This window comes from Nocardia aurantiaca, assembly GCF_009708175.1.
GTDB lineage: Bacteria > Actinomycetota > Actinomycetes > Mycobacteriales > Mycobacteriaceae > Nocardia > Nocardia aurantiaca.
Window position 1 is genome coordinate 397,727 of sequence record NZ_WMBB01000006.1, and the last position, 83,207, is coordinate 480,933.

Here is an 83,207-nt window from a genome sequence, read left to right on the forward strand (position 1 = left end):
CTCCAGCACCGCGCCGAGCGAGGACTCGCCGCCGTGGCCGGGTTCGATGACACACCAGGCCGCGGCGGCGCGCAGGGCCGCGATCATGCCGATCACGGTGCCCAGGTTCTGCCGCTGGTAGACGACGACCGTCTGCCCGGGCCGCACCCCGGCCGCGAGCAGGCGGCGTGCGAGAGCCGTTGTCGCGGTGTCGAGTTCCCGGTAGGTGAGAGACCGCTCCCCGATCACGACCGCGAGGCGATCGGGCACCCGCTCGATCTGGCGCAGCAGGCCGCCGAGCAGATCCGTGCTCATCGAACCACCTCGACATGGCCGGTGCCGCCGATGTCTTCGGCGGGCACGGTGCAGGCGAGCAGGATGCGGTCACCGTCCTTCGCGGCCACTTCGAACCCGGCGAAGCGCAGAGTCACGAGCATGACCCGATTCAGTGGTGTGGCAACGAATTCCGCCATCGGTTGCAATCCGGCCGCGTGGGCGCGGCGCACCACCTCGGCGATGAGAGTCGTGCCGACGCCGCGCGACATGACACGACAGGACATGAGCAGCAGGAGTAGGACCGCATCGGCGCCCCGCTTTTCGGTCACCGCCAGCCCGATCGTGCCATAGCCGCCGAAACGGTCGGTCAGGGAGGCGACGAGCACCTCGTGACGCGGGGACGCGCACAGTGCCCGCAGCTCGTCCATATCGAAGGTGACGCCGGTGGTATTGAGCTGGTGGGTGCGTTCGGTCAGCTCGTGCGCGCGAACCAGGTCCGCCTCGGTCGCTTCGCTGACGGTCATGACCAGATTCAACGAGGCCAGGAAATCCGCGTCCGAGCCGCTGAATTCGGCTTCGGAGGCTTTGCGCTCCCGCTCCGCGCGATACAGCAATCGGCGCTGCCGTGCCTCGGATGTCGCTGCGGCCGGGGTGAATTCGGGAAGGTCCGGAAGATCGGCGATCCGGTCGGCCGGATAGCATCGGACCTCGGGGAAGGCGGCGGCCACCTCGGCCAGCTCGACCGGATCATTGTCGACGAACGCGATCGTGTCCCGGCCGATATTGAGGGATTCGGCGATCCGTCGAATGGCCTCCGATTTTGGGCCCCAACCGATCTCGACCGCCGAGAACATGTCCTCGATAGCGTGCATGCGCAAATGTGCGGTGGCAGCGCGTGGTTCGCCACGACTGGCCACGGCGTGCAGGATGCCGCGTTCATCGAGAGTCCGGATTGTGTGCAGTGCTTCTGGTTTCGGTGCGCCGCCGTCCGACTCCAGCACAACGCCGGGCCACACCGTATCGTCGAGATCCCAGACCAGGCATTTCACCGTCGTCGCCATCACACCCTCCGCAGCAGGCAGGCGCTCCACGCGGCGACCGGGCTGCTGTTCAACACCAGCGCGTAGTCACCGGGCGCGCGGCTGGCCGCGGCGGCCTCCAGATTGACCAGCACGTCCATGGAGCCCAGGTGGCCGTAGGCCGCGAGATTGGTCCGGCAAGCCTTGTCGACCGGGCGATCCAGGGCCTCCTCCCAGAAGGCGAAGGCGCCGGCCGACAGGTTCTGCATGAGGATCGGCCCCACCGCGCTGTCTCCGACACCATTGCGTCGCAGCAGTTCCGGAATGATGGCGTCGAACCGTTTCTTGCTCTCGACCGCGAGCCGGAACGAGTAGGCGGACTCGTCCGCGCACTCCTCGACCCAGTCGTCGGAGCCGATATCGCGGTAATCGATGCGGAACAGGTCCGCGTATTTGCCTTCGCTGCGCACGATCTGGTCGACGAACTCCCAGCGGCCGGCGCCGGAGGTGGTGACCAGCAGTGCGGCCGCACCGTCGCCGAGCACCGTCATGGGAGCGCGGTAGCGATTCCGGGTGGGCGTCTTGGCGGCGCTGACCACCAGGACGTTACGGCAGTGGGCATCCGCGCGAACCAGGCTCGCGGCCAGAGTCAGTGCGGCGGAGACGGATACGCAGCCGAGGTCCCCCGCCGCCGTGGTGAAGGCGCGGGCCGCGCCGATCCGGTGTTGCAGCCGGGTCGCTTCCGAGGCGAGCAGGTACTGCGGCGCGCGACCGGTGGCCAGAATCAGCGCGTCCAGATCGGCGGCCGCGAGACCGGCCTCGTCCAGCGCCGTGCGCGCCGCCTCGGCGGCGAGATCGACCTCGGTCATACCGTCGGCGGTGCGCACCGTGTCGATGCCCAGGGCCAGGGCGTGTTCCCTGCGGTTCGCGGGCAGATCGGCCAGCTCCGCCAGCGTGACGACCTCGGCGGTCTGTTCTGGGAACCAGGTCGCGACCGGACCCAGTAGTACACGGTCCTTCGGTAGTGCACGGTCGTTCATGATCGCGCGCCCCGCATGACGTGCTCGCCCATGGTCACCTCGGCGACCTCCTGTGCTCCCTCGATGATTTGCATGACTTTGGCGTCGCGGTAGAACCGGCCGATCCGGCTGTCCGGTGCGCAGCCCGCCGCGCCGAGTATCTGCACGGCCCGTTCGCTCACCGACGCCGCGACACCGGCGGCCGCGTATTTGGCGGCAATGGTGGCGATCAGCGCCTCCGGCGATCCGGCGATCCGCGCATCGGCCGCGCGTTCGCAGAGCGCTTGCGCGCCTTCGACATCCGCCCAGCAGCGGCCGAGCGTGGCGCGGATCAACTGGTGCTCGGCCAGTGCGGCGCCGCCCTGGACGCGGGTGGCCGCATGGGCGGCCGCATCGCCGAGGCAGGCGCGCGCCAGCCCGACGCCACCCCAGGCGACGGTGTAGCGCCCGTGATCCAATGCGGTGCCGATGACATGGGACAGACCGAAGCCCGGCGGTGCGATCAGCTGGTTGGCGGGTATGCGCACCCGGTCGAACCGGACGGTCGCCAGTCGCGCGCCGCGTAACCCGAGACCGCTCTCGGCAGGTTCCACACCCACCCCGGGCCGGTCTCGATCCACCAGTGCGGCACACAGTCCGCCCGGCGCTCTTCCGAGCACGAGGTAGATGTCCGCACGCTGGCCGAAGGTCACCCACAGCTTGGTGCCGGAGACCAGGAAATCCGCGCCCACCGGCTCGAAAGCCATAGCGACAGCGGACAACTCGGTCCCAGCTCCGGCTTCGGTCGCCGCCAGCGCGGCAATGACCTCACCGGAGGTGAGCCGGGGCAGCCACAGCTCGCGCTGCGCGGCCGTACCCCACCGATCCACCGCGGCGGCCACCATGCCGTGCACGGTCACCAGCGAACGCAGGCTGGTGCACGCGTGCCCGAGCGTCGCGGCCAATCGCCCGAGCTCCCGCGCATCGAGCTCCGCGCCACCGAAGGAGGCGGGCCGATCCGCCCCCAGCAGCCCATTTCGACCGGCAAGCTTGATCATCTCGTCGGGCAGACCGTCCCGATCCCACCGTGCGGCATCACGGGCCGCAGCCTGCACGAGATCGTGCACCTCGATCACGAGTGGCTGTCCCCGCCCCGCTTGCGGGCAACGAAGGCCGCCGCACGCGCGGCACTGCGAAAGTTGTCGAGCTCGAGATCGTCGACATCGACCGAGATCCCGTAGGTGCTCTCCACGTGCACGACGATCTCCAGTGCCCGTAGAGAATTCACCAGTCCGAGCGCGAAAATATCGTCGTCCGGCGCCAATTCGATTTCGGCCATCGACCCGAAGTAGGCCAGCAACTCCTTCGTGAGCTCCGCCCGATGCTGCACGACCCGCGCCAGATCTTCCACCAACAATCCCTCTCGCCATCCACTCACGGCGAGCACGTCAACCCGTCCTGCCGCGTAGACCACGACACCATCGCGGTTGTTCCCGAACAAGCCCAAGGTTTCGCGGGCGAACCGGTCGGGAATGAGGTGGTCACCAACGGTGTTGGCTACCAGCCGGGTCAGTTCAAGGGTTGCGATCTATGTTCAGAGAAGGTGGCGCTGCGATCGAGGCGCTCAGGGGCAGTCGGTGGCCAATGGCGCACCGCGCAACGCGGAATCGATCAACTGCTGCAGTGCGCCGTCGATGGGCTCTTGGCCGTGGGAGACCGTGCGGCCGGGGCAGAACGATTGAATGCTGGCATTGGTCGCACCAGGCAGCGAATTCTTCTCCGCACCAGCATTTTCGGAGAAGAAGTGGTAGGCGATCAGGCCCGGCGGCACCGCGGGGTCCGCATTGAGCCGAGTCAGGAACGCCGAACCCGGCACCAGATCTTGACAACCCGGGGATACCTCGGAGCATACGGTTCCGAGGTCGTCACCTTGTTCGGGTGTGCCGTAGTCGATGTAGGTTCCGACCGAGTCGAGTCCGCCGAGGAATTTCACGTAGGCCCGCTGCGCGAGACCGCCCATGGAGTGACCGACCAGATCCACACGTCGTGCCCCGGTCTGTCGGCGGATATCCGCGACCTTGTCGGCGACGGCCTGCGCCGACTCCGAGATCGGCGCTGTCCCTGTGGGATTCCCGGCCAATACCATCGAAAAGGCGGAGTATCCGCGAGCGTCGAGCCAACCCCGGAGGCTTTCCAAGCGCGCCTGATCCGCATAGATGCCGCCGATCACCAGGACCGGGTCCCGGTCACCGCCTTCGGCCACCGCCGTCCCATGCCCCACGACCAATCCTGTTGCCGCGCAGAACAAGACGACGCCTATGCGTGCGATCTGCATGAGGGAGTACATCGGCCCGCTTTCGTAGAAGATCTCATGCCGTTCTACCACCGCAGTTATCTAATCCTCCACGATCCCCAGCCAGACATACTCTCGGGCCCTGGTAAGGGCCACGAACCGCTGATTCGTCACTAGATCAGCACGGTCATGGGCGGCATCGCTGAGCGGTTCCGCGGGGAGAGCTTTCGAGAAGAAAGGGTGTACCACGGCACGGAAGTCGAGCCCCTTGGCGCGGTATACAGTGCCGATCTTGATCATGTCCTCCTCCGCCCCGACGTGGTCCTCGAGGTTGCGGAACGGCACCTGCCACCGACGTAGTGCTGCTCTGAATCGGTCCGCATGGTGGTTCGTCAACGTGAGCAGGGCGGTCGCGGACAGCGGAATTCCCTGTGCTGCGATTCTTTGCAGCTGTATCCGTACCTGCTCCTCGACGTCTTCATCGCTGCCCGCCCATGTTTCGGCCGTCCCGCCACGCAGCGCGGCCTCGGAGCGGCTCAGCACGGTGCCGTCCGCACCATCGAGATCGTCGACCCTGATCTTTCCTTCGAGCGAAGCAGCCAACGCCAGTACTGCGTCGCAGTTTCGGTAGTTGACTCGAAGCACCTCGCCGCGGCCGATGATCGGGATGCCGGCATCCGAGAGCTTCCAGCCGCCGGCGTATATCTTCTGCTGTCCGTCACCGACGAGGAGCAGTGCGTTCGGCGCATTTCCGGTGAGGGCGTGCACAAGTCGCAAACCGAGTACCGACATGTCTTGGACTTCGTCGACGACGACCATGTCGTAGAGCGGATCAGCCGGATTCTCCTCCAGCTCGGCCAATGCGGCGGCGATGAGGTCATTGGCATCGAGGAAGCCTTGGTACAGGCGAATTTCCTCGTACTGATAGAACAGCTGCCACACCGCTTTTCGAGCCGGGACCACGCAATGTGCCGTGCCGCCCCCGACGATCGAGCTTCGCGTACTCGTCGAAGTCATGGATGCCTCGGCCCTTGATCAGACGATCGATCTCCTCACGCCAGTACCGGTTGTCGGGCTCGATCTTCGCGAGAGGGCCGCGACTGCCGACACGCGACCACGCGAGATTGAAGGCATTGTCGGCGAGACCGAGATCCATATTCACGTGCTCGCCACGTCCCTCGAGAAACTCGCGAGCCCAAGAATGCAGATTCTTGAACTCCGTCCGCTCCAGCGCATCCGGAGCCAATTGCGCGAACGCCTGTTCCTGACATCTGGGAAGATTCCGAACGAAGGTGGTGAACAGCAGCTTCCCGCTGGTCTTGCGAGCCCTCCGGGCCATCCGATGCAGAGCGACCACCGTTTTTCCGGTTCCCGCGGGTCCGGCGATACGAGCCGGACCGTTGTAGTTCCGGGACACCAGCGCCCGTTGCTTCGGATCAAGAAATGTCATCCAGGTCGGGAACGGCTTTTCCAATGCCTGGGCACGCTCGTCCTCCAACAGGCGTTCGGTATCGATCAATCCAGCTTCGCTCGACGGCATCGCAGACTGAGGTCCGTCAAGGGACAGCAGCCTGTAGCCACAATCGCGCGCGGAGACCATCTCCGCGATCCGGCCGGTAACACCACGGTGGAGTCGCGGCTCGCAATCGAAGAGCGACCGGTAGTCGAGTTCGCTGACCACACGGAAGCCGTCTACCCGCGCTCGAGCGCGCGGAGCGACGACCAGAACGAGTTCGATTGTCTCCGGCACGAAAACGTTGCGGTAGTTACCCACCGGGAAATCGGCGAACAGCTGCTCGGCATGCGTTTCGATGTCCCGGGCGATCGGCGCCTCAGGCGCCCGGTCGTCGAACAGGAGCCCGAATACACCACCGGTCCCGATCAGAAACGCGTCAGCGTACGCCGATGTCGGCAGTTTCGAATCCCGGACGAGCAGGTGCCATCCTTGTCTCCCTTCGGATAGCAACCCGGACAACACATTTCTTGCCCTCGGCACCAGCGGCCCGACGACGGACAAAGCCTTCTCCGCGCGCAACCGCCGTACTTCGCGGTCATGACTCGTTGTCCGTGCCATCGCGACACCCCCATCCGCTTTGCGACGACATCCGCCCGAGCGAGCAGCGTTCCACTAGACTGACCCAATTCGCCTACGAGCCACAAGTCCGTCCAGTCGGTTTGTTAGAACGCCGTCGACTCGAAGCTCACCGCGCAGATGCGGGCACGAATCTGGTCGGGAAACTGCGTTTGGCCCACCCGGTTTGGGGACAGTGATCGCCACTTCGAAACAGCCTTCATAGACTCGACGCTTCGGGCGGGCACCTAGCGCAGATCGAAGCGACCCGCCTTCACCGCGCTCGTAAAGCGGTCCCAGGCTTGACCGTCGAAGACCAAGACCGGGCTGGACTCCCCCAGCTTCGAATCCCGTACGCCGACGCCACCTCCACTCAGGTGCGCGGCTTCCACGCATGTCTCCCCTCCCTGACTTTTGGTGCTCTTGAACCAGTGCGCATCGGATAGATCATTCATGCCTCATACTCCTTCGCTATGCACCTCAGAAGGTGTTTGGTATCAGCTTCATTCAATGCGATCCGGCCGATCCTCATATAGGCGTCACGGTAACGAGAGACATCGACATCGCTGTCGTAGTACATCCTGGAACCGTAGGACTCGACATAGACGGTTGACGGCTCAATGGGCACATCCGTCATGGGGTCCATGGGAAAGTCCAGGATCACAAACGGGCCCACATGACCGCCCAGAGGGAACCCGCCACTGAACGGGACTACTCGCACCTTGACGTTCGGCGGTGTGTCGGCCAGGCGGCGGAGCTGGGCGGCCATGATCTTGCGCGAACCGGCGACACGCCTCAAGGCGGCCTCATCGATGAGCAGGTCGACCTCGAGTGGAGACAAGCGCCGCGTGATCGCGGTCTGCCGTTGCATCCGAACCTGTACTCGCTGTTGCAATTCCATGGCCGTGTCCGACGTGAAGAACACTCGATTCAACGCCGTGGCGTAGTCGGCAGTCTGGACGATGCCAGGCATGGTGTCAGGTTGGTAGGTGATCATCCGCTCGGCCGCCATCTCCAACGACATGTAGGTCTCGAACTCGGCCGGAATCAGATCTTCATACCTCGTCCACCAATGCGACTCATCAGTTGGCCTGGTGCGCCGATCCGCTTGCAAGGCAAGAGCCTTCATCTGCTGCGTGCGCTCCTCCGACACACTGTAGAGCTTGCACAGCGCCTCGATGTCGAGCTGCCGGATCCGCGGATTCTCCCCCTTCTCCAGCCGCTGTAGCGTCCCGGCTCCGCGCTCGATCAACCTGGCCGCGTCGGCCAGGGAAAGACCCACCGCTTGCCGCAACTCCCGGAGTTGCCTCCCCAACTGGCGCCTGGGAATCGTCGTCGGGTTCTTGCTCATCAGCTTTGCTCCCGAATCTTTGGATGGCACCCACACCTCATCGTGGGTGATTGCTTGGCGAGCTGCGGATTTCATTGTCCGCACAGCATGGAACCTGCGCAGGGAAAACGGATGGATTCTTTTGGAACCTCCAATTCTGGCCTCCATCCGAGTCCGCGAGCCCTCTACTGGACCGACATCGAACGACATCGATCACCACTGCTCGCCACGAGTCAAAGGGAGGTCGTAATGCTCTGGGACGCATGGGCGCTACTGTCGATCATCGCCCTCTGCACCGCCGTCATCCTCTGGTCCTGCTGGGGCTTCTACTCGGACAATCGCTCGGAAAGTCCCAGCTCCCTTCGGCTTCCGCTGATCGGAGGTGGATATCTCGACGTCCCGCACCCAAGCGGGCATCCCACCGGACGACACCGATCTCGAAGCCGGAGGTGACCGACCTCATGAACCCCGCCGAAGTAGCCGTCCTCGCTGTCCTGCACCCCGACAACACGCTGACCGCAGCACAGATCCAGCGGACATCAACATTGACCGCCTGGCGCACCCGAAACGCCCTCGCCCAACTCGAATCCCGTGGCCTGATCATCGCCAGCCGCACCCGCGGACGATGGCGGATCAGCGCCCGCGGCCGCATCGCGCTCGCGACAAAGGGAAGGAGATTCGGTGGATAGCCGCACCAACTGGTGAGACGGGTCCGACCATCCTGAACCGTTGGGTCGAGACGTCGAGTGCGCCTTCGAATATCGCGGCCGTTACCGTCGGCACCCGTCGAGTAGCAGGCCGATGGTGAGATGCACCTCGTAGTTCGGGTCGGAAATCTCTGCGCCCGCGCAAATGTCGCCGATCGCGCGCATCAGTTGATAGGCGGAGACGTCGGCGGTGATCTCACCGGCGTCCCGGCCGGCGGTGAGGAGATCGTCGAATACCGGCACGAGCCGGTCGAGGAACAGTGTGTGCAGAGCGGCGAAGCTGTCGGGGTCGCTGCGCATCGCGGCGGCGAGCCCATGCTTGGTCACCAAGAAGTCCACGAAGAGATCCACCCATCGACGCAGCGCGGCAAACGGTGAGGACTCCGCCGCGAGCAGGGCGGGCCCGGCGTCGGCGCAGGCATCGATCTGATGCCGGTAGACCGCTGCGACGAGATCCGCTCGCGTGGGGAAGTGCCGGTAGATCGTGCCCATGCCGACGCCCGCCGCGGCGGCGATCTGGCGTACCGGTGCGTCCACGCCATGGGTGACGAATACCGATGCCGCGGCATCGAGCAGGGCCCGCTCGTTCCGTCGTGCGTCGGCGCGTTTGGCCGAACTCGGTGCGGCCGGCGTTCGCTCGTCGCGTGCGCCCACGTGACATCCCTTCCTCGTAACCATTGCCAACCGGAACGTTGTTCCGTATATTCGGAGCAGCGCTCCGCTTTTGCAAGTATATCCACGGTTCGAGCGGGTGCTCGAACCCGTCACAAAGCAGCGCTCATCGCTATCGAAGGGAAATCTCATGCCCGGACCAGACACTGCCCAGAGCGCCGTGCCCGCCCTGACCACCCCCATCATCAGCGTCAAACCGGTCGTCCTGTCCGCGCCCGGACGCGGCGACGACCTGCAGGTGCGTGTATCCGCATCCGCTGCCGGCACCGGTCTGCCCATCGTCGTGCTCGCCCACGGCTACGGCGAGTCGATGTCCTCCTACGATCCGCTGGTCGACTTCTGGGCCGGCAACGGTTTCGTCGTCGTGCAGCCCACCTTTCTCGATTCACGAACCCTCGGCCTCACTCCGGCCGATCCCCGCTACCGGGACATCTGGCGCGTCCGAGTCCGCGACGTCACCCGCGTACTCGACCAACTCGATCGAATCGTCGCCGCGATTCCAGGGCTGGCCGAACGCATCGACCGCGACCGCATCGCCGCCGCAGGACATTCCTGGGGCGGACAGACCGTCGGCATGCTGCTCGGCGCACGCGTCATCGGCCCGGACGGCCAGACCGGACCCGATCTGACCGATGCTCGAGTGAAAGCCGGTGTCCTGCTTGCGACAACCGGCCTCGGCGGCGACACCCTGACCCCGTTCGCCGCCGAGAACTTCTCCTTCATGAACCCCGACTTCGACAGCCTGACCACACCGACCCTCGTGGTCGCGGGCGATCACGATCAATCCCATCTCTCCACCCGCGGCCCCGACTGGTTCACCGACGTCTACGCCTACAGCCCCGGAGCCCAAAGCCTGCTCACCATCTTCGGAGGCGATCACTCGCTCGGCGGAATCCATGGCTACAACGCCAACGACACCACCGACGAAAGCCCCGATCGCGTCGCGCTGATCCGGAAGGCCTCTTGGGCCTACCTCCGCAGCGTCCTCGGAATCGATGACGTGGAATGGAAGCAGACGCAGGCCGATCTCGCGCGGGCCGCAGATCCGATCGGCCGCATCGACCACAAGTAGACGCACCCGCCGGCACTGCCTCTGCCGCGACCACCGGCCAGCCTACGATGGCAGCCGACACAATTCGAGCAGACTTCTACCTCATTCGTCTCGGTGAGCCCGATTGCCGCGATACCTACAAGCCCGCTACCGCGTCCTCGACGATCCGCCGCGCCACCTCGAAGCGGATTCGCACGCGTTTGGGATCTGCGGTCGACGAGCTGATGGCGGCGATGTAGTCACTGTTCTTCGCCATCGCTTTGCGGGCCTCGGCCACGATACGTTCCCGAGCGGGGACCAGCGTCTCCGGGCGATAGGCGGCCAGCACCACACCCCAGCTTTCCAAGAGGGCGCGGTTGATGGGAGAGCGACGGTTCGAGCCCGCGGGCCACCTTCGGAAGGCATAGTCGCCGAAGATGATTCGCGCGTTCGCCATGCCGCGTTCGAAGGCGGCGTACCAGGAGGCGAGTTGTTCGTCGGAGACTTGGCGAGGATCGTCGATGCGCTCGGTCGTCGCATCCAGCAAGTTCTCCAGTGAGCTGTACGCGTCGTATTCCTGGAGATCCGGCAGGCTGTAGAAAGCGAGGAAGCGAAGGACCGCTTCGCGGTCGTTCATGCGCACATGGTCGCGCAGCACGCCCGCGGTCGCGGCCTGGAACACATCCGCCGATACGCAGCGCTTGAGCAGGTCGCGGCTGCGCGCGCTGCTCATGCAGTGCCGAATCTCCATGGCGTTCAACGGCTCTCCACCGGTATTGATGCGCTTGAAGATGTCGTACTTCACCCGGTTGGGTGTGGACGGTTCGATGACGTGCACGACTATCTGCGCGTTGTGCAGCCGTCGGCGCAGCGGAGCGTCCAGGTCGCGGAAACCTTTTCCGAGCTCGGCATCGAGGTATTCCAGATCGTCCAGCGCGAACCGGCCCTGCACGTACTCGTGCACGGTCGACAGTCGCTGCAGTCCGTCCACCACCCGGAACATGCCGCCGCGATCCTCGGCGAAATAGAAGGCCGGCAGGGGAATCTGCAACAGCAGGCTCTCGATGAGACGGGACTTCTGACGGCCCTTCCATACCCTGTTGCGCTGGAAATCGGGAGCGAGCTCGAGGTCACCGTCATCGATCATGTCGAGGACATTGCGCAGGGAGAACGTGCGAGTGGAGATCCTGATCTGGTCCGGATCCCATGGCGTGGAAACTCGCTGGCCGAACTCGTCTTCCTCGCGTTCGATCTCCACACCCGTCGGCTCGCCGTAGAAGACCTCTTCGACGACGGTGTCCTCCGGAGCCTGTGGCGCCGCGTGCATCATCGGATCAGCGGCCGACGCGGTCGCATCCGGATACGAATTCGGCGGGACCGCCGGCGGGGTCGCCGCGGCACGGAAGTACCCGATCACGTCGTTGGAACGCGATTCGAACTGGGCGGCATCGAGCCCAGCGAAGCCGGCGACGTCCTGCATCGCCGGAAGCCACCGGCTCTCCATGAGCGACCACAGACGGTGTTCGAACTGCTGTTGCCTGTCGGCCTCACTGAGGAACGGCGGCATGAAGCACCCGAAGATCAGTTGCAGCGACGAGCCATTCAGGCCGAGGAAGTACAGCCAGTACGGAAACTCATTGTCCATACGTCGCACGAAGTGGCGAACGGGCTCCATGTCGAACAGCTCGGTCGGAATGTGTTCGTAGCCCTCGACCACCAATTCCACTGACCCCAGGGCACGAACAGCATGCTCCGGAGAGGCGAAGCAGGAGTTCAGAACGTCGAGGGTCGGTCGCAGGTCGCCGCTCTCGATGTCGGCGCGGGGGATCACGACGACCAGATGATCGGGAGAAAACACCAAGTCTTCCTTACGGTTCGAGTTGTCCGCGGGTCACCCTACCGAGACGTGTGGGAAGGCGGTCGGGTTCGCAGCCGGAGGGACACGAGAGGCCATCGTATTTGCGATATCCGGGCCGGTGTGGGGTCGAATCGGCCAGCGTATCGGTCAGCGGTGCGCGGGTTAGGCTGTGGCGTGGTTTCCAGGGCCGAGAAGGTGGCACATGGTCGCTGAAGTCAAGCTGCGGCATGCCGCGGAGAACACTCCCCGAGCGGCATTGACACGGTTGATAGCGATCATCCTGCTGCGGACGCCATTTCAATCGGCGCAGCAGATCAGCACCCGCCTCGCCACGAACGACATCGGCCCGGCCGCCGTGACCCAACTGCTCTACAGCGAGCCACAGGTTTTCGAGATCCTGGGTCCCGAACAGCCGGCGATCTGGGCAGTGCGCGAAGAGGCGAGCCACTTGGTGGCGTCGTGGGCGGAACCGGAAGCAATGCAATCCGATCCCGCCGAGGACGTGCCTTCTCCGGCTTCCAGCTACGCCGGACCAGCACTGCGAGCGTGGCAGTCGGAAGCCTTGGACGCGTGGATCGCCCATGACCGGCGTGGCATCGTCGAGGCTGTCACCGGTTCCGGCAAGACAGCGGTCGGGATCCGGGCTGTCGCCCTGGCCGTGGACGACGGCCGCCGGGCGGTGGTCCTCGTGCCCGGCATCGATCTGCAGACCCAATGGTGGGAGCGCCTTCGTTCCGCCTTGCCGGGCCACCGGATCGACAGGGTCGGCGGCAACGGCAGCCCGCGTCCGCCCGCTCACTGGGATGTCCTGGTCGCGACCGTCCAGACGGTATCCAGCACGCCGCTGTCCATCCCGCCGGGCGCTCTCCTGGTCGCTGACGAAGTGCACCGCTATGGTGCGGGCAGCTACGCGAAGGCCCTCGCGGAACAGTACGAGTGGCGGCTCGGACTCACGGCCACACTCGAACGCAATGACAATGCGGTGGAAGAGATCCTGCGCCCGTACTTCGGCGACTTGGTGCCCGGATGCGATTACGCTCGCGCCCGCGCCGACGGCATACTCGCCCCGGTACGCCTGGCTCTGGTCGGGGTGCACTTCAATGCCCGTGAACGCGCCAAGTACGACCGTGCCGACGAGGCCGCGCGAAAAGCCAAATCGGTCTTGGTCGATTTATACGGAGCCCCCGAGGAGTCCTTCGGCGAGTTCATGTCCTTCACCCAGCGATTGGCGAACCAGGAGCGCGGCGAGGCCGCACGGCAGGCGCAGCGGTTCCTCAAGAACTTCTCCGAGCGCCGGGAGGTCCTCGCGGACTGTGAGGGCAAGCTCGATCTGATCCGCACCTTGCCGATCACCGAACTTCGTGCGACACAATCGATCTTCTTCGCCGAGCGGACCTCCACGGCCGGACAGGTCCAGTCGGTGTTAGAGCAGCGCGCGCTGCCCTGCGGATGCGTGGGGTCGGCACTGCGCCCCGCTGACCGAGAGCGCATCATCGGCGATTTCCGTCGCGGCGACCTGCGTGCGCTCGCCGCGCCTCGCGTTCTCGACGAAGGTATCGACATACCCGATGCGCAGGTCGGCGTGGTGCTGGCCGCGAGTCGTACCCGCCGCCAGATGATTCAGCGCATGGGGCGGGTCGTACGCCCCAAATCCAATAACGGCGCAGCGCTTTTCGTAGTGGCGTATGTATACGGAACACCGGAGGACCCAGCACTCGGAGCGCATGAGACATTCCTCGAGGAGCTGGAATCCATTGCCGAGGAACGCGTCACGATAGATGGCGCCGCGCTGCCGTCGATCCTGCGGTCGTGGCTGAGCGAAGCCGCGCCCCAAGAGGGCGCACCGGTCACGCGGCCGCTCACCGTCGACGCCCCGGAGGGACCGAGCCCATCGCAAACCACGGAGATTCCCGCGCCAGGCTCCGGCAGACCCGATGTTTCCGCCGCCGATCCATCGCAGGATGAGCCCGAGTTGACTCCGGTCGACGCGGACGCGGATGCGGCTGCGACGGAACCCGTTGCGGCACAGTCCGAACAGGTGGAGGACCAACCTCGAGTGGCCCCCGCTGAAAACGCCCCTGAGAAGCCCGCACAACACTCGATGCCCAGCGATGTCGAAGCCGAGGCTCGACAGTCCGAGCGAACCTACCGGGAACGAGTGCAAGAGTTGCTCGGTTTCCCGGACATCACTCACCTGTGGGAACCCGCGGCAGCCAAGTACTCCCCGATGACCATTGACGAACTCGTCGAATGGCAAGCCGACACCCTCTATTACCTGTCGCGTCCATGGGACGGTGACACCGCGACATGGCGGCGGGTCATGCGGGCCATCCTCGACTGGGCCGCGTCACCGTCCGACCCGATCGATACCTTTCTCGATATCGCCCGGACCGTGAGTGAGGTCGGACCGAACCGGACCGAGTTGCTGCGATTCGCGGCCACGATGCGCGGGCGCGAGCTAGCCGAACTGCTCTAAGGCCTCTGCTCAACAAGCTTCCTTGTAGAGAGCCATCAGCAGTCCATTTGCGCCGACCCAACCGACGAGGCGGCCAAAACCTGCAACCCGGACTCAAAGACCGGGTGGACCCGCTATCGGGGCCCAGTCACTGGGCGCCGGCGCACCAGTTCGATCCGGGCATGCCGCGATTTCTGGAGAAGCTACGGGTTCAGAGATAGGTGTGGAGAGCGCATACCCGATCTCACGGATCGCTTCGACTGCTCGGCGAGCGCTCCCGGATCATGCGCCTATGGGCCATTGCACTGACCGCCGATCAGCGTCACCTCGCGTTGCCCAGCGCCTGCGCCAGCGGCAGAACCAGGGCAAGAGCCGCAATGGTGTTGTCGGTCAGGCGAGTCTGGCCGACCGCGTTGATCACCGCGCGGAAGAGCGCGCCGCGGTCCGCCCATCCATGTCGCTCGGCCTGATCGGCCATCATCTCCGCGAGCTCGAGCGGCGGCATCTGCTCGACCTTGCGGGGGCCGAGCCCACGCCAGCGGGATGCGGGCTGGTCGGGCAATCGGTAGGTCAGCAACGCGGGGTCGTCGATGTCAAGTGCGTTGTCCACCAACAGTTTTCCTCGGGCGACGGCCGCCCGAAGTGCGATATCGAGTTTCTTACGGACCTGGTCACGCTCCCGCGTCCGGGCAGCGGTTACGTAGGCGGCCCTCAACCGCGCTGCGGTCAGCGGACCCTCGACGGCGACGATACGGAGGAAGTCGCCGACGATCGTGGCGTGGTCGGCGCTGGTCGGGCTTTCCAAATGCTCAGTGAACGCGACATAAGACTCGATGACGCGACGCCCCGCACCGCTCACCCGCGGTCCATCACCGTCCGCACGCTCACCTACGTCGGTCACCGGGGCGGCGTGATTGTTCGGTTCGGGCACGGCTGGGCCGTTGTCGGCCGCGCCAGCAGCGATCCCTGACGGGGTCAGCGATTCCACTGGAGTGAGGTCTATCAACTCGTCATCGACCGGCTCCGGAAACTCGGCTGGTTGCAAGTTTTCTTCCAGCACAGACTGATTCCCACCTGCGCGGTCGGGTGCAGCCAGACTGGACAGGTCGCCATATCCAGCAGGCGCCTCGCGATCAGGGTCGATCGTTGTCACCTCAGGGGCCGTCGGTCGGACCGGTTCTCCCGCATCGTCCTCACGAGTGCTCAGTCGCGAACCGTCGTCCTCCTCAGCCTCCAAGCCTGAGATCTGCGAAACGCGGTGCAGCAGTAATAGATCAGCCGGATCGACCGGTTGCGGTACGGAGTCGGACAGCAAGTTGGCAAGGCGACGCTGCTCTTCCTCGGCGATCGGGTAGATGCCGTGCGATTCCAGCTTGCGCCACAGCTCGTCCAGGCAGGCGTCCGGATCGACAATAAAGTCCGCCAATCGGATTCGATGGAAGGGCCAGCCGCAGCGCTCCAGGTCACGCTGCCGGGCAAGGTCCTCACGGTACAGATCGGGGCCGTTCCAGCGATCGCCGTCGCAGTGCACGGCGAGCTGCCCGCCACCACCGGTGACGACCATATCGATGTCGTACCCGGTTTCGGTGTGGTGCGGGGTGACGCGGTACCCGCGGTCGACAATGCGGTTGCACACCTGCTGCTCGAACAGCGAGTCGAACGGCTCGACCGGATAGTCGTCCGGAAACCGTTGCGGCGGTTCGTCATCGACGTGACAGCGCTGCTCGATTCCGAGGCAGTATTCGAGCAGCCGCAGCCGCATGTCGGCACTGTTGGTGAGGTGCTCGAGGGTCACCGAATGGAACAGCCACAACTGATCCCGCGCCCGCGACACCGCGACGTTGTACCGCTGGACGATGCCGTCGGTGGTCTGGGCGGTTATCCGCCGATCCGGGCCGGGCGCGGCGACCAGTGACAGGAAGATCACATCGCGTTCCGCGCCTTGGAAGTCGGCCGCGTCACCGCAGTGGAGCTCTCGGCGCTGCATCTCCTCCGGACCGATGCGCGCCACGAGCTTCTGTGCGATGTGCTTGGCCTGTGCGGGTCCGAGCAACGAGATGACGCCGAACGTTTTTCCGTCGTAGCGAGAATCCTCGAGGCAATGCTCGATCTGTTCGACGATCCGGTCGGCCTCGGCGGGATTGACCCGGCTGGATACCTCGTGGCCGTCGGTGACGTGGACGGTGCGGATCGGGTCCAGCCGATCGCTGCCGTAGCGGCGCACGGGTATCAACCGAACGCCCTCCGGCTCATAGGCGATCTTGTTCGAGAACCCGATGATCTCGGGCACGCACCGGCGATGCTCGATCAGCGTGAGCTTCTTCGGGTAGCGCATGACAGCGTCGTCGAAGAGGCTGCGCTTGGGATTGCGCCACGAGGACAGGTAGCGGTCGTCGTAGAGATATTGGTTGGCAAGCCGTTCCAGCTCGGACTCGTCGGTGCCGACAGCCGACGGGGACACCTGCTTGTCATCGCCGATCACCACGATGCGCGGGGCGAGGTACTGCAGGAACACCGCCTCGACCCCCGCCTGCGAGGCCTCGTCGACAACCACCACGTCGAACATGTCGGCGGTGATCGAGAACTGTTCGACCACACGGTAGATCGGCATGATCCACACCGGCACCGCCGATCGGCAATTGCCGAGTGCCTGCTGAATCTCGGCCCGCTTGCGATCGGCGTACTGTCCCGTGCCTCGGCCCAGGCTCTTGACCAGCTGCGCGTAGTGCTGAAGATCCGCACGAGCCCGGTTGGTGAGCCGGCCGACAGCCAGATCCCATGCCGTGGTAGCCGCTCGCGCGGCTGCCTGGCCACGGAGTTCCTCCTCGACATCGTCGAGGCGGCGGCACAATTCGTTGACCCCGCCGACATTGTGAGCGACCAACCAGCTGCCGATCACGGCCCAGCGCCAGGCCTCGGCGAAGTGCTCGAGCCGCCCATCCCACTCCGGATTCGCCGGGTCGGCGGCGACCGCCGCCCGCAGCAACGGCAGCGTCTCGAGGTCCGACTCGATCTCCCGCCGCCGAGCGAGGCTGCGGCGCAGCTGATTCAGCTCGGCCAAGCGGTCGTGGGCCCCCCGGTAGGCGGTTGTGTCCCGGTCTCGAGCTGCGTCGGCAAGCCGGTGCACGTTGTCGGTGGCACGGGGGTCATCCGCCAGCACGCTCAGCCGCCGCGTCAGTTCCGCGAGGGGTTCCGCGGCACGGTCGAGCGCTTCCCGCGCTTCCACCGCGTCGAAAGCCTCACGCGCGCTTCGCACCCCGATCAGATCGGCCCAATCGGGTACCGGCAGACCGAGTTGACGCAGGTACATCGCGGCGTACACGAGACGGTTGGCGTAGTCGAGCACCTGCTGGAGGACCGCGTACGCGGTGCGATGCCGGGCAATGTGGTCGCGCAGCAGACCTGGAGCGGGAGGCTGGCCGGTGGCCGACCACAACAAATCGAGCTGGCCGGTAATGCGTTGGCCGTGCTGAGCATTGAGGAAGTGGTTGAGCTGTTCGGCCGTCGTCGGGATTCGCCCGTCGATCCGAACGTGGTCGAACAGCGGTTCGGAAAGCTTCACCACTCGGGGCGCGGTGAGCCCGGTCTTGGGCCGGCCGTCGGGGTGGATTTTCAAGGCACCGTGGGTTTCGATGTGCGACTTGAGATTCTCGGCGAGGCCGAGCAAAGACGCGGGATCGTCGACCGTTACCTCAACGGTGGTGTACCCGAGTGCCGACACCACCGCATCCCCGTGTGTGAGCAGTTCGCCGATGGCGGCGGCCCGGGAGCGCCATTCGAAGTCCCGTCCACCGTGGATATCGGCCATGGCGGCCTGGACCCAGGGTTCGGACCGATGGCTCAGTTGCCGGCCCCGATCGATGATGTCGTCGAAGAGCGCCCGCGCCTGGTGACGCTCATCGCCGGCCAGCTGGGCGATACGCGCGGCCGCGGGATCGCCGTCATACTGCACGTAGCCGCGGAGATGGTCCGCCGCCAGCTGTTCGGTGGTGCACCACTGGCCGAACAGCTCGGCGGGCGGCAGCGAGGTCGCGGCGACGAGCTCGGGCGCCTGCACCTCGGGATCGTCGAGATTGCTGTCCAGCAACAACTTTCGCCATTCGTGGAGCAGTTCCCCGGCGATCGGGCAGTCCTGCCCGGTCTCGACGGTCGCCACGTCGGTGATCCAGTCGAAATCGGATCGCGCCGCTCGCCAGCGGAGCGCGATATCGGCGATGGTTCCGGTGTAGCCACCGACCGAGTGCACGGTGACGTCGCGTTCTCGCAGCGCCAGTAGTTCGTGCTGAATGGCCGCCCGCTTTCGCCGGAGCTCCGCGATCGCCTGTTCGGTGGCCGCTACCGCGACTACGCCGGCCGCCGGATCGTGGTCGGCCGCGGCCTGGGAGATCCGATTGACCGAGGACTTGAGATCCTCGAGCTCCTGCCGCGAATCACCGACCACCGCGACGCAGAGCGGTTTGATCGTCTCGGGCAGCTTGGCGCGCACCTCGTGCAGGGCGCGATCGGTATGCGCGGTAATCAGAACCCGTTTTCCCTGTGCCAGCAGGTGGGTGATCAGGGCCGCGGCGGTGTGCGTCTTGCCGGTGCCCGGCGGGCCCTGCACCAGCGTGTGCGCGTGGTTGTCGACGTGCTCGAGAATCTTCAGCTGAACATCGTTGAGCTGCAAGGGCAGAAATTGATCGGCGCCGTCTCGGACGATGGCGCCCTCACTCTCGGACGGAGTCGGCACCGGCTCGTGATCCGGGTCGATCAGATTGCGGATGCCGGAGGGAAGCTCACCGGTGCCGCGAATGGTCTCGGCGATCGTGCGCAGCGCTGTCACCATGCCGCGGTTGCCTCGCTTGCGGAGAATCACCGCCGGCGCATAGCTGGCCGTGGGGTGCACCGCGGCAGCTCCCGGTCGCATGTCGTCGACGTACACCGCGTCCGGGTTGATGCAGTTGATGAACATGCGCACCAGCGCCCCGAGGTTCTCCCGGTCGAAGGGATCGATGTCACCGTCGCGCGCCTCGTTCTCGGCGCGCTGCAGGTCGCTGGCCGCCGCCATGTGGGACGGGTCGAGGATCTCCTGCAGTTCGGCCGTGTAGCCGGTGACGCTCGGGTCGATGGATACCGATATGGCTCCGTAATCGGAGTCGAAGCCGAGCACCACCGGCATGGTGAGCACATGGCGGCGCACGCTGCCGACCTTGTCGTTCCTCCAGACCAGAAATCCCAGGGCGAGTACGGCTTCGAGGGTTTCGGTGGCACCGTCGTAGCGCGTGTACATCTCGTACATGGTCTGGTAGAGATGCCGCACGGCTTGTTTGGGCCGCGCCTCCTCCGCCCATTCCCGCCAGCGCGGCAGCCATTCCGCGAAAGCGCCGCGAATCTCGGAATGCTCATCGAGCAGAAGCGGCGTTCCCGATATGTCATTTCGGGTGACACGCAAGATCGGCTCGGGCTGCGGTTTGTCCCAGCCGTTCTCGAGCCAGCGGCGCAGTTCCGAGTCCGGCTCCGGCGGGGAACCGATCGTCACCTTCTGCACCATCAGGAACGGCTTCCCCGGATCCGCCTGCTGGTAGGTGATGGCCGGGTGTTCTGGCAGGTCGGCGATCCAGAGCACCTCGCCGTCGCGCTGGTACGTGGCGATGTCCTGGATGCGAGACATGCGCAGCGTCTGGGCCTTTGCCAGGTATTCGAACAATCGCGCACCGCGGTCGGCGATATCGTTCATGACGGGCGTCCCACTCATCTTCGACACCCACTCCTTCATCGTGTTCCCCGGGGCTGCGACCACGGGAGGTCATCGGCGGCCGTCATGCATTCGCTCGACTGGTCCGCGTGGTCTGAAATCCGCGCTAGGACAGCTTGATGTGGTTGATCTGGCCGGCGAGTTCGATAACTCTGCGATCTTGCTCGCCGTAGCGGACCGCCATCTGGCTGTGCAGCCGCTTGAGCCGGGTCAGCGCGTTGCGGGTGTCGCCGAGCTGGACCTGACAGGTGGCCAGCTGCCGCTGGCAGTACATGACCTGGTCGTCGTAGGGTCCGCGCTCAGCGGTGAGGTCATCGATCAGGGCGCGGTACATATCGGCCGCGGCGGCGTGGTCGAGGCTCTCGAAACGCAGGTCCGCCAGTTTCAGCCGGGCCTCGACCACATCGGCGTCACGCGAACCCAATACGGGCACAGCCGCTTCCACAACAGTCTGGAGCTCGTGGATCGCCGGATCGTAGCGGGAATCGTCGGCCAGATCGCGAGCGCGGCGCACGGCGCGCTGCAGGTCACCACGACTGAAGTCGGTTGTGGGGCTCATATCGGCCATGGGCTCAACGGGTTTGGATAGCTTCCGCGTCGGGGCGACCACGGTGGAAGCGGTGCGGCCCGACACCATCGAGCTCACCGCGAGGGCATACATGCGCGCAGGGCTGTGGTTGTCGTTGACCTCGGAGAGGTCGCCGAGATCGGAGGCGTATCGCAACAGCACCGCGTGCACCGAGGCCGCATCCTCGGGGCGCTGATCCGGAGACTTGGCCAGCATGCTCATGATGAGCCGCGCCATGTCGACCGGCACCTCGGGACGTTCGTGACGGATGTCGGGAGGCGGCAGGTGAACCTGGTTCTGCCACACGGCATATGGCGAACTTCCGGTCATCACCCGATCACCGGTGAGCAGCTCGTGCAGCACCAGCCCCAGCGAGTAGAGATCGGTCTGCGGCACCACCTCGCGGCCCTCGACCTGCTCGGGAGCCATGAACGCCGGGGTGCCCAGCGTGTGCCCGGTCATGGTGTACCTGGTCATATCCGAATCAGGCGCCACGGCCAGGCCGAAGTCGAGCACCTTGACCGTGCCGTCCGCGCACAGCATGAGATTGGACGGCTTGAGATCCCGGTGATAGATCCGATTGCGGTGCGCGGCAGCCAGAACCGCCGCCGCCTGGGCGCCCAGGTTCGCGACGACTCCCACCGGCTGTGGGCCGTGCTTCTCGAGGAAGTTGTCGAAAGTCGTCCCTTCGATGAACTCCATGACGAGATAGGGCCGCTCGGGCCCGCCGGGGGTCGGTGAGCCCGAGCCCGCGTCGTGGATCACGGGCAGCCCCGGATGGTTGAACCGCGCCATCAGCTCGGCTTCCCGGAGAAAGCGCTTGTCCCAGTCCGGATCCCGGTCGAGGTTGGGATGGGTGAACTTCACCGCGATGCGGCGCTTGAGGTGGCGGTCGTAGCCCTCGAACACCTGCCCCATGCCGCCTTCGCCGATCGAGCCGATCAACTCGTACCGGCCGCCGCCGACGACCTGCGGTTGCACCGCGATTACCTCCGTGAGTCCAGAAAACGCGACACGCAAACCTACTGATCGTCCGTGGTGGGACGGAGCTGTCCCTGTGCCAGCCCGCCGAATCCGGTCCGCACCAGACGCTCGATGTCGGCCCGCTGCCGCTGGTAGGCGGTTTCCAGTGCGGTCAGCCGCGCGAAGGCGGCACCGTAGCGGCGTTGCTCCGCGAGCTGGATGCGTGGCACCGCAACCTCGTACAGATCGAGGGGACGGCCATCCGAAGCGTTGATCGCCGCCCGCAGTATCCCGGCGAGAAAATACGGATCGACCGCATTGACGTCGGCTCGAACCAGTCGAATACCGGGGCCCAGCAGAACTCCCTCGTCCTCGCAGACCCGGACGGCGGCCTCCGTGCTGACGGCCACGGCGACATCGCCTGTGCGAATGGTGACCGCGCCCGGCTCAGCGGCATTCCCCCAGCGGGAGGCGGCCCGGCCCAGACGGACATCCTTGGCTGACAGCATCGGCGTCTCACCGCCTTCGACCCCGACCGTCGGCGGGACTTCATACACGGTGAGCGCGCCCGCTTCGACCAGGTCCTCGAGCGGAATCACCGTGTGCGGACCGGAATAGGATTCCAACGCCGGAGGCTCGCAGACCGGTTGAGCGAGCAGTTCCGAACGCAGTGTGGCGTAGTCAGCAACATCCTGCGTCACGACGGATTCCCTCCCCCAACCTGCGTCGACGGTCCAACGGACAGCAACGCTAGCAGCGCTCTGGCAAAACAGCGCGGTAAACCTGGTGGGTGGCACTCATTGTCGGTCCTCGGCACCCGGCGCCAGGGCACCGGCGGTCAGCCCGGTCGTCACCAACTCGGCGACATGCTCGGCCGCGTAAGTCGCGCGCCGCGCCGCGGTACGCAAGACGAACAGCAGGCGAAACATCTCACCGTAGCGCTGTTGCTCGGCCATCCCGAGAACCGGAATCCGTAGCCGGGAAGGATCGAACCGGACCGTTGAAGTCCTTGTGATGGAGATGTTCTCGGCACCGGTCAGGAACCCCGCGAGGAACCACGGATCGAGGCGGTCGGCGTCTACACGCAGCGTGTGCACATGCGGGCCGCGGATAGCGCCGACATCCTCGGGACCCGCGACCCGTGCACTCCGTCCACCGGTGCGGTCGCTACGCACAGCCGGGATCAGGACATCACCCAACTCGACATCGACGGTGTTCGCGGTCGCGGCGGAGGCCGGTGAACCGGATGCGGGGCTTCCCGTCGCGATATCGGGGGCGGTCAAAATGGGACGCTGCTGATCCGCCGATCCGGTCTCGGAACTCGGCGGCTCGGATCGAATCCATTCCAGCTGACCATGATTCGCGAGCTCGGCGATCGTCACATAACGCCATGTCTTCCCCTGCGAGGCGGACCATCCACCCAACTCTCCTGTCGCGGAGACCAATTCCGTCGCGGCGCTGTCCAGTCGGCGAATCGCCTGTTCAACCTGACCGGAGACGGTGTCCGAGTCCAGGGACGAACGAACGTAGCGAGCCGGAGTGAGGTCGACCTCCTCGGTGAGCACATCCACCAGCCGGACCGGCACCGCCACCCCCGACTCCATCGCGTCCTCGGGATTCTCGCCGTCGAACGCCCGCCAGGCCCGCAGCACCGCATCCCCGACCGCTCTATCCTCACCGTCGAGGGTGGCGGTCAGCGTCGAAGTGTCCACGAACAGAATGGAGTCTGGAACCGGGGAGCCCGGCTGTGGGCGGCGTAGCACCCAAATCTGCAGGCCGACATGCCATGGTTGCGCGGCGCCGGGGGCCAATCCGATCACGGCGCGCAGGGCGCCGGTGCGGACCAGATTGGCGCGGATCTTGCGACCGGATCCACGAGTACCGACGGCGGGCGGAAGCAGAAGAACGGCGGTCCCGGCCGGACGCAGGTGCGCGATGGCGTGCTGAACCCAGGCGAGTTCCGACTCCGCCCGCGGCGGCAGGCCGTAATCCCAGCGGGGGTCGAAGGCCAATTCCGTTGCGCCCCAGTCACGCTGACCGTACGGCGGGTTGCAGAGCACGGCGTCGACCTGTAACTCCGGAAAGGCATCGGCGGTGAGACTGTCACCGGATCGCACGACCGGGTCGATGCCGGCTTCCGCCTCGATCAGCAACCGGGCTCGCTGCGCCTGAACCCGCAGGGCATCCTGGCCGTACAGCCGCGTCGCTCCGGCTCGCGCCGCCGCCAACAGCAAAGAGCCGGTGCCGCATGCCGGATCGAGAACCTCATCCGGCGTGACCGGCGAACTCGCCAGCGCCGCCATCAATTCCGCGATCCACGACGGAGTGATGTACACACCTGTCGCCGCGATGTCTTCCAGGGCGCGGTCGCCCAGGATGTCGATCGCCGCGCGCGCACCCTCCTGAACCGCGAGCCGCTCGACCATGGCGAGCACCTCGTCGGCGACGCCGACGTCGACAGCCGACGCGCTCCAGGTCGCACCGGTCTTCCGCATCGATTCCAGCAATCGGGCGATGGCATCCGGTGTGGCCCGCGAGCGGACCAGCGTGCGCAGATCGGTAGCTGCCGATTCCTCGCCTTCGATTCCATGCTCGGCCAGCCATTCCCGCACCTGATGCAGGTCGAACAGCGGACGAGCCTCACTACCGCCGATGGACTTGGGAAAGTCGGCGTGCCGTCGCCGCCAGTTGCTGACGGTGGCACGAGTGACGCCGGCCAACCGGGAGATCTCCGCGGCACTGACCGTTGGCACGGGCTTCGACATGTCCCTCCTCTCGCATGCGCTCCCTCCACACTGGTCGACAGGTGAGCAAAAAGCAATCTCATCAAACGCGTTGACAATGCTTTCACGCGCTTCTACAGTTTTGCATCACCGGGATGGAGAACCTGGTGAAACCACGGCTCGCGATCAGGGGGAAGACATGACTCGGCGACATCAGCCAGGCGGCCACTCCCGCATGCCGGTGGCCCGATGTGTCCCCAGCGGCAAGATTCGCCACGCCACACAGCGTGACGCCGACCTGGCCCTGTCCGCGCTGGATCGCACCGATGTGAAACGGAGAGAAAGGAGTTCGTACCGCTGCGCTGCTTGCGGCGGTTGGCACCTGACCAGCTGGGTGACGACCGCCGAGAACTACGTGGCAGTTGCGTCCCCGGCCACGGCAGGCCGCTACCAGGTTTTCCCCCTCGTGGATTACAGCCCGACTTCTGAGATCACCAGGAAACCAATGGAACTGAGCAGCATCCCGGTGGCTCTGGAGGTCGTGCCGACACCGGCGGAGGTGGCGGCGCGCACTGTTCCCCCGCCGGCCGAGGGCGAAGTCATGGGACAAGCACGAGTCGAGCCGCTCGCGGCGCAATCACCACCTTCAGCACCGCCGATACCAGCTTCGGCACCTCCGACTATCGCGTCGAAAACCCCGGAACTGTCCGAGATGCCGCCGCCACCTGCGCCCACCACGCCACCGGCCCACACGGTGCCGTCACCCGCCGAGGTGGCCGCACGCACCGTGCCGATCAAACGGGCGGAAGCGGCCCGCCGACAGGCCGAGGCGAACGCGAAGGCGGCTGTCTCACAGGCAAAACCAGCCAGCGGACCCATCAAGTTCCGAAACATGCTGCACGCCATACTGCGTCGCCTCATGCGGCGGCTTCGCCGCAGCTGACTAGCCACCTGATGTCCCACGGCCGGTTCTCGCGGCCGCGGGCGACCCCGCACGCCCATCGGACGTCGCGATCCCCAATAACCCGTTCCACGAAGGAATCATGCGCACCCTCTCGACCTTGCTCGCCGCAAGCGCCACCGCCGTCGCCCTCTCCGCCGCGGCGCCCGCCGCCCTGGCCGCTCCCGACACCGGCTCCTCGAGCGGCTCCTCGAGCCCCGGCTGCGGCCCCCGCAGCACCGCCGACCTCCACTTCCTGCGCGGCTCCCACGAGGACGAGCACACCTGCTCCGTCCAGGACGCGGCCATCGGCCTCGCGAAGTCCCAGTGCCAGTGGCTCGACGCCTACGGCAACTCCGCGCACAACCAGATCGTGCTCGCCGAGAAGGCCCGCGGCACCTTGAAGTACCCCTACACCTTCCTCGACGCCGCCATCAGCGCGTACTGCCCGCAGTACAAGCTCTGACCCTCGTCACCCGAAATTCGCAGGAAAGAAGTGAAACACCATGCGCCACAACATCATCACCACTCTGGCCACGGCCACTCTCGCCGCGACATGCACCGTGCTCGCCACCGTCGGCACCGCCCACGCCGACCCGGCCACCCGACTCCATGAGGGCATGCAGGTGGTCGGCCAGGACGTCGCGCCAGGCACGTACTCGACACCCGGTCCCCGCGCCGAGGACTACGGCTACTGCTTCATCACCTGGCTGCCCTACAAGGGAGCCAAGGACTCCGAGGCGACGGATATGCAGTCCTATTCGGGTGCGTCCTACGTGCGTCTGAACGCCGGCGACGTCATCACCGTCGAGGGCTGCGTCTGGACCCTCGAGTAGCCCTCGACCTACCAATTCCTCGGCGGGACGGCTGCATTCGCGCCGTCCCGTGTACTTCGACCATCGAGACACCCGGAGCCCCAATGACTCACCAGCCCGATCCGCAGCCCTACTACCCGCCGCACTATCCGGTACCGCCCACGCCGCCGAAGAAATCGAATGCGCTCAAGATCATCCTGCTGGTCCTGGCGGGCATCGTCGTACTCTGCGGGATTGGCGGAGCACTCGCCAGCAAATCCACGAAGTCCGCGAATGCCCCGACGACGTCGGCCGTCCCCGGCCTCAACACCCCTGTTCGCGACGGCAAGTTCGAATTCACCGTCACTAACGTTCAAACGGGTGTAAAGGAAGTCGGCACCAACCAGTTCCTCCGGAAAACCGCCCAGGGCACCTACACCATCATCTCCCTCACCGTCCGCAATATTGGCAAGTCCCCGTACGGCTTCTCCCCCTCCGACCAGTACGTCTTCGACGCCCAGAACCGCAAGTTCTCCAACGACGCCGCGGCCGCCATGAATCTCCAGTCCGATACCAGCCTCTACGCCAACATCAACCCGGGCAATTCCATTACGGCCCAGGTTGTTTTCGACCTCCCCACCGACTCGAGTGCGGACCACATCGTCCTGCACGACTCGATGTTCTCGGGTGGGGCGACGGTGTCACTGCGGTAGCCGCGAGATGTCGATGAACAAGACGTCTTTCACTCCACCCATCGCGGTCGTCGATCACGTCAACGAACAATTCATCATCTGGCACGTGAACATCGGACCCGATCTAGGTTTGTCCCGGCTGTGCGGAGCGTGGATCCTCGGCGCTGATCAGACCGAGGTCGCCGCCAAGCTGATCAGCGACCGCTACCTCGCCTGGGCTGATTTATCGAGAACGCTGCCCGACTCCACCCGACCCGTCGGCATCCTTCACATCGGTCACACCGTCAACGCCGCCCGCTCCGAACTGCAGAGCGCCGACAGGCTGTTCACCGAGCATCAGGCCACCGTGCCGCATCGTCTTGTACGTCCGGTTTGGCCCGCGTTGAAGGATCCGCGACGCCCGCAACGGCTGCCACGCACAACCGCCGAGCACATCGTTCCGACATTGAGTTTGGCCTACGGCATACGCGATCTGGCCGATGCCTGGGCGCGATTCGAAGCCGAGCGCATCCAACGCAAGTACCTCGTTCATCGCGGCGGCCCAACGGCCCGCCCACTTCCCTTGGAGATTCGTTGACCACCGGATTGTCCTTTGCCGCAATCGATGTCGAGACCGCGAACGCGAAACGGGGCAGCATCTGCTCGATCGGCGTGGCGGTCGTGCGCGACGGCGTCCGCGTCGGAACCCGTGAGTGGTTGTGCCGGCCGCCAGCCCCACTCGATTACTTCGGACAGATGCAGATGTACATACACAAAATCACGCCTGGCATGGTCGCGGCCGAACCCACGTTCGCCCAGCGGTGGCCCGAGGTGTTGCGAGAGGTCGGTGACCTCCCCGTTGTCGCACACAATGCGGCCTTCGATATGGACAATATTCGTCAGGCCTGCAACATCAGCGGCATGCCGGTTCCTGAATGGAAGTTCGGCTGCACCCGCGAGTGGTCCAAGGCTCACCTCGCCGACATGCCCAACCACCGGCTGAAGACGATTACCCGACTGCTGGGGATCACACTGCAGAACCATCATCAGGCGGACGCGGACGCCGCTGCGGCAGCCGAATTGACCGTTCTGCTCGCGGGTTTCGCCGGTGCGAGGACACTGCCGGAACTTGCCGAAACCACGGGCACCGGCCTCTGTCAGATGACGGCCTCGGGAATCGAGCGCCGCCGATGAATGCGGTACCGTCCGATATGCCAGCGGCTCTTGTCAATGCCTTCGATATCGACAGCCGCAAAAGGGATGTGCGCCGCCTGACAGCGGCGCTGGCCGAGGCCGAAGCAGGGATGCACGCCGCCGCATCTTTCCGCTCAGCCGTGCTCGGACCACACGTGCTCACGGGAGCGATCAGCGTGTCCGAAGCGACCGGCAGCCTCATGATGGCCGGGCAACCTCTCGAAACCTCTGGCACACGACGCGGACCCGTTCCCGAATTGCTCGCGCTTGCGCTCGAGACGCGGACCGCCGACGAAAGAATCGACGCGCCAACAACGTCGGTCCCGCAGGATCTTCCGGAGACCGTCAGCGGGCTGCAACACGGCGACCTCGTGGAAGCGCGCTTCGAGCAGACGCCGTACGGTCAGTTCTCCGTGGCAGGCTTCGCACTCTGGGCGCCCGCCGGCCAGGCGTTCGTCGTAGGCGGTGGATGGTTCGTCACGCAGCGCCACCGACGAATCCACGCGGACCGTCTCATCGCCCTGACCATCGTGAGCCCGGCAGGCCGGCATGAATATCGGATCCCCGAGCCGATTCACCGATGGCCCGAGCCCGAGTGACCGACCGAACCGGTACCAGATCTCACTGGTTCTGGTTCACGGTCGTCCGTTTACGGCTCTCCCGCACCACTACACTCCCGCTACCTGCATACTCGACCCGCTCGAAGGTATCGAAGCCCGACTCATTGAGCGCCTTCAGGGCCGAGTGCGAGTTGTAATTGTTGACCGAGCCCGCAGTCCCCGGAATCCCGGTCGCGAGGGTGATGAGTTGAATGGGCGGCCACAGTGTGTCATTGACCAGCACGGCGTACGTCTCAGCCGATAGCGTCAGGCCAATTCACCATTGGCCCGAACCTGAGCGACCGAATCCGGAACACTGCGGGGACGGGTAACCGCCCGATCGGGAATGGCATTCGGGCTGTTGGGTCGCGCTGGCCACTACCAATCCGGGGCCTTGATCGAGCCTCGCTTGTAATAGTCGTCGTCGAACTCTTCCTCCTGCTTGCGCTGCCGTTCCACGCGCTCGGCTTCCAATCGTGCCGAGTTCGCCTTCGTGTACGTCGATATCGCTTCGAAGGTCGTATCGGCTCGCAATTCTCGCAGTGCCTCATCGACCTTGGGGCGCTTGTCTTCCACCGCTGCCTGATACGCGGCCATGATGGCGGCTTCCTCGCCCACCGTCACCGACAGCAGGCGATCCTCGGCATCCACGATCACGCGGATGCCGTTGACGACACCGACTCCGCGGATCTGTTCGAGCGCATGTTGGGCACGCTGCACCTTCAGGCCCAGCACATCGGGGTCATTGTGTTGCACGGATATTCGCCAACCTGTTGATCGGATTCTTGACGCATCGACTGGGTGCCGACGTCATTTCGGTTGTTGGGTGGTCGGTGCGACGGTGCTGGTGGAGGTCTTGTCGGCGGCGAGCAGTCGGCAACCGGTTTCGCTGCTGATAACCCGGGTGCTCAGCCACAGCACGGTGCCGTTGTCCCCGATGAAGCGGGCTTCACGATTGCCGGGTGTTTCAGTGACCGGTACAGGGTCGGTCTGCGTGGCACCCAGATCAGCCGCGAGCTGGCGGGCCTTCTCACGCACCTGCGGCCACACCGCGTCAGGAATGCCGCCGTGCGTGGGATCGCCGCCCTCGGTGACGTAGTTCGGCAGGCTGAAATCACGACCCGCCGTCTGGTCGTACGGCGCAGCGCATGCCGAGGGTTGGCGGTCTTTATCAGTCCAATGCCAAGTCATGCCCGGGACTAGCGAACTCGCGTAGGCAGCTAGGTCCTCCACCGCCTTGGTGACGCGTGCGTGTGTGTCTTCGAACGTGGGCCGGGACAGGAGTACTTGTTGGGCTTGGGCGGTTTCGGCGGGGCCGGTCTTCTTGTATGGGTTGTCCAAGGAGTCACATCCTGTAATCGTCGCGATCATCGCGAGGGTCAAGGCTGCTGCCGCGATACTGATTCGAGAGACCTGGGGTGTCATGGCTTCTTCACCGCCTCGGTCGGGAGACCTGCCACGATCGTCGCGATATTCCAGCCGGATGTCCGTAACGTCTTGCCGTCGCTGCCGAAGCGTGGGTAGTCGGGGTGCCCAGACGCACCGTCGCGGTTAACGTCGTCGAGTGTGGTGTGCGCTGCGGTTTCCAGGTGGGTGAATCCAGGTAGGACTCGCGGATTGTCGCCGAATCCCGGGAGCTTGGCGACCGTGTCATCGCCGCCGGTCATTTCGTACCGATGTCCATCGGGCACATGGAGTTTCGAAACATCCTGATCGCCGGCGACTGGCCACCACGAGTGCTTGTACGGCAGATCCAAACCTGGCGACCCGTAGACGAGGAGGTCGTCGACGGGTTGATGACCGGATTCCTGCACCGCGAGTCCGGTCATCAGCGACCCGTAGGAATGCCCGACCGCGGTCAGATGCACGGACCCATCGTCGTGGGAGGCCCGCACACCGTCATAGAACGAGGCCAGCTTCGGTGCGCCGTCCTTGGCCATCTTGTCATCGATGACCGAGAGTCCATCAACTGTGTGGCTGTCCCATTTGGTCGGAGGCCACATATTGCCCTGGGGCAAATCCGATCCGATCCATACGACCGGCACTTCCTTCTGTCCAGCCTTCTGCCCGTAGTTCGGATCTTTGGGATCCAGTCGGCGAAGCCTGTTTTCGGCGAGGTCTTTCACGGCTTTGGCTTCGGTGACCATACCGCCGAGCGAGTCTTTCACGTTGGTGTTCAGTCCTGGCGCGTGGACCGACACGTTCGCGGCGGTATCGGGGTTGCCGACCGCGACGGCGGCGTGGGTCATCTTCCCTGTCTGGGTGTCCATCAGCATCAGCATGGCCTCCGGGTTATCCGCCAACGTCTTCTGGATCGCCTGCAGATCCCCCAACTTATCCTTCACCGCTGGGTCACCGTTCTGCGCGCGAGTCAGCTCGTCGTCGAGCTTCTCGCGGTTGTAATGGTCACGATCGACCGATGGCAACCCGTCGCGGTTCCCGACGTACTGATCCTTCTCGTAGATCGCGTCCTTCTCCGCCGGGGTCAGCCCCTCCCAAAAGTCGTGTAGCTTCTTCGGATCGGTCGGCAGCTGAGACTTGCCATCCAAGATGGATTGCACGTCCGACCGAACCGGTTTACCGTCGGGCTTCTTCTCGTAGTCGGCGAGCTCTTGGAGATCGGTCGTAATCGCTTTCGCCGCTGTGGTTTCCCCATCGCCGAACTGTGTCAGGAGGCTCTTGATCCGCGTCTGGAATCCCGACGCCTGACCGTCGAGCATCTGCTGGGTCAGCGGCCCGGACGCCGAGTTCGGCTGCCCGGTACCCGTAGGCACCCTCGGGGCCGTCACATTGCCATCGTCGTCGACGGTCATTCCCGAGTCCTTCATCTCGACATCGAGGATCCTTATCAACGCCGTCCGGGTATCGCCTAGCGAGACGCCGTAGATGTTGTACTGGTCGGCGATGCCGACGATGGTGGTCGCGAGGTGATTGCCATGCAGCTTGTGCGCCATCGCTTTCTCGGAGGCGGCCGCTGCGGCGTCGCCTTTCCAGTGGTTCATGGCTTTGTCGACCGACTGCTCCATCTGGTCGACCTTGGCAACGAAACTATCGTTCTGCTTCACCAGCTCGGCGGCGTAGTCGAGCATCGACTGCGGGTTACAGCCCCGCACGTGACTGATCGTGGTCAATTCACGCCCTCGCCGCGGCCGTACTTGTCCAGCTGGTCTGCGTTGGACTTATCCATGTCCTCGTATGTGCCGGAGGCCGACTTCGCACGGTCCGCCAAGGTCTGAATCTGGCCACGGACCGACCCGTACGCCTTCAACACCGCGTCACCGACCTGCGTCGTGACCGCCTCGATCGGGGAGCCCGGCATCGTCACGGTCGCGCCGATCGCGAGCTTGCCGATCTCATCCGCCTGACCGCCCAGCTCAGTCGCCAATCCGTGCAGCGTGGCTAGGTCGACGTCGAGAATGTCAGTCACCGCTGGGCCCCCTGAATCAGTTCGCGGTACAAACCTTCCCAGGGAACCTAGCATGGTCGCCCGACCAGTCCGCGTAAAGACCAACGCGCCGTTGGTAACCCGCATAGCAGCGCCCCCCATGGTTGTGCTCCTGCTCGATACGTCGCAGCAGATATCACCGCTCCGCAGGCGTGGTTCATCGTGCATCGACGTCGAAATCGCTGCCCAGCAGGAACATTCAGGGCACCTACTGCCGCTGCCCCGGCGCGACCGACACTCGATACATCTCCACCACACGGCTGGGAGAGCGCCCGGATCCGGCCCACCCGGCATGTGCGACCATCTCTGGGAAGCCGCCGCGTACAACCCTTTCGGCGAAATCACGACTACTGCCAAGTCCGGTGTGGGCGAGAGCCGGGTCGTGCCGGAATATCGCATCTACGAATCGTCCGGCGCACGGTCGATCTAACCGATCGCAGCGCCATGACCTGAGCCCCGATCCGATCAGCAGAGATCGCCTGGTGCGGGATCGGCGTCCACGGCGACGGCAGTGTCCCCTTCAATCTGCCGGAGAGTGCGCTTTCAGGTTGCCGCGATCCACGAGCACGGACCCGCGGGGTAGGCCTTACCGATCTTTGTAACCGATCGGGTGCAGGCGCTGGTCTTGAACCCTGAGTAGTCCCGGCGGGTTCCAGGGTCTACATCCTCGCGATGCGCAAGGCGATCTTGACCTGCCCCCTGGCAGCGCTCGTCACGACAGGCGGTCACCTACTCCGGATCGGAATCCCGTACAGGACTATGGTTGTGCGACCAGCGCTTTGCCACCCGCGATCAAGACGGATTCGGCAGTCAATGGCTCGTTGTTGTGGAAGTATATTCTTCCGATATCTCCCGAGGACTGCTGTACAGCCTGCACCGGCCGCGAGTTCACTCCCGGTTCATCCTTGACGAAGAGAAAGTAGTTCACCGCTGTCTCATCGTCGTCGGGCACCGGCGGCAGACCTTTCCAGCAGCTCTCGGTGGTGTGCGCAACCGAGTTCAATTCGGCGCCCTTGGTGCCGGCCGAGACCTCGACCATCCGAGTCCGGTCGTCGGACCATCCGGCGGCATGGGTGATGTCGATGAACAGCACGGGCCCAGGGCGAGTCGCGGCATTCTCCAACTCTCTTCGCAGCCGCGTTCCCGACCCCAGGGATTCGCCGTTGTGTGCCAGATCGAATCCATCGCAGGCCGGCTTGCTCTCCGTATGGGTTCCGATCAGGGAACAGCCGCTGAGGATCGCAGCCACCACAGCGGCGCATGGTATGAGTCGGGTCTTGCGCATGGTCCTCACTTCTTCCCCGGCAGCGGTACGGACGTGCCCGTCGGCAGGCCCTGCATTTTCGGGTCCGGGATCTGGTTACTCCATGTGATCTGCGGGTTGGCGTCGGGGTTCGATCTCCCGATGATGATCAGCTTCCCGTCGTCGATAGCCTGCGTCACCTTGGCCCTCAGTTCCTCAGGCGACGCATCAGGGTTGCTCGCCCCGATTTGTCGGCCAATGCCGTTGTTGTACAGGTCCATCGCTTCGCGCGGACCCTGCTGGCCGCCGACTCGCTCGTGCGCTGTCGTGTACTCCTTGGCGAAGTCTTCGCCGAACCGGTTGGTGAGCAGAGCATTCCAGTAGGTATGGCGGAAAGCATCGCCTTGGCCGTCGTTGAGCGTCTGACCCTTGGCGAGACTTTCGCCGAACTTACTCTGTTTGGCGGCATCGTTCGCCTCCGACTTGATGTTGTACAAGTCGATCAGTGCCTTCGCCCCGTGCATCTCGAGCAGATTCGTCAAAGCGTTCATTTCGGATTTGGTCATCGACTGAGGCACGAAGTCGGGATTGACCGCGCGGATGAGTTCGAGTGTTGCGCCACTCGGCCACACCACCATCTCATCCGGGTTCACCTGGTTCTCGAGCAGGATGCGCGCCAAATCCGGATCGGTCGGGATATTCGCCATCCCGAGTTTCACCGACTCCGTGAGGTTTTCCAGAACTCCCGCGATGGACGCGGTGTTGGCATCGGCCACCATGATGTTGTCCAGCGCCTCCTGGAACATCTTGGTCAGGATGCGTTGCTCCAGCTCTTTCGACGCAATGGCGCCGTCCGGATGCCACCAGTTGCTCTTCGCCGTTTCCCAGTCGGACTTCCGGGAGAGCACCTCGCCGTCGTCCTTGTAGAAGAGGTCCCACTTCGAGGCCGCGGTCTTCGCAACCGCCACTTGAATCTTCGCGATCTCTACCTGGAAGGTATTGCAGACGGCGGTAATCTTATCCGCAAGTGCCGCATAGACATCCACGGTTGCGTGGGTGTCGGTCTTATCAGAGCGCCCACGGGTGCGTGCCGCTTCGCCGCCATCACCGATGAAGTATTCGTCGGACTTGGCGATGAGGCCCGCAGCCGACACCGCTTCAGCCTCGATGTCCGGTCCCACCTTCGTCAGGGTATCGACGACATCACGCAGGTGCTTCAGATTCCAGCCGAGCACCATCGGGACGGTCAGAGGTGACTTGTCCGTCATCGCGGTCGGGCCTTATCGATATCGCACGCATTGGTGTTGTCCACGCCCTCGAACTCGGTGGCGGCCGCGTCGGTCAGGTCGGCGATAGCCCGCAACCGACCGACGTGATATTTCAACACCGTATCCAGCGTCTTGACTGTTTCTTCGACGGAGATCGCGATCTGCGAGCCCTCCATGCCGGTCACACCCGGCTTCAGACCGCGGGCAGACTCACGACTATCTTCCGCGACCGGCACCTTCCCGGCGATGGCATCAGCGCGTTGTCGTACATCGGTCGCGAGCTGTCGCATGCGCACCAGATCGACTTCCACCATGTCAACTCAGCCTTCACATCGAGAAGGTAATGCGGGTGGGACCGAGTTCGCCCGGATCCTCCCACTCGGCCGATACCGCCTGTGCCGGAGCCGCGGGTCCCGCGATTACTTCGCCATATGCCTGCTCGGCCGCGGTTGAGGCCCGCTCACACGCCTGCCGGTGCAGGTTTGCGATGACAGTCGCCAGCCGGGCGGGGTCACTGCTCATGGCGTGCGATGCGATTCGGAGATCGGTGATCGCTTTGTAGGCGTCGACCTCCAAAACCACGAGGCCGCCGTGGGACTGGGCTCGTCCTCGCACCCTGCCGATCGCGGCATCGATCAGCGCCGCACGGTCCGCAAGTCGCTCATCCTCCCCCATCCAGGTCGAACTACATCTATCCGAATTGTCCGCCTCGCCAACGCTACTGGCCGGGCGCACGTCACCGCAAAGCGACCTGCTACCGCGATAACCTCGAACTGGTGCAACGGGCTTCTCGCGTAGATGCTTGATTCCAAGGCGTTGTGACGTGGCGAAGCCGCGTACCACAACCGGCCAGCGCGGTGGTGTGAAGTATTTAATGAAAGACGTTGCTGCGCTGCGTGTTCGATCCGGGGCGATGGAGGGGGGCGGAACGAGCGTGTCGTAGACCAAGGTTGTGCGCATATGCGGCCCATTCGAAGACGTCGAAACACCGACTGCGCGATCAGCCGAGCTGCTAGTCAATAGCTCACTGTCGCAGGCGCTTTCAACCATGTGCCCGAGTGTGAACCCACACTCGGACGCATCGTGCCACCCTGGGCGAATCAGTGGTTTCTCTGCGGGGTCGCATCCATACTGAGACTTCGCCCAGGGGTGATTCGGGCGAGCACGAACGGAAACCAGGGGGTACCCGTGCCGGACATGCGATTCGAGAAGCGGCAGTACTGGATCAATGAGCAGCTGGCGATGTTCGAGGCGCTGTCCGGACTGCATCGCGTGGTGCTGTCGGTGCCGCTCATGCGGAGCGGCTGGCATGTTCTGATCGACGGCAGCGATCCGTTTCCGCCTTCGGGGCGGGCCGGAGCGTTCGCCGTCGGGCCGACCGGCGCCTTCGCGTTCATTTTCACCGATGCCATCCCCGACGGATCCCGTCTACGGCAGCTTCGCGCGCGTGCGGAGGAGACGTTCGCGAACCTCGCCGCAGACCGCAATCGGTATGTGCCACACATGATCGAGTTGCTGTTCCTCACCGAGCGCGCGCCGCGCCAATCGTCTGCGGGGGAACATCGCCTGCTCGATCCTGCGACGCTGGCACAGCATCTCGTCGGTGGCGCACCGCAACTGACACGTCAACGCGCCCGCGATATCGCTTTCAGCGTGGCCGGCCGGGACAGCCGATACCAGCTGCTCTCGAGCGATGACGCGCCAAGTCCCGAAAAGATCAGCGAGCATGGGCTCTTCGAGCCCGTGGAGTTGCAAGGTGACGCGCGCGAGCGGATGCTGCAGCGACCGTTCAAGGACTGGATGACCTTCCTCGATCCGGACCAACTGGACCTCGTACACCGGAACTTTCGAGGCCCGGCCCGGTTCAGCGGTCCTGCTGGAACCGGGAAGTCGGTCGTCGCCGTTCACCGCATGGCCCGGTTCGCGAAACGCTATCCCGGCCGGATGCTTTTCACCAGCTTCGTGAAGACATTGCCGAGCTATCACGAGTCGGGGTTTCGCCAGCTGGCGCCCCACGCGGGTGACCGCGCGGAGTTCGTCGGTCTGCACGCGTGGGCGAAGAGCTTCCTCCGTGGGCGCGGAATCGTCATCGAGCCGGACGAAGGTCAGATCGAGGACGCCTTCAGCCGGGCGTGGCGCGGCCCGGCACGCGACTACCTCGCCCCTCTCCATCCCAGCCCCGCCTATTGGAAGGACGAGATCCACCGGATCATCAAGGGCCGCGGAATCACCAACCTCACGACATACAAACGCGTTGACCGCGCGCACCGCTATGGCCTCACGTTGGACGGTCCACGCCGAGAAATCGTCTGGCACGAACTGTTCGAGCCCTATCAGAAGACTCTGGCCGATCGCGGGCACAGCGACTTCAACGATCTCATCGACCGCGCGACGGAAGAGTTGCGGGCCGCCCCGCTCGATGATCCCTACGGCCTGGTCGTCGTCGACGAAGTACAGGACTTCACCTACGTGGAGTTGCGCCTCGTGCATCAGATCGCCGGCGGCGGCGCCGACGCACCGCTACTGCTGGTCGGCGACGGCCAACAGCAGGTGTATCCGGGCGGATGGCGGCTGAGCGACGCGGGCATCCCCATCGTCGGTCGCGGCGCGAAACTCCGAACCAACTACCGGAACCGGGAGGCGGTGCTGGCCTTCGCCCGACAGGTGAACGCGCTCAATTCCGTCGACGATCTGGACGGCGAGCCAGGGTTCGGGCTACGCGACAGCGAAACGGTGCTGCCGGGCGGGTCGGCCAGCGCGGAGACCGTCTCTTCCGCCGCCGCCGCGGACGAACGGCTGCTGGCCCGAGTACGCGAATGCGATTTCGCGCCAGGCGATATCGCGGTGATCACCACGACCCGCAATGATGCCAAGCACATTCGGCAACTACTGGACCGCAATAACTTTCGAACGGTCTCGCTCGAACACTACGACGGGACCGACGACACCCACATCAAGGTTGGGACGGTCCACCGTGCCAAGGGCATGGACTTCGCGGCCGTGATGCACATCGTCCGGGAATCGGCCTTGCCCGATGATCCGGAATTGGCTGCGCGCCGAATCATGGTGGCTCGCAGCCGCGCACGCGATTACGTGTGGGAGTGCCGAATCCAGAGCTGAACTGCCCCGGCGAGCCGGAACACCTTTGGCCATCGGCTACGTCGACACGGCGATCAGCGCGCTACTGCTGCTTCGCCGATGTCCACTCGTCGATCTCGCACAATGGCGTCATGGGTGCCGTACACGTGAACCTCCCGGAATCGCAGTTGGCGCCGAATCAACTGTCAACCCTAGAGTCTCATCTTCGGAACGTGTCCGGTGCCGGCGCTGCATAAAGCTCAAGGTCGCTGCAACCGCTCTCGAGCGGGTTTCGAGTTCGGCCTGGTCCTACGAGCCGGAAAGGTCGGGACCGCGTCACTGAACACTAGATTCGGCGCCGCCATCATCACCGAGCGGGTGGTGAGCCGACTCTCGGAAGCGCTCGTTCAGCAGCAGGCCGTTCCAGGGACTGGTCCGCTACTCCTCGGCCAGTTCCTGGAAGATCCTGGTTCGGTGCCATGCGAAATACGGTTCGCGCGCACTCGTCCACCACGGGCTCACCCGGCCGCGCAGATGGTCGTCAACGTGTCGCCGAATATCGCCGGATCTCTGAGTTGCGTTGCTGACCAGAAGCTTCCCTCCGTAGTCCACCCCGATGTAGCCGTGTTCGAACAAGCTGTCGCAGCCGACCGCGCATGCCAGCATGCCGATGTTCTCGAGGTCCTTGCGTTCGTCCTCGGTGCATTGCCCGCGCCGTTTGATGTGTGCGGCGATGAGAAGCTGATCAGGGAAAGCGCGCCCGCACAGTGCACAACGACCTGCACTCAGCTGTCGTAGCCTGTGCTTGAGTGCCCGCTGTTCACGACGAAAGGTCGTCTCGCGAATCCCGTCCGTCGCCCCTTCGGGCACTGTCACCGACGACGGCGCGCGCTTGGATACCAAGCCCTCCGAGTACCCGAGATCGGTCTCCAGATTGACGAGATCCGCGAGATTCTCTGCAGGAGCTCCCTCGATGACCGTGAACCCCGGGATCGCGCCGTCACCGCGCCACCCGATTGCCCGGCGGACCTCCTGAACCGGGACGTCGACGGTCCGCAGCTCCGCAAGCGCGAACATGTTCGCCCACGATCTACCGCCGGCATCGCGACCCCATAGTCGTTCGGCGAGCGCCTCGTTCTGGAACCGCGCGGCGATGTGGCTGAGAGCGTGCAGCTTGTTGTCACCGCAGAAGGCAACGGGATCACCGGGATCCAACTTCGCCCACTTCCCCGTGTTCACCCCCGGGGTCACTGCCCACATTCGAGCCGCACCATCGGGGAAGATCCGCAGAAGAATCGACAGGGTCTCGGTGTCCAAGAGGTCGAGGTGGTCATCGAAGCGAACTTTGGCCCGGATGGTGGTCTCGAAATGCTCTCGAACTGGTCGGTTGCTGAGGCGGGCTGGCAGCAGCGCGATTCTCACATGTCTCCGTTACGACCGATCTGGCGTTGACCACAGGACGCAGCACCGACGCTTCGTCCCATTTGACCGATTCTGCCAGACTGGTCGGACATGCGCATTCACGTACTCGGTTGTTGCCCAGCCGCTTTCACGACAACCTTGGCTCCCGCCGAGGTAGTTCCTCGATCCCGCTCACCGAAATCCGCTCTGTCGACGTGGCCATGACTGTTCGCCCCGCAAATCACGTTGAGCTGCCTTTACGTAGGACGTGGATCATGATCGTTGAAGGTGACGGGGAGGCGGTGTTCATGCGTGGGCACAGTGGCGTTTGGAGGGGAGCCCCCACCAAGGGCACGACGGCGAGGGCTTCGTCTACGTCCTCGCGACGGCAGCCGGGCTGCAGGTGGCGGAGTTCGATCTGGATTTTCGCGAATCGACCTGCATCTGAAGCTACCTTCGGATGCGAACGGCCGTTTCGATGGACCGCTCGAAAGCACATCACTCGACTCCTGTGCTCCGATTCTCATCTCCCGCATTTGCGGCACTCGCTGTAGACGCCAGCTTTGGGCTCTCCGGCGATCTCGACACGTATCCGCAGTGAGCCGCAGCCGCATCGTTCGGGGTGCTGACCGGTGCCTGGCACTCCACGGACGCTGCGCCGCAACGATTGTCGGCGCACGGCCTGGGCGAGCGCGGAGTGATCGGTTCGGAGCAGCAGGCCTTGGGTTCCGCCGAGGATCGGCGCCTGCGCGGCCCAGACGACGGAGTCGCTGATCACCAGCGATTCACGGCATCGTTTCAGCGGATGCATGGTCGCGCGGTGATCGGCAGCGCGCGTTCGACTTCTGAGCCGATTCCGGCGGGGCCGAACCAGAACCCGATCTTGACCTGGTCGGGCAGAGCGGCGAGCACCTCGAGGACCCGGCGTGCGGCCGGGCCGTCCACGCGCGCCGAGAAGATCTCGACATTCTCTGTGGCCGAAGCGATGTCGTCGGTCAGGGTTCGCAGGTTGTGCTCGATCCGGGTGGGTCCGGCAGCGGCGGCGACCTGCCGCCACGTCCACTGGTGCGCGTGACGATCCAACTGCTGGAGGAACTCTCGCGTCGGCATCGGCTGTGGGGGCCGACCGCGGTGGATGCGGCCCATGTCGGCGAGCATGATCGCCTGCTCGCGAGCCCGGCTCATGGCGACGTTCAGGAGATCTTCCGCGGTGATGGCGGCTGACGCTAGCGTTCCCCTGTCTGCCCTCCCGTGTACGTTCTCGCCAAGTGCACGAACAGTGATCATGATACAACCAAAAATAGTTGTTTGACGATGCTTTCATGTATATCTAAGGTCTGCGTTAGGCGCTAAGGCCTCGCCAAGCCTCGCTGAGGCGCCCAGCCGATCGGGGAGGAAACATGACTCGGCATCGGAGAAGCACATGACAACCATCGGGTTCCGCACCGAAACCATCGACGTCACACCGCAACTGGCCGCCCGGTGGCTGGAGCGGAACACCAACAACCGCCCGATGAGCAAGCTGATGGTGGCTCAGTTGGCTGACGCGATGACGCGCGGCGAGTGGCTGCACACGCACCAGGGCATCGCCTTCGACACAAATGGCGTGCTGGTCGACGGTCAGCATCGGCTCGCGGCGGTGGTGAAGAGCGGTCGCACCGTTCGGATGCAGGTCACGCATGGAGTGGAACCGAAGACCTTCGCGGTACTCGACACCGGCCGCAAACGCAGCGCCCGAGATGTATTGAGCCTGCAGGGCGAAGAGAACGCGGCCCAGCTGGCTTCGGCGCTGCGCGTCCACCACCTGTACACGACCAACCCGGATTCGACGTGGACCGGAGGACAGTCACAGGTCACCAACGAGCAGATCGTCGAATTCCTTGCGGCGCATCCGGGTATGCGTGCCTCGGTGGAACTGGCGAAGTCGCTCAACAAGGCCTTCCGGATTCTGGTGCCCGCCGCCGCGGTCGGCCACTACCTGACCTGCTCCACCCGTCCGGACATCGACCAGTTCGCCTGGCTCGAAGGCCTGGAGACCGGAGCCAATCTCACCGAACACGATCCGCGCCTGATGCTTCGCAACGTCATCCTCCGGCTGAGCGCAGGCAAGTCCACCGCGAAGGCGGACGGTTCCCGCAACCAGCTGCACTTGTATCTCAAGGCCTGGAACGCCTGGGTGCACGGTGCCGAGGTCCGGCAGCTGAACATCAAAGCGGCCGAATCGATGCCGATGGTGACGGTACGACCGTGGAACGACACGCGGCCGTAGCGCTGAGCCGGATCACAACAACAACATCTTCGGGAGGAAACCATGACCATCGCCATCGACCCTCGTGTCCTGTCCAAGCCGCAGGACTCCAGCACCTATCTCGCACTCAAGACCACCCAGGGTGAACGCGCGGTGTACTCGACTCGGGTGCCGCTGCTGGACCTGCCCACCATCCTCCCGGTTCCCGACCCCAGCAACGTGGACAAGGACAACCGGAAGGTAGATCGCCTGCACGCCAAGCATTTCGGCGAGTACCTCGATGCCAAACAGAATTGGGTGGCCCCCGCCCTGCTGGCCCGCGACGGCGGCGGATGCGTATTCGAACCGGCCGATCCCGAGGGCCGGGTCGGCTATCTGACCGTCCCATGGGCGATCGGCGGCATCGCCACCCTGCGCACCATCGACGGCCAGCACCGAGTGCTCGGAGTATCGATCGAGAAGCAGCGCATCACCGACGCCATCTCCGCCATCGACCGGGAACTGGCCCGCAAGGTCGGTGTCGAGAAGGCCGCGAAACTGCAGGGCGACCGAGACCGGCTGGTGGAGCGGATGGGTCGGCTCAAGCGCGAATACATCGGCGTCGACATCTACGTCGAGCCCGACCCGATCAAGGCCCAGCAGATGTTCGTCGATGTCGCCGATAACGCCAAAGGCATCAGCAGCGCCGTGCGCGCCCGTTTCGACAACGACAAGGTTGCCAACCGCACCCTGTCCGACGTCATCGACCATCCGCTGCTGAAGGGCCGCGTCGACACCGAACAGGACCGGATGACCGCGAAGAACCCGAATCTGCTGGGCGCTAAACACGTCGCCGACATCACTCGGGCGGTCATCGCCGGCGCGGGCGGCCGGATCAGCAAGAAGGCCGAACGGACCCTCACGGACGGCGAAGTCATCGAACAGGTCAAGGATTTCCTCGACACCATCTCCACCGCATTCACCGACCTCGCCGTAATCACCGAGGAAGACCCCGACACCGCACGCGAATCCGACGGTTCCACCAAGGCGCAGCAGCTGCGTCGCACCTCACTGCTCGGCTCGGTCGGCATGCTGCGCGTCCTGGCCGGCGTCTTCCGCCAGTTGCGCGCGGGCGACAACCCCGCCGAACTCGACGACATCACCGAGTTCTTCAAGCGCCTGGACCCCCACATGGCGGCCCCGATCACCGAAACCAGCATCTGGCGAACCACCGACGCCCACCCGGACTTCGAGCCGAACGCGTCGGCCCCGATCATGCGCACCCAGAACATCGTCCACCTGGTGGGGGTGATCGCGGGGTGGTACCGGAAGGCACCGAACGGGCTGTAGGTGCGGCCGAGGTGACAAGGACCCGGCCTCTGATCTCAAATGCGCGAAATTACTGATTTAATAACCGATTCCAGTTCTTTCCGGCAGGGTTAGCCTGCCGGTGAGAAGCTACGTGCCAAGTTCGAGGCCGCGGCTCGGGCACGCCCATCCATGAACGTCGTGTGCTGTCGAGAGCGCTGCAACCGACCCATCGCCGAGGAGGCAATCGAGCTTGGCCCACTGGTCTTCCAGCTACTGCGAGTTCCATCAATCGGAGTACTCGCCACCGACGGAACCTCCTGTACTAGAGCTTTTCTGCCCGAAATGCCAGGCGCCCCAGTCCTCACTCCAGATGTTGCGGGAGCACCGCTTCGCCACGCATCCGGTCGAGCGCCCTCTTCTGAAGCATCGCGACCGACCCTGCGGCCGTGCTCGATTCACGGTCCGACAGCTCTACGGGCCTTTGGACTGGCAGGTCGAGCACTGCATACGGGCGATCGTCAACGGGGTTGCCATCTCGCCGGCTGATCTCGGCGAGCACCTGTTCTCCGAGCGCGGGATGGTCAAGGTCGAGCTGGCGTCCGAGGATGCGGTTTCCAGCTATGAGTTCGACATCGCGATCCCCGCCGAGAACGATCTGAACGGCATGGACCGCATGCTGCGCGAAGTACTCGAGGCCGGCAAGGTCAACGCCGCCACGATCAGCGAGTTCTTCGAGCACACCACGATGTTCCTGAGTGCGACCGAGTACGCGGACGCGATCGCCGACTACCTCTACTGGTTCGCCGGCCGTCATTCCGACATCGATCAGGCGACGGCCGACCGGCACCGCGAGAAGCTCAAACGAGCCTCCGCCGTCCTGCGGGATTTCAACCGGCCGGTCGCGTTGACGATCTGCAGTCTTATCTCCTTCTACTTCAACCATTTCGAGGATGCCGCCCGCCGCGCCCCTCATCAGCTTCTGGGCAATCTGTCGACCCGAATGGCCGATCTTGCCGCGACACGAACGCGGCCGCGTCCGAAAGCTGCCGTCAAGGGTGAACTCTCGACACTGGAGCGAGCCCTGATCGATCGCCGCACCGCGGACATCATCGGACTGCTCCGTCTTCCGATGACGGAGCAGACCACAGTCGACATCGTCGAATTTACCTGTGCCGAGGCCGATTTCTACGACACCTGCAAGATCACGCTGTTCACCGCAGAACACCACCTCGCCTCCGGAGACCCCCGCGCGACCCAAGTCCTCCACTCCGCTGGCCGGATTGGACTTCCCGAACGGTGGGTGAACGCCCGCCTCGACCTCATCACCGAGTAGGACTCATATGCCCAACGGCACCGAACCGCACGGAGCCACCGTCTCGAACCGCAAGTCCGCAGTGGCGAATCCGAAGAAGCGAACCACCAAGCCCAAGCGGACGATCACCAACGCCGACTCGCTGGAAGCGTTCCTGCAGGAGCTGTTCGAGTCGATTGGCAAGTTCAAGGCCGTCGAACTCAGTCAGTCCGTGCGGCTACGAGCGGTGTTGATGAGCGCCGCCGATCTCAGCGAGTTCGACGCCCTACTGCGCCGGATCTCCGCCCGGGACCTGCGGGCCACCATGCCGGTGGAACTGCTGCGGATGGCTGACCTGTCCAGCCTCCGCGACGTTTCCCGACATACGGTGGCGGGAATCGCCGCCCGACTGCTCACCCTGCATCCTTTGTTCGTCGATGATCAGGAACTCGGCGAGGCCGTCGGAACGGCATTATCGGATCGCGCGGATGCCACCTCCCTGGGCCTGCTGGTCGCCCATATTCGCAAGATCGTCGCCTATGAAGGCAAAGCGGTTCTCAAACCCACTGAACACGAGCCGAAGAAGAAGACTTCGCTCACACTGGCGGAATTGGAGACACTGCGCGACAATGCCGTGGGTGCCGCGATCCTGTTGACCGCGTCGTCCTTGGACTGGGACCGCGACAACATGGTCGATTTTCTCGCCGAACACGTGTGGAGCGCGTACCGCCCCACCGACGACCGTTCGACGGCCTACCGAGCGCAACTCGTGAGTGCTCACCCGGACGCCCGCCGCCTCGCCGCTATCGCGATGGCATCCACTCTGCAGCGGCTCACCGCGGCCGAGTCGAAACTGGACGCCGCCGAACGCCGCGCCAAGGCCGCCAATACTCGGCTCAGCGCGCTCGAGGAGGAGCTCAAGGAAGCGACCAAGCGGATCGCCGAACTCGACATGGCACTGTTCGATACCCGCCACGAGCTCCAGCGCACCGTTGACGCGCACCATGGCGAGCGAATGCGGGAGAGCACCGAATTCAAGCAGCTCCGCGTTCGTTCCGCCCGAGTGGTCACGACCCAGGTCGACACACTCGGCGATGCATTGGACGCGCTCGAGCACGGACATCCGCAGGTAGCAACGGAATTCATCAAGGACTCGGTCCAGGCGCTGCAGAAGACGCTGTGGACGCTTCGATCCGAACCGCACGACCCGCAGGGGGAACCAGCATGACCGTCGTCGGGTTCGACTTCGGCACCACCAACAGCCTCGTCTCGGTAGTCCACAACGACCGCGTCCATGATTTGCTGGACGACGACGATATGCCGACCCCCTCGGTGGTCAGGTATCAGGGCAACCGCACGATCGTGGGTCGCGAGGCCCGGGAAGCACTCGATGCTCTGGGACTCGGGATACACGGGGACTTCGTGAGGTCGCCCAAAAACTACCTCGGTCTGGAAAGCATCACCGTCGGCGGTGTCGATCTCAGCCCGATCGATGTCGCGCACCACGTGATCGACCACGTCAAGCACCGCGCGCTGGAGGACAACCCGGCGCATGCGCGCTTCCTCGGTGGCATCACCGAAGCGGTGGCCACGATCCCGGTGAACATGGACGGTCACGGCCGCCGTGCGCTACGAGATGCCTACACAAAAGCGGGAATTCGTGTCGTCCAGTTCGTCCACGAACCGTTCGCGGCACTGTACGGCCATGCTCGGCCGCTGCACGGGACAGACTTCATCCAGCGCTACAACAGAAAGAACGTGCTGGTGGTGGACTGGGGCGGCGGCACCCTGGACCTGACGCTGTGCCTGGTGCAGGACGGCCGGGTGCTGCAACGGCAGAGCAGCGGCACCCACGAGCTCGGCGGCGACGTCTTCGACGAAACCTTCCGGAACCACATACTCCTCGAAGAAGGCGTCCAAGCCGGAGACCTCGATCCCGAGCGCCGCCGCCAACTCCGCAACCGCTGCGAACTCCAGAAGATCAAACTCTCCACCGCCAACACGGCGACCGTGTACATCCCAAACTTCCACGGCCCCGGTCAGCCATTGAGTTACCAGATGACTCGGGAAGTGTTCGAGTCGATCACCAAGCCGCTCATCGATCAGGCCATCCGAGATATCGGGAACCTGCTGATCGCCGCGGGCCTGAACGAATCTCAGATCGCACTGTGCCTGGTGACGGGCGGGATGTCGAGAATGCCGGCGATCGCGGCCCGGCTACGGGAGTACCTCAGCGCTCACCGCGTGCAGGTGTCGAACAACAGCGCGACGCTGATCGCACAGGGAGCGGCGTGGATCGCGCACGACCGCAAGCAACTCCAACTGGCCAAGGACATCGAGGTACAGCTCGCGCGGGGCAGATATCACCGAGTGGTGAAAGCCGGCACCGAAATACCGTTCGAGGGGCAGGAACTCCCGGGCCAACCACAGGAGTTCTTCTGCGCCGATCCACGCGACGGCGTCGCAAAGTTCGAACTCTGCGCCACCGCCCGCCCCGGCGGCCGTCCCCAACTGTCGGATCAGCGGTACCCGCTCGGCAATCTCAACCTCGACGTCGACAGCAAGGCCCGGCCCTTCATCGAAAGACTCACGTTGACGGCAGCTCTCGATTGTGACGGCATACTGCACCTGAAGGCGTCCTCTGACCATTTCCATCGCCACGAATTCGAATCGATTCACAATCTCGAGTTCGCGATCTCACTCGGCCCGGCCGAGCAGACCGGCGACGCCGAAGGGGATAACGGTCCACCCGCGAACAGCGTGGAAGAAACAGCGATCGGCCAAGTCGTCGTGCGATCGAATATCGCTGCCCCTGACGAGAAGTACCGCCGACTCGACTATTCCCTGATACCCGGCGATCTGCTGTACGCCACCAACCGAATGTATTTCACGCGCGGAGTCGCGGATCGAGCGACGGAACTACAGGAAGAAGAGCGGCTCTACTACCAGCACTGTGCGGTCTGCGGCAGGGTATCAAATCACCCCGACTGTCATTGCGGCTCAGGACCGAACTCGCGCGAGGTCTCGTGACACGGGGGCAACGACGGGATGTCCGGGGGCTCGAACTCCGGGCCATTTGTACTTCCTGGAACTGGTCGGCTACTCGTCGGCCAGTTGCTGTGTCCGGGGCCATGACAAAGTGGCTCTGGCGCAACTTCCAATGATCTTTGGTAGGTCGATCCTGTTGGGGTGCAGTGGTTTCCGGAATGCTCGCTGATCGTGGTTGCGAGTTCGGTGGCCTTGGCGGTCGGGTTGTTGCAAGGAGGGCAACGTCGTTACCGGATGCGAGCGGCACGGCCTCGAGTCTCCGCATCGAACCCGTGGCAACCCGGTTCGTCGCGCGGTAAACGTGTCTCGTTCGCCGGACCGCGAACATTCTGGCCATGGTGACCGACGGTTCTGCCGTCTCATCAGCGGGTTGTCGATGCTCGGCACATGCTCTGAACCCGTCAACGGTGGGCGACCTTTCCTTCGGCGGACGGGCCTTGCGGTCGGCTCGTCTGCAGACTGCCCACGATCTCGAGCAAGTGCTGCACTTCCTGGTATGTCGGGGACAGCTGGTACGCGTGCTGGTGGCACGCCTCGGACAACCGCGTCCACGCGTACTGAGAGCGGGACGGGACGTCATGCTCATCGCGGTACGCGACCTCGAGGCAGGCCAGGCGGGTCCGGGTGCTGGCCCTCCCCGGGTTGATCCCCTTCGCGCGCAGGAGTTCGTCAACGATCTGCTCGAGTGCGGTCCGGGTCAGCCACGCCGCGATCCTATTGCTGTGCGGGGATTGTCGGGAGCTCTGCGCAGCAGCCAAAGTCAGCAGGCTGGTCACTTTCCCGCCTTTTCGATGTCGTCAACCAGGCGCTGAACGTCCTTTGCCGCCTGGCGTGGATCGGAGGTCGGGGTGAGCCCGTCGTGCATCCTGGGCCCTGTGATGTGCAGCGCGGACTTCTGATACTCCGCACGCGCCCACTGTTCGAGCATATGGTGTTCCCGTGGTTCGCCGAACACTCCGAGGATTACCTTGGCTCGTGTGGTGGCCGCTGCTCCCCACTCGTTCTCGAGTGTTTCGAGCGACCGCCCGGCCCTGATATTGCGCGTGAAATACGCATGACGGGCGGCTGTTTCGACCGCGAACCGCAGCATGCCGGGCAGCGTCCGGCGCATCGCCTCATCAGGGAGCTTGCCATTCTCGTATTCGAGCACCAGGCCGAAAGCGTCTTCGATATACCGTCGAGCGGGATCGGTGAGCGTGTTGATCGACACCTGAGAGTCCTTGCCGCGGTTGACTTCCACGATGGTGGCCGCGAAGTTTCCCCGCCGCACCGCGGCGGGCAGGCGGTCATCGTGGGAGAGGACTACGACTTGCCGGGTCTGGGCGAGTTCGCTGAGCAACGTCACGAGTCCGTCCACCTTGGCCGGATCCATGGCTTGCACGGGGTCGTCGAGAATCAGGAATCGGAACGGTGATTCGGCCATGGTGGCGCGAGGCAGGAACAGGGCGAGTGCCAGTGCGTGGAGCTCACCCTGGCTCAGTACGGTGAGTCCATCCGCTGCGACACCGTCGACCAGCGAGTCGATGCGCAGCTTGCGCCGGGTCGCGGACCCTTCCAGAGAGAGGTCACCGATCTCGACGTTGCTTTCCTGCCGCAGCGTCGCCCACGCGTGCTGGACGCCGACGCGGATCGGTGCGAGGCGTTCGTTGCGCAGTCGGCGATCGTTGTCCTGCAGCCACTTCTTGGCGTCGTTGAGCTGATCGACCACGGGTTTGTCCGCGAGCCATTCCTCCCAAGCCGCGCACCAGGATTGGAGTTCGGCGTTCACCGGTTGCCATCGGTCCTCGCGCTCCGCGAGACATGCCGCCGCGGCCTTGTTGACCGCGTCGACCGCGTCGCCGAGTGCAGCGGCGCTGGTTTCCAGATGGTCGGCGAGCTGTGTCATCGTCGGCGCGACGGGGCCACGCGTGATCGCGGCCCACTGTTGCCACGTGCTGCGGGCGGCAGCCACCGTCTCGTCGAGCTCCTGGACCGGGGACCGGTCGATGATGGCGGGCGCCGATTGCAGCACGTGAACAGCTTCGGCGTGTGCCGATTCCATCAGCTTCCGGGCGTTGTTCAGCGCGGCCAGCCGTTGACGGTCCGCGCTCACCGCGGCACGGCTTTCACGAGCCCAAGTCGCGTTCAGTGTGCCGTCGTGACATACCGGGCACGCCATGTCGCCGTGCTCTTCGTGTACCTGTAGGGCCTGTTCGAGCAACCGCAAGGTGGACAGCGTGCGATCACTGGCCGCGTCATCGAGCTCGGTCAATTGGGCGTCGCTGTCGCGCAACCGCTTCGCAATTGCAACGGCGTGGGCTGGTGTGACCGGGGCCGTCAGGTCTGCGAGCTCGCGCAGCCGCGGAACCGGTCCGCTGGCACCCGTTTCGGTCTCGTGCAGCAACGCGCGCAGCCGGACGATGTCAGGTGCCGTCTTCTTCAGCAGCGGCGCCAGTGCGGCGGCCCGCTCGTCGTCCAGCCCTGCGACCGCATCAGCAAGGGCTTTGCGCCGTTTCGTGAGGTCGCCACCGGGTGCCTTGCGTTCCTTGTGCCGCACCGAGATTCGATTGATCACATCTGTCAGTTGTTCGACTCCCAGGACTCGCGAGATCGCATCGTGCAGATCGCTGGGAGTGCCGTTGAGCATGGCGCCGAGCTCGTCATAGGACAGGATCGGGCGGAATCGCTGCAGCGGTCCGTCCCATCCGAGGTCGCCGCGGCCGATCTGCTGCTTGCGGCCGCGTCGTTGGGTGCGGGTGGTGTGCCGGTCCACGTCGGTCTCGTCGTCGGGCCAGTCGAGGGTCACCACGACCGGCTCGTTGTCCTCCTCCACCAAGCTCACCGCAATGCGCGCGGTGGGATGATGCAGATTGCGCCACTGGTCACGCCACTGCGTCGATTTCTTGCCGGCCCACCGAAAAGCGCTGTCCGTGAGCGTGAGCTCCAGCGCCTCGGAGATGCTGGACTTTCCAGATCCGTTGCGTCCCGCCACAATCGTCAGTCCCGGCTCGGGCCGCAGATTCAAGGTGGTAGCCGGTCCGATCCCCCGAAACCCCTCAACCCGCACCGAAGTCAGGAATGTGCCGCGAGCATCTGATGGTGTTCCAGCGGCAGCTGGCTCCACGGCGCGCACGGTCGGCGTACCCCCTCCGAGGTAGTCGTCGAGCGCTGGATCGCCTTCGAAGGCCGCCAGTATCAGTAGTCCCACCTCGTCGGGGAGGTCTGATCCGTCGATCTGTTCGACAATCCAGGGCGCGAGGCGTGTGCTGTCCGGAAGCGGATCGGGCATGGCGGTGAACCCTTTTCGTGTAGGTGATTGGGGTGGAGCCAGAAGGAGTCGGCGCGAGTAGCGCCATCTTGTGAGTACACATCATCGTGCCAGGCTGTGAATGTTGTCAATGAGTTAACGCCGCCTTGATTTTCACAGGAGCATGCGCCAGGATCGTGATGCACACGAGAGGGGTGACATGTCGAACCTGGTTCCACCCGTGACCGCCACGGAAATCTCCAAGCTAGTCGGCGTGACCCGTGCGACTGTGAGTAACTGGCGTAAGCGTCATGAGGACTTCCCGAAGCCGGTGGGGGGCACCGAGTTCCGGCCCGTGTTCGACTGGAACGCGGTGCGGGCATGGTTGGCCGACCGCGGCCAAGATGGCACTGATGCGCCGATTCCGTCGTTGCAGACACTGTTGCGTTCGTCGTTGTCCAGCGACGACGCACAGGTTCTGCTTGCCGGGCTGAAGCCGTCCGGATCCGGCTGGGTGTCGTCGGACTCCGCGACAACCGCTGCCGTGTCTCGCGTCCTGAAAACATTGGCGCATGCTGCTGAGGTCGAGGGGCCGCGTGCGGCACTTCAGGCGTTGGCCGACCATGCGCACGGTGGTGAGCAGAATATCGGCCGCTACCGGACTCCACAGCTGGTCGCCACGCTCATGGCGGAATTGCTGCAGCCGCTCGGGGCTGGGCTGGTACGGGTGCTCGACCCTGCTTGTGGTGGTGGTTCGCTGCTCGTCGCGGCGGCGGAGCGCGGTGCCACCGAACTCTACGGACAGGACATCTCGGAAACCCAAGCAGCCCTGGCTCGTCTGGTAGTGCGGGCCGAAACCGGGGTCGACGCGAACATCGCCACGGGCGACAGTTTGCACGACGATGCCTTCCCTGGCCTGGAAGTGGACGCGGTACTGAGCAGTCCGCTCAGCCTTCGGGACTGGGCCGCGGATCGGCTGCATATCGACGACCCGCGGTGGGGGTATGGCAGACCAGGGCGGATGGATTCAGACCTTGCCTGGGTCCAACACGCTCTCGCGCACCTTCGTCCCGGTGGACTCGCTGTTCTCCTTGTTCCCGCATCCGTCGCGTCGAGGGCATCTGGCAGGCGAATCCGTAGTGCGCTGCTGCGGGCGGGAGCGCTTCGTGCCGTCATCAACCTGCCACCGAGACTCCCTCAGCTTCTTTGGACGCGACTTGATCTGCAGATCTGGATCCTGCAGAAACCCGACCCGAACGCAGCGGTGCCGGACAGCGTGCTGCTGGTCGATACCGCGCCGGCCGCAGGTGAGGCCGCGCAGAGCGGCGCCGGCGATGCTGTCGATTGGCCGCCGATCGCCGACACGGTGCATCGAGTGTGGTCCGCTTTCATCGAGGGTCGATCAGCGGAGGCCGAAGAGCCCAACGTTTCGACCGTTGTCAGGGTTGTGGACCTGCTCGACGAGGAAGTCGATCTGACGCCCGGACCGCGGGTGAGGTTGGCGATCGATCCCGGAATCGTTGCCGGCGAGGCGGATACGGCGCTCTCACGACTCCGCGCTGCTGTCGCGGAGCTGGCTCACGCGTCCGAAGCTGTCGATCAGGTCGCGCAGATCTCGAGTGCGACATGGCGGACTGCGACCATTTCCGATCTGGCTTCGGGCGGAGCCGTACGCATCTTGCGTGCTCAACCACCGAGGTCGACCGTATCCAACGACGAAGATCTCCGGCCGGCCATTACCGGTCGCGACATCGCCACCGGTAGCCCGGCATCCGGCAAGGTCAAGGTGGAGCCCGCCAGCCTCGCGGTCGAAGTCGAGATCGGTGACGTTCTGGTGCCGACCGTGCGCGGCCCCCGGGGCCATACCTTCCGGATCGCCGGCCCGGAAGAGGCGGGGATCGCACTCGGCCCGAATGTGCAACTCGTGCGCACGGACCCGCAACGCCTGGACCCGTGGTTCGTCGCCGGATTCATCGGCGGCATCGATGACGGTTCTTCCCTTGGCACGACCGCGATTCACTCCGCTCTGCACCGAACGCGAATACCGTTGCTGCCGTTGGCGCAGCAACAGCGCTACGGCGAAGCGTTTCGCCGCGTGCACCAGCTTCGGGCGGCATTGAGTCAGGCCGGCGAGACAGTAGATCAGGTCGCCGAGGTGCTGACCACCGGTCTGGTCGCCGGTGCGCTCGAACCGACCGCGGGCAGCGCGACAAACGAAGACATCAGTAATCCTCGAGGAGGCAGTGAGTGAACACCGGCAAGCACAGCGAGCTGGCCAACCACGCGTGGTCGGTCGCGGACCTGCTGCGCGGCGACTACAAGCAGTCCGACTACGGCAAGGTGATCCTGCCGTTCACGGTGCTGCGACGCTTGGAGTGCGTGCTGGCGCCGACCCGGGACACGGTCCTCGCCAAGGCCGAGTCGCTGGCGGGGAAAGACCTCGACGTCCACGAGTTCTTGACCATGGCGGCCGGCGCGGTGTTCTACAACACCAGCGATCTCACCTTGAAGAAACTCGCCGCCGACCCGACCTACGCCGCGAAGAACCTGATCGCCTACATCGGCGCCTTCTCCGAGAACGCGCGTGAGGTGCTGGAGAAGTACGAATTCGCCCAGCAGATCCGCAAACTCGACGCGGCAGGTCTGCTGTACCAGGTGGTCGGCAAGTTCGCGGACCTGGACCTGCGCCCGGAAGCGGTGTCGAACCATCAGATGGGTTACGTGTTCGAGGAGCTGATCCGGCGCTTCTCCGAACAGTCCAACGAGACCGCCGGTGAACACTTCACCCCGCGCGAAGTCATCGAGCTGATGGTAAACCTGCTGATCGCGCCGGACGCCGAGCTACTCGGTGTCCCCGGCGTCGTCCGTCGGGTACTCGACCCGGCCTGCGGCACCGGCGGCATGCTCAGCTCCGCGGAAGCCCACATCACCGCCCTGAACCCGCAGGCGACGGTGGATCTGTATGGGCAGGAACTGAATCCGGAGTCGTGGGCGATCTGCCGGTCCGACCTGATGATCAAGGGCGAGGACTCCGAGAACATCGTGCTCGGTAACTCCCTCGACGACAACGACGGGCACAAGAAGACCAAGTTCGACTACATGCTCGCCAACCCGCCGTTCGGCGTGGAGTGGAAGAAGATCAAGGACGATGTCGAATGGGAGGCCGCCAACCTCGGTGAAGCGGGGCGCTACGGTGCCGGGCTGCCTCGCATCAACGACGGGTCACTGCTGTTCCTGCAACACATGATCTCGAAGATGAAGCCGGTGAACGCGTCCGGCGAGGGCGGGAGCCGGATCGCCATCGTCTTCAACGGTTCCCCGCTGTTCACCGGTGCCGCCGGGTCCGGCGAGTCCGAGATCCGCCGGTGGATCATCGAGAACGACTGGCTGGAAGCTGTTGTCGCACTGCCGGATCAGCTGTTCTACAACACCGGAATCTCCACCTACTTCTGGATCCTCACCAACCGCAAGAAGCTCGATCATCAGGGCAAGGTGGTGCTGCTGGATGCGCGGGACTACTGGGTGAAGATGCGGAAGTCGTTGGGCGACAAGCGTAAGCAGCTCAGCGATGAACAGATTCAGGAAATCACCCGACTGTACGGCGAGGCGCTGACGGTCGCAAAGGACCCGACCCACCCGCTGCACGGCAAGGTCAAGGTCTTCAACAACGAGGACTTCGGATACCGCCGCATCACCGTGGAGCGACCGCTGAAGCTGCGGTTCGCACTCACCAGTGAAGGTTTGGACAAGCTGGCCTCCTCGGCGCCGGTCCGAAAACAGTACGCCGACTCCAACGCGTTCCGCGTCCTTCTCGCCCCGTTGGTCGGCGCTTCCTGGAAGACGAAGGCTGATGCCGTGTCGGCCATGCGCGATGCCATTGTAGGTGCCGGTGAAACATGGCCCACCGGTGCACCTTTCTCCAAAGCCTTCCGTGAAGCAGTCGGCACGCGCGACGCGGATGGTGAGGTCCAATTGTTGAAGGGTACCCCCGAACCGGACCCTGACCTGCGCGACTACGAGAACGTCCCGTTGACCGAGGACGTCAATGAATACCTGATCCGCGAGGTCCTGCCTCACATTCCCGATGCATGGATCGACCACGCCAAAACCAAAGTTGGCTACGAGATTCCGTTCACTCGGCACTTCTACGTGCACACGCCGCCCCGGCCGCTGGCGGAGATCGACTCGGAACTGAAGGAGATTGAGGCCGAAATCCAGCAGCTCCTGGCAGAGGTGACTCGATGACTACGGTTCCGCTCAAATATGTGGCATCTATTAATGCCGGCCAGTCACCTCCCTCGGCCGACGTTAGGGATTTGGGGAGCGGCCAACCATTCTTGCAGGGAAACGCAGAGTTTGGGCACGAGGTTCCTGCGCCGCGATTTGAGTGCGACTCTGCGCCAAAAGTGGCGCACCAGGGTGACGTGTTGCTATCAGTCCGCGCACCCGTTGGAGCGTTGAATCTTGCGGATCGGTTATACGGAATTGGTCGAGGCTTAAATGCCATTCGAGCAGCTGGGTGCGATCGACGCTTCCTGTGGTGGTGGATGCATGGGCAGCGAGAATTTTTGGACTCGATCTCCGTAGGTTCGACCTACAAAGCAGTCACCGCAGAAGATGTCGCCAATCTTGAGTTTCCAATTGTTGCGCTAGAGGAGCAGCGCCGCATCGCCGACTTCCTCGACGCCGAAACCTCCCGCATCGACCGGCTTGTGGGCCTTCGGAAAAGACAGCTCAGCCTACTGAGGGAGCGGTTCTCAACTGCCCTACGCGATCTGATCGGTGGAGTAGGTCGCAACGCTGCAAATGGAACGGTTATCGACTGGCTCGGCCCAATTGATCAGACATGGTCTACATCATCTATTGGACGACTGAGTAGGACCTACATGGGGACTACATTTCCACATGCATACCAGGGAAACTCTTGCGGCGACTATCCGGTGATCAAAGTCAGCGACTTTAGATTGGCCAATGATTGGTTGCGATTGGGTAATGCCGAAAACTGGGTTAGCAAAGAGGTTGCCGGAAAACTCGGTGCGAGAATTGTTCCAGCCGGATCGGTTCTCTATGCGCGGGTCGGTGCAGCACTACTGCTGAATCGCCGGGTCGTTACGACTTGTGAATCAATTGTAGATGATAATGTACGTGCAATTCATTTTCGATCAGGATGCGCGACTTATTGGGCGAATCTATTGACACTGCTCGATTTGGGCGAACTCGCCAACCCTGGGCCGGTCCCATCGGTGAGTGAGTCGCAGGTGGCGACAGTGCGTGTACCGATTCCGAGTGATACTGAGCAAATGGAAATAGGTCATCAGATCGATTCCTATCGGCGCAGCTTCAGCAGCCTTGAGTCTGTGATCGACAAGCAGCTCCGACTCCTTGGGGAACGTCGCCAATCACTCATCACGGCTGCTGTGACCGGCCAATTCGACGTCACCACCGCCTCCGGGCGGAATCTCACCCAGGGGGTATAGCGAACCATGTCTGTGCACAGTGAGCAGGCGTTCGGGGAGGCCATCGTCACGGCGATGGTGGAGAACGGCTGGCGGGAGGGGAATCCGCATGAGTACAACGCGGAGCTCGGGCTGGATATGGGGGAACTGCTTACCTTCATCTCGCAGACTCAGCAGACGGAGTGGTACGAGCTGGTCGCTACCTACGGGGACGATCAGGATGAGGCGCAGCGGGGGTTCGCGAAGCGGCTGGGGCAGGAGCTGGCTGCCAAGGGGCTGATGAGGGTTCTTCGGGAAGGAGTGAAGGATCGGGGGGTCTTGATCCGGGTTGCCTACTTCAAGCCGAACCTCGTCGGCTCCGAAGATGTGCTGAACGCTTATAAAGCCAATCGGCTCACGGTAGTTCGCGAACTGCCGTACGCCACGAAGCCCGGTGCTTCGCGGCCGCGTCTGGACCTCGCGTTGCTGCTCAACGGGATTCCGGTGGCGACGGCGGAGTTGAAGAATCCACTGACCGGACAGGGCATCGAGGAGGCGAAGAGGCAGTATCGGGAGGATCGGGACCCCACTGAGCTGATCTTCAAGCATCGGGTGATCGCCAACTTCGCTGTCGACCCGGATCTGGTGTTCGTCACCACTCAGCTGCGTGCTGCGAAGACAGTGTTCCTGCCGTTCAACACCGGTTCGGAGGGGCCGGGTAATGCTGGTGGCAAGGGGAATCCGTCGGCTACCCTGGAAGGCAAGTACGCGACCTCGTACCTGTGGGAGCAGGTGTGGCAGCCGGACAACTGGCTGGACCTGCTGGAACGGTTCGTGCACACCACCGAGAAGAAGGGGCCGGCGGGAAAGGCGACTCGCTCGACGATCTTCCCGCGGTTCCACCAGTGGGATGTGGTCAAGAAGCTCACCGCGCACGCCGCGACCCACGGTTCCGGGCACGACTACCTCGTGATGGCTTCGGCCGGCTCCGGCAAATCGAACACCATCGGCTGGCTCGCGCACCGGCTCAGTGACCTGCACACCGAGCGGCTGGAGAATCTCGACGCGGAGGCGCGGGCGGCCGGATTGCAGCCGGGTGTACCGGTTTTCGACAAGGTCATCATCATCACCGACCGGCGCAACCTGGACTCTCAGCTTCGCGACACCGTCGGCGGGTTCGAGCAGGTGTCCGGCCTGGTGGTGAAGATCGACGACAAGGCGGGCGCGAAGTCCGAGCAACTGGCGCGGGCGTTGAGCTCGCAGAGCGGCAAGATCATCACCGTCACGCTGCACACCTTCCCGGCGCTGCTGGACTATCTGCGGCGCGAGCAGACCAAGCTGGCTGGTGGCCGCTACGCCGTCGTCATCGATGAGGCGCACTCGTCGCAGTCCGGTGATGCCGCGGCGGCGGTACGGACCGCGCTGCGCGACATGGGGCTCGACGCGGACGACGAGGAACAGGGCGCGGTCGAGGTGAACATCGACGCACGTCTGCGGCGTAAAGCCGAGGCGCGGGCGAAAGCCTCCAACATCTCCTACTTCGCGTTCACCGCGACGCCGAAGGCGAAGACACTGGAGAACTTCGGTACCGCCGACGGCGCCGAATACCGTCCGTTCCACACCTATTCGATGCGGCAGGCGATCGAGGAAGGGTTCATCCTCGATCCGCTGCGCAACTACGTCACCTACAAGGCCTACTACCGACTGGTGAACCAGAATCCCGACGATGTCGAAGTGCCCGACGCCAAAGCCTCGAGCCTGCTCGCACGGTTCGCGTTCATGCATCCGTACGCGGTGGAACAGCACGCGCAGGTGATCGTCGAACACTTCGTCGCGCACACCCGTGGGCGGCTCGGTGGCCGGGCGAAGTCGATGGTGGTGACCGCTTCTCGGCAGAGCGCGGTCGCTATGGCGCGGGCGATCAAGGAGTACCTGAAGGATCGGGAGTACGACATCAAGTACCCGGATATCGGTGTGCTGGTCGCGTTCTCCGGCAGCCTGCAGGTCGATGGCGAGGAAGTCACCGAGCCGTCGGAGAACGGTGGCCTCGCCGAATCCGCACTGCCCAAGGCGTTCCGGTACACGCGGGCCGACGACCGAGCCACCCAGGTGGGCGGCAAAGGGCAGAAGGAATATCGGATCCTGGTGGTCGCCGAGAAGTATCAGACCGGGTTCGACGAGCCGCTGCTCACCACCATGTATGTGAACAAGACGCTCACCGGTATCGCTGCTGTGCAGACGCTGTCGCGACTCAACCGGACCCGCGAAGGCAAATCGCAGCAGGACCTGGTGGTGCTCGACTTCGTCAACGAGGCCGAGAAGATCAAGGAATCGTTCGCGCCCTACTACGAGGACGCTTTCACCCTGCCGACCGACCCGAACCTGCTGTACGTCGCACGCGACCGGGCACTGGCCGCGCCGATCCTGATCACGCAAGAGATGAAGGATTTCGCGGCGGCCTATCTCGTCGCCGAGCAGAAGGCGGCCGGATCGGCCGCGAAGTGGGCCAAACTGCATGCCGAGCTGTATCGGCACCTGGCACCGGCCGTCGACCGATTCAGTGTGTTTCTCAACAGCGAGGAGGACGACGATGTCGCGCTCGCCGAGTCATTCCGCGCCGACCTCAACGACTACGTCCGCAAGTACGGGTTCCTCGCACAGATCGTGCCCTATCAAGACCCTGATCTCGAGCTGCTGTACCTGTACGGGCGTCATCTGCTGAATCGGTTGCCGCGACGCGCTGATGGCCGCATCGACATCGGCGAGATCGACTTGAGCCATCTTCGGCTCGAGCAGACCGGGGACCACGATCTCGGACTCGCTCCTGAAGGCTCACAGGAATTGCGGGGGTTCGGTGACGGCACCGGGCCGGCCAAGGAGCCCGAGAAGTCGCTGTTATCTGAGCTGGTCGAGCGGTTCAACGAACGGTTCGGCACCGAGTTCTCCGAGGAGCATCTCGCTGTGCCGTTCAACGCCGCCATGGATGAACCACAGGTGGAGCAGGCGCGGCTGGCGAACAAGAATGTCGACGACTTCGGAGTCGTCTTCGACAAAGTGTTCGCCGAGAAGATGGTCGAACACTTCGATACTCTCAATGACCTGGGCGAGCGGTACTTCGCCCGGGACAACGAATTCAAGAAGGACCTGGATCGGCAGGCGCGCACCGCGGCGTTCCGGCTGCTGGGGCGGCGGCATGGACTGCCCGAGATGTAGAGCAGCGGTGCATGGTGCTGCGGGATGGCAGGGGGTAGACGGTGCCGACTCGGCGCATCGGTAAGCGGTACGACCTGATCGAAGAGATCGGGTTCGGTGGGATGGGGTCGGTCTGGCGCGGGTACGACACCGTGCTCGACCGAGCGATCGCGGTGAAGATGATCCGATTCACCCAGATCCACTCGCAGACCGATGCCGCCGAGTTCGCCGAACGGTTTCGTCGTGAAGCGCGGATCACCGCGCAGATCCGACACCATGGCGTGCCACAGGTGTACGACGCGGTCCTCGACGCGGACCTGAGCGAGGTGTACCTCGTGATGGAACTCGTCGAAGGCGCCAACACGTTGCGGCACTATCTCGACCCCGGCGCCCCGCTGCCGATCGAATGGGCAGTCGCGGTGACCGCGCAAATCGCCACCGCGCTCTCGTACGCGCACGCGCTGCCGGTTGTCCACCGCGATCTCAAACCCGATAATATCCTCGTAACGCCCAGCGGCACCGTGAAGATCATCGACTTCGGCATCGCCGCGCTGCTCACGACCGGCACCCCGAAGCTGACCATGACGGGCGCGATTGTCGGTTCGGTGGCATATATGTCGCCGGAACAGGCCATCGGCGCCAAGGCAACACCACGCACGGACCTGTATGCGCTGGGCTGCATCCTCTACGAAATGCTTTGCGGCTACCCGGTGTTCGATGGTGCGGCGCCGATCGTGCTGAAAGACCATGCTGACACCGCGCCCGTTCCGCCCGGCGAACTGCGTGCCGACGTACCTGCCGAATTGGACCGCCTGGTCTTGGACCTGCTGGCCAAGGAGCCCGAACAGCGACCAGCTGACGCCGCGGATGTCTACGAGCGACTGCTTCCGTTACTACCCCCACCGGGGTCGACTGCCGGACCGAGCGCTGGGCATCTGTCCGGCGTGCCCGACCCGACCGCGATTTTCCGACGCCCCAACGGACCTCTGCGTCCGGAGCAGTCGACGCCCACTACCCGGTTCCAGAGCGCGCTGCCCGCCACCGCCCCGATCAGCGATGCGGTGCTCGAGCAACGGCTGGAACATCAGCTGGCCGAGTACCGAGACTTGCTCGCCGCGGGCCGCTCACTGCAGGCAGCTGATGTCCTCAGCAGCATCCTCGAGCCAGCGGGCCGCGCCTTCGGCACCGATAGCCCGCGGGTACTGGAACTACGGTTCGATATCGCGCTCGCTCGCTTCCTTGGTGGCGAATTCCGGAAGGCAAGAGCGGAATTCGACGCTCTTGCCGCGGCATCCGCCCGGGTCAAGGGGTTCGCCGACGAGCTGACGATCCAATGTCGCAAGTTCGCCGCAGACTGCCGCATCGAGCTCGGCGAACTCACCGAAGCCTTGTCCGGAATGCGCGCGGTGCTGGACGACGTGCGCGTCACACAGAGCGACTGCAGTGAAATGGCGCTCGAGTTGAGGCTGGCTCTCGGGCGGTTGCTCGCGCTCATGGGTCATCGCGCGGAGGCGCGCACCACGTTGAGCGAGCTGTCCGAGGATCTACTGATCCTGCGCGGAATCGAAGACCCACTAACCCAGGAAGCCGTGGAAGCGCTCGAGCGGTTCATCGACGATGATCTGACACCCGGCGTACAGGAACAATCGTGACCGCATCCGTCTATTCGCCGTCAATGCACCAGATCTGAGGCAAGGTTCTGCGCGGCTATCTGCAGTTGTCCGAGCTCGTCGGAGGAAAGACGTTGGGCTGCGGCGGCTCTGCCGGTCGCAGAGAAACTGATTCCTTCGCTTTCGAGTAGTTGGCGCGGGCTCTCAGGGATGTCGCCGGGCCCATAGGAAATCATGCCGTGTGCGTCGAGAACGCGGTGAGCATTGGGCGCTGGGTGGGACCGCAGCCGGGTGCCGACGCGGTGGGCTGCGGTGCCGAGCAGGTTGCCGAGGTCGCCATAGGTTGTCCAACGGCCGGCGGGCAACACCGTAAGCAATTGGTGCATGGCGGCCCAGGTGGGGTTGTCGGGAAATGCTGATTCGTCGGCCGGTCCCGGCCAGAATTCGATGATCCGCTCGGCCAATGCCAGGCCTCGCTTCTCGATTTGGTTCGGGCCCCACGATTCATGAGCGGCGATGTCTTGGTTCATGCGGATACTGCTGGCGCGCAGGGTCTCACGCTTGAGGGCGAACTCGTGGTTACTCAGCGATTCGTTGTAACCGGTCAGAGTGAGGTTGCCGAGGGTGTGGAGGTACCGCTCGTGCAGAACGTCGACCTCATCCTCTCCATACTTGGCGCTCAGCTCAGCGCGCCATTGCGCTGAAAGGCTTTGCGGCATCACATGTTCGATCGACAACGATTCCGGTTGGACGGTTTCTCTCGAGAGAAACAATTCCTCGATCCAGGTCATCAGAATCTTGCGATGCGCGTTGCGTCCATTCAGGTAGAGCGGCACGCTCACGATCGCCTCGGTCAGTTGCTTATCGGTCGCATAATGCTTGCGACCAGCCGAGAAGTGGACATGCAGCGCGGTGTCCACCGGCAGCACGGTGTCGAGTTGCTGCGTGGCTTCCGCGAACAGGCGGTTCAAACCCTGAGATGCGCGACCGACAAGGAATCGCCGCACCAGCAACGATTCGATGTACAGCAGAGCTCGCGCAACCTGCTCGCTCGAGGCTTCGCCGCGGTCGCGTAGCAGCAGCAAGTGCAGAACCAACGGTGCAGGGGCGGTGGAATCCCACTCGGCGAGGCGGGTAAGCCGCACGCGAACCTCGGGGTCGGGCTCGGCTTCTGGCTCGCTCATCAGCCGATACAGGCGGCCGAGCCGGGCGATCCGTTCGATCTCGGCGACGATTTGTTCTTCCGAAATCAGCTTCTCGAGTCTGGTCTGCTGCGCGGCGAAGGTCTGGCTCTGCTTGACGCTGGGACGCTTGTGCAGCATATCGAGCCAGAACAGTGTCTCGATGCGTTCGTTGTCCAACGAGGCCTGCAACGGCAACCAGTGGGTGCGGTAGACCTCTTCACTGCGATTCGGCAGCCGCATGAAGAGGTAGTTGCGCAGGAGGTCGCCCTGGGTAAGTTTCAGACCAGTGTTATTGAGCGATTGGAAGATTCGGTGGACGTTATCGCCGGGGTGCGCACTGATCGACACCACCGACAGTCCCGAGACGACGGCTTGGACGACCTGCGAAAGCCCAAAGGGCATGTCGTCGACCGCTGTTAGTTCGTCAAGGCGACTGCGGAAGAATCGATACGCACTGCCAATATTGCCGTCGTCATCGGTAGCGGTGCCATCGATGACGGCCGTGTAGGCCGGTCGGTCCACCTGTGTCGGAAGCAGTTTCAGGCGATCCGGATCGTCGTGATACTGATTTGTCAGCAGCTGGTTGTGGATGCGGTCGGTGTCGCGGCTCGCGGAACCGTCGACTGCCCGCAGGTAGTCGCGGATCGCCGCGAGCAGCAGAGTCAAGGTTGTGAGTCGCTGCTGACCGTCGACGACGAGAAAGCGGGTGACCGCGCCTGCGACACCCGCCGGGGTCGGGGCCAAAACCACAGACCCGATGAAGTGAGTCGACTCCGGCTCCTCTGTACGATCTTCGGCGAGCTGGATTACGTCGTTCCACAGCTCCCACAGCTGCTCGTCGCCCCAGCCGTACGGCCGCTGATACAGCGGGACAAGGTACTGCGAGCTCCCCTCGAGGATCCGCTGCAGACTGGTTTCCTGCGCCGCGACCACTTACTTCTCCTTCGTTGTAACGCCACCGAACACCGACGAGGTGCCGTTCACTCGATCACGACGCCTCGCTTGGCTGCCGCCGCATCGATCGGGCGCGCCACGCTCGTCAGCAGCGCATTTGATTCCAATGCTCGTCCTGTTACCGGCATGGGCGCACCCGTTCCAGTATCCGAACGTCGAGCGCCTGGGCTCGGCGGGCGACAGATCCGTCGCCGGACAGCGAGTAAACCTCGACCCATTCTGTGTGCGGCGCCGAGCAGCCCGAAACGATGGTGATCTTACCTACGGCGGTTGTGCCGAGCAGCAGCACCTTTCGGTAGCCATCGGCGCCGGCCGGCAGTGGTATGGACCGCTCGCGCAAGGCCGAGGAATCGGTCTCGGAAAGGTCCACGCTCCCGTCGGCCATGTAGCTGTCACCTATCTTGCTGCTGTGGTCGGCTGGCATTCCAGCCGCTCGGAGGACTCTAAAGAGCGGCTGAAAACTATGTCAAACGATCTACGCTGGTAACGGACCTCGCGAGATCGACCGAATGGTTTGACCTGCTTCATGTTTGGGTAAAGCATAGCGCCGACCTTGCCCTCATCCGGTATTTTGATCCTTCGATGAGACGCACGGAGGGGTGATGGTGGCGCTGCAACCGCAGGTCGTCGGTGGTCGGTATGAGCTGACCAGCCAGATCGGCTCCGGCGGTATGGGGCAGGTGTTCGCGGGATACGATCGGCACCTCGAGCGCCCGATCGCGGTGAAACTGACCCGGCCGGATCTCGCTGCGGATCCGCAGTGGACCCAGCGGTTCATCCGCGAGGCCAGGCTGATGGCTCGGTTGGTGCATCCAGGGCTGCCCGCGATTCACGACGCGGGGATCGAGCCGGGACCGCCCGAATGGCCTTACCTGGTTATGGATTTCGTGCACGGTGTGCCGCTGGATCGGACGACCGGATATCGCAGCATGCTGCCTGTCGGGGTTGTCGCCTCGATCGGCGCGCAAGTAGCGGCGGTGCTGGCGGCGGCGCATCGGCAATCGATCTTTCACCGTGACCTCAAGCCGTCCAATGTGATGCTGTGTGCAGACGGGACTGTGAAGGTACTCGACTTCGGGTTGGCTGTACTGCTGGACAGCGATGTCTCGCGGCTCACGTCCACTGGCAAGACCCTCGGGACCCCCGCCTACATGGCGCCGGAACAGATTAACGGTGATCCGGTAGTAGCGCAGACCGATCTGTATTCGCTGGGTTTGGTGCTCTACGAGCTCCTCACGGGTACTCAGGCGATCACCGGCAGTACTCCCTTCCTGCTGTGGCGCAAGCAGATCGAGTTGGTGCCGCCGGAAGTATCGAAGTTACGGGCAGATGTACCAACCGAAATCGGCGCGCTGGTTTCGGACATGCTCGCCAAGGATCCACGGCAGCGGCCGCGTGACGCCACCGCCGTGCACAGCACACTGCTGCGGCATGTGTGCGGGCTCGACGAACTCGACGATGTACGCGAACCTGCCAGCCCGACACGCCTGTATGCGCAGGCCCTGGCGCCGCCGCCGAGCTACTGGACGGCGCGCACGATGATCGCACCGCCGATCGAGGCCGCGTCCGTTGAGCCGCGCACCGCACCTACGGTGCAGGTATTTGGTGACGATCGACGCAGCAGCGCCGACCGTCACTTCGACGCTGGCGAGTTCGCGTCGGCCGCCGAGTTGTACCGAACGCTCGCAGACGAACTCACCGCGGCCAACGGCCCTTACGACGAGCAAGCGATGTACTGCCTGCAGCGTCTTGCGATATGCCAACTGCGCCTCGGCAATCCGAAGGGAGCGTTGAGCCGGCTCAAGCGGTTGCATCAGCAGATGTCGGTGCGATTCGGCGCGCAGGACGTTCGCGTGGTCGAGCTGGCGACCCAGATCGACGGTATACACGTTCACTGAGCCATCGGTGGGCTCTGACATGTCAGTAAAGGGACACTTCGGGTGATGAACACCTCACCCCATCGCACAGGTACTGACGGCGACAGAAGGGGCACTGTCGATACCCATCCGGTTTAGCCGCCACCTTGTGCCGACCGACTTCACCCGACTCGCGCGCGATGGCTGGTTTGGCGTACGCGAGCTCACACTGGATGCTGTCATGAACCTGGTAACCGAATCGGCAAAGGCTGTCGGGCACGCCCTACTTGTCGTCGACCTAAGCACACGACCTCGCGGCAACAGATCATGACTTGCCCCGCCAGGCAAGCAATAACTAGACGGACAACGGAGGAAAGACACCCATGGCCTCGCTGGAAGCGGATACACCTCGCCAGGTCACGCAGGTCCGGGAGCAGCTGCACGAGACATTCGACGACGTGATCGATACCAGCGACATCGCCCACTTCCAAGGGCATAACTACGAGCAACGTTTTCTGTCGCGTGCACTCGCCGCACTGGCCGTACGGCGCGTGGCCAAGTGTTCAGTAGCAGAAGCCGCCAGTTTTGTGACCGACGGTATAGCCGATCAGGGCCTAGACGCCATCGCACCACTTCCGGATAGTGATCAGGTCTTGCTCGTGCAGGCGAAGTGGAGCGACAAAGGTTCCGCGACCTTCGATGTAGACGCCGCCAAGGCCATGGTTGATGGCCTTAACAGAATCGAAAACGAGCTCTATAACCAGTTTAACCAACGCGCGGGGGCTCTCGCCCAACGGGCGCGACCGCTACTCATCACCGGCCGGACAATTCTGGTTATCGCCTTGATGGGAACAGTCGAGCCCTCGCCACCAGCGCTCGAGGTTCTCAACAACGCTCTGGACGAGTTTAATAAATTTGGCGCACGCATGCGCATCGAAATTCTGTACGCTGCCGATTTTCACGAACAGATCCATGCGGACCTGCGGCCGGCGCCGATCTGTCTAGAGGTACGGCTCGATGACTGGTACAAGCAAAAGGGAGAGCTGGACGCGTACCAGGGCAGCGTCACGGCAGAAGCTGTCGCCGACTGGTTCGACCAACACGGCACCGCCCTGTTCGAGCACAACCTGCGGGCTCCGCTCGGCACCACCGCAACAAACGCGGCAATCGGCCAAACGCTGATTACTGCCCCCACAACGTTTTGGTATCTGAACAACGGAATCACCATGATCTGCGACGGCCTAACCGCCAAGCATGACAGCGCCAAGTCTCCGCAGAGCCGACCAACCACACTCTCGGTGACGGGCGCCAGCATCGTCAACGGTGCTCAAACCGCACGTGCAATCGCGCGAGCAATGCACGACGATGGCGAAGCGACAGCCAACGCAACACTGAGCATCAAGATCATCAACACTCACGGTAACAAGCAGCTTGCCGTTGACGTCTCTCAAGCGGCGAACCGGCAGAACGCAATCGAGCAACGCGACCACATCGCTCTTGAGCCCGTACACCAGGCAATTAAGGCCAACCTACGGGCCGAGCTACGCAAACACTATGTCATCAAGCGCGGGGAATTGGTTGCAGCGCCTGAGACCGGGTGCTCGTTGGACGAACTCGCCCTCGCTCTGGCCTGCCTACATCCTGAGGCCGAACACACTGCCCGCGCCAGTAGCTCCACCGAGAATCTCTGGGAGCAAGGCATTAACGGCAGCCACACAATCCTGTTTCAGCGTGAACCATCGCCCCTTAAGGTATGGCGCTCGGTCTTAACCCTACGTGCTGCACGTAGCGCGGTGTATGACCTGGGAAACGACGCCGGAGGACGTGTGGCCTCGATCGCGGAACACGGCGAGCTCCTGATCACCCATCTGATTTTTCAATATCTTGGTGCCGCGAGCATCGGTGACCCCGATTTCGATTGGGATAGTGAAGTATTGGAGAAGGTCCCCGCTCTCGTGCCCGAGTTAGTGCGCCAACTGGCGTATCAGATTGGGCAGACCAACCCGCGACGCGAGGTCAGAGCTCTCTTTCGATCGAGCAGGGAAAGCCAGGAGCTCGTCCAGCAAGTGCTTGAACAACTTGCCGATGGTTTCAAGGCACCCGAGATGGCTGTGCCACCGCGCAAGCCGCGCCGTCAGAATACGGTGCCGCTCTTGGTCGATCGCCGCGTAATCAAAGACGGGATCGCGCTTCGCTTCGTCGCGCAGACCGAGCCCGAGCGTGCAGCGTTAGAAGACTGGCTTGCTGGCGATGATCGGCGACGACAGGCGACGTGGGTCAATCACCGCACCAAATCGATCCTTTGGGCATACGACAGTAAGCAGTACTCAGCATCGGGGTTGGTGTCAAAGATGTGGGCGGATGCAGGATGGGACGACCGGCCAGTATCGAATCAGGGAACGATGCGCTGGCTACTCAACGACGGCCAGTCCCTGTGGAATCTGGCGCAGCGCATCCACCGCGAGGACGATGAGGAAGCGGACGATGGCGACAGCTGAAGGCGGAGTTTACGACGTGGCGAAGGGGTTTGCAGCTGAACCTTGGCGACCTGTTCGGCGATGTGAGACTGAAGCAGATTAATCGGGGCAGCCGTATCGGTGAGGCGCGAACCCAACGCACGCGATCGTCCGCGCCCCGATACCGCCGATCCCGGTGCAAACTCCGCGACGGTCAGATTGCCAGCGAGAAGATTCTGCCTTGGCTTCCAGTAGAACTATTCAGTCCCGCCAGATCCCGCCGGCGAGGAAGCTGTCCCATTGATCGCCGGCGAACACGAGCGCGGGGCCGCCCGGGTCCTTCGAATCGCGCACTCCGACCGCCCCTGTCGAAAGATGGGCGATCTCAACGCAATCTGCGGTCGGCTGGCTGTAGGTGCTCTTGAACCACTGGGCATCGGAGAGGTCTACGGTCACGCCCCGTACTCCTTCGCAATCTTCTGCACCAACTGCTTGGTGTCGTCCTCGGTCAACGCTACTCGCTGAAGATCCGCGATCGCTCGGCGATGGCGCTCGATCATGTCGGTTCGTTCCAGATACAGACCCCCTTCGTAGCCTTCCACATACACGATGGGTGGCTCCGCGAGCTGGCTTGCCAGTGGTGGGAATTCCAGCAACGTGAACGACTGGGCGAGTAGGCCGAGATGGCTGCCCGAGTCCAAAGGAATGGCCCGGATGGACAAGTTCGACCGGGAACCGATCAGCCCAAGCAGGTGCTCCAACTGTTCAACGGCGACAGCATGGCCGCCCGGCGTGCTGCGAAGCACCGCTTCCGACAGCAGGACGTCCACGCGAAAGTTTCGGTCCGCCAGACGAACTTGCCGGTAGGCCGCAAGTTCCAGGCGTCGTTCGAGTCCGGCTGCCGACACGTTCGGGTCTCCGGCAAGGCTCAAGGCCCGCCGATGGTTTGCGGTCTGCAAGAGCCCCGGCAGCAACACCACTTGATGGGTGGTCAAGTGGGTGGCCACGGCTTCCAACCCCAAGTAGTGGTCGAAATGCGGTTCATACTGGTCGGTGTATGCCTGCCACCAACCTTTGGTCGTGCCAGCAAGTTTCGCGGCAAGAGCCTGATCTTTCACCTCTTGCCACAGCAAGAATATCTCGTTCCGCTCGTCGCCCGGTTCGGGAACGCTATAAAAGTCAAGAAGGTCACGAATTTGCGAAGTGCAGATCTTTACCTTCTGACCGTCCTCCATCCGCCCGATGCTCTGCGGCGACAGCTCGACGCGCAGACCAGCAGCTAGCTGGCTCTTTTCTGCTCTGATCCGGTAGCCGCGAAGTCTACGACCGAGGGCCCTCCGCGGAAGCGATGATCCTGCCATTTCGTTAGCCTCGCTATCTGGGACTCTCCGTTCTGGAATGCGCCCAGCTGGAATGCCGACCCTTTTTCCTGCAGACGTCGCTGGACGTTCCCAATTCTATTGCCGTAGGTATCTACTGAGCTGACAAACACGAAAAGCCGAGGGGAGCAGCGAATGACCACCTACCTGCCGTCGAAGGACCTGGTCCTGGATGCCTGCGCCGGCACCGTCGCCGCGTCACACCCGCTGTTGCAGGCCGCCTACGAACTGGCCAGCCTCCACGAAGCGCGGCACGCCGCGCCACCGGAAGAACTGCCCGAAATCGACTGCACCCGTGTCAGATTGATCCAAGACATCGACCGCTGGACCGCACGCGAACTCCCCCGCCCCTTCGCCGCCGCCACCCTGCACACCGAAACCCTCGGCATGGTCATCGACCGCCTGGCCCGCTTCTCCGTCGACGCCCGCAGCGCTTTGGTCGGCACAGATCCCGAAAGCCGCCTCCACCACGCCTGGAAACGCCTGGCCGAACTGTCCCTCGCCTACGCCGACCTCTCCCAAGACCTCACCGCCCGCACCCGCCGCATCCCCGACTCCATCACACCCCACCCCGAAGAGCCCGGTCGCCTCCAGATGTGAATGCCCAAGCAAGACACCAGCTGACGCGCATCCGTCTCCGTTCAAATCCTCGCCCACCATCGGATTCGAGCTCCTATCGAAAGTGGCACCCCATGACCGCCCTCGGGCTCCCCTTCCTCCTCGGCCTGACCCTCGGCAGCGCCCTCACGTTGCTCTTGCCCGTCATCACTCGCCCCCACGCGCCCAACTCCGATGGCTGGACCGTGGCCGCCATCACCACCCGCATCGAACGCGAACGCAGCCAGCAACACAGCGAATCACCCTGTGGCCGAACACCCATACACACCCGGCCCAGCAGTCCGCACCTCGCCTCGCGCTGACCAGACCCGCGCCCGGATCGACGCCAAGTACACCTCCACCAGCACAACGCCGAATCCGGGCAGACCGCTTTCGTCGAGGTTCAGCTCGAAGAACAACATCACCCCGTCGAACTGGCGGCCGAGCCGGAACTTCTCCTCATCCGCCAATTGCTGAGGAACGAGCTCACCCACCGGTGCCGACTCCTCTATCGACTGGGCTTGCTGAAAGCCGTGCCCAGGAATCCGGCCTTGCGAGCCAACGCGGTAGACGGATGGACCGCACGGCACTCTGAATAACACTGGGAATAACTGGCAAATACTGGAATCCATGTTTAGGGTGTGCCCTGTGACCGAATCACCCGACGCGCTGGAAGCCCGGCTCACCGAGCTGCGCGCTGCGGTGCGACGGGCGATGTCCAGCGGTGATCGGGCGTCGGCCCGACAGTTGCGTGCGCGATTGCGGCAGACAGAGATCGATTGGGAGACAGCTGTTCTCGGTGTCGCTCCGGAGCCGGAACCGGTGGCCGCACCGGCAGTGCCGGTGCGAGAACATGTGCATCGCGTCCTGGCACTGCTCACAGTCCCCGCCGCGCCGCGGCTGATCCTCGCAGTGCACGACGGGTTCTTCTCCGGCGAACTACTGCCAGCTCGGCTGACCAGTCTGCGGCGCGACGAGGAACGCTCTTTCCGCACAGCGCCTTTCGCTCGCCCCTACTACGTGTGCGCGGCGCTGACCGTCGATCTGCTCGCGCCGGCTCGCGGGTTGATGGCGCTGAGCACCTGGTCGGCGCAGCAGCGTCTGATCGGACCACTCAGTGCCCGTGTGGATCTGCTCACCGCGGTGATCCGACTGGCAGAACATACTTCCGAACTCGCGGAACCGACTCCGGCAGTTCAGCGCGTGCTTCGACAGCTCGCTGCCACGATTCCCGGCGCACGCACCTCCGGCTGGGAAGCCGACCCCGGGGCAATCATCGAGGCAGCAGGTAATGAGCTTGATGTGCACCGAGATTCTGATGCGCGACAACGATCACAAGCGGCCGAGCGGCTGGCGGGCCAGGTGGACGAACCCGCCGCGCGACTATTCGGCACCCGGTTCGGTTTGGCAGGCAATCAAAGACATGGGAGTTCAGCAGGATGACGGAGTCGACCGCGCGTCTGGACGAACTGCGCGGCACCGCACCCACCTGCCGCCACAATGCCCGCACGATCGCCGCGCTCACCAGCAATCCCGGCTGCACGCGCCGGGCACTGCTCGATGCGGCGGCGGTCGACAAAGCGGCCATTGCGCGGGAGCTCGGGTATCCGCCGCAGTTCGGCCAGTCCCAATTCGCCATCACCCGCGGTAACGCGTTCGAAGCGATGGTGAAGGCGAACGGATGCGCCGAACTTCTCGCGCTACTGCGCATGAAGCTCGGGCTCACCATTCCCGAAGCGGCGTACGAGGATCTCAACGCCATCGGCGAGAACACCGGTAATGCGGTGCGATACAAGCGCACCCGACAACTGCTCGAGCGGGCCCTGCAGACGGGCGAGGGCACGCTGTTCGATCACCCGTTGCTCCGGTTGGAGATCGCGGGCGCGACCGCCCACCTCGAGCCCGATGTGGTCGCCGTGCAGATCGAGGGGAAGTTCCACGTCGTCGAGATCAAGGCGTTCGCCGTGATCGACGGCCAGGCCGAGCCCGCACAGGTCGCGGCGGCCGCTCGCCAATCGGCGGTGTACGTGCTCGCCCTCCGGGAACTGCTGGGAGAACTCGGCGAACCGCCGGAGCGGGTGTCGCACAACGTGGTTCTGGTGTGCCCGCGCGACTTCACCAACCGGCCCACCGCCGAACTCGTCGACGTCCGCAAACAGCTGGCGGTCATCACACGGCAGCTGTCACGCATGACGGCTATCACGGACCTCATCGAAGGCCTGCCCGAGGGAATGACTTTCGACCTCGGCGAGGGCCTGGGCGAGATGATCGCCGCCACCCCCGCGCGCTACGCACCGGAATGCATGTCCAACTGTGAACTCGCCTTCATGTGCCGCGACGAGGCCCGCAGGTGCGGCTCGGTCGACGTCCTCGGTCGCGGGATCTGTGACGAGCTCGGCGGAATCGACAGTCTCACCACTGTTCTGGGGCTGGCCGACGGATCACTGACACCCGGTCCGGAACACGCCGACATCGCCCGGATACTGCGCGAAGCCCATCGCCTCCGGCAGGAACTCGCCGGATGAGCGTGCTCACCGCGCTGGCTCGCGTCGAAGCCGTGCGCGCCGGGCGCGCGCAGCGGATCGCCGCGGTCCGGCACTGCCACCTGTCGACGCGCCCGCTCATGATGATTCCGCTGCGCATGGCCGGCGAGGCCGCGGCGCCGGTCGCCATCATGATCGGCACCGCCGCCGACGACGCGACACTGCTCATCGTGCCGCAGCCACGCGACCGCATCCTGCAGCTGCGATTCGCCGCCGAACTCGCCGACGTGCTGCTCCCTCACCTCGAGTCCTACTTCGACGCCACCGAGACGATGGGCAAAGAGGACGACACCTGGCAGCGCTGTCTCGACGCACCACAACTATGGACGCCCAACCCCGGCGGAATCACCCTGCTGCGCAGACTGGGCCGGAAACTACGGTTCCTCCGCGCCGACAGCCCCACTCCCGCCCCCGACATCGTGCCGCTGCTCGGCCGCTGGCTCACCTGGTTCGCCGACCGCGCCGAACATCCGGGTTCGGACGCCCTGCTCGCCATGACCACGGTATTGAGCGACCATTGGGTTTCGGGCCAGTCGACGCTGGAGGACGGGAACCTCGCGGCACTGCTCGGCTGGATCGACCCACCCGCCGGACTCACCGGCGCCCAAGCCGCGGCACGCGCCGAGGACCCACTGATCTCGCCCCCGGCCGGGCCCGCCACCGACCCCGGCTACGACAACGAGGAACTCGCGCACCTCATCACGGCCTACAGTGACGCCGAGGACGAGACCGCCGCCGAACTCGCCTACGAACGACTGGAACGCTCCCTGCGTGGACAGCTCCAACCGACCTGGCAATTGCTCTGGCGCGGAATCGAATTGCTGCGATCCCTGCCCGAAGGCGCGAGCGTGCCCAAACGGTGGGAGAAGAATCGCGGCGAGTTCTCGCGATTCGCGGCGGGCATCGCCGAAGGCGTCCCGCAGGCCCGCCGCGACGTCGCCGTCACCGCGGTACGCCGGCTGCTGGAACGCGAACAGGCGCTGTCCGCGCTGGAAGCCCAACGCGCATACGACGATCCGATGGTCATGGCCGAACGCCGACTCGTCGGCGAAGCGTTCCGCGGTGTCGTGATCGACGCGGATCCGACCCGCCTCGGCGGCGACGGCAAACGGCCGATGCCCCGGCCGCTTCTACGCGTACGCACCGACGACCTGTTCAACCCGGACATCGACGAGAGACTGTTCAGCGTCGACCGGCGCAATCAAGAAGGCAAAGTCCTCGCCGTAGAAGAGGGCGTGATCGTCCTCGAACTGTCGAAAGACATGGGGCGCAAGAACACTCCCGCACCCGGATCCGTGCCGGAGATCGGCGACGAGGTGTGCTTCGCGCGCTTCGCCGACGAGTACCAGCCACCGCCGAAACTCCCCCCGCGCGAAGAAACACCATGGACGCATGGCGGTCCGCCGCCGGTCTGGGAGCCCACCGCCGACGACGCCCGGGAGGAGTGGTCGTGACCACCATCGAGAAGGTTGCCGCTGCCGCCGACCAGGTCGTCCACGAGGTCCTCGACGACCTCACCAACAGCGACCAGCGCGCCATCGTCGTCGACTCGCCGCCCGGCGCGGGCAAATCCACCCTCGTCGTCCGCGCCGCGCAACACCTCGCGCAGGACGGCGGCCAGCGAATCATCGTGGCCCAAACCAACGAACAGGTCGACGACCTCATCGACCGGCTCGCCACGGCGCACCCCGACATGCGGATCGGGCGAGTCTCCGCCGCCTCCTACCAGCAGAGCGAACGAGTCGCCGCCCACACCAACGTCGCCAACGCGACCGACCCCGAAACCCTCGGCGACCGAGCGCTTCTCATCGGCACCGCCGCCAAATGGGCCACCATCCGCACCGGCACCTGGCCCTGGGCCATCGTCGACGAGGCCTACCAGATGCGATCCGACATGCTGCTGCGCATCTCCAGCCGCTTCGAACGCGCCCTGTTCGTCGGCGACCCCGGACAACTCGACCCCTTCTCCACCGTCGAAGCGGACCGCTGGGCCGGACTGTCCTGGGACCCCACCATGAGCGCCGTCACCGTCCTCACGGCCCACAACCCCGACATCGCCATCCACCGCCTCCCCGTCTCCTGGCGACTACCCGCCACCGCCGCACCCGTCGTCTCCGAAGCCTTCTACCCCTTCACCGGCTTCACCGCCGCCACCCGATCCGAACAGCGACGACTCGAGCTCACCACCCGCGGCGGACTCGGCGGAACCGTCGACGACGCCATCGACGAAGCCGCCCGATCCGGCTGGGCCTGGTACGAACTGCCCGCCCGCCACACCATCCGCACCGACAGCGAAGCCGTCGCCGCCATCGCCGCCATCACCCGCCGACTCCTGGAACGCGGCGCGATCGCACACTCCGAACGCGGATCCAACCCGGTGACCGCCGAACGCATCGCGGTCGGCACAGCCCACCACGACCAAGCCGCCGCCGTCCGCGCCGCCCTCCGAGGCACATCCGCCGAAACCGTCACTGTCGACACCGCGAACCGGCTACAAGGCCGCGAATACGACATCACTGTTGTCCTGCATCCACTTTCGGGTCGACGCGACGCGACCGCCTTCCACCTGGAAGCCGGACGCCTCTGCGTGCTGACCTCCCGGCACCGGCATGCCTGCATCGTCGTGGGACGAGCGGGGATTCCTGAGTTACTCGACACGCATCCGTCGACGGAGCCTGTCCTTCTGGGTGTTCCAGTGAAATTTCCGGATGGGTGGGAAGCGAACCAGGCCGTGCTCGCGCAGCTCGGCAAACACCGCATACGGGCTGCGCCGCAGTAGTTTCGCGAAACGCGTTCACAGACCGGGGATACGGGTTGGCGGCAGCGATTCCACGTAGTCGCCGCCGGCGTTGTCGACATGATCGCCCGCCTCGATGGGCACTTCGTCACCGCGAATGAGAACGCCATGCGGCATTCGTGCCGCTACGGACGGCGCCAGTTGCAGACCGTCGCAGCCGATACTCCGAGGGCAGCCGCCAATCGCTCGCCCAGTTGTCTTGCCGCGGTGAGGTCGGCATGCTGACTCTAAATGGCATCTAGGCTCAGGGCAGACCCGCCGCGCACGGACCTTAGCCCGGCTTGTCGAGGTTGGGATGTTGCTGAAGACCGGGGCCACCTACGGCTCGCTGGCAACATCTCAGAGCTGATGGACCGGCTAGCGCTGGAGCTTGGTCGCGTGGAGGTCTGCGCCCACCGTGAGAACCAGTACGGTGACGAGTTCAGACAGTGGGACGAGTTCAGGCACGGGACTGGTGTCGAAGCCCAGACGGCCGGAGCAAAATCCGCAGAATCGGTTGAATTGCCGGACGCAGACAAAGCCGAGATCGAACAGGGGTTGACCGAGGAGGAGGATGAGCGCCGCCGACGAGCGAGCAAGAGCTGTTCCGGCAAATGGGGCTGACACACCACCTCGGATAGCTTACGAAACGCTGGGTCCACGCCGAAGCCAGATTCTCGTGTTCTGCGACCCGGCCCACCCGCAAGGCGCGACACTGTACTCAATCACGCCTTGCTACTGCTGCCGCGAGCTGGTTGACGCGCGCCGGGTGCCGGCCTTATCGGCGTGTCGCACTGGCGTGGCGAATGTGATGATCCGCACAGTTTCCGGTGTAATTTCCAGAAGCTTGGGTTACACATGTAACCCAATTCTGCCTGGTCAGCTGCATACGATCGAGTCGGATACAGTCAGATACAGTTTTGAAAAGCGCAGGTAGGGTGGCCTCCCGTGAGGCCGGAGAAGGTCGCATGAACTTGATAAGGCACGGGAAACGTCTTAATCTGTTGACCAAGGGTCAGGGGATTGACCTTCCTTCTGTGTGCCTCCATCTTCTCATACGCTTGTGCACATGGTCATCGACGCGGCGCATTTCGCCCATCTGGCACAGCAGACTGCCACCTCCGTCTCGGCGGCTGCGGTGTTGATCGTATGTATCACCCTTACGAAGACGGAGCAGAAGGCCCGGCCTGAGAAGTCCGGTATGCCCTCTCGACCAGGGAGAGGGTAAGCAATCTGCAATGGACCCAACGACACTCACCGCCGTTGGATTTTCGGCCACATCGGCGTTCGGCGTGGCAACCGCGGGATTCTTTCGGTACCTGACCTTCCGCCGTGCGATGAAGGACACCTACCCCGATGAGCGGGAACGGATCATCCGGGCAATCGGCCAGATGAACAAGGACAGTCGACTCGACTGGCCGTCGCTCGGCAAACGCGAGGATGGGCGGCAGGCTAATGAAGACGACGAAACCCTCAGTAACACATAGATCGCAGGGGCTGGCCCTACCTATCGATTTACCGAGGATGTCGCTCGGACGCGCGAACTGCACGATCAAAGAAAAGCTCGTCAGCAGACCGGTTCGAAGCTGAGCTTGCCGTGATCCTTTCAGGTCGTCGAAGTCCGCGCTTAACCGCTGCGACAATGGCGGCTCGGTCGGGGCCTTCTGAGTTTCGGTCTGCAATCCGGAGACGACCTGGGCCTGCGTTCCGCATAATTCGGGGCGGCTGGAGCCACGATTCATGCCCTGACCAGCCCAGACATGGAGAAACCCGCCGAGAGACCGTGTCTCTAGGCGGGTAGATTCCCGCAGGTCAGGGCGCCGGAGTCAGCTCGACGATCCGGTTCGGAACCGGGATGTCGAGCTTGGCGAACACATCCCGTTGCGGCTTCGTCGGTTCGGTCGACCGCCGGAACGTGCCCGCCGGGCCGGTGAACGTGCCGATATGCAACCTGTCCAGCTCCCGACGGATCGTGAACCAGGTTGTGCCGGTTGTGGTTTCGATGATCCGGATCATGAGCAGGGCGAGCCAGCAGAGCACGATGTGCGCGCGGATGCCCCGGTATTCCACCCTGGCGCGGTCGCGCCGGGCGCGGGGGCAACAGCGCTCATAGGATTGGCCAAAGCACCGATATTGGCCGCGGCCTGCGGGGCGACCGTCTTGATCACCTGGGCGTCCAGACGCATCTTGTCGGACATGTCCCGGAACGACTCAGCACTATAGTCCGGATGCATCAGGGCGTTGAATCCGTTGTCCGACAAGGTCTCCGACAACGATCGCTTAACGATCTGCTCCTTCGTCAGGTGCGGATCGGAGAACAGGTGCGAATACACCTCCTTCAGCGCATCCTTCGCCTGCTCGTCCATAATCTGATAGCGCCCGGCCGCGATCCCGACCACCTCGGCCATCGTGTTGGCCGACTGCACCAACGACCGCACACCCCACGACCACCGATTGCAGACAGTCTCGAACGCCGACTGCACCGACGCCTTACCCGCCTCCAAAGGCGACAGCGCCAGCAGGGCGAAACCGCGCCCCAACGAGCCAGTTTCCTTGATCCCCAGATCCGACAACTGCCCGATGATCGACGTGATCCCATTCGCCGCCTGCGTCAACACCGCCGGGTCGACCTTCAACTCGTCAGTCACGCGATCGCCCCCTCGGTGGTCATCGATTCCAGGATCTCCGGTGCGAACGCGATCGGCGCGGCACCCACACAATCGACCGATATCCCCGTCAGCTCGTCTCGTGCCGCCGCATACTCGCCCAGCCGACTCCCCAAACAGCCACTGGTAGCGATACTCCCCGTCGGGTATGACATCCCCGCGTGCCGCCATGAAAAGGGCGAACTCGTCAGCGTGGGTGAACGCGCAGATCCAGTGGATCTCCCCGACCCGGAAAGTCGGCACCCGATCGCTCTCGACCAGCGGCACCAATAACACGGCCTGGTCGAATGCTCGCCGCAGCAGTGTCGGCTGACCGAACCCGGCATAGAACGCCGCGATCTCCGACCGCAACACCGCCAAACCCTCACCGGCCAAAGCAATTACACCCCCTGCAAGCAGTTCCCACATCGAACACCAGCAAGCCGGAGCCTACCGCCATCCCGCAGCGACAAGGGCAATCAACCTACCGGACCACAGGTATGGCAATCGTTCGGCTACACAACCGTGCCCGAAGAGGAGCAGGCCGAGGCACTGCTGCGCGAGCGCACCTCCCGAGATCGCCTTGATCCGGCCCACAGGCAGCCCACACATGCGGAATATTTTCGCCATTATCGCTATTATCTGAGCATGACAGCCGAAGATCGGGACACGAAGCGGTCCAAGACCACCCTGTCGACACTGGCGTCCACACGTGAACGCTTCGCCGACTTCGCGGAGCCCGACGAAACCGTCGATCAGACCCTCAACCGTCTGATGGATATCGCCTTGTCGGTGAAGACCCGCGCCCGCACCGCTTGGGAGACCCGCAAAGCCGCTGCTCGCGCCAATCCAGCGGCCTGGGAAACCGGCGCCCGCTTGGCCGACATGCTTGCCGACCGCGCCTCCGCGCGGGAGGCTGCCCGCTGATGACGCACACCGGGTACGTGCTCGACGACACCGTGCTCCATGCCTACGCTCACGACTCGCTCACCACCATCAGCCTCATCGCGCACCTCGCCGACCGGGACATCCGTATCGCTGTACCCGCGCTCGCGCTGTCCGCGACGAAGTCCAGCCTCAATGAAGAGCAGCGCGAGGGGCTCGACGGGATGATCGACAACAACACCGCTATCGCCCTGGCCGGTGTGACGACCCTCGCCGATACCAACGAGCTTGCCGACATGCTCGCGGCAACAGAACACACCGATCCCGTTGCCGCGCAAACCCTTGCCGTCGCCAGGCACTTCGACTGGGAAATCATCACCCACGACCGTCAACGCTGGAAGCCCGTCGAACAGGTGCTGCCCTGGCCCATCGAACTCGTCGAACTCAGCAACGACGAACTCTGAGCTTCAAAGTCGCTGAACTTTCACGAACCGGTCTCCGCTCGTCTCACGTCGGAGGCGCTGGCGATCACCCGCGACTGCTCGGAGATCTCCAACGCTTCCGCACGCGAAAGGCGTTCGTGGACAAGGTGGTTGCGGAACGAGCGCAGGCATCCGTAATACCAGGTCTCCGGTCCGCAATCGCAGGCACGTACCCGCGCAGTGTGCAGTCTCCCGTATCTCCTGGCTCGTCTCGCAGGCGCTCAATCCAGACAGTGCACCGGAATGCCCAGCGTGCATCGTCTATCTCGACCCCGGCAGCAGTTCATGACTTCGGCAGTGTGGGCCACACCTTTGCGGCCAGCGCGTTCGCCGCGGCACATCGAGATACGAAGGTGGTCGTCGCCTGAGACGGCGTAGCCCTGATCACCATCGTCTCGGTACGTGCACCCGCGCTGTTGATCTTGGTCATGGGGTCGTCGTACTTTCCCAGCCAGTGGTCCCAGTGCCGCCCTTTGGTCACCACCGTGCAGTCGGTACCACTTTGGGACGCGCGCTGATACGTGGTGCGACCGGCGACCTGTTCGCTGTTCTCCTCGCGCATGGGGTCGTTGTCCGTCAAGCGCGCGCCTACGGTGACGACGATGTTGTCACCGGACATCCACCGGCAATCATGCGCCGGACCGGCGGGGTCCTTGGTGACGGTGGTTCCGATGGCCGCGCGGACATCGTCGGCGGTCAGTCCGCCGCACGGGTCGGCACCACCGAACGAATCCGCCGGGTACACAACCGTTCCGGCGGTATTCGCGGTGAGGGCCGCGACCGCGATGTCGATGCCCTTGTCGGCCAACCGGCACAGCACATCCTGGCTGATGGTCTCGTGGGACATCTGCTGCAGGAGGCTGTTCGAATCGGCTCCCACACTGATTCCGACACCGTCGTCGCGATACACCAGCCGATCGCATCGGTCCTGCGCGGAATTCACGGGTTTGCCGACGTGCAGCGCCCCACGAGGATTGATGGTGCTCCGGCCGCTGCTGTTCAGCGCCGCGATGTCGTATCGCCGGGTCGTGAAGTCGACGTCGATCTCGGTCCCGCCACCCTTGGGATGGTCGACCTGCGCTTCGCACGTGTCGAAGTCCGACGGCTCGACCGTCACGTCCGTGACGTCGTCGACCATGTCGGAGAAATCGGCCCTGGTCACGAAACTGCAGGTGTCCAGGTGGGCCAGATCGGCGAAACCGTGTCCGCCGACGCCACTTGCGGCGGTGGAGTGGCTGTCCGGGCGCACGACTCCGAAGTAGACACCGGTGCCGGCCGCCAGCAACACCACCGCGGCCGCGGCCATGCCGATCAGTAACGACCGGCGGCCCGGTCGACGCCCGGCACCCGGACCGGCGACGACCGGACCACCGGGACCTGGCTGCCACTGCTGGCCCAGCATCGGTCCACCCGCACTCGGCTGCCACTGGTGCCCGGGCACGGACCCCCCGGCGCCCGGCTGCCCCGGTACCGGGCCATACGGGCCCGGCTGGTTCGGCATCGCCTGTGCCGAAGCGCCCATGTAGGGCTGTTGCGCCCATGCGGGTACCGGCGGCGGCTGCGGGCCGGACGGCGGCATCGGCGGGTCGGCCACCGGTGGGAACTCAGGCTGGTGCGGTGGATTCGCCACGCTCGACCTCCGAAACTCTAGACGCCTGGAGGCCGACACGATCACGATGCATCACCGCACGAAAGCCCCCCGACTGCAACGGCGAAAACCATGTCACACGTCGAATTCTCCTGCAAGTCAAGCCAAACGATGCGCCCGGTCGCGTCGGGCGCGCGAGATACGTTACGTTCGACGCTGTCCCGCTGCTCGCCGGGACGTTCGGACACACGAATCTCGGGGTGGAACGGTGGATGCGGGGGCGATCTTCGCTGGGTTCAGGATCGATCGCAGAATCGGTGCGGGCGGAATGGGCGTGGTGTATCTGGCACGGCATCCACGCCTGGATCGAACCGTCGCGCTGAAGGTTCTCGGTGCCGGATTCGCCACGGACCCACGGGCCCGCGCCGCATTCGAACGCGAAGCGGATCTGATCGCCCGGCTCGATCATCCCAATATCGTCACCGTGCACGACCGCAGCGGTCCGGACGACCCGTTGCTGTGGTTGTCGATGCAGTACGTCGGTGGCGGCGACGCCGACGGCCTGCTGGCGGCCGCGCCGCAGGGGTTGCCGCCCGAGCGCGCGGTCCGGCTGATCACCGATGCGGCGCATGCCCTGGACTTCGCGCACGAGCGCGGCATCCTGCATCGCGATGTGAAGCCGGCGAATCTGCTCATAGACCACGATCCGCGTGCCGGTGAACGTGCCCTACTCACCGATTTCGGCATCGCCCGCACACTCGACGGCACTGCTACCGTGTCGCACGTCGCCGCCACTCTCGCGTACGCGGCACCGGAACGTTTCAGCAGCGGCCCCACCGATCATCGTGCGGACGTGTATTCGCTGGGTTGCACCCTGTTCCACCTGCTCACCGGGCAGACGCCGTTCCCCCGCGCCGACCAGGCCGCGGTCATCGCCGCCCACCTCGCCGAACACGTGCCGCCGGTCACCGCCGTGCGACCGGGCGTGCCGCCGGCGCTGGAGACCGTCATCGCCACGGCACTGGCGAAGGACCCGAATCATCGGTACCCGACGTGCGGTCATTTGGCCTACGCGGCGCAGGAAGCATTGCGATGGCCCGCGACCGCCCATATCGGCGGTGCGCACCCGGGTCACCCCGCAGTAGCGGCACCTGCCGAACCGGCACCGCCGACCACCTATCTGCCGGTCGATACCCGGCCGGGCCGGACCCGCCGCCGGGCACTTGTCGCGGCATCCGCGGTCGCGACCATTGTGGTCTTGCTCGCCGCCGCGGCAGTCGTGTTCGAGCGTAACCACACCGCGGCAGCGCTCCCTGTGTCTCACCAACCCGGCGGACCGTCGACCCCGGTGACCGCCGACAAGTTTCCGACCTTGGATTCGGGCACCGGACTCGGTGGAAGCATTGCCCTCGATGCGAGCACACACTCGATCATCGGGATCCAGCAGGCGGTGTCGGGCCATTCGACGAGTATCTCGATCACCGATATCGCCAGCGGCCATCTGACGGCCACGATTCCGATCGATGGTGACGGCGTGCAGCTGGCGGTCGACCCCGGCATCCACATCGCGTACGTCACGACGATGGACGACGCCGCGGACAAATCCAGCACGGTGGTCCTCATCGATACCGTCGCACGGACCGTCGCCGGTTCGATACCCCTACACAGCAGCGCCTGGGGTGTAGCGGTCGACACCATCCGCCATGTCGCTTTTGTCGCGCCGACCTCCAACAACACGCGGATATCGGTAATCGACCCCATCGCGAAGTCACTGGCCAGCACCATCGATGTCGGAAAGCCCGCCTGGAACATGGCGGTGGATGCCCCCAGCGACACCGCCTACCTCGCCGCCGGCGACTCGCTGGCTGTCCTGGATCTCGCCTCGCGGACGGTGACCGCCCAGATCAAGATGCCGGACAGTGGCTCGATCGTCCCGACGAGCATTCGAAGCGTCGCGATAGACCACGACCGGTCCCTCGTGTACGCGGCGACCGAGGAGTTCGGCGTCGTCATCGTCGATGCGATCAGCCGAACTCTGGTCGCCACGGTCAATACCGGCACGCATGGTGCCACCCAGGTGGTGGTGGATCCGTCCTCGCATACCGTCTACGCGGCGGCCGACGACAATCGGGTCGCGGTGATAAACCCGGACAGCCGGGCGGTCACCAAGACGATCGCCACCGGGACCCTGGAGGCGCAGTCGCCGCTGACGGTCGACTCGGCCACGGGCACACTCTATGTCGCCGGATTCGGGGCGGCGGGTTCGGCGAAGATCCTGGTGGTCCGCCCCTGACGTGGTCGATGCGCCGCCGGCGGCACCGCGCACCAGCGCCGCGCCGACATCAACACGGCCAAAACCTCACCGGCCAAAGCAAATACACCCCCTGCGAGCAGTCCCCCGTCGAACATGACGAATGGGCGCTACTGCTTGTATGCGCGCCTGTGTGTCTGCGTCATTCTCTGGCCCAAAAGGACGACTGGCCATCGCAGACTAGAGCCGCGGGGATGTCGTGTCGTTGTTGAATGCTCTGACACGCGGGCCAGCAGATGCGGGGCAGATTGTCCGCCGAATCCCGCGCGCCTCGCACCGTTCGCCCGCGAACGCGATGACCCGCCGACCCCCGATCGCATTGGCTGGCAACCACATTCATGCCACGAGCACCTCGTTACATCGCTGGCATGAACTTTCGGCGGCTCGAGCGCCCGGGCGGCGGGCAACTGTGGTGGTCCCGCCTCAGTCAGGGCTACCCTGGGTGCGCTCGCTCGACAGCCACGCTCGCCGCTCGACCCGCGACCGCGCCAGCGTTCTCGCGAGTTGTTCGGGCGCGTGATGATGCTGATTGACCCGGGGAGTACGGCTGGGATCTACATGAGGTGGCGCGATCCACCCGGTACGACCCGGATACTCCGAATCCGGGCCCAGCACAATGGTTTTCCAGCCACCGGGCCCGTCATGAACCAGGCCGTGGCAGGCATCGCAGGCCAAGGTCAGATTCCCGATATCGGTGGTCCCACCCGCAGCCCATTCCCGCACATGATGCACCGCCGCCAGCGTCGCCGGGGCGGTGCAACCGGGTCGGGTGCAGCCCTTCTCGGCGGCGATCAACGCCAATCGCTGCGCCGGGGACGCCAGCCGTTGACCACGACCCAAATGCAGCGGGAGCCCGTGGTGGTCGAACACCGCCAGGAACGGGATCGCGTTCTGCGCGAGCC

General features: G+C 64.3%; 70 protein-coding genes and 1 pseudogene (1 of these 71 cut by a window edge). 34 read left to right on the plus strand and 37 right to left on the minus strand.

The window, feature by feature from the left end; all coding sequences use genetic code 11:
• The 10 genes from GLP40_RS15280 to GLP40_RS15320 all read right to left on the minus strand — a co-directional run.
• Positions 1 to 294, minus strand: the 5' end (the start) of a protein-coding gene (locus tag GLP40_RS15280) for a non-ribosomal peptide synthetase (RefSeq protein ID WP_154788523.1). It extends 1,539 nt beyond the left edge of the window; the window shows 294 of its 1,833 coding nt (coding positions 1-294); it begins with the start codon at positions 292 to 294; its stop codon lies off the left edge, out of view.
• On the minus strand, positions 291 to 1,316 hold the full coding sequence (locus GLP40_RS15285) for an HAD-IIIC family phosphatase (protein ID WP_154788524.1): 1,026 nt from the start codon (positions 1,314 to 1,316) through the stop codon (positions 291 to 293). Before GLP40_RS15285 ends, GLP40_RS15280 begins: the two co-directional genes overlap by 4 nt.
• Positions 1,316 to 2,314 (minus strand): 3-oxoacyl-ACP synthase, encoded by a 999-nt coding sequence (locus tag GLP40_RS15290; RefSeq protein WP_154788525.1) that lies wholly within the window; start codon positions 2,312 to 2,314, stop codon positions 1,316 to 1,318. Before GLP40_RS15290 ends, GLP40_RS15285 begins: the two co-directional genes overlap by 1 nt.
• Positions 2,311 to 3,408 carry an acyl-CoA dehydrogenase family protein gene (locus GLP40_RS15295; RefSeq protein ID WP_328290195.1) on the minus strand — a complete coding sequence of 366 codons (1,098 nt, stop codon included), beginning with the start codon at positions 3,406 to 3,408 and terminating at the stop codon, positions 2,311 to 2,313. The genes GLP40_RS15290 and GLP40_RS15295 overlap by 4 nt, the downstream gene beginning before the upstream one ends.
• Entirely contained in the window at positions 3,405 to 3,683 is a 279-nt protein-coding gene (locus GLP40_RS15300) for an acyl carrier protein (RefSeq protein ID WP_328290196.1), read from the minus strand. Before GLP40_RS15300 ends, GLP40_RS15295 begins: the two co-directional genes overlap by 4 nt.
• 213 nt (positions 3,684 to 3,896) lie before the next feature.
• Positions 3,897 to 4,658, minus strand: a complete 762-nt coding sequence (locus GLP40_RS15305; RefSeq protein ID WP_328290197.1) for an esterase/lipase family protein — start codon at positions 4,656 to 4,658, stop codon at positions 3,897 to 3,899.
• A 9-nt stretch (positions 4,659 to 4,667) separates the two neighbouring features.
• Entirely contained in the window at positions 4,668 to 5,507 is an 840-nt protein-coding gene (locus GLP40_RS15310; protein WP_196054671.1) for a UvrD-helicase domain-containing protein, read from the minus strand.
• The gene (locus GLP40_RS33260; RefSeq protein WP_196054672.1) at positions 5,443 to 6,639 is read right to left on the minus strand and encodes a UvrD-helicase domain-containing protein; all 1,197 of its coding nucleotides are present in this window, start codon (positions 6,637 to 6,639) and stop codon (positions 5,443 to 5,445) included. Before GLP40_RS33260 ends, GLP40_RS15310 begins: the two co-directional genes overlap by 65 nt.
• A 245-nt stretch (positions 6,640 to 6,884) precedes the next feature.
• The gene (locus tag GLP40_RS15315; protein WP_154788527.1) at positions 6,885 to 7,091 is read right to left on the minus strand and encodes a DUF397 domain-containing protein; all 207 of its coding nucleotides are present in this window, start codon (positions 7,089 to 7,091) and stop codon (positions 6,885 to 6,887) included.
• Positions 7,088 to 7,987, minus strand: a complete 900-nt coding sequence (locus tag GLP40_RS15320; RefSeq protein WP_154788528.1) for a helix-turn-helix domain-containing protein — start codon at positions 7,985 to 7,987, stop codon at positions 7,088 to 7,090. Before GLP40_RS15320 ends, GLP40_RS15315 begins: the two co-directional genes overlap by 4 nt.
• Before the next feature lie 440 nt (positions 7,988 to 8,427).
• Here GLP40_RS15320 and GLP40_RS15325 point away from each other — a divergent pair, with 440 nt between their 5' ends.
• Positions 8,428 to 8,655, plus strand: coding sequence for a hypothetical protein (locus GLP40_RS15325; protein WP_154788529.1), 228 nt, complete (start codon positions 8,428 to 8,430; stop codon positions 8,653 to 8,655).
• 81 nt (positions 8,656 to 8,736) lie between these two features.
• Here the strand turns inward: GLP40_RS15325 and GLP40_RS15330 are convergent, their stop codons facing one another.
• On the minus strand, positions 8,737 to 9,351 hold the full coding sequence (locus GLP40_RS15330) for a TetR/AcrR family transcriptional regulator (RefSeq protein WP_154788669.1): 615 nt from the start codon (positions 9,349 to 9,351) through the stop codon (positions 8,737 to 8,739).
• Positions 9,352 to 9,475: 124 nt separating this feature from the next.
• Here GLP40_RS15330 and GLP40_RS15335 point away from each other — a divergent pair, with 124 nt between their 5' ends.
• Entirely contained in the window at positions 9,476 to 10,417 is a 942-nt protein-coding gene (locus GLP40_RS15335) for an alpha/beta hydrolase family protein (RefSeq protein ID WP_154788530.1), read from the plus strand.
• 115 nt (positions 10,418 to 10,532) lie between these two features.
• Here GLP40_RS15335 and GLP40_RS34840 read toward each other — a convergent pair whose 3' ends face one another.
• Positions 10,533 to 12,233 (minus strand): DUF262 domain-containing protein, encoded by a 1,701-nt coding sequence (locus tag GLP40_RS34840; protein WP_328290199.1) that lies wholly within the window; start codon positions 12,231 to 12,233, stop codon positions 10,533 to 10,535.
• A 202-nt stretch (positions 12,234 to 12,435) separates the two neighbouring features.
• On the opposite strand from GLP40_RS34840, the gene GLP40_RS15345 reads away from it, so the two are divergent.
• A complete protein-coding gene (locus GLP40_RS15345) occupies positions 12,436 to 14,709 on the plus strand; it encodes a DEAD/DEAH box helicase (protein WP_154788531.1) in 2,274 nt (757 codons plus the stop codon).
• A gap of 301 nt (positions 14,710 to 15,010) precedes the next feature.
• Here the strand turns inward: GLP40_RS15345 and GLP40_RS15350 are convergent, their stop codons facing one another.
• The 4 genes from GLP40_RS15350 to GLP40_RS15365 form a co-directional block, all read right to left on the minus strand.
• Complete coding sequence (locus GLP40_RS15350; protein WP_196054673.1) at positions 15,011 to 20,422, minus strand: AAA domain-containing protein; 5,412 nt, start codon at positions 20,420 to 20,422, stop codon at positions 15,011 to 15,013.
• Between the two features lie 106 nt (positions 20,423 to 20,528).
• Positions 20,529 to 21,971, minus strand: coding sequence for a serine/threonine-protein kinase (locus GLP40_RS15355; protein ID WP_328290200.1), 1,443 nt, complete (start codon positions 21,969 to 21,971; stop codon positions 20,529 to 20,531).
• 41 nt (positions 21,972 to 22,012) lie between these two features.
• Positions 22,013 to 22,654: a restriction endonuclease subunit S domain-containing protein gene (locus GLP40_RS15360; protein WP_154788533.1), complete on the minus strand. Its 642-nt coding sequence runs from the start codon at positions 22,652 to 22,654 to the stop codon at positions 22,013 to 22,015.
• 96 nt (positions 22,655 to 22,750) lie between these two features.
• On the minus strand, positions 22,751 to 24,718 hold the full coding sequence (locus GLP40_RS15365; RefSeq protein ID WP_154788534.1) for an N-6 DNA methylase: 1,968 nt from the start codon (positions 24,716 to 24,718) through the stop codon (positions 22,751 to 22,753).
• Positions 24,719 to 24,911: 193 nt separating this feature from the next.
• On the opposite strand from GLP40_RS15365, the gene GLP40_RS15370 reads away from it, so the two are divergent.
• The 7 genes from GLP40_RS15370 to GLP40_RS15400 all read left to right on the plus strand — a co-directional run bounded on the left by GLP40_RS15370 (position 24,912) and on the right by GLP40_RS15400 (position 28,874).
• Positions 24,912 to 25,619: a hypothetical protein gene (locus GLP40_RS15370; RefSeq protein WP_154788535.1), complete on the plus strand. Its 708-nt coding sequence runs from the start codon at positions 24,912 to 24,914 to the stop codon at positions 25,617 to 25,619.
• Positions 25,620 to 25,719: 100 nt separating this feature from the next.
• A complete protein-coding gene (locus GLP40_RS15375) occupies positions 25,720 to 26,082 on the plus strand; it encodes a DUF732 domain-containing protein (RefSeq protein ID WP_154788536.1) in 363 nt (120 codons plus the stop codon).
• Between the two features lie 40 nt (positions 26,083 to 26,122).
• Positions 26,123 to 26,452: a hypothetical protein gene (locus GLP40_RS15380; RefSeq protein ID WP_154788537.1), complete on the plus strand. Its 330-nt coding sequence runs from the start codon at positions 26,123 to 26,125 to the stop codon at positions 26,450 to 26,452.
• Between the two features lie 83 nt (positions 26,453 to 26,535).
• Positions 26,536 to 27,123 (plus strand): DUF4352 domain-containing protein, encoded by a 588-nt coding sequence (locus GLP40_RS15385; RefSeq protein WP_154788538.1) that lies wholly within the window; start codon positions 26,536 to 26,538, stop codon positions 27,121 to 27,123.
• 13 nt (positions 27,124 to 27,136) lie between these two features.
• Entirely contained in the window at positions 27,137 to 27,679 is a 543-nt protein-coding gene (locus tag GLP40_RS15390) for a hypothetical protein (RefSeq protein WP_154788539.1), read from the plus strand.
• The gene (locus GLP40_RS15395) at positions 27,676 to 28,275 is read left to right on the plus strand and encodes a 3'-5' exonuclease (protein ID WP_230329579.1); all 600 of its coding nucleotides are present in this window, start codon (positions 27,676 to 27,678) and stop codon (positions 28,273 to 28,275) included. The genes GLP40_RS15390 and GLP40_RS15395 overlap by 4 nt, the downstream gene beginning before the upstream one ends.
• Positions 28,272 to 28,874, plus strand: a complete 603-nt coding sequence (locus GLP40_RS15400) for a hypothetical protein (protein WP_154788540.1) — start codon at positions 28,272 to 28,274, stop codon at positions 28,872 to 28,874. The genes GLP40_RS15395 and GLP40_RS15400 overlap by 4 nt, the downstream gene beginning before the upstream one ends.
• Before the next feature lie 22 nt (positions 28,875 to 28,896).
• On the opposite strand, the gene GLP40_RS15405 is transcribed toward GLP40_RS15400, so the two are convergent.
• The 9 genes from GLP40_RS15405 to GLP40_RS15445 form a co-directional block, all read right to left on the minus strand.
• Entirely contained in the window at positions 28,897 to 29,118 is a 222-nt protein-coding gene (locus GLP40_RS15405; protein WP_154788541.1) for a hypothetical protein, read from the minus strand.
• 134 nt (positions 29,119 to 29,252) lie between these two features.
• Positions 29,253 to 29,609 carry a hypothetical protein gene (locus GLP40_RS15410; RefSeq protein ID WP_154788542.1) on the minus strand — a complete coding sequence of 119 codons (357 nt, stop codon included), beginning with the start codon at positions 29,607 to 29,609 and terminating at the stop codon, positions 29,253 to 29,255.
• 75 nt (positions 29,610 to 29,684) lie between these two features.
• A complete protein-coding gene (locus tag GLP40_RS15415; protein WP_154788543.1) occupies positions 29,685 to 30,299 on the minus strand; it encodes an LppA family lipoprotein in 615 nt (204 codons plus the stop codon).
• Positions 30,296 to 31,963 (minus strand): alpha/beta hydrolase, encoded by a 1,668-nt coding sequence (locus GLP40_RS15420; protein WP_154788544.1) that lies wholly within the window; start codon positions 31,961 to 31,963, stop codon positions 30,296 to 30,298. Before GLP40_RS15420 ends, GLP40_RS15415 begins: the two co-directional genes overlap by 4 nt.
• Positions 31,964 to 32,001: 38 nt before the next feature.
• Positions 32,002 to 32,301 carry a type VII secretion target gene (locus tag GLP40_RS33265; RefSeq protein ID WP_196054674.1) on the minus strand — a complete coding sequence of 100 codons (300 nt, stop codon included), beginning with the start codon at positions 32,299 to 32,301 and terminating at the stop codon, positions 32,002 to 32,004.
• Positions 32,302 to 33,076: 775 nt separating this feature from the next.
• Positions 33,077 to 33,412, minus strand: coding sequence for a hypothetical protein (locus GLP40_RS15430; protein WP_154788546.1), 336 nt, complete (start codon positions 33,410 to 33,412; stop codon positions 33,077 to 33,079).
• Positions 33,413 to 33,609: 197 nt separating this feature from the next.
• Positions 33,610 to 34,830, minus strand: a complete 1,221-nt coding sequence (locus GLP40_RS15435; protein WP_154788547.1) for a DUF6973 domain-containing protein — start codon at positions 34,828 to 34,830, stop codon at positions 33,610 to 33,612.
• Positions 34,827 to 35,144 (minus strand): type VII secretion target, encoded by a 318-nt coding sequence (locus GLP40_RS15440; RefSeq protein WP_154788548.1) that lies wholly within the window; start codon positions 35,142 to 35,144, stop codon positions 34,827 to 34,829. The genes GLP40_RS15435 and GLP40_RS15440 overlap by 4 nt, the downstream gene beginning before the upstream one ends.
• Positions 35,145 to 35,157: 13 nt before the next feature.
• Entirely contained in the window at positions 35,158 to 35,880 is a 723-nt protein-coding gene (locus GLP40_RS15445) for a YbaB/EbfC family nucleoid-associated protein (RefSeq protein ID WP_196054675.1), read from the minus strand.
• 147 nt (positions 35,881 to 36,027) lie between these two features.
• Between GLP40_RS15445 and GLP40_RS15450 the strand changes: the two genes are divergently transcribed.
• Entirely contained in the window at positions 36,028 to 37,950 is a 1,923-nt protein-coding gene (locus tag GLP40_RS15450) for a UvrD-helicase domain-containing protein (RefSeq protein ID WP_230329623.1), read from the plus strand.
• 396 nt (positions 37,951 to 38,346) lie between these two features.
• On the opposite strand, the gene GLP40_RS15455 is transcribed toward GLP40_RS15450, so the two are convergent.
• Together GLP40_RS15455 and GLP40_RS15460 are read right to left on the minus strand one after the other, a co-directional pair.
• Positions 38,347 to 39,330, minus strand: a complete 984-nt coding sequence (locus tag GLP40_RS15455; RefSeq protein WP_154788550.1) for a hypothetical protein — start codon at positions 39,328 to 39,330, stop codon at positions 38,347 to 38,349.
• A 777-nt stretch (positions 39,331 to 40,107) separates the two neighbouring features.
• Positions 40,108 to 40,494, minus strand: coding sequence for a hypothetical protein (locus tag GLP40_RS15460; protein ID WP_154788551.1), 387 nt, complete (start codon positions 40,492 to 40,494; stop codon positions 40,108 to 40,110).
• Between the two features lie 238 nt (positions 40,495 to 40,732).
• Between GLP40_RS15460 and GLP40_RS15465 the strand changes: the two genes are divergently transcribed.
• From GLP40_RS15465 to GLP40_RS15485, 5 genes are all read left to right on the plus strand, one after another.
• The gene (locus GLP40_RS15465; RefSeq protein WP_154788552.1) at positions 40,733 to 41,578 is read left to right on the plus strand and encodes a hypothetical protein; all 846 of its coding nucleotides are present in this window, start codon (positions 40,733 to 40,735) and stop codon (positions 41,576 to 41,578) included.
• Positions 41,579 to 41,620: 42 nt separating this feature from the next.
• Positions 41,621 to 42,886 carry a DNA sulfur modification protein DndB gene (locus tag GLP40_RS15470; protein WP_154788553.1) on the plus strand — a complete coding sequence of 422 codons (1,266 nt, stop codon included), beginning with the start codon at positions 41,621 to 41,623 and terminating at the stop codon, positions 42,884 to 42,886.
• Positions 42,887 to 43,217: 331 nt separating this feature from the next.
• Positions 43,218 to 44,180 carry a hypothetical protein gene (locus GLP40_RS15475; RefSeq protein WP_154788554.1) on the plus strand — a complete coding sequence of 321 codons (963 nt, stop codon included), beginning with the start codon at positions 43,218 to 43,220 and terminating at the stop codon, positions 44,178 to 44,180.
• A 7-nt stretch (positions 44,181 to 44,187) separates the two neighbouring features.
• Positions 44,188 to 45,366 carry a hypothetical protein gene (locus GLP40_RS15480; RefSeq protein WP_154788555.1) on the plus strand — a complete coding sequence of 393 codons (1,179 nt, stop codon included), beginning with the start codon at positions 44,188 to 44,190 and terminating at the stop codon, positions 45,364 to 45,366.
• Positions 45,363 to 47,168 carry an Hsp70 family protein gene (locus GLP40_RS15485; protein WP_154788556.1) on the plus strand — a complete coding sequence of 602 codons (1,806 nt, stop codon included), beginning with the start codon at positions 45,363 to 45,365 and terminating at the stop codon, positions 47,166 to 47,168. The genes GLP40_RS15480 and GLP40_RS15485 overlap by 4 nt, the downstream gene beginning before the upstream one ends.
• Before the next feature lie 419 nt (positions 47,169 to 47,587).
• On the opposite strand, the gene GLP40_RS15490 is transcribed toward GLP40_RS15485, so the two are convergent.
• Entirely contained in the window at positions 47,588 to 47,962 is a 375-nt protein-coding gene (locus GLP40_RS15490) for a hypothetical protein (protein ID WP_196054676.1), read from the minus strand.
• Positions 47,959 to 50,454: an ATP-binding protein gene (locus GLP40_RS15495; RefSeq protein ID WP_154788557.1), complete on the minus strand. Its 2,496-nt coding sequence runs from the start codon at positions 50,452 to 50,454 to the stop codon at positions 47,959 to 47,961. Before GLP40_RS15495 ends, GLP40_RS15490 begins: the two co-directional genes overlap by 4 nt.
• A gap of 199 nt (positions 50,455 to 50,653) precedes the next feature.
• Between GLP40_RS15495 and GLP40_RS15500 the strand changes: the two genes are divergently transcribed.
• The 5 genes from GLP40_RS15500 to GLP40_RS15520 are packed head-to-tail and all read left to right on the plus strand — an operon-like array spanning position 50,654 to position 60,691.
• Entirely contained in the window at positions 50,654 to 52,663 is a 2,010-nt protein-coding gene (locus tag GLP40_RS15500) for an N-6 DNA methylase (RefSeq protein WP_196054677.1), read from the plus strand.
• The gene (locus GLP40_RS15505) at positions 52,660 to 54,657 is read left to right on the plus strand and encodes a type I restriction-modification system subunit M (RefSeq protein WP_328290201.1); all 1,998 of its coding nucleotides are present in this window, start codon (positions 52,660 to 52,662) and stop codon (positions 54,655 to 54,657) included. The genes GLP40_RS15500 and GLP40_RS15505 overlap by 4 nt, the downstream gene beginning before the upstream one ends.
• Positions 54,654 to 55,889: a restriction endonuclease subunit S gene (locus GLP40_RS15510; protein ID WP_154788559.1), complete on the plus strand. Its 1,236-nt coding sequence runs from the start codon at positions 54,654 to 54,656 to the stop codon at positions 55,887 to 55,889. Before GLP40_RS15505 ends, GLP40_RS15510 begins: the two co-directional genes overlap by 4 nt.
• 6 nt (positions 55,890 to 55,895) lie before the next feature.
• Positions 55,896 to 59,060 carry a type I restriction endonuclease subunit R gene (locus GLP40_RS15515; protein WP_154788560.1) on the plus strand — a complete coding sequence of 1,055 codons (3,165 nt, stop codon included), beginning with the start codon at positions 55,896 to 55,898 and terminating at the stop codon, positions 59,058 to 59,060.
• A gap of 41 nt (positions 59,061 to 59,101) precedes the next feature.
• Positions 59,102 to 60,691 (plus strand): serine/threonine-protein kinase, encoded by a 1,590-nt coding sequence (locus tag GLP40_RS15520; protein ID WP_328290202.1) that lies wholly within the window; start codon positions 59,102 to 59,104, stop codon positions 60,689 to 60,691.
• 20 nt (positions 60,692 to 60,711) lie between these two features.
• Here the strand turns inward: GLP40_RS15520 and GLP40_RS15525 are convergent, their stop codons facing one another.
• Together GLP40_RS15525 and GLP40_RS15530 are read right to left on the minus strand one after the other, a co-directional pair.
• The gene (locus GLP40_RS15525) at positions 60,712 to 62,766 is read right to left on the minus strand and encodes a GmrSD restriction endonuclease domain-containing protein (protein WP_328290203.1); all 2,055 of its coding nucleotides are present in this window, start codon (positions 62,764 to 62,766) and stop codon (positions 60,712 to 60,714) included.
• Between the two features lie 139 nt (positions 62,767 to 62,905).
• Complete coding sequence (locus GLP40_RS15530) at positions 62,906 to 63,172, minus strand: hypothetical protein (protein WP_154788561.1); 267 nt, start codon at positions 63,170 to 63,172, stop codon at positions 62,906 to 62,908.
• A gap of 217 nt (positions 63,173 to 63,389) precedes the next feature.
• Between GLP40_RS15530 and GLP40_RS15535 the strand changes: the two genes are divergently transcribed.
• Together GLP40_RS15535 and GLP40_RS15540 are read left to right on the plus strand one after the other, a co-directional pair.
• Complete coding sequence (locus tag GLP40_RS15535; RefSeq protein ID WP_154788562.1) at positions 63,390 to 64,685, plus strand: serine/threonine-protein kinase; 1,296 nt, start codon at positions 63,390 to 63,392, stop codon at positions 64,683 to 64,685.
• Positions 64,686 to 65,026: 341 nt separating this feature from the next.
• The gene (locus GLP40_RS15540) at positions 65,027 to 67,141 is read left to right on the plus strand and encodes an AIPR family protein (protein WP_154788563.1); all 2,115 of its coding nucleotides are present in this window, start codon (positions 65,027 to 65,029) and stop codon (positions 67,139 to 67,141) included.
• 219 nt (positions 67,142 to 67,360) lie between these two features.
• Here GLP40_RS15540 and GLP40_RS15545 read toward each other — a convergent pair whose 3' ends face one another.
• Both GLP40_RS15545 and GLP40_RS15550 read right to left on the minus strand, forming a co-directional pair.
• Positions 67,361 to 67,555, minus strand: coding sequence for a DUF397 domain-containing protein (locus tag GLP40_RS15545; RefSeq protein ID WP_328290204.1), 195 nt, complete (start codon positions 67,553 to 67,555; stop codon positions 67,361 to 67,363).
• On the minus strand, positions 67,552 to 68,460 hold the full coding sequence (locus GLP40_RS15550) for a DUF5753 domain-containing protein (RefSeq protein ID WP_154788564.1): 909 nt from the start codon (positions 68,458 to 68,460) through the stop codon (positions 67,552 to 67,554). Before GLP40_RS15550 ends, GLP40_RS15545 begins: the two co-directional genes overlap by 4 nt.
• Positions 68,461 to 68,613: 153 nt before the next feature.
• Between GLP40_RS15550 and GLP40_RS15555 the strand changes: the two genes are divergently transcribed.
• From GLP40_RS15555 to GLP40_RS15590, 8 genes are all read left to right on the plus strand, one after another.
• Positions 68,614 to 69,078 (plus strand): DUF4254 domain-containing protein, encoded by a 465-nt coding sequence (locus GLP40_RS15555; protein WP_154788565.1) that lies wholly within the window; start codon positions 68,614 to 68,616, stop codon positions 69,076 to 69,078.
• A 92-nt stretch (positions 69,079 to 69,170) separates the two neighbouring features.
• The gene (locus GLP40_RS15560; RefSeq protein WP_154788566.1) at positions 69,171 to 69,398 is read left to right on the plus strand and encodes a hypothetical protein; all 228 of its coding nucleotides are present in this window, start codon (positions 69,171 to 69,173) and stop codon (positions 69,396 to 69,398) included.
• Positions 69,399 to 69,723: 325 nt separating this feature from the next.
• Entirely contained in the window at positions 69,724 to 70,518 is a 795-nt protein-coding gene (locus GLP40_RS15565) for a serine/threonine-protein kinase (protein ID WP_328290205.1), read from the plus strand.
• Positions 70,515 to 71,600 (plus strand): hypothetical protein, encoded by a 1,086-nt coding sequence (locus tag GLP40_RS15570; protein WP_154788568.1) that lies wholly within the window; start codon positions 70,515 to 70,517, stop codon positions 71,598 to 71,600. The genes GLP40_RS15565 and GLP40_RS15570 overlap by 4 nt, the downstream gene beginning before the upstream one ends.
• Positions 71,597 to 73,072 (plus strand): hypothetical protein, encoded by a 1,476-nt coding sequence (locus GLP40_RS15575; RefSeq protein ID WP_154788569.1) that lies wholly within the window; start codon positions 71,597 to 71,599, stop codon positions 73,070 to 73,072. The genes GLP40_RS15570 and GLP40_RS15575 overlap by 4 nt, the downstream gene beginning before the upstream one ends.
• Positions 73,069 to 74,397 carry an AAA domain-containing protein gene (locus GLP40_RS15580; protein ID WP_328290206.1) on the plus strand — a complete coding sequence of 443 codons (1,329 nt, stop codon included), beginning with the start codon at positions 73,069 to 73,071 and terminating at the stop codon, positions 74,395 to 74,397. The genes GLP40_RS15575 and GLP40_RS15580 overlap by 4 nt, the downstream gene beginning before the upstream one ends.
• 366 nt (positions 74,398 to 74,763) lie before the next feature.
• A complete protein-coding gene (locus tag GLP40_RS15585; RefSeq protein ID WP_154788571.1) occupies positions 74,764 to 75,018 on the plus strand; it encodes a hypothetical protein in 255 nt (84 codons plus the stop codon).
• A 614-nt stretch (positions 75,019 to 75,632) separates the two neighbouring features.
• Positions 75,633 to 75,881: a hypothetical protein gene (locus GLP40_RS15590; RefSeq protein WP_154788572.1), complete on the plus strand. Its 249-nt coding sequence runs from the start codon at positions 75,633 to 75,635 to the stop codon at positions 75,879 to 75,881.
• Positions 75,882 to 76,206: 325 nt separating this feature from the next.
• On the opposite strand, the pseudogene GLP40_RS35205 reads toward GLP40_RS15590, so the two are convergent.
• A pseudogene (locus tag GLP40_RS35205) lies at positions 76,207 to 76,467 on the minus strand (IS1634 family transposase); the annotation flags it as partial.
• Positions 76,407 to 77,468, minus strand: a complete 1,062-nt coding sequence (locus GLP40_RS33860; RefSeq protein ID WP_230329581.1) for a WXG100 family type VII secretion target — start codon at positions 77,466 to 77,468, stop codon at positions 76,407 to 76,409. The gene GLP40_RS33860 and the pseudogene GLP40_RS35205, both read right to left, overlap by 61 nt.
• A 96-nt stretch (positions 77,469 to 77,564) precedes the next feature.
• Between GLP40_RS33860 and GLP40_RS15605 the strand changes: the two genes are divergently transcribed.
• Both GLP40_RS15605 and GLP40_RS15610 read left to right on the plus strand, forming a co-directional pair.
• Positions 77,565 to 77,966 (plus strand): hypothetical protein, encoded by a 402-nt coding sequence (locus tag GLP40_RS15605; protein WP_154788574.1) that lies wholly within the window; start codon positions 77,565 to 77,567, stop codon positions 77,964 to 77,966.
• A 17-nt stretch (positions 77,967 to 77,983) separates the two neighbouring features.
• Positions 77,984 to 78,388: a hypothetical protein gene (locus tag GLP40_RS15610; protein WP_154788575.1), complete on the plus strand. Its 405-nt coding sequence runs from the start codon at positions 77,984 to 77,986 to the stop codon at positions 78,386 to 78,388.
• 301 nt (positions 78,389 to 78,689) lie between these two features.
• On the opposite strand, the gene GLP40_RS15615 is transcribed toward GLP40_RS15610, so the two are convergent.
• Positions 78,690 to 79,808 (minus strand): hypothetical protein, encoded by a 1,119-nt coding sequence (locus GLP40_RS15615; protein WP_154788576.1) that lies wholly within the window; start codon positions 79,806 to 79,808, stop codon positions 78,690 to 78,692.
• Positions 79,809 to 80,082: 274 nt separating this feature from the next.
• On the opposite strand from GLP40_RS15615, the gene GLP40_RS15620 reads away from it, so the two are divergent.
• The gene (locus GLP40_RS15620; protein WP_154788577.1) at positions 80,083 to 82,287 is read left to right on the plus strand and encodes a serine/threonine-protein kinase; all 2,205 of its coding nucleotides are present in this window, start codon (positions 80,083 to 80,085) and stop codon (positions 82,285 to 82,287) included.
• Positions 82,288 to 82,728: 441 nt separating this feature from the next.
• On the opposite strand, the gene GLP40_RS15625 is transcribed toward GLP40_RS15620, so the two are convergent.
• Positions 82,729 to 83,207: HNH endonuclease signature motif containing protein (locus GLP40_RS15625; protein ID WP_196054679.1), on the minus strand; the 479-nt coding region annotated here is incomplete at its 5' end.

Bases quoted from the DNA above. Each gene is read 5' to 3' on its own strand.
- GLP40_RS15420 (WP_154788544.1), bottom strand. From the start codon at position 31,963: ATGCTCGACTACGCCGCCGAGCTGGTGAAGCAGAACGATAGTTTCGTT.
- GLP40_RS15385 (WP_154788538.1), top strand. From the start codon at position 26,536: ATGACTCACCAGCCCGATCCGCAGCCCTACTACCCGCCGCACTATCCG.
- GLP40_RS15370 (WP_154788535.1), top strand. From the start codon at position 24,912: ATGCCGGTGGCCCGATGTGTCCCCAGCGGCAAGATTCGCCACGCCACA.
- GLP40_RS15585 (WP_154788571.1), top strand. From the start codon at position 74,764: ATGGACCGGCTAGCGCTGGAGCTTGGTCGCGTGGAGGTCTGCGCCCAC.
- GLP40_RS15400 (WP_154788540.1), top strand. From the start codon at position 28,272: ATGAATGCGGTACCGTCCGATATGCCAGCGGCTCTTGTCAATGCCTTC.
- GLP40_RS15550 (WP_154788564.1), bottom strand. From the start codon at position 68,460: ATGGCAGGATCATCGCTTCCGCGGAGGGCCCTCGGTCGTAGACTTCGC.
- GLP40_RS15540 (WP_154788563.1), top strand. From the start codon at position 65,027: ATGGCCTCGCTGGAAGCGGATACACCTCGCCAGGTCACGCAGGTCCGG.
- GLP40_RS15390 (WP_154788539.1), top strand. From the start codon at position 27,137: ATGAACAAGACGTCTTTCACTCCACCCATCGCGGTCGTCGATCACGTC.
- GLP40_RS15290 (WP_154788525.1), bottom strand. From the start codon at position 2,314: ATGAACGACCGTGCACTACCGAAGGACCGTGTACTACTGGGTCCGGTC.
- GLP40_RS15375 (WP_154788536.1), top strand. From the start codon at position 25,720: ATGCGCACCCTCTCGACCTTGCTCGCCGCAAGCGCCACCGCCGTCGCC.
- GLP40_RS15335 (WP_154788530.1), top strand. From the start codon at position 9,476: ATGCCCGGACCAGACACTGCCCAGAGCGCCGTGCCCGCCCTGACCACC.
- GLP40_RS15475 (WP_154788554.1), top strand. From the start codon at position 43,218: ATGTTGCGGGAGCACCGCTTCGCCACGCATCCGGTCGAGCGCCCTCTT.
- GLP40_RS15485 (WP_154788556.1), top strand. From the start codon at position 45,363: ATGACCGTCGTCGGGTTCGACTTCGGCACCACCAACAGCCTCGTCTCG.
- GLP40_RS33860 (WP_230329581.1), bottom strand. From the start codon at position 77,468: ATGTGGGAACTGCTTGCAGGGGGTGTAATTGCTTTGGCCGGTGAGGGT.
- GLP40_RS15285 (WP_154788524.1), bottom strand. From the start codon at position 1,316: ATGGCGACGACGGTGAAATGCCTGGTCTGGGATCTCGACGATACGGTG.
- GLP40_RS15515 (WP_154788560.1), top strand. From the start codon at position 55,896: ATGTCTGTGCACAGTGAGCAGGCGTTCGGGGAGGCCATCGTCACGGCG.
- GLP40_RS15615 (WP_154788576.1), bottom strand. From the start codon at position 79,808: ATGCTGGGCCAGCAGTGGCAGCCAGGTCCCGGTGGTCCGGTCGTCGCC.
- GLP40_RS15320 (WP_154788528.1), bottom strand. From the start codon at position 7,987: ATGAGCAAGAACCCGACGACGATTCCCAGGCGCCAGTTGGGGAGGCAA.
- GLP40_RS33260 (WP_196054672.1), bottom strand. From the start codon at position 6,639: ATGGCACGGACAACGAGTCATGACCGCGAAGTACGGCGGTTGCGCGCG.
- GLP40_RS15445 (WP_196054675.1), bottom strand. From the start codon at position 35,880: ATGGTTGAAAGCGCCTGCGACAGTGAGCTATTGACTAGCAGCTCGGCT.
- GLP40_RS15470 (WP_154788553.1), top strand. From the start codon at position 41,621: ATGACCATCGCCATCGACCCTCGTGTCCTGTCCAAGCCGCAGGACTCC.
- GLP40_RS15365 (WP_154788534.1), bottom strand. From the start codon at position 24,718: ATGTCGAAGCCCGTGCCAACGGTCAGTGCCGCGGAGATCTCCCGGTTG.
- GLP40_RS15465 (WP_154788552.1), top strand. From the start codon at position 40,733: ATGACAACCATCGGGTTCCGCACCGAAACCATCGACGTCACACCGCAA.
- GLP40_RS15350 (WP_196054673.1), bottom strand. From the start codon at position 20,422: ATGAGTGGGACGCCCGTCATGAACGATATCGCCGACCGCGGTGCGCGA.
- GLP40_RS15570 (WP_154788568.1), top strand. From the start codon at position 70,515: ATGACGGAGTCGACCGCGCGTCTGGACGAACTGCGCGGCACCGCACCC.
- GLP40_RS15315 (WP_154788527.1), bottom strand. From the start codon at position 7,091: ATGAATGATCTATCCGATGCGCACTGGTTCAAGAGCACCAAAAGTCAG.
- GLP40_RS15555 (WP_154788565.1), top strand. From the start codon at position 68,614: ATGACCACCTACCTGCCGTCGAAGGACCTGGTCCTGGATGCCTGCGCC.
- GLP40_RS15345 (WP_154788531.1), top strand. From the start codon at position 12,436: ATGGTCGCTGAAGTCAAGCTGCGGCATGCCGCGGAGAACACTCCCCGA.
- GLP40_RS15330 (WP_154788669.1), bottom strand. From the start codon at position 9,351: ATGGTTACGAGGAAGGGATGTCACGTGGGCGCACGCGACGAGCGAACG.
- GLP40_RS15415 (WP_154788543.1), bottom strand. From the start codon at position 30,299: ATGACACCCCAGGTCTCTCGAATCAGTATCGCGGCAGCAGCCTTGACC.
- GLP40_RS15460 (WP_154788551.1), bottom strand. From the start codon at position 40,494: ATGAGCCGGGCTCGCGAGCAGGCGATCATGCTCGCCGACATGGGCCGC.
- GLP40_RS15480 (WP_154788555.1), top strand. From the start codon at position 44,188: ATGCCCAACGGCACCGAACCGCACGGAGCCACCGTCTCGAACCGCAAG.
- GLP40_RS15435 (WP_154788547.1), bottom strand. From the start codon at position 34,830: ATGACGGACAAGTCACCTCTGACCGTCCCGATGGTGCTCGGCTGGAAT.
- GLP40_RS15535 (WP_154788562.1), top strand. From the start codon at position 63,390: ATGGTGGCGCTGCAACCGCAGGTCGTCGGTGGTCGGTATGAGCTGACC.
- GLP40_RS15575 (WP_154788569.1), top strand. From the start codon at position 71,597: ATGAGCGTGCTCACCGCGCTGGCTCGCGTCGAAGCCGTGCGCGCCGGG.
- GLP40_RS15590 (WP_154788572.1), top strand. From the start codon at position 75,633: ATGGACCCAACGACACTCACCGCCGTTGGATTTTCGGCCACATCGGCG.
- GLP40_RS15620 (WP_154788577.1), top strand. From the start codon at position 80,083: ATGCATCACCGCACGAAAGCCCCCCGACTGCAACGGCGAAAACCATGT.
- GLP40_RS15495 (WP_154788557.1), bottom strand. From the start codon at position 50,454: ATGCCCGATCCGCTTCCGGACAGCACACGCCTCGCGCCCTGGATTGTC.
- GLP40_RS15450 (WP_230329623.1), top strand. From the start codon at position 36,028: ATGCGATTCGAGAAGCGGCAGTACTGGATCAATGAGCAGCTGGCGATG.
- GLP40_RS15560 (WP_154788566.1), top strand. From the start codon at position 69,171: ATGACCGCCCTCGGGCTCCCCTTCCTCCTCGGCCTGACCCTCGGCAGC.
- GLP40_RS15530 (WP_154788561.1), bottom strand. From the start codon at position 63,172: ATGGCCGACGGGAGCGTGGACCTTTCCGAGACCGATTCCTCGGCCTTG.
- GLP40_RS15325 (WP_154788529.1), top strand. From the start codon at position 8,428: ATGAACCCCGCCGAAGTAGCCGTCCTCGCTGTCCTGCACCCCGACAAC.
- GLP40_RS15380 (WP_154788537.1), top strand. From the start codon at position 26,123: ATGCGCCACAACATCATCACCACTCTGGCCACGGCCACTCTCGCCGCG.
- GLP40_RS15510 (WP_154788559.1), top strand. From the start codon at position 54,654: ATGACTACGGTTCCGCTCAAATATGTGGCATCTATTAATGCCGGCCAG.
- GLP40_RS15440 (WP_154788548.1), bottom strand. From the start codon at position 35,144: ATGGTGGAAGTCGATCTGGTGCGCATGCGACAGCTCGCGACCGATGTA.